General features: G+C 64.8%; 101 protein-coding genes, 1 other RNA gene, 3 pseudogenes and 1 riboswitch (2 of these 106 only partly in view). Of the genes and pseudogenes, 48 read left to right on the top strand and 57 right to left on the bottom strand.

The window, feature by feature from the left end; translation table 11 throughout:
• Both FVF58_RS20070 and FVF58_RS20065 read left to right on the top strand, forming a co-directional pair.
• Nucleotides 1-1,221 carry the 3' portion of a glycoside hydrolase family 71/99 protein gene (locus FVF58_RS20070; protein WP_149671614.1) on the top strand. The gene continues 60 nt to the left of window position 1, outside the view, so 1,221 of the gene's 1,281 nt are visible here — the last part of the coding sequence; its start codon lies beyond the left edge, outside the window; it ends in the stop codon at nt 1,219-1,221.
• 134 nt (nt 1,222-1,355) lie between these two features.
• Nucleotides 1,356-1,991, top strand: a pseudogene (locus FVF58_RS20065) (IS5 family transposase); the annotation flags it as partial.
• Here FVF58_RS20065 and FVF58_RS52820 read toward each other — a convergent pair.
• A pseudogene (locus FVF58_RS52820) lies at nt 1,989-2,226 on the bottom strand (hypothetical protein); the annotation flags it as partial. The pseudogenes FVF58_RS20065 and FVF58_RS52820 sit on opposite strands and share 3 nt — an antisense overlap.
• Nucleotides 2,227-2,603: 377 nt before the next feature.
• On the opposite strand from FVF58_RS52820, the gene FVF58_RS20055 reads away from it, so the two are divergent.
• Nucleotides 2,604-3,368 (top strand): phosphatase PAP2 family protein, encoded by a 765-nt coding sequence (locus FVF58_RS20055; protein ID WP_149671612.1) that lies wholly within the window; start codon nt 2,604-2,606, stop codon nt 3,366-3,368.
• A 12-nt stretch (nt 3,369-3,380) separates the two neighbouring features.
• On the opposite strand, the gene galE is transcribed toward FVF58_RS20055, so the two are convergent.
• The 4 genes from galE to FVF58_RS20035 are packed head-to-tail and all read right to left on the bottom strand — an operon-like array spanning nt 3,381 to nt 7,693.
• Complete coding sequence (gene galE / locus FVF58_RS20050; RefSeq protein WP_149671611.1) at nt 3,381-4,403, bottom strand: UDP-glucose 4-epimerase GalE; 1,023 nt, start codon at nt 4,401-4,403, stop codon at nt 3,381-3,383.
• 12 nt (nt 4,404-4,415) lie between these two features.
• Nucleotides 4,416-5,564: a glycosyltransferase family 4 protein gene (locus FVF58_RS20045; protein WP_149671646.1), complete on the bottom strand. Its 1,149-nt coding sequence runs from the start codon at nt 5,562-5,564 to the stop codon at nt 4,416-4,418.
• 39 nt (nt 5,565-5,603) lie between these two features.
• Entirely contained in the window at nt 5,604-6,434 is an 831-nt protein-coding gene (locus tag FVF58_RS20040) for a glycosyltransferase (protein ID WP_149671610.1), read from the bottom strand.
• Nucleotides 6,431-7,693, bottom strand: coding sequence for an oligosaccharide flippase family protein (locus FVF58_RS20035; protein ID WP_149671609.1), 1,263 nt, complete (start codon nt 7,691-7,693; stop codon nt 6,431-6,433). The genes FVF58_RS20040 and FVF58_RS20035 overlap by 4 nt, the downstream gene beginning before the upstream one ends.
• 302 nt (nt 7,694-7,995) lie before the next feature.
• On the opposite strand from FVF58_RS20035, the gene FVF58_RS20030 reads away from it, so the two are divergent.
• From FVF58_RS20030 to waaA, 4 genes are all read left to right on the top strand, one after another.
• Nucleotides 7,996-9,390, top strand: a complete 1,395-nt coding sequence (locus tag FVF58_RS20030) for a phosphomannomutase/phosphoglucomutase (RefSeq protein WP_149671608.1) — start codon at nt 7,996-7,998, stop codon at nt 9,388-9,390.
• A 254-nt stretch (nt 9,391-9,644) separates the two neighbouring features.
• Nucleotides 9,645-10,646 (top strand): lipopolysaccharide heptosyltransferase I, encoded by a 1,002-nt coding sequence (gene waaC, locus FVF58_RS20025; protein ID WP_149671607.1) that lies wholly within the window; start codon nt 9,645-9,647, stop codon nt 10,644-10,646.
• Between the two features lie 48 nt (nt 10,647-10,694).
• Nucleotides 10,695-11,579, top strand: coding sequence for a Kdo hydroxylase KdoO (gene kdoO / locus FVF58_RS20020; protein ID WP_149671606.1), 885 nt, complete (start codon nt 10,695-10,697; stop codon nt 11,577-11,579).
• Nucleotides 11,580-11,679: 100 nt separating this feature from the next.
• On the top strand, nt 11,680-12,993 hold the full coding sequence (gene waaA / locus FVF58_RS20015; protein WP_149671605.1) for a lipid IV(A) 3-deoxy-D-manno-octulosonic acid transferase: 1,314 nt from the start codon (nt 11,680-11,682) through the stop codon (nt 12,991-12,993).
• Nucleotides 12,994-13,060: 67 nt separating this feature from the next.
• On the opposite strand, the gene ureG is transcribed toward waaA, so the two are convergent.
• From ureG to urtA, 13 genes are all read right to left on the bottom strand, one after another.
• Nucleotides 13,061-13,714 (bottom strand): urease accessory protein UreG, encoded by a 654-nt coding sequence (ureG, locus tag FVF58_RS20010; RefSeq protein WP_149671604.1) that lies wholly within the window; start codon nt 13,712-13,714, stop codon nt 13,061-13,063.
• Nucleotides 13,715-13,725: 11 nt separating this feature from the next.
• Nucleotides 13,726-14,406, bottom strand: a complete 681-nt coding sequence (locus FVF58_RS20005) for an urease accessory protein UreF (protein WP_149671645.1) — start codon at nt 14,404-14,406, stop codon at nt 13,726-13,728.
• The gene (ureE, locus tag FVF58_RS20000) at nt 14,393-15,088 is read right to left on the bottom strand and encodes an urease accessory protein UreE (RefSeq protein ID WP_149671603.1); all 696 of its coding nucleotides are present in this window, start codon (nt 15,086-15,088) and stop codon (nt 14,393-14,395) included. The genes FVF58_RS20005 and ureE overlap by 14 nt, the downstream gene beginning before the upstream one ends.
• Nucleotides 15,089-15,090: 2 nt before the next feature.
• Nucleotides 15,091-16,797 carry an urease subunit alpha gene (ureC, locus tag FVF58_RS19995; protein ID WP_149671602.1) on the bottom strand — a complete coding sequence of 569 codons (1,707 nt, stop codon included), beginning with the start codon at nt 16,795-16,797 and terminating at the stop codon, nt 15,091-15,093.
• 55 nt (nt 16,798-16,852) lie between these two features.
• Nucleotides 16,853-17,158: an urease subunit beta gene (locus FVF58_RS19990; protein ID WP_149671601.1), complete on the bottom strand. Its 306-nt coding sequence runs from the start codon at nt 17,156-17,158 to the stop codon at nt 16,853-16,855.
• Between the two features lie 18 nt (nt 17,159-17,176).
• Entirely contained in the window at nt 17,177-17,479 is a 303-nt protein-coding gene (ureA, locus tag FVF58_RS19985) for an urease subunit gamma (RefSeq protein WP_149671600.1), read from the bottom strand.
• 199 nt (nt 17,480-17,678) lie between these two features.
• Nucleotides 17,679-18,491 carry a transporter substrate-binding domain-containing protein gene (locus FVF58_RS19980; RefSeq protein WP_149671599.1) on the bottom strand — a complete coding sequence of 271 codons (813 nt, stop codon included), beginning with the start codon at nt 18,489-18,491 and terminating at the stop codon, nt 17,679-17,681.
• 239 nt (nt 18,492-18,730) lie between these two features.
• The gene (locus FVF58_RS19975) at nt 18,731-19,624 is read right to left on the bottom strand and encodes an urease accessory protein UreD (RefSeq protein ID WP_149671598.1); all 894 of its coding nucleotides are present in this window, start codon (nt 19,622-19,624) and stop codon (nt 18,731-18,733) included.
• 135 nt (nt 19,625-19,759) lie between these two features.
• Entirely contained in the window at nt 19,760-20,452 is a 693-nt protein-coding gene (gene urtE, locus FVF58_RS19970; RefSeq protein ID WP_149671597.1) for an urea ABC transporter ATP-binding subunit UrtE, read from the bottom strand.
• Nucleotides 20,453-20,492: 40 nt separating this feature from the next.
• On the bottom strand, nt 20,493-21,356 hold the full coding sequence (urtD, locus tag FVF58_RS19965; protein WP_149671596.1) for an urea ABC transporter ATP-binding protein UrtD: 864 nt from the start codon (nt 21,354-21,356) through the stop codon (nt 20,493-20,495).
• Complete coding sequence (gene urtC / locus FVF58_RS19960) at nt 21,356-22,552, bottom strand: urea ABC transporter permease subunit UrtC (protein WP_149671595.1); 1,197 nt, start codon at nt 22,550-22,552, stop codon at nt 21,356-21,358. The genes urtD and urtC overlap by 1 nt, the downstream gene beginning before the upstream one ends.
• 1 nt (nt 22,553) lies before the next feature.
• Complete coding sequence (gene urtB / locus FVF58_RS19955; protein WP_149671594.1) at nt 22,554-24,197, bottom strand: urea ABC transporter permease subunit UrtB; 1,644 nt, start codon at nt 24,195-24,197, stop codon at nt 22,554-22,556.
• A 185-nt stretch (nt 24,198-24,382) separates the two neighbouring features.
• Entirely contained in the window at nt 24,383-25,681 is a 1,299-nt protein-coding gene (urtA, locus tag FVF58_RS19950; protein WP_149671593.1) for an urea ABC transporter substrate-binding protein, read from the bottom strand.
• A 601-nt stretch (nt 25,682-26,282) separates the two neighbouring features.
• On the opposite strand from urtA, the gene aptA reads away from it, so the two are divergent.
• Nucleotides 26,283-27,614 (top strand): omega-aminotransferase AptA, encoded by a 1,332-nt coding sequence (aptA, locus tag FVF58_RS19945; protein ID WP_149671592.1) that lies wholly within the window; start codon nt 26,283-26,285, stop codon nt 27,612-27,614.
• Between the two features lie 116 nt (nt 27,615-27,730).
• Here the strand turns inward: aptA and FVF58_RS19940 are convergent, their stop codons facing one another.
• The 5 genes and pseudogenes from FVF58_RS19940 to FVF58_RS19920 form a co-directional block, all read right to left on the bottom strand.
• Nucleotides 27,731-29,170, bottom strand: a complete 1,440-nt coding sequence (locus FVF58_RS19940; protein ID WP_281291235.1) for a DUF3443 domain-containing protein — start codon at nt 29,168-29,170, stop codon at nt 27,731-27,733.
• An 80-nt stretch (nt 29,171-29,250) separates the two neighbouring features.
• Nucleotides 29,251-29,715 carry a DUF2844 domain-containing protein gene (locus FVF58_RS19935; protein ID WP_149671590.1) on the bottom strand — a complete coding sequence of 155 codons (465 nt, stop codon included), beginning with the start codon at nt 29,713-29,715 and terminating at the stop codon, nt 29,251-29,253.
• 412 nt (nt 29,716-30,127) lie between these two features.
• Nucleotides 30,128-30,405: pseudogene (locus tag FVF58_RS52810) on the bottom strand (TolC family outer membrane protein); the annotation flags it as partial.
• Between the two features lie 2 nt (nt 30,406-30,407).
• Entirely contained in the window at nt 30,408-30,731 is a 324-nt protein-coding gene (locus tag FVF58_RS19925) for a rhodanese-like domain-containing protein (RefSeq protein WP_149671589.1), read from the bottom strand.
• Between the two features lie 65 nt (nt 30,732-30,796).
• Complete coding sequence (locus FVF58_RS19920) at nt 30,797-31,450, bottom strand: protein-L-isoaspartate O-methyltransferase family protein (RefSeq protein WP_149671588.1); 654 nt, start codon at nt 31,448-31,450, stop codon at nt 30,797-30,799.
• 376 nt (nt 31,451-31,826) lie between these two features.
• Here FVF58_RS19920 and FVF58_RS19915 point away from each other — a divergent pair, with 376 nt between their 5' ends.
• The 6 genes from FVF58_RS19915 to FVF58_RS19890 all read left to right on the top strand — a co-directional run bounded on the left by FVF58_RS19915 (nt 31,827) and on the right by FVF58_RS19890 (nt 38,881).
• The gene (locus FVF58_RS19915; protein ID WP_149671587.1) at nt 31,827-32,903 is read left to right on the top strand and encodes a LacI family DNA-binding transcriptional regulator; all 1,077 of its coding nucleotides are present in this window, start codon (nt 31,827-31,829) and stop codon (nt 32,901-32,903) included.
• Nucleotides 32,904-32,906: 3 nt separating this feature from the next.
• Nucleotides 32,907-34,394: a sugar ABC transporter ATP-binding protein gene (locus tag FVF58_RS19910; protein ID WP_149671586.1), complete on the top strand. Its 1,488-nt coding sequence runs from the start codon at nt 32,907-32,909 to the stop codon at nt 34,392-34,394.
• A complete protein-coding gene (locus FVF58_RS19905) occupies nt 34,375-35,388 on the top strand; it encodes an ABC transporter permease (RefSeq protein WP_149671585.1) in 1,014 nt (337 codons plus the stop codon). The genes FVF58_RS19910 and FVF58_RS19905 overlap by 20 nt, the downstream gene beginning before the upstream one ends.
• A 134-nt stretch (nt 35,389-35,522) precedes the next feature.
• Entirely contained in the window at nt 35,523-36,485 is a 963-nt protein-coding gene (locus tag FVF58_RS19900; protein WP_149671584.1) for a substrate-binding domain-containing protein, read from the top strand.
• A gap of 88 nt (nt 36,486-36,573) precedes the next feature.
• On the top strand, nt 36,574-37,623 hold the full coding sequence (locus FVF58_RS19895) for a sugar phosphate isomerase/epimerase family protein (RefSeq protein ID WP_149671583.1): 1,050 nt from the start codon (nt 36,574-36,576) through the stop codon (nt 37,621-37,623).
• Between the two features lie 106 nt (nt 37,624-37,729).
• On the top strand, nt 37,730-38,881 hold the full coding sequence (locus tag FVF58_RS19890; RefSeq protein WP_149671582.1) for a Gfo/Idh/MocA family protein: 1,152 nt from the start codon (nt 37,730-37,732) through the stop codon (nt 38,879-38,881).
• Nucleotides 38,882-38,952: 71 nt separating this feature from the next.
• Here FVF58_RS19890 and FVF58_RS19885 read toward each other — a convergent pair whose 3' ends face one another.
• From FVF58_RS19885 to FVF58_RS19875, 3 genes are all read right to left on the bottom strand, one after another.
• Complete coding sequence (locus FVF58_RS19885; RefSeq protein WP_149671581.1) at nt 38,953-39,213, bottom strand: hypothetical protein; 261 nt, start codon at nt 39,211-39,213, stop codon at nt 38,953-38,955.
• Between the two features lie 107 nt (nt 39,214-39,320).
• Complete coding sequence (locus FVF58_RS19880) at nt 39,321-40,481, bottom strand: ABC transporter substrate-binding protein (protein WP_149671580.1); 1,161 nt, start codon at nt 40,479-40,481, stop codon at nt 39,321-39,323.
• Nucleotides 40,482-40,516: 35 nt separating this feature from the next.
• The gene (locus FVF58_RS19875; RefSeq protein ID WP_149671579.1) at nt 40,517-41,458 is read right to left on the bottom strand and encodes a CysB family HTH-type transcriptional regulator; all 942 of its coding nucleotides are present in this window, start codon (nt 41,456-41,458) and stop codon (nt 40,517-40,519) included.
• Between the two features lie 218 nt (nt 41,459-41,676).
• On the opposite strand from FVF58_RS19875, the gene FVF58_RS19870 reads away from it, so the two are divergent.
• The 7 genes from FVF58_RS19870 (at nt 41,677) to FVF58_RS19840 (ending at nt 49,275) form a co-directional block, all read left to right on the top strand.
• Nucleotides 41,677-43,356, top strand: a complete 1,680-nt coding sequence (locus FVF58_RS19870; protein ID WP_149671578.1) for a nitrite/sulfite reductase — start codon at nt 41,677-41,679, stop codon at nt 43,354-43,356.
• Between the two features lie 22 nt (nt 43,357-43,378).
• Entirely contained in the window at nt 43,379-43,924 is a 546-nt protein-coding gene (locus FVF58_RS19865; RefSeq protein ID WP_149671577.1) for a DUF934 domain-containing protein, read from the top strand.
• Nucleotides 43,921-44,667 carry a phosphoadenylyl-sulfate reductase gene (locus FVF58_RS19860; RefSeq protein WP_149671576.1) on the top strand — a complete coding sequence of 249 codons (747 nt, stop codon included), beginning with the start codon at nt 43,921-43,923 and terminating at the stop codon, nt 44,665-44,667. The genes FVF58_RS19865 and FVF58_RS19860 overlap by 4 nt, the downstream gene beginning before the upstream one ends.
• A 112-nt stretch (nt 44,668-44,779) precedes the next feature.
• Nucleotides 44,780-45,742: a sulfate adenylyltransferase subunit CysD gene (gene cysD / locus FVF58_RS19855; RefSeq protein WP_149671575.1), complete on the top strand. Its 963-nt coding sequence runs from the start codon at nt 44,780-44,782 to the stop codon at nt 45,740-45,742.
• Nucleotides 45,743-45,764: 22 nt separating this feature from the next.
• Nucleotides 45,765-47,081 carry a sulfate adenylyltransferase subunit 1 gene (locus FVF58_RS19850; protein ID WP_149671574.1) on the top strand — a complete coding sequence of 439 codons (1,317 nt, stop codon included), beginning with the start codon at nt 45,765-45,767 and terminating at the stop codon, nt 47,079-47,081.
• A gap of 65 nt (nt 47,082-47,146) precedes the next feature.
• Entirely contained in the window at nt 47,147-47,902 is a 756-nt protein-coding gene (cobA, locus tag FVF58_RS19845) for a uroporphyrinogen-III C-methyltransferase (protein WP_149671573.1), read from the top strand.
• A 197-nt stretch (nt 47,903-48,099) separates the two neighbouring features.
• Nucleotides 48,100-49,275, top strand: a complete 1,176-nt coding sequence (locus tag FVF58_RS19840) for a GGDEF domain-containing protein (RefSeq protein ID WP_149671572.1) — start codon at nt 48,100-48,102, stop codon at nt 49,273-49,275.
• Between the two features lie 54 nt (nt 49,276-49,329).
• Here FVF58_RS19840 and FVF58_RS19835 read toward each other — a convergent pair whose 3' ends face one another.
• From FVF58_RS19835 to lptF, 3 genes are read right to left on the bottom strand one after another with little or no spacing between them, the layout of a single operon-like run.
• A complete protein-coding gene (locus FVF58_RS19835) occupies nt 49,330-49,710 on the bottom strand; it encodes a sirohydrochlorin chelatase (protein ID WP_149671571.1) in 381 nt (126 codons plus the stop codon).
• Nucleotides 49,711-49,721: 11 nt separating this feature from the next.
• On the bottom strand, nt 49,722-50,870 hold the full coding sequence (gene lptG / locus FVF58_RS19830; protein ID WP_149671570.1) for an LPS export ABC transporter permease LptG: 1,149 nt from the start codon (nt 50,868-50,870) through the stop codon (nt 49,722-49,724).
• A gap of 3 nt (nt 50,871-50,873) precedes the next feature.
• Complete coding sequence (gene lptF, locus FVF58_RS19825) at nt 50,874-51,971, bottom strand: LPS export ABC transporter permease LptF (RefSeq protein WP_149671569.1); 1,098 nt, start codon at nt 51,969-51,971, stop codon at nt 50,874-50,876.
• A 137-nt stretch (nt 51,972-52,108) separates the two neighbouring features.
• Here lptF and FVF58_RS19820 point away from each other — a divergent pair, with 137 nt between their 5' ends.
• The 3 genes from FVF58_RS19820 (at nt 52,109) to FVF58_RS19810 (ending at nt 54,935) form a co-directional block, all read left to right on the top strand.
• Nucleotides 52,109-53,635: a leucyl aminopeptidase gene (locus FVF58_RS19820; RefSeq protein WP_149671568.1), complete on the top strand. Its 1,527-nt coding sequence runs from the start codon at nt 52,109-52,111 to the stop codon at nt 53,633-53,635.
• Nucleotides 53,636-53,705: 70 nt separating this feature from the next.
• The gene (locus tag FVF58_RS19815) at nt 53,706-54,122 is read left to right on the top strand and encodes a DNA polymerase III subunit chi (protein WP_149671567.1); all 417 of its coding nucleotides are present in this window, start codon (nt 53,706-53,708) and stop codon (nt 54,120-54,122) included.
• Between the two features lie 108 nt (nt 54,123-54,230).
• Entirely contained in the window at nt 54,231-54,935 is a 705-nt protein-coding gene (locus tag FVF58_RS19810) for a DUF2486 family protein (protein WP_149671566.1), read from the top strand.
• A gap of 60 nt (nt 54,936-54,995) precedes the next feature.
• Here FVF58_RS19810 and FVF58_RS19805 read toward each other — a convergent pair whose 3' ends face one another.
• The gene (locus FVF58_RS19805; protein WP_149671565.1) at nt 54,996-55,334 is read right to left on the bottom strand and encodes a c-type cytochrome; all 339 of its coding nucleotides are present in this window, start codon (nt 55,332-55,334) and stop codon (nt 54,996-54,998) included.
• Between the two features lie 123 nt (nt 55,335-55,457).
• The gene (gene ilvD, locus FVF58_RS19800; RefSeq protein WP_149671564.1) at nt 55,458-57,131 is read right to left on the bottom strand and encodes a dihydroxy-acid dehydratase; all 1,674 of its coding nucleotides are present in this window, start codon (nt 57,129-57,131) and stop codon (nt 55,458-55,460) included.
• 181 nt (nt 57,132-57,312) lie between these two features.
• On the opposite strand from ilvD, the gene FVF58_RS19795 reads away from it, so the two are divergent.
• Complete coding sequence (locus tag FVF58_RS19795) at nt 57,313-58,302, top strand: LysR family transcriptional regulator (RefSeq protein ID WP_149671563.1); 990 nt, start codon at nt 57,313-57,315, stop codon at nt 58,300-58,302.
• Between the two features lie 131 nt (nt 58,303-58,433).
• On the top strand, nt 58,434-59,339 hold the full coding sequence (lgt, locus tag FVF58_RS19790; protein WP_149671562.1) for a prolipoprotein diacylglyceryl transferase: 906 nt from the start codon (nt 58,434-58,436) through the stop codon (nt 59,337-59,339).
• Between the two features lie 132 nt (nt 59,340-59,471).
• Here the strand turns inward: lgt and FVF58_RS19785 are convergent, their stop codons facing one another.
• From FVF58_RS19785 to FVF58_RS19765, 5 genes are all read right to left on the bottom strand, one after another.
• Nucleotides 59,472-60,203: an SIMPL domain-containing protein gene (locus tag FVF58_RS19785; RefSeq protein ID WP_149671561.1), complete on the bottom strand. Its 732-nt coding sequence runs from the start codon at nt 60,201-60,203 to the stop codon at nt 59,472-59,474.
• Nucleotides 60,204-60,426: 223 nt separating this feature from the next.
• On the bottom strand, nt 60,427-60,885 hold the full coding sequence (locus tag FVF58_RS19780) for an EVE domain-containing protein (protein WP_149671560.1): 459 nt from the start codon (nt 60,883-60,885) through the stop codon (nt 60,427-60,429).
• A 133-nt stretch (nt 60,886-61,018) separates the two neighbouring features.
• A non-coding RNA gene (ssrS, locus tag FVF58_RS19775) (6S RNA) lies at nt 61,019-61,200 on the bottom strand.
• 102 nt (nt 61,201-61,302) lie between these two features.
• The gene (locus tag FVF58_RS19770) at nt 61,303-61,617 is read right to left on the bottom strand and encodes a cell division protein ZapA (protein WP_149671559.1); all 315 of its coding nucleotides are present in this window, start codon (nt 61,615-61,617) and stop codon (nt 61,303-61,305) included.
• Entirely contained in the window at nt 61,614-61,970 is a 357-nt protein-coding gene (locus FVF58_RS19765) for an ATPase (RefSeq protein ID WP_149671558.1), read from the bottom strand. The genes FVF58_RS19770 and FVF58_RS19765 overlap by 4 nt, the downstream gene beginning before the upstream one ends.
• 208 nt (nt 61,971-62,178) lie before the next feature.
• Nucleotides 62,179-62,439, top strand: a riboswitch (cobalamin riboswitch).
• A 92-nt stretch (nt 62,440-62,531) separates the two neighbouring features.
• Here FVF58_RS19765 and FVF58_RS19760 point away from each other — a divergent pair.
• The 6 genes from FVF58_RS19760 to cobC are packed head-to-tail and all read left to right on the top strand — an operon-like array spanning nt 62,532 to nt 68,918.
• Nucleotides 62,532-64,502 carry a TonB-dependent receptor domain-containing protein gene (locus tag FVF58_RS19760; protein WP_149671557.1) on the top strand — a complete coding sequence of 657 codons (1,971 nt, stop codon included), beginning with the start codon at nt 62,532-62,534 and terminating at the stop codon, nt 64,500-64,502.
• A gap of 27 nt (nt 64,503-64,529) precedes the next feature.
• The gene (locus FVF58_RS19755; RefSeq protein ID WP_149671556.1) at nt 64,530-65,591 is read left to right on the top strand and encodes a FecCD family ABC transporter permease; all 1,062 of its coding nucleotides are present in this window, start codon (nt 64,530-64,532) and stop codon (nt 65,589-65,591) included.
• A complete protein-coding gene (locus FVF58_RS19750; RefSeq protein WP_149671644.1) occupies nt 65,591-66,430 on the top strand; it encodes an ABC transporter ATP-binding protein in 840 nt (279 codons plus the stop codon). The genes FVF58_RS19755 and FVF58_RS19750 overlap by 1 nt, the downstream gene beginning before the upstream one ends.
• A 37-nt stretch (nt 66,431-66,467) precedes the next feature.
• Complete coding sequence (gene cobT, locus FVF58_RS19745; RefSeq protein ID WP_149671555.1) at nt 66,468-67,529, top strand: nicotinate-nucleotide--dimethylbenzimidazole phosphoribosyltransferase; 1,062 nt, start codon at nt 66,468-66,470, stop codon at nt 67,527-67,529.
• A 37-nt stretch (nt 67,530-67,566) separates the two neighbouring features.
• Nucleotides 67,567-68,343, top strand: a complete 777-nt coding sequence (locus FVF58_RS19740) for an adenosylcobinamide-GDP ribazoletransferase (RefSeq protein WP_149671554.1) — start codon at nt 67,567-67,569, stop codon at nt 68,341-68,343.
• A complete protein-coding gene (cobC, locus tag FVF58_RS19735; protein ID WP_149671553.1) occupies nt 68,328-68,918 on the top strand; it encodes an alpha-ribazole phosphatase in 591 nt (196 codons plus the stop codon). The genes FVF58_RS19740 and cobC overlap by 16 nt, the downstream gene beginning before the upstream one ends.
• A 6-nt stretch (nt 68,919-68,924) precedes the next feature.
• Here the strand turns inward: cobC and FVF58_RS19730 are convergent, their stop codons facing one another.
• The 4 genes from FVF58_RS19730 to cobU all read right to left on the bottom strand — a co-directional run bounded on the left by FVF58_RS19730 (nt 68,925) and on the right by cobU (nt 72,470).
• Nucleotides 68,925-69,845: a cobalamin-binding protein gene (locus tag FVF58_RS19730; protein ID WP_149671643.1), complete on the bottom strand. Its 921-nt coding sequence runs from the start codon at nt 69,843-69,845 to the stop codon at nt 68,925-68,927.
• A gap of 87 nt (nt 69,846-69,932) precedes the next feature.
• A complete protein-coding gene (gene cobD, locus FVF58_RS19725) occupies nt 69,933-70,976 on the bottom strand; it encodes a threonine-phosphate decarboxylase CobD (RefSeq protein WP_149671552.1) in 1,044 nt (347 codons plus the stop codon).
• Nucleotides 70,977-70,980: 4 nt separating this feature from the next.
• Entirely contained in the window at nt 70,981-71,916 is a 936-nt protein-coding gene (cbiB, locus tag FVF58_RS19720; protein WP_149671551.1) for an adenosylcobinamide-phosphate synthase CbiB, read from the bottom strand.
• Nucleotides 71,916-72,470 carry a bifunctional adenosylcobinamide kinase/adenosylcobinamide-phosphate guanylyltransferase gene (cobU, locus tag FVF58_RS19715; protein WP_149671550.1) on the bottom strand — a complete coding sequence of 185 codons (555 nt, stop codon included), beginning with the start codon at nt 72,468-72,470 and terminating at the stop codon, nt 71,916-71,918. Before cobU ends, cbiB begins: the two co-directional genes overlap by 1 nt.
• A 437-nt stretch (nt 72,471-72,907) precedes the next feature.
• Here cobU and FVF58_RS19710 point away from each other — a divergent pair, with 437 nt between their 5' ends.
• Both FVF58_RS19710 and FVF58_RS19705 read left to right on the top strand, forming a co-directional pair.
• On the top strand, nt 72,908-74,377 hold the full coding sequence (locus tag FVF58_RS19710) for a cobyric acid synthase (protein WP_149671642.1): 1,470 nt from the start codon (nt 72,908-72,910) through the stop codon (nt 74,375-74,377).
• A gap of 139 nt (nt 74,378-74,516) precedes the next feature.
• The gene (locus tag FVF58_RS19705; RefSeq protein ID WP_149671549.1) at nt 74,517-74,933 is read left to right on the top strand and encodes a DoxX family protein; all 417 of its coding nucleotides are present in this window, start codon (nt 74,517-74,519) and stop codon (nt 74,931-74,933) included.
• Nucleotides 74,934-75,156: 223 nt separating this feature from the next.
• On the opposite strand, the gene FVF58_RS19700 is transcribed toward FVF58_RS19705, so the two are convergent.
• A complete protein-coding gene (locus FVF58_RS19700; RefSeq protein ID WP_149671548.1) occupies nt 75,157-75,576 on the bottom strand; it encodes a PaaI family thioesterase in 420 nt (139 codons plus the stop codon).
• Nucleotides 75,577-75,783: 207 nt separating this feature from the next.
• On the opposite strand from FVF58_RS19700, the gene FVF58_RS19695 reads away from it, so the two are divergent.
• The gene (locus tag FVF58_RS19695; RefSeq protein WP_149671547.1) at nt 75,784-76,422 is read left to right on the top strand and encodes a ParA family protein; all 639 of its coding nucleotides are present in this window, start codon (nt 75,784-75,786) and stop codon (nt 76,420-76,422) included.
• A gap of 180 nt (nt 76,423-76,602) precedes the next feature.
• Here the strand turns inward: FVF58_RS19695 and panD are convergent, their stop codons facing one another.
• From panD to FVF58_RS19675, 4 genes are all read right to left on the bottom strand, one after another.
• Entirely contained in the window at nt 76,603-76,989 is a 387-nt protein-coding gene (panD, locus tag FVF58_RS19690; protein ID WP_094783245.1) for an aspartate 1-decarboxylase, read from the bottom strand.
• Between the two features lie 42 nt (nt 76,990-77,031).
• Nucleotides 77,032-77,865 (bottom strand): pantoate--beta-alanine ligase, encoded by an 834-nt coding sequence (panC, locus tag FVF58_RS19685; RefSeq protein ID WP_149671546.1) that lies wholly within the window; start codon nt 77,863-77,865, stop codon nt 77,032-77,034.
• Nucleotides 77,866-78,064: 199 nt separating this feature from the next.
• Complete coding sequence (locus FVF58_RS19680; RefSeq protein ID WP_149671545.1) at nt 78,065-78,940, bottom strand: segregation and condensation protein A; 876 nt, start codon at nt 78,938-78,940, stop codon at nt 78,065-78,067.
• A gap of 4 nt (nt 78,941-78,944) precedes the next feature.
• Entirely contained in the window at nt 78,945-79,130 is a 186-nt protein-coding gene (locus FVF58_RS19675; protein ID WP_073431976.1) for a DUF3460 family protein, read from the bottom strand.
• Nucleotides 79,131-79,359: 229 nt separating this feature from the next.
• Here FVF58_RS19675 and FVF58_RS19670 point away from each other — a divergent pair, with 229 nt between their 5' ends.
• On the top strand, nt 79,360-81,204 hold the full coding sequence (locus tag FVF58_RS19670) for an autotransporter assembly complex protein TamA (protein WP_149671544.1): 1,845 nt from the start codon (nt 79,360-79,362) through the stop codon (nt 81,202-81,204).
• 28 nt (nt 81,205-81,232) lie between these two features.
• A complete protein-coding gene (locus tag FVF58_RS19665) occupies nt 81,233-85,654 on the top strand; it encodes a translocation/assembly module TamB domain-containing protein (RefSeq protein WP_149671543.1) in 4,422 nt (1,473 codons plus the stop codon).
• A 144-nt stretch (nt 85,655-85,798) separates the two neighbouring features.
• Here the strand turns inward: FVF58_RS19665 and metG are convergent, their stop codons facing one another.
• Both metG and FVF58_RS19650 read right to left on the bottom strand, forming a co-directional pair.
• The gene (metG, locus tag FVF58_RS19660; protein ID WP_149671542.1) at nt 85,799-87,937 is read right to left on the bottom strand and encodes a methionine--tRNA ligase; all 2,139 of its coding nucleotides are present in this window, start codon (nt 87,935-87,937) and stop codon (nt 85,799-85,801) included.
• 407 nt (nt 87,938-88,344) lie between these two features.
• A complete protein-coding gene (locus FVF58_RS19650) occupies nt 88,345-88,998 on the bottom strand; it encodes a YiaD family glycine zipper/OmpA-like lipoprotein (RefSeq protein ID WP_149671540.1) in 654 nt (217 codons plus the stop codon).
• Between the two features lie 357 nt (nt 88,999-89,355).
• On the opposite strand from FVF58_RS19650, the gene apbC reads away from it, so the two are divergent.
• From apbC to FVF58_RS19625, 5 genes are all read left to right on the top strand, one after another.
• Entirely contained in the window at nt 89,356-90,444 is a 1,089-nt protein-coding gene (gene apbC / locus FVF58_RS19645; protein WP_149671539.1) for an iron-sulfur cluster carrier protein ApbC, read from the top strand.
• 120 nt (nt 90,445-90,564) lie between these two features.
• Nucleotides 90,565-91,098, top strand: a complete 534-nt coding sequence (locus FVF58_RS19640) for a superoxide dismutase family protein (RefSeq protein WP_149671538.1) — start codon at nt 90,565-90,567, stop codon at nt 91,096-91,098.
• Nucleotides 91,099-91,422: 324 nt separating this feature from the next.
• A complete protein-coding gene (dcd, locus tag FVF58_RS19635) occupies nt 91,423-91,992 on the top strand; it encodes a dCTP deaminase (RefSeq protein WP_149671537.1) in 570 nt (189 codons plus the stop codon).
• A gap of 85 nt (nt 91,993-92,077) precedes the next feature.
• The gene (locus FVF58_RS19630; RefSeq protein WP_149671536.1) at nt 92,078-94,363 is read left to right on the top strand and encodes an arginine/lysine/ornithine decarboxylase; all 2,286 of its coding nucleotides are present in this window, start codon (nt 92,078-92,080) and stop codon (nt 94,361-94,363) included.
• Nucleotides 94,364-94,365: 2 nt separating this feature from the next.
• On the top strand, nt 94,366-95,100 hold the full coding sequence (locus tag FVF58_RS19625; protein ID WP_149671535.1) for a lysozyme inhibitor LprI family protein: 735 nt from the start codon (nt 94,366-94,368) through the stop codon (nt 95,098-95,100).
• A 42-nt stretch (nt 95,101-95,142) separates the two neighbouring features.
• On the opposite strand, the gene FVF58_RS19620 is transcribed toward FVF58_RS19625, so the two are convergent.
• The 4 genes from FVF58_RS19620 to zwf all read right to left on the bottom strand — a co-directional run bounded on the left by FVF58_RS19620 (nt 95,143) and on the right by zwf (nt 100,492).
• Complete coding sequence (locus tag FVF58_RS19620; RefSeq protein WP_149671534.1) at nt 95,143-96,069, bottom strand: bestrophin family protein; 927 nt, start codon at nt 96,067-96,069, stop codon at nt 95,143-95,145.
• 174 nt (nt 96,070-96,243) lie between these two features.
• The gene (locus tag FVF58_RS19615) at nt 96,244-98,160 is read right to left on the bottom strand and encodes a bifunctional transcriptional regulator/glucokinase (protein WP_149671533.1); all 1,917 of its coding nucleotides are present in this window, start codon (nt 98,158-98,160) and stop codon (nt 96,244-96,246) included.
• The gene (gene pgl / locus FVF58_RS19610; RefSeq protein ID WP_149671532.1) at nt 98,138-98,845 is read right to left on the bottom strand and encodes a 6-phosphogluconolactonase; all 708 of its coding nucleotides are present in this window, start codon (nt 98,843-98,845) and stop codon (nt 98,138-98,140) included. Before pgl ends, FVF58_RS19615 begins: the two co-directional genes overlap by 23 nt.
• 183 nt (nt 98,846-99,028) lie before the next feature.
• Nucleotides 99,029-100,492, bottom strand: coding sequence for a glucose-6-phosphate dehydrogenase (gene zwf, locus FVF58_RS19605; RefSeq protein WP_149671531.1), 1,464 nt, complete (start codon nt 100,490-100,492; stop codon nt 99,029-99,031).
• A 550-nt stretch (nt 100,493-101,042) separates the two neighbouring features.
• Here zwf and FVF58_RS19600 point away from each other — a divergent pair.
• From FVF58_RS19600 to FVF58_RS19585, 4 genes are all read left to right on the top strand, one after another.
• On the top strand, nt 101,043-102,290 hold the full coding sequence (locus FVF58_RS19600; protein ID WP_149671530.1) for an ABC transporter substrate-binding protein: 1,248 nt from the start codon (nt 101,043-101,045) through the stop codon (nt 102,288-102,290).
• Nucleotides 102,291-102,505: 215 nt separating this feature from the next.
• Nucleotides 102,506-103,444, top strand: coding sequence for a carbohydrate ABC transporter permease (locus tag FVF58_RS19595; RefSeq protein WP_149671529.1), 939 nt, complete (start codon nt 102,506-102,508; stop codon nt 103,442-103,444).
• A complete protein-coding gene (locus tag FVF58_RS19590; RefSeq protein ID WP_149671528.1) occupies nt 103,434-104,291 on the top strand; it encodes a carbohydrate ABC transporter permease in 858 nt (285 codons plus the stop codon). The genes FVF58_RS19595 and FVF58_RS19590 overlap by 11 nt, the downstream gene beginning before the upstream one ends.
• 104 nt (nt 104,292-104,395) lie before the next feature.
• Nucleotides 104,396-105,511, top strand: coding sequence for an ABC transporter ATP-binding protein (locus FVF58_RS19585; RefSeq protein WP_149671527.1), 1,116 nt, complete (start codon nt 104,396-104,398; stop codon nt 105,509-105,511).
• A 102-nt stretch (nt 105,512-105,613) separates the two neighbouring features.
• On the opposite strand, the gene FVF58_RS19580 is transcribed toward FVF58_RS19585, so the two are convergent.
• The 5 genes from FVF58_RS19580 to trxB all read right to left on the bottom strand — a co-directional run bounded on the left by FVF58_RS19580 (nt 105,614) and on the right by trxB (nt 110,251).
• A complete protein-coding gene (locus FVF58_RS19580; RefSeq protein ID WP_149671526.1) occupies nt 105,614-106,531 on the bottom strand; it encodes a LysR family transcriptional regulator in 918 nt (305 codons plus the stop codon).
• Nucleotides 106,532-106,729: 198 nt separating this feature from the next.
• The gene (locus tag FVF58_RS19575) at nt 106,730-107,389 is read right to left on the bottom strand and encodes a glutathione S-transferase family protein (protein WP_149671525.1); all 660 of its coding nucleotides are present in this window, start codon (nt 107,387-107,389) and stop codon (nt 106,730-106,732) included.
• A gap of 144 nt (nt 107,390-107,533) precedes the next feature.
• Nucleotides 107,534-108,154: a trimeric intracellular cation channel family protein gene (locus FVF58_RS19570; protein ID WP_149671641.1), complete on the bottom strand. Its 621-nt coding sequence runs from the start codon at nt 108,152-108,154 to the stop codon at nt 107,534-107,536.
• Nucleotides 108,155-108,167: 13 nt separating this feature from the next.
• Nucleotides 108,168-108,926, bottom strand: a complete 759-nt coding sequence (locus FVF58_RS19565; protein ID WP_149671524.1) for a Smr/MutS family protein — start codon at nt 108,924-108,926, stop codon at nt 108,168-108,170.
• Between the two features lie 323 nt (nt 108,927-109,249).
• A complete protein-coding gene (gene trxB / locus FVF58_RS19560; RefSeq protein ID WP_149671523.1) occupies nt 109,250-110,251 on the bottom strand; it encodes a thioredoxin-disulfide reductase in 1,002 nt (333 codons plus the stop codon).
• Nucleotides 110,252-110,586: 335 nt separating this feature from the next.
• Here trxB and FVF58_RS19555 point away from each other — a divergent pair, with 335 nt between their 5' ends.
• Nucleotides 110,587-112,896 carry a DNA translocase FtsK gene (locus FVF58_RS19555; RefSeq protein ID WP_149671522.1) on the top strand — a complete coding sequence of 770 codons (2,310 nt, stop codon included), beginning with the start codon at nt 110,587-110,589 and terminating at the stop codon, nt 112,894-112,896.
• A 235-nt stretch (nt 112,897-113,131) separates the two neighbouring features.
• Nucleotides 113,132-113,866: an outer membrane lipoprotein chaperone LolA gene (gene lolA, locus FVF58_RS19550; RefSeq protein WP_149671521.1), complete on the top strand. Its 735-nt coding sequence runs from the start codon at nt 113,132-113,134 to the stop codon at nt 113,864-113,866.
• A gap of 108 nt (nt 113,867-113,974) precedes the next feature.
• Here the strand turns inward: lolA and FVF58_RS19545 are convergent, their stop codons facing one another.
• A protein-coding gene (locus tag FVF58_RS19545) for a LysR family transcriptional regulator (RefSeq protein ID WP_149671520.1) crosses the window boundary here: on the bottom strand, nt 113,975-114,362 show its 3' end. The gene runs 533 nt beyond the window's last position; 388 of the gene's 921 nt are visible here — the last part of the coding sequence; the start codon falls outside the window, past its right edge — the gene reads right to left on this strand; the stop codon is at nt 113,975-113,977.

The following is a 114,362-nucleotide window of genomic DNA, read 5'->3' as shown; positions in this document are numbered from 1 at the left end:
TTTGTTGCCGGTCACGCGCAGGCGCAGTCAGCACAAGCGGCGCTGATGGCCGCGAACACGTCGGCCTCCGCGAACACCGCCGCGCTCTCGAATGGCACGCTTGCCGGTAACACCAACGTGTCGAAGGTGAACGTCCATTCGTTGTTGTACCCGGGTAACACGACGAAGGTGCTGGTGCACTATCTGCCGTGGTTCGACGGCGGCATGGACACCGGTATCAACGTCAACTACTCGAACGCCAATCCGACTTACATCAACGCGTTCTTCGCCGACCTCGTAAGTCGCGGTGTCGATGGCGTGCTGGTAGATTGGCAGGGGCAGACCGATATCAGCGACAAGGACTGGCTCGTCTCGCAACCGCTCATTCACAATTACACTGCGTTGTCTGGCAGCAAGCTGACGTATGCGATCATGCTCGACGCGAACCTGTTGAACAACTACAGCGGGACCAACCAGAACAAGGTGCTGGCCGCGATGAGCTACATCAACTCGCATTACCTGAGCGATGCGTCGTATCTGAAGTACAACGGCAAGCCGGTCGTCGCTGATTTTGGCTTGACGGCGGCGAGCGGGATCAACTGGACGACCATTCAGAGCACATATCCGAATGTCCAGTTTGTGCATCTGGACAACGCTACGTCGCCGGATGGCTTCGGTATCGCGAAGTCCGGAGGTTCATTCCTGTGGGCCAATCCGACCAGCACGAATGTAGCCCCCCCGGATTTGTCCACGGTTGACGACTTCTATACGCGTTCCAATCTGCACCCCAACCAGATCACCATGGGCGCAGCGTTCAAGGGCTTCAACGGCTCGTTGGCCTCGTGGGATGGCCCGTCGTATGTCAATCAGCAGTGCGGTGGAACGTGGCTGAACACGTTCACGAAGATTAACCAGTACTACAATTCGGCGAAACAGTTGCCGTTCCTGCAACTGGTGACGTGGGATGACTACTACGAAGGCACGCCGCTGGAGACGGGTATCGACAACTGTCTGGCGGTGACCACTACGGTGAGTGGCCGCACGATCAAGGCTTCCTTCACGCACCCGGAAACCGTGGATCACCTGGAGTTGTGGGCTTACTACAACGGCGCGTGGAACCATGTGAACTACTCGGCCACCACGACCTCGATTCCGGTGCTCAACCCGGGCACCTACTACATCAAGGTTGTGGGCAAGCCGTTCATCAAGAACGTCCTTTCTTCGGCCATCGTAGTCAGCTAAGAGATTGCGTCCGCGCCGCGTGTCCTCAAGTGAGCCACGCGGCGCTGCGCACCTGTGAGAATCGTCTGCCATATAGGCCCAGGGAGGGAAGCGTGCTGCGCAATGCAGCGCTTTTCGTTCTTCTTTCCTCCCTCATCAAGAAACTACTTCTGCCCGCGCAAGCACCCCGCGATCGACAGTACGCGGGACGCAAGCCGACCGCCGACTGCGCCGCACTGACGGGCATCGTGTTCGTGCTTCGCTCAGGCATCGCGTGGAATATGCTGCCCCAAGAGATGGGGTGCGATTCAGGCACTGCCTGCTGGCGATGGCTCGTCGCATTGCAGCAATATGGCGTCTGGCACGCATCCGCGAGAACCTGCTGGCCGAATTGCGTCGCCGTGGCGAAATAGATTTGTCGCGAGCGCTTGTCGACAGTTCATCGATTCGTGCCGTGCCGGCGGGAAAAAACCGGCCCGAATTCCACGGACCGGCGCAAACCCGGCAGCAAACACCATCTCATCGTCGACGCGCAAGGCATCCCGCTCGCGGTCATCCTGAGCGCGGCAAACCGTCACGACATTGCCCGGCTTGATTCGTTGGTCGAGGCCATTGCGCATATTCGTGGCTAGCGGGGACGTCCCCTGCATAAACCACGAATCGTTCAGGGCGGCCGAGGCTACAGTTCCGAACCACATCGACAACGTTTACGAACACGCGGCATCACGCCGCTGCTCGCACAAATCGGCTCGCCTCACGGCAGCCGCATCGGCAAAACGCATTGGCCTGTCGGCCAGCTTCGCTGCATGGAGCGGCGCTGTTTCCAGCACTACTGCAAACTTGTCCTCCGAAGACCATCCTTCGGGATTCTTCCGATCGCCGGGCACGGCCCTTTCGCCTGTCGGCTCCACGTGTACAACGTCTGTTCAGTCATTTCCGTTTCTCTGGCCAGTGCCGACACAGCGCGTTTTCCGGCGGCGTGATGCACCGCACCAGCAGATCAAAGTCTGTAACTGAGCATCCTATCGATGCCAACGAAAACTCGTAGATGTAGCAAACGGTACGTATTGCCGAAACGCTCGCAGCCGCGTTCCATCTGCGTGCGCTATAACACACAAATAAGACATTCATAAGTCAATTTGGGGCGCGAGGAGTTACCATCAAGAGTCAGATCCTAGGGACCACGAAGACCACGGCCGGAAGATCTCGACTGCCGCGGAAGACCGATGAACCGGTACCCACTCGAAGCGCTGGCGCGAAAAATCCGGCGGTGTTGAGGTTGCGATCAGCCATGGCCGATAGCGTGATCCCGAAGGGTGAGGGAGCACGCGGGCAGCATGAAATTCGAGGTGCCGAGCGTTTGCCTCTGCACCCTGTGAGCGACTACGTTGAGGAGATCCGCAATGAACGGATTCGATCTAACAATTCTAACTTTCCTGACCCAACATGCATTTGGGGCTGGATTGATGACCAAGGCGATAAAAGCCATCGCCGGCTTCTACATGTTCAAGGGCCTGGTGTTCGTCCCCATATTATGCTGGATATGGTTCAAACCCCCTAAGCGCGGTGAATGGGATCGCGAGGTCGTCATCGCGACCCTTGCGAGCGGCATTCTGGCACTCGTGCTTGGCAGACTTCTCGCGCATTACCTGCCATTTCGCGTGCGACCGATCTATAACCCGGATTTGCACCTTCTCTTTCCCGCGGCCGAGGGGGAGCATGAGTTGCGACTGTGGAGTTCTTTTCCGAGCGACCACGCGATGATGTGGATGTCGGTCGCCACGGGAATTTTTCTCATCTCAGTCCGCGTAGGGATACCCGCGATTCTCTACACGGCGATCTTCATATGCGCGCCGCGAGTTTATCTCGGTCTGCACTATCCGACCGACGTCATCGCCGGAGCGCTGATCGGCGTTGTGACCACCTATGTGATAACGAGGGACTTCATCAGAAGGCCTCTTACAGCCCCCATCCTGCGATGGATCAACAAATGGCCAGGGTTCGGTTACGCGATGGCATTCGTGGTGTGTTTCGAGTTGGTAACACAGATGGATGAAATCCGGATCCTCGTGCAATCTATTTCGACGGCTCATCAGGCAATGGTAGAGGCTAAGAACATCCACGAGAGCCGACCCCCTGTTCGGCTATTCGCCGGCCTCCGCCATTGACCTTCACTTCACTCAGGCGAAGCCGCGCGGATTCGTCGACTGCCAGCGCCAGTGATCCGCGCACATCCGCTCGATACCGTACTGCGCGCGCCAGCCGATGATGTCTTGCGCCGCGGCCGGATTGGCGAAGCACGAAGCGACATCGCCCGGACGGCGCGCGACGATCTCGTAGGGCACCGGCTTGCCGGACGCCTTTTCGAACGCGCGCACCACGTCCAGCACGCTATAGCCCTGGCCCGTGCCGAGGTTCACGACGAAACTCGCATCGCGCCTGACCAGCGCATCGAGCGCGGCCAGGTGTCCGCGCGCCAGATCGACCACGTGGATATAGTCGCGCACGCCGGTGCCGTCGGGCGTTTCATAGTCGCCGCCGAACACGCGCAGTTTTTCGAGCTTGCCGACCGCCACCTGCGCGACGTACGGCATCAGGTTGTTCGGAATGCCGGCCGGATCTTCGCCGATCAAACCGCTCTCGTGCGCGCCGACCGGATTGAAGTAGCGCAGGGTGGCGATGCGCCATGACGGGTCGGCCAGTTGCAGATCGCGCAACACCTGCTCGGCGATCAGCTTCGACTGGCCATACGGATTGGTGGCCGACAGCGGGAACGACTCGTCGATCGGCGAGCTCTTCGGCACGCCGTACACGGTGGCCGAAGAACTGAACACGAACTGCTTCACATTACGATCGCGCATCACGCCGAGCAGGCTCAGCAGGCTGCCGACGTTGTTGGCGTAGTACTCGACCGGCTTCGCGACCGATTCGCCGACCGCCTTCAGCGCGGCGAAGTGAATCGCGCCGGTGATCGGATGCGCGTCGAAAATGCGCTTGAGCGCGGCTTCGTCGCGGGCATCGTTTTCGTAGAAGGTCACGGCGCGGCCGGTGATTTTTTCCACGCGCCGCAGCGATTCGCGGTTGCTGTTCACGAGGTTGTCGATCACCACGACGTCGTAGCCGTCGTTGAGCAGTTCGACGCATGTGTGCGAGCCGATAAAGCCCGCGCCGCCCGTTACCAGAATCGTGCCCTTCGTGGTCATGCTATAGCTCCATTAAAGTAAAACACCCGTCATTTTCTGCACCAGGTCTTTATAGGTTTCGACGACGACCCGTTCGTCGAATTCTTGTGCAACTTTCTGCCGGCCGCGCTCGGCCATCGCGCGGCGTTCGGCGTGGCTCATGTCGAGCATGCGCGCGAGTTGTGTCGCGAGACTGTCCGCGTTGCGCACTTCGCACAGCAAGCCGTTGACGCCGTCGGCCACCACTTCGCGGCAACCCGGCACGTCGGTTGTGACGATCGGCCGACCCATCGCCGACGCTTCCATCAGCGTGCGCGGCACGCCTTCACGATACGACGGTAAAACGATGCAGTCGGCATCGGCGATCAAGGGGCGCACGTCATGCGCCTCGCCAAGATACTCGATGACGCCTTCCTGTTCCCACGCCGCCACTTCTTCGCGCGTGATCGCGCTCGGATTGTCGACGCCGACCGGACCGAGCAGTTGGAACCGCGCGCGCGGATAACGTTCACGCAAGCTGCGTGCAGCTTGCACATATTCGCCGACGCCCTTGTCCCACAGCAGTCGCCCGATCAGCACGAACCTGAAATCCGGCCGCTCGGGCAAGGGCGTGAACGCGAACTGCTCGAGATCGACGCCTTCGCCGTGCAGGAGCCGCGCGCGCTCAGGATGCACCAGCAAATTCTGCTCGACAAACGCAGCCTGATCGGCGCGATTCAGAAACCAGACTTCGCGCGGGAAACGGAACGCGAAACGATACAGTCTTTTCGCCACCTGTGCGGCGCGGCTGTGCTGGATGAACACGTAACCGAGCCCGGTCGTGACCGCCACTGACTGCACGCCCGCGAGCTTCGCGGCGATCGAGCCGTAGATGTTCGGCTTGATCGTGTAGTGGAACACCACGTGCGGGCGGATGGTCCGGTATTGCCGGTAGAGCGATAGGAGGGTGCGCAGATCGTCGCGCGGATTGGTGCCTTTGGACGCGACCGGCAGTTCGATGCAACGGCAGCCCATCGCGGTGAGCAGCGGGAACGTGCGGTCGCGCGGCGCGAGCACCGTCACGTCGACGCCGCGTCCGACCAGCATGCGGATCAGCCCTTGCCGATAGGTATGGATGGCCCAGGCGGTATTGCAGACGAGGGTGATGCGCAACGCGGGCGTCGACTTCAGGGCAGGCTTCATGCGGGAGCGGGCGTGGCGTTCAGTGGGGCGTGGCATGGTTTAGTTGCTCGCGCGCGGCGCGAGCAGCGCGCGTTTGACCCGCTGCAGCGCACGGTACGGCGTCACCAGATGCAGCAGGTTTTTGACGAGGCCCAGCCAGTCGTACGGATTGGCGGCGTTGAAATAGCGCAGTTGCAGCCGCAGCGTCGAACTCACCTGGCGGCGCCGTTTGGTCGCGCTGATGCCGCCTTCGTTCAGTTCGTAGTAGAGACCGAGTTCCGGCAGGTTCGCGCAATCGTAGCGCTCCATGAGGCGGACAAACAGATCGAGGTCTTCAGCGGAGCGGTAGGCCGCGCGATAGTTGCCCACTGCGCGCACCGCGTCGATGCGCAGCATCATCGAAGGATGCGCGAGGCACGAGCGGAAGAACCGCAAGCGACGGATCGCGTCGGGCTCGGCAGGCGGCGTCAGCATGAAGAGCGGCTCGCCCGCGCGCGTGACGACCTGCGTCCACATGCCGAGGCCCGCCACCCGCGGATGCGCCTCCATGAACGCGCGCTGTTTCGCGAGCCGTTGCGGTACGCTGCGGTCGCCCGCGTCGATGCGCGCGGCATAGCGAAAGCCGCGCTGCGCGAGCGCGTCGATGCCCGCTTGCAATGCGCGCTCGATGCCGCCGTTCTGCGGCATGCGCAACACGTCGATGCACAGATTGGCGAGCGCTGGCGCGACGATCGACGGCGTGCTGCCGTCGTCGACGATCAGCACGTGCACCGGCGCACTCTCGCTGAACGACGCGAGCGTCAGATCGACGTCGGCCTGGCCGTTGTACGCGGGCATCAGCACGGCGACATCGTCGAGTGAAATCTGCGCGGCGGCGGATGAGTTCGTCATGGGCGCAATTTGAAACGGATGTAATAAAGATTGACCGATGCCGCCGCCAGATAGCCGGCCGCGAGACCCACCAGCGCGCCATAAGCGCCCAAGCGCGGGATTGCCAGCAGATTGACCACGAACGCGACGGCCAGCGCCAGCAGCCATTTGCAGAGCAACACGAACTTGGCCTGATACTTCAGCACGATCAGATTGCCGATCGCTTCGATGCCGGCGGGTACGGACAGCCACACGGCCCAGCGGAAGATTTCGATCGCGCCTTCGAAGCCCGGCCCGAACACGCGGCGAATGATGAAGCCGGCGAGCAGGTCCAGCACGAACGCGCCGCTCACCATCAACGCGGCGGTCATTGCGGTGAGCCGCCACATATTGCGGCGCAGTTGCGCGGCTTCCTGCACACGGTAGACGAACGCGGGCGCAATGGTCTGCGCGAGCATCAGCGCGAGCGTGATCCAGTTTTCGTTCAATTGCTGGGCGGCGGAATAGCGGCCCAGGTCCGCGAACGAGATCGCGCGTTCGAGCATCAGCCGGTCGACTTTCAGGAACAGATACATACAGATCAGGCCGAGCCAGAAGACCGTGCCCGCGCTCGCGAAGTGCCTGAAGAGCGCACGGTCGACCTGCCAGCCGAGCCGGCCGCCATGCCGGCGTATGAAGTAGACCAGCAGCACCGCGCCGATCGCCGCGGATTCGAGCGCCCACAGCCAGCCGAAGCGCGCCGGCGCGGCCGCCGCGCGCACCAGCAGATACACGCAGCCGGCCTTGAGTACGGCCGTACTCATACTGGTGAGCAACTGCGGCTTGCTATAGGTCATGCTTTGCAGCCACGCGTTGATCACGCCGACAAACGGTTCGCGAAACAGCATCGTCACCGCGAGTCCCGCGAGCATCGCGCCGACCAGCGGCTCGAACACATGCAGCGCGATGCCGAGCCACGTGAGCAGCAATGCCGCGACCGACACTGAAAAGCGCAACGCGAATGCGCTGCCGAGCACGGTGCCGAGTTGCGCGGGCGGCCGGCCGACGATGGTGGGTACGAGGATTTCCGCGCCGCACACCCAGGTGATCGGCGAGAGCACTAGCAACAGCGTGTTCGCGTATTGCCATTTGCCGAACACGTCCGGCCCGAAGTAGCGCGCCAGCACGCCGCTGATCACGATCGCCACGCCGATCTGCGTGAGTCTTTCGAGTCCGAGCCAGACGATATTCGTGAATGCGCGCGTGACGTCGGGATTGGCGAAGCGCTTGAGCGTCAGCATCCGGTGACCGCTCGCCGGTCCATGTATGTGGATAGCGCGGCGGCGCTGTGCGCGGTTGCCCACCTGGCCGACTGTCGCGGCAACTTTACAAAAGGAGGGCGTCTAAGCATTAGAATGGCGTTATTCAGGCAGGTCAGAAAAACGCAATTATAAGTTGGAACCGGATCGCTTCCGGCAAGGGCGTACCGCAGCGTTTCAGCGCTACTTTTTATCACTGGTTTTACCGCTGGTTTTACAGTGAGTTTTACCGATAGTCGTCGGTGCGCCGGTCAAAATTTTCCATTGCACGTAAGTGAGCCAACATGATCTCCAAATCCATTTTCAAGGCGTATGACATTCGTGGCGTGATCGGCAAGACGCTCGACGCCGATGCCGCGCGTTCCATCGGCCGCGCGTTCGGCAGCGAAGTGCGCGCGCAGGGCGGCGATGCGGTTGTGGTCGCGCGCGACGGTCGCCTGTCCGGTCCCGAGCTGGTTCTGGCATTGTCGGACGGTCTGCGCGCGGCCGGCGTCGACGTGGTCAACGTCGGCATGGTGCCCACGCCGGTCGGCTACTTCGCGGCCAGCGTACCTTTGCAGCTCGACGGCGGCGAACGGCGCGTCGATTCGTGCATCGTCGTGACCGGCAGTCACAATCCGCCTGACTACAACGGCTTCAAGATGGTCCTGCGCGGCGCGGCCATTTACGGCGAACAGATTCTCGCGCTGCATCAGCGCATCGTCGACGAGAACTTCAGCGACGGCAGCGGCAGCTACACCGAGTACGACATCGCCGACGCATATCTCGATCGCATCGCGAGTGACGTCAAGCTCGCGCGTCCGATCAAGATCGTCGTCGACACCGGCAACGGCGTCGCCGGCGGCCTCGCGCCGAAGTTGTTCAAGAAGCTCGGCTGCGAACTGGTCGAACTGTTCACCGAGATCGACGGCACCTTCCCGAACCATCACCCGGACCCGGCTCACCCGGAAAACCTGCAGGACGTGATCCGCGCGTTGAAGGAAACGGATGCGGAAATCGGCTTCGCGTTCGACGGCGACGGCGATCGCCTCGGCGTCGTCACCAAGGACGGCCAGATCATCTATCCGGACCGCCAACTGATGCTGTTCGCCGAAGAAGTGCTGTCGCGCAACAAGGGCGCGCAGATCATTTACGACGTGAAGTGCACGCGCAACCTCGCGAAGTGGGTGAAAGACAAAGGCGGCGAGCCACTGATGTGGAAGACTGGCCACTCGCTCGTGAAGGCGAAGCTGCGCGAAACCGGCGCACCGCTCGCCGGCGAGATGAGCGGCCACGTGTTCTTCAAGGACCGCTGGTACGGTTTCGACGACGGCCTGTACACGGGCGCGCGCCTGCTCGAAATTCTCACGCGCGTCGCCGATCCGAGCAAGCTGCTGAACTCGCTGCCGAATTCGAACTCCACGCCGGAGCTGCAATTGAAGCTCGAAGAAGGCGAGAACTTCGAACTGATCGCGCGCTTGCAGCAGAACGCAAAGTTCACCGGCGCGGACGACGTCGTGAAGATCGACGGCCTGCGCGTCGAGTATCCGGACGGCTTCGGTCTCGCGCGTTCGTCGAACACCACGCCAGTCGTGGTGATGCGCTTCGAAGCCGATAACGACGCGGCACTCAGGCGCATCCAGGAAGACTTCCGCCGCGTGATCCTCGCGGAGAAGGCCGACGCGAAACTGCCGTTCTGAAGGCTGAAGCGGCGGCGCGGTTCGACCTGGTTCGTCAGGTTCGAATCGCTGCTGTCGTCGAACGCGGCGCGGGTTTTGATTACCGCGCCGCGTTTTTTCATGTGATTTACATGCGACGCGCTAAAATTGCCGTCCTCGTGAGGAAACGCCGGGTCGCCCGAAGTTTTCTCATCCCCTCGGGAGCCTGGCGCCAAGCGCCGGGTACGGGGGCTCTTTCAACGCATCTGCGGGCCGGATAGCCGGCTTTCCCACTCTTGAGCGTGCAAAAGATACTGATCGTGAGGGTGTCGTCATTGGGCGACGTCGTTCACAACATGCCGGTGATCGCCGACATCCGCCGCCGCCATCCCGATGCCCAGGTCGACTGGCTCGTCGAAGAAAGCTTCGTCGGGCTCGTGCAACTCGTCGGCGGCGTGCGGCGGGCCATTCCCGTTTCGCTGCGGCGCTGGCGCAAGCGCATTCTGTCGGTCGAGAACTGGCGCGAGATCGGCGCGTTCCGCCGCGCGCTCGCCGCCGAGCACTACGACCTCGTGATCGACTGCCAGGGGCTCATCAAGACCGCGTGGGTCGCGAGCATGGCGCGCGGGCCGCTGGTCGGCCTCGGCAATCGCACCGACGGCGCGGGCTTCGAATGGCCGGTGCGCTTCTTCTACGACAAGCGCGTGCCGATCGAGCCGCGCACCCACGTGGTCGAACGCACGCGGCAACTGGTCGCCGCGGCGCTGAACGACCCGCCGCCGCAACCCACCGACGACATCGACTTTGGCATCGACACCGGACGCGCCGCGCTGGCTTTGTCGCAGGCGAATCTGAATCTACCGGTGCCGTATGTGGTGTTCGTGCACGCCACGTCGCGCGCGGACAAGCAATGGCCCGACACCGCGTGGATCGAACTGGGCCAGTCTCTGGTGCGGCGCGGCGCGTCAATCGTGCTGCCGTGGGGCAGCGACGCCGAGCGCGCGACCAGCGAGCGTCTCGCGAAGGAATTCGGCGCGGCCGCGATCGTGCCGCCGAAGCTGTCGTTGCCCGCGGTGGTCGGCCTGATCGAAGGCGCGGCCGCGACAGTCGGTGTTGACACAGGTCTGGTGCACATCGCGGCGGCGCTGAAGCGGCCCACGGTCGAGTTGTACAATTTCTCTACCGCGTGGCGTACCGGCGGCTACTGGTCGCCGAATGTCGTCAATCTCGGCATGGCGGGACAGCCGCCCACGCTGCAACAGGTCAAGTCGGCGCTGGCCGGTTTCGGCCTGCTGTAATCCGCCGGTGCGCTTCGCCTCGCGCACCCTCAGCTCCCAAGGGCGACCATGAACGAAACCCAGATCATCGAAGTAGCGAACGCCGACTGGCACGCACGCAACCTGTCCGTGCCGCGCGAGACGCTGCTCGCCGGCGTCGAGCGCGGCAAGGTGCTGTATTTTCCGAACCTGCGCTTTGCGATCGAAGGCGGCGAACAGGCGCTGCTCGATCCGGCGATCGCCGATCCGAGCCGCAAGAACATCAGCCTCGAACCCAACGGCGGCGCGTTGCACGGCGTGGCCGGTGACGCCGTCACGCAATCGGCGGTGCGCGCGTTGATCGCGCGTTACCAGGCCAATGCGCGCACGCTGGTCGACGGGCTCTTTCCCGAATACAACGGCAAGCTGCGCGTCGCGCCGACCAGCTTGCGGCTGCATCAGGTCGAAACGCGCGAAACGTCATGGCGCAAGGACGACAGCCGCCTGCACGTCGACGCGTTCCCGTCGCGGCCGAACTACGGCGAGCGCATTCTGCGCGTGTTCACCAACGTCAATCCGCATGGCGCGCCGCGCGTGTGGCGGGTCGGCGAACCGTTCGAGGACATGGCGCGGCGCTTCCTGCCGCGTATCAAGCCGCAGATGCCGGGCTCGGCGTGGCTGCTGAATCTGCTGCACGTCACCAAGTCGCCGCGCAGCGAGTACGACCATCTGATGCTGAATCTGCACGACGGCATGAAGGCCGATCTCGACTATCAGAAGTCGAGCCCGCAGGAGACCATGCCGTTTCCGCCGGGCTGCGTGTGGGTGTGTTTCTCCGACCAGACCTCGCATGCGGTGATGTCCGGCCAGTTCATGCTGGAGCAGACCTTCTTCCTGCCGGTCAAGGCGATGGCGCAGCCCGAATGCGCGCCGCTCGGCATTCTCGAGCGCCTGAAGGGCAGGGCGCTGGTTTGAGCGCCGCGGACTTTGTGGACGGTTGGCGAAGCGCGTGCGGCCGTGCGCTGCATGCGGAGCAGGCGGAGTGCGCGCCTCATGAAGAACACGCGGAGCGCCGATGCTGAGGGCGATCTACAACGCGCTCTGGTGGATCATCGCCCCGCTGGCCGTGCTGCGTCTCCTGATCCGTTCGCGCAAGGAGCGAGGTTATCGCGAGCATATCGGCGAGCGCTTCGGTTACTCGCGCGGGCGCTTGCCTGAAGACAGCGCGCCGTTGATCTGGGTGCATGCGGTGTCGGTCGGCGAAACTCGCGCCGCGCAACCGCTGATCGATGCACTGATGAAAGCGCGTCCCGATGCGCGCATTCTATTGACCCACATGACGCCGAGCGGCCGCGCCACCGGCGTGCAGATTTTCGGCGACCGTGTGCTGCGCAGCTACCTGCCGTACGACATGCCGCATGCGGTGCGGCGGTTCTTGCACACGTGGCGGCCGTCGCTCGGTCTGGTGATGGAGACCGAAGTGTGGCCGACGCTGATCGACGAATGCCGGCGCGCGGACGTGCCGCTGATATTGACCAACGCGCGGATGTCGGCGCGTTCGTATAAGCGCGCGGCCAAATTTGGCGGTGCGACCAGGGACGTGTTCGGCGGCTTTGCGCGTGTGCTCGCGCAGAGTCCGTCGGACGCTGAGCGGCTCACCGCGCTCGGCGCGCGTAACGTCGCGGTGCTCGGCAATCTGAAGTTCGACATGAGCACGCCGCCCGAACTGGCGGCGCGCGGGCATGCGTGGCGCGCGGCGATCGGCACGCGGCCGGTGTGGGTCGCGGCGAGCACTCGCGAGGGCGAAGAGGCGTTGGTGTTGCAGGCGCTCGCGGCGCTCGGTGTCGATGACGCGCTGCTCATCCTGGTGCCGCGTCATCCGCAACGATTCGACGAAGTGGCCGCGCTGGTCGAGAAGGCCGGGCTGCGGCTCGAACGGCGTTCGAAGTGGGCGACGGATGCAAAGGTGGCGTCGGCGGCTGTGGCCACGAGCGGTGCGCTGACGGCATTGCCTGCCGGCGTCAACGTGCTGCTGGGCGATTCGATGGGCGAGTTGGGCGCTTACTATGCCGCTGCGGATCTGGCGTTCATCGGTGGGAGTCTGCTGCCGCTCGGCGGACAGAATCTGATCGAAGCGTGCGCGGTCGGCGTGCCGGTGCTGATCGGGCCGCACGTGTTCAACTTCACCCAGGCTACCGCGGATGCAGTCGCGGCGGGCGCGGCGGTGCAGGTTCAAGACCCGGAAGGTCTGGCGCGCGTGTTGCGCGAGCTGTTCGGCGACAAGGCGCGGCGCCTGGCGATGGGCGGAGCGGCTTCGGCATTCGCCGCGCGCCATCGCGGGGCGACGGCGCGGACTGTGGATGTGTTGATGGCGGTGTTGCCGGAGTGACACGAAGCTGACGGGAAGGGCGCGCTGAACGGAGCACGTGCAACGCGTGTATCGGGCGCCCTCGACATCAAGCCTTCAACAACCCCTTCTTCTCGATAAACCCCACCACCTGATCCAACCCGTCCAGCGCCTTCAGATTACACATCACGAAGGGCCGCTCGCCGCGCATCTTCTTGGCATCCGAAGCCATCACGTCGAGGTTCGCGCCGACCATCGGCGCGAGGTCCGTCTTGTTGATCACCAGCAGATCCGACTTCGTGATGCCGGGGCCGCCCTTGCGCGGAATCTTCTCGCCGCCCGCGACGTCGATCACGTAGATCGTCAAGTCCGACAGTTCAGGACTGAACGTTGCCGCGAGGTTATCGCCGCCCGATTCGATGAAGACGATGTCGGCGTCGGGAAACCGCGTCAGCATGCGGTCGACGGCTTCGAGATTGATCGACGCGTCTTCGCGGATCGCCGTATGCGGGCAGCCGCCCGTTTCGACGCCCATGATCCGCTCGGCCGGCAACGCGCCCGCCACGGTCAGGAGGCGCTGGTCTTCCTTCGTATAGATGTCGTTGGTGATCGCGACGAGGTCGTACTGGTCGCGCATCGCCTTGCAGAGCATTTCGAGCAGCGTGGTCTTGCCGGAGCCGACCGGGCCGCCGACGCCCACGCGCAGCGGCGGCAGTTTCTTGGTGCGCACGGACGAGTGGGCGGGATGATGAGGTGCGTTCATGATGGATCGTGTTATGAGCGGAAGAGCCGCGAATACTGCGACTCGTGACGCGCCGACAGAATGCCGAGTTGCGGCGCGAACGTGTTGATGTTTTCGGGTGAAGTGGCGAGCGCGCGCGTGACGGCCGCATCGATCGGCTGGCGCAATGCGACGATGATGCGTTGGCCCGCGAGCTGTCCCAACGGCACCGCCTTCAAGGCGGCGGCGGCCTGGTTTTCGACCCAGCTGAACGCGTAAGCGGCGAGCGCGGCATCGACGGCTGCATCGTGCGCATAAGCGGCGAACGCGAACGCCGTGGGTTGCGCGAGCGGCGTGAGCGAAGCGAGCGTCGCGCGTCTTGACGCATCGCCCCATTCGAGCGACACGCACAATTGCCGCAGCGACCAGCCCATCTGCTCCGTTTCGCGGCGCAATTCCGCGGACTCGCGGCTCGCGAGGAATTCGCGGTTGGCTTCAGCGAGACCCGCGGCGTCATGCGCGCGCCAGCGCTCCATCTGATGTGCGAGGAACGGCAACTCGCCGTGCGCGAGCACATCGGTCAGGCCGCTCTCGATCCACGCGCGGGCGGAATCGGCGTCGGTGATCAACTGCGCTTCGATCGCGGCTTCGAGACCCTGTGAGTAGCTGAACGCGCCGATCGGCAGCGCCGGCGACGCGAGATGCAGCAGCGCGGTGAGTTCAGCGATGCGCATGATGCGGGTGATGCGCGTGGCCGCACGATTCGTCGTGCACGTGGCCGCTGTGGTCGTGGTCGTGATCGTGGCTGTGTGCATGATCGTGGCCGTGCTCATGCGAGTGACCATGCGAAGCGTGGCTATGCCCATGCTCATGGTCGTGCGAGTGAGCACCCTCATGACCATGATGCTCACCAAACACCTGCTGCGCGAGCGCATAGTCCTCAGCGAACGTCTCGTCATGCCCATGCTTGTGCCCGCCGCCATACGCGCCGGACTCAGGCTGAAACGGCATCGACACCTGATCGACCGTCGCGCCGATGCGCTTGAGCATGTCGGCCAGCACCGGATCGTATTCGAGCTTCAGATAATCCGCGCCTACTTCCACCGGCGTATGACGATTGCCAAGGTGATACGCGGCGCGTGTCAGCGTCAAAGCATCATGCGCGCGCACATGGAGCACCGCTTCGGCCGCGGCGACCACGCGCACGAGGCCGCCATCGTCGGCGACCAGCACGTCGCCGTCGCGCAGCACGGTGCCGCGCGGCAACAGCAGCGCGACTTCCTCGCCGTTATCGAGCGTGGCGGCAAGCCGGCTCTTGCGCCGTTCGTCGAAAGCGAGCGTCAGCGTCGGCGCCCGCTTCACCAGCACGGGCGCGAGCTTCAGGTGCGGCGCCAGCAGTTTGTCGAGAGTACGCATGGTCAGAACAGAAAGTAGCGCTGCGCCATCGGCAGCACGGTGGCCGGTTCGCAGGTCAGCAACTGGCCGTCCGCGATCACCTGATAAGTCTCCGGATCGACGCTGATCGCCGGACGCCACGCGTTGTGAATCATGTCCGCCTTCGAGATGTTGCGGCAGTTCTTCACGGCCACGATACGCTTGTTCAGCCCATAACGTTCGGCCACGCCCGCGCCGGCGGCCATCTGCGACACAAAGGTCAGCGACGTGCGCGCCAGCGCGCCGCCGCGCGTCGCGAACATCTCGCGATAGTGGACCGGTTGCGGCGTCGGAATCGACGCGTTCGGGTCGCCCATCTGCGCCATCGCGATCATCCCGCCTTTGAGGATCAACGACGGTTTGATGCCGAAGAACGCCGGCTCCCAGAACACCAGGTCGGCCCACTTGCCCGGTTCGATCGAGCCGACTTCGTGCGCGATGCCGTGCGTGATCGCTGGGTTGATCGTGTACTTCGCGACGTAGCGCTTCGCGCGGAAGTTGTCGTGGCGCGCGCTGTCCTCGGGCAGCGCGCCGCGTTGCACCTTCATCTTGTGCGCGGTCTGCCACGTGCGGATGATCACTTCGCCCACCCGGCCCATCGCCTGCGAATCCGACGACAGCATCGACAGCGCGCCGAGATCGTGCAGGATGTCTTCGGCGGCGATCGTCTCGCGACGGATGCGCGATTCGGCGAACGCGATGTCTTCCGCGATCGACGGGTCCAGGTGATGGCACACCATCAACATGTCGAGATGCTCTTCGAGCGTGTTGACGGTGTACGGGCGCGTCGGATTGGTCGACGAGGGCAGCACGTTCGCCTCGCCGCACACCTTGATGATGTCGGGCGCGTGGCCGCCGCCCGCGCCTTCGGTGTGATACGTGTGGATCGTGCGGCCCTTGAACGCGGCCACCGTCGCTTCGACGAAACCCGCTTCGTTCAGCGTGTCGGTGTGAATCGCGACCTGCGTGTCTGTGTCGTCGGCAACCGAGAGGCAGTTGTCGATCGCAGCGGGCGTCGTGCCCCAGTCCTCGTGCAGCTTCAGGCCGATCGCGCCGGCGGCGATCTGCTCCAGCGCGGGCTGCGGCTGACTCACGTTGCCCTTGCCGAGAAAGCCCAGATTCATCGGATAACCATCGGCCGCTTGCAGCATGCGTTCGAGATGCCACGGACCCGGCGTGCAGGTGGTCGCGTTGGTGCCGGTAGCCGGGCCGGTGCCGCCACCGAGCATCGTGGTCACGCCGCTCGCCAGCGCTTCTTCGATCTGCTGCGGGCTGATGAAGTGAATGTGCGTATCGATGCCGCCCGCCGTCACGATCAGGCCTTCGCCCGCGATCACTTCGGTGGATGCGCCGATCGCAATCGTCACGTTCGGCTGGATGTCGGGATTGCCCGCCTTGCCGATCGCGGCGATGCGGCCGTCCTTGATGCCGATGTCGGCCTTGACGATGCCCCAGTGGTCGAGAATCACCGCGTTCGTCACGACCGTGTCGACCACCTCGGCGTGCACGCGCTGCGACTGGCCCATGCCGTCGCGAATCACCTTGCCGCCGCCGAATTTGACTTCTTCACCGTAGGTGGTGAAGTCGCGCTCGACTTCGATCAGCAACTCGGTATCGGCGAGACGCACGCGGTCGCCGGTGGTGGGGCCGAACATTTCCGCGTACGCGCGGCGGCCAATGCGTAATGTCATGTTGTGAGTCCGGAAATTAGCGGGGCGATTCGGGCACAGGAGCGCGTGTCGCGCGTCACAGCTTGCCCATCACCTTGCCGTTGAAGCCGTAGACGAGCCGGTCGCCCGCCAGTTCGACTAGCTCGACCGTGCGGTCCTGGCCAGGCTCGAAGCGCACGGCGGTGCCCGCCGCGATGTTCAGCCGGAAACCGCGCGCCGTTTCGCGATCGAAGGAGAGCGCTGCGTTCACTTCGTAGAAGTGGTAGTGCGAGCCGATCTGCACCGGGCGGTCGCCGGTATTCGACACGACCACCGTGACCGTGGCGCGGCCTGCGTTGAGCTCGTGTTCGCCGTCGTCGATGAGGAGTTCGCCGGGAATCATGGGGCCTGCCTTGTGCGCTTAAGGGATCGGGTGGTGGACGGTGACGAGCTTGGTGCCGTCGGGGAACGTGGCTTCGACCTGGATGTCGGGGATCATCTCCGGCACGCCTTCCATCACGTCGTCGCGCGTGAGCAGCGTGGTGCCGTAGTGCATCACCTCGGCGACGCTCTTGCCATCGCGCGCCGCTTCCATCAGCGCGGCGGTGATGAAGGCGATCGCTTCCGGGTAGTTCAGTTTGAGGCCGCGCGCGCGGCGCCGTTCGGCAAGCAGCGCGGCGGTGAAGATCAACAGCTTGTCCTTCTCGCGAGGTGTCAGCTTCATCGAATGTGTGCGTTGGGGTGTGTGGTCGGGTTTGCGTTCGGTATTGACGGGCGTGGCGAAGGTCCCGCCAGGGGCCGCCCGCGACCATGATAGGCGCTGCGCGTCACGGCCGCGACCGCTTGCTGCGCACGCGGCGAGTCCACGGCGCAGACAAGGCTGGAAAAGCCGGTCACGGTATCAAGTCCGGCTAACGGCGCGCTTACAGATCGGCCGGCAACGGTGCGCCGAACCACTTCTTCGACATCGTGTTGAGCGTGCCGTCCTGCTTCGCCTGTGCGATTGCGGCATCCACTTTCTGCTGCAGGCGCGGCTCGTTCTTGTTCATGCCGACGAAGCACGGCGAATTCTTGATCACGAACTTCGGCTCCGGCCGGCGCGGCGGATTCTTCGCGATGATCGCGGCCGCGACGATGTTGCCGGCGGCGATCAGTTGCACCTGGCCCGACAGGAACGCGGCGATGGTCGCGTTGTTGTCCTCGAAGCGTTTGATGGTCGCGTTCGGCGCCATCTGCGAGAGGCCGATTTCCTCGAGCGCGCCGCGCGTTGCGCCGACCGTCTTGCCGGTGAGATCGGCGGGACCGCTCACCTTGATGTCGGCGGGGCCGAACACGCCCTGGTAGTACGGCGCGTAGGCGGTCGAGAAGTCGATCACCTTCTCGCGGTCCGGTGTCTTGCCGAGCGACGAGATCACCAGATCGACCTTGCCCGTCTGCAGATACGGAATGCGGTTCGCGCTGTTGACCGGCACGAGTTCGAGCTTCGCGTTCATCGACTTCGCGAGCAGCGCGGCGGCGTCGATGTCGTAGCCTTGCGGCTTCATGTCGGGACCGACCGAGCCGAACGGCGGATAGTCTTCCGGCACGGCCACTTTCAGCACGCCCGTTTTGGCGATGTTGTCGAGCGTATCCGCGTGGGCGGCGACCGCATGAAAGGCGAGGTCGGCGGCGATGGGCGCGAACAGCAGCGCGGCGAGCAACGCGCGGCGTGCGCGGCGGGGCAGGGGTCGTTTCATGGTCTGTCGGCGGTGGTGGCGGTGTGGTGATGGCGGCGAGCCGGTCGGCTGCCGTCAGCGCGCGGCAGCATCGTGGCGCAGGGCGACGCAAGGTGTGTGCCATCCCGGTGCGGCTTGGGACTGCGGGCGGTCAGCGCGGGTCGTGCACCCGATTGGGGCGAGCGCGTGCGCCTTAATGGTGCGCACACGGCCTTGCAAAGGTGAAAGGCTGCGGCGGCCAGTGAGGCCGCCCGACCGGCTCAGGTCGACCAGATCCGCAAAGGCACCGCCGCGACGCCGTGCACGACCGGCCGCAGTTGCAGCCAGCAGCGCGTCAACGCGTGCTGCAAGGTTTCCATCGAGCGCGACACCGCGCGCACCAGCACCACACCGTTCGTTACGCAAGACGCGGCGGCGCGCAGCGAGTCGTCGAACGGCAATTGCGCGGTCAGCGACTCGGCCAGCGCGTCGTCGCAAGCCGCGCCTACGGCCCACAACGTGCCGTATGCGGGGAACCCGGCCAGCCCCTGGGCCGCATCGCGCAGCGGATCGGTCGCGTCGAGGCTCGCGCGTTCGAGCCACAGCAACTCGCCGCGCGCACCGACGATGCGCGACACCGCCCGCAACCGGCCCGCCGACCAGCGTTCGCCCGCCGCTTGCCGGCCGAGTTGAATCGCGTCCCAGCCGATCGCGGTGGCGCCTTCGGCCAGCGTCAGCGAGAAATCGAGGTTCGCGTGGGCGTCGTTGAACACGATGTTGTTTTGCGGCAGCCAGTCGAGCTTCGCCTGCTCGCCGACGCGCGCGGCGACATGCTGATGCGCGGCGCGGCCATTGGACTTGTACCACTTGGTCGCGCCGGGCGTGGTGATGACGGCATGCGCACCCGAGCCGACCGCGACATCGATATCGAGCTGATCGCCGCCCGCGATGCCGCCGGGCGGATGCACGATCACCGCGTGACAGATCGCCTGGCCTTCGGGATAGAGCGGCCGCTGCACGCGCAACGGCCCGTCATGCAGCCGGTGTGCGAGCGTCGTGCGCTCGTTCTGTTTGACGAAGCCGAGTTCGAGACGCGCGCGCCATGACGAATGCGCGGCAGTTTGCAGCGCGGTTTGCACATCTGCGAGCGTGGCGTGATTATCGTGAAGCGACATGCGAATGGACGACGTGCGATCGGTCTGAAGTGTGAAGGCGGAACGAACTCGCGCTGGCGAGACACGCGCGAGCCGTGCCGCCCGAGGATGCGGCGAGAATAGCACGTGCGCCTGCGCGTGCCCGTCACACGGCGATCACACCGCGATCAATGCACGCACGCCATCGGTGTCCATGCTCGCGCCTTCGCCGCCCGCGACGATTTCACCGCGGCTCATCACCCAGTAGCGATCGGCAATGTCCTTCGCGAAGTCATAGTACTGCTCGACGAGCAGCACCGTCATGCCCATTTCCTCGACCAGTTGACGCAGCGTGCGCCCGATGTCCTGAATGATCGACGGCTGGATGCCTTCGGTCGGTTCATCGAGGATCAGCAGTTGCGGATCGCTCATCAGCGCGCGGCCAATCGCGAGCTGCTGCTGCTGACCGCCCGACAGATCGCCGCCGCGCCGGCTGCGCATATCCTTCAGGACCGGGAACAGTTCGTAGATGCGGTCGGGGATTTTTTTGGGCGCTTTCTTGCTGGCCGCGCCGACCAGCAGATTCTCCTCGACGGTCAGACGCGGAAAGATATCGCGGCCTTGCGGCACATAGGCGAGACCGTGCTCGACGCGCGCATGGGTCGGCAGCCTGGTGATCGGCGTGCCGCGCCAGGCGATCGAACCGCTCTTCGTCTGCACGACGCCCATCAGGCAGCGCAGCAGCGTGGTCTTGCCGACGCCGTTGCGGCCCAGCAGCACGGTGAGCTTGCCGTCGGGCACGGTGAGCTTCACATCGCGCAGGATGTGGCTGCCGCCGTAGTACTGGTTCAGGTTTTCGACTTCCAGCATGTGCGTTATATCCGTTCGAAGCTTTGATTCATCGGCCCACTCATCGGCCCAGGTAAGACTCGATGACCGTCTCGTCTTTCTTGACCTCGTCGAGCGTGCCGTGCGCTAGCACGCGTCCTTCGGCCATCACCGTCACCTTGCCGGCGTCGCCCGACAACGCCGCCACGAACTCCATGTCGTGTTCGACGACCATCATCGAACAGGTGCCGCGCAGATGGTTGAGCAGCTCGGCGAGCTGCATGGTCTCGTCGTCGGTCATGCCGGCGGCCGGTTCGTCGAGCAACAGCAGCGCCGGTTGCTGCATCAGCAGCATGCCGATTTCGAGCCGCTGCTTCTGTCCATGCGAAAGCTCGCCGGCCAGGCGCCGCGCTTCGCTCTCCAGACCAATCAGCGCGAGCGTTTCCTCGATGCGCGCCTGCGCCTGACGATCCAGGCGCGCGCGCAACGAGGCCCACCAGCCCTTGTCGGCCTTCATCGCCAGTTCGAGGTTTTCCCACACCGGATGCTGTTCGAACACGGTCGGCTTCTGAAACTTGCGGCCGATCCCCGCGCGCGCGATGGACGGCTCGTTCATCCGCGTCAAGTCGATCGACTGCCCGAGAAACACCTTGCCGGAGTCCGGCTCCGTCTTGCCGGTGATGACATCCATCATCGTCGTCTTGCCGGCGCCGTTCGGACCGATGATGCAGCGCAATTCGCCCGCGTCGATCGCGAGCGACAGCGCGTTCAACGCGCGAAAGCCGTCGAAGCTCACGGTCACGTCTTCGAGGTACAGAATCGTGCCGTGCGAAATGTCGATCTCGCCGGGCACCACCGCGTGCCCCATGCTTGCGACGCCGCTCAGCGAGTGCTCGGCGGGTTGTTCCGGTAAAGCCAGATCAGGAACCATCGGGTTTTCGTTCATCAGCGGTTTCTCCTGCGCGTCACGAGTTCGATCAGTCCCATGATGCCGTTGGGCAGCAGCAGCGGAACCAGCACGAAGATCAGACCGAGAAAGAACAGCCAGTATTCAGGGAAGTTCGCCGTAAAGAAACTCTTCGCGCCGTTCACCGCGAACGCGCCGATGATCGGCCCGATCAGCGTGCCGCGTCCGCCCACCGCGACCCAGATCGCCATCTCGATCGAGTTGCCCGGCGACATCTCGCCGGGATTGATGATGCCGACCTGCGGCACATACAACGCGCCGGCGACCCCGCACAGCACCGCCGACACGGTCCACACGAACAGCTTGTACGCGAGCGGGCTGTAGCCGAGGAACATCAAACGCGTTTCGCCGTCGCGTACGGCTGTGACCACGCGGCCGAGCTTCGACGTGACGATCGCGCGCGCACCGATGAACGCGAGGATCAGCACCGCGAACGTGATCAGCAGCAGGGCAGTGCGGGTGCCCGGATGCGTGATCGGAAAGCCGCCGATGCGCTTGAAGTCGGTGAAGCCGTTATTGCCGCCGAAGCCCGTTTCGTTGCGATAGAACAGCAGCATCGCGGCGAAGGTCATCGCCTGGGTGATGATCGACAGGTACACGCCCTTCACGCGCGAGCGGAACGTGAAGAAGCCGAACACCCACGCGACCACCGCCGGCACCAGCACCACCAGCAGCAGCGCATAGCCGAGATGCTGGGTGCCTTCCCAGTACCACGGCAGTTGATGCCAGTCGAGGAACACCATGAAGTCGGGCAGGTCGCTGCCGTACTTGCCCTCGTGGCCGATTGCGCGCATCAGGTACATGCCGATCGCGTAGCCGCCCAGCGCGAAGAACAGCGCGTGGCCGAGGCTCAGAATGCCGCAGTAGCCCCACACCAGGTCGAGCGCGAGCGCCGCGATCGCGTAGCACATGAACTTGCCGGCGATCGTCGTCGCGTAGGCGGACAGATGCAGTGCGCTCGTCTCCGGCACCACCAGCGTGGCAAACGGCACGCCGAGCCCGAACACGATGATCAGCGCGATCAGCGCGAGCCATGCGCGCCGCGACAGCAGCGCGGGACGCGGCGGCAAGCCGAGCGCGAAGCCGGACTGCAAGTCGCGTGCGGATGCCGCTGCGCCGCTGTTGGTTGCGCCGACGCGAGCAGACGAGGTTGTCGATGAAGTAGCAGAAGTCATCTCATGCCTCCGCGCTACGGCCCTTGAGGGCGAACATGCCCTGCGGACGCTTCTGGATGAACAGCACGATCAGCACGAGCACCGCGATCTTCGCGAGCACCGCGCCCCAGAACGGTTCGATCGCCTTGCTGACGAGCCCGAGCCCGAAGCCGCCGATCACGGTGCCGGCGAGCTGGCCGACGCCGCCCAGCACGACCGCCATGAAGGAATCGATGATGTAGCTCTGGCCGAGGTCCGGTCCGACATTGCCGATCTGCGACAGCGCGCAGCCGCCCAGACCCGCGATGCCCGCGCCGAACGCGAACGCATACGAATCGACCCGCGCGGTTTTCACGCCGACGCACGCGGCCATCCGGCGGTTCTGCGTGACGGCGCGCACGAACAGGCCGAGGCGCGTCCTCGTCAGCACCGCCCACGCGATCGCGACCACGATCAGCGAAAACGCCAGAATCGCCAGCCGGTTGTACGGCAGGATGAGATTCGGCAGCACGGTCACGCCGCCGCTCATCCACGCAGGGTTGATCACCTGCACGTTCTGCGCGCCGAACAGCATGCGCGTTGCCTGGATCAGGATCAGGCTGACGCCGAACGTGGTCAGCAGTGTTTCGAGCGGACGGCCGTACAGGTGCTTGAGCACCAGCCGTTCGAGCACGATGCCCACCAGCCCCGCCGCCGCGAACGACGCCGGCACCGCGAGCAGCGGATACCAGTCGAACGCGCCGGGCGCGAAGCGCTGAAAGAGGTTCTGCACCACATACGTCGCGTACGCGCCGATCATCAGGAATTCGCCGTGCGCCATGTTGATCACGCCGATCAGTCCATACGTGATTGCCAGGCCGAGCGCGGCGAGCAGCAGCACGCTGCCGAGCGACAAGCCGGCGAACAACGTGCCGGCGATCTGGCTGCGGCGCTGGATCGCATCGAGTTCGTCGATGCCGCTTTGCGCGGCGGCGCGCACGCGGTCGTCGGCTTCGACGAAGCTGCCGTCCGCTTTTTTCGCGACCAGCGGCCGCAGCAGTTCGTTCATGTCGAGGTCGTGCCGCGCAGCCACCAGTTGCACGGCTTCGAGACGTTTGGCCGGGTCGGCGTCGTGCAATGCGGTCATCGCCCACAGCGTGTCGAGGCGCTTTTTCAAGGCCGGATCGGTTTCCTTTGCGCGGGCCGCGTCGACCAGCGGCTTGATCGCCGGATCGGGGTTTTGCAGCAGCGACGCGATCGCGGCTTCGCGGGTCGCGCGGTCGGCCGAGTCGAGTTGCAGGCCTGAGAGCGCGCCCGCCACTTTCGAGCGCAGCAGGTTGTTCAGCGTGACCGGCTGGGCGTCGCCGGCCGCGACGGTCTTGCCGGTGACGGCGTCGCGTGCGGTGTCGCCGTCTTGCAGCAGCACGGCGCCCGCATCGGTGGCGAGCGCGCTGTCGTCGGACAGCGCCTTGAGCACCGCGAGCGATTCCTTGTCGTGGTTGGCGATCAGCTTGTCGATTGCCGCGGATTTGGTGTCGAAGTCGTCACCGGCGAGCGGCGCGACATCGGCGGGGACGAGCGCGAACGCGGCCAGCGGCGCGCCGGCGAGCAGCACCAGCGCCGCGCCGGCGATGCTACGCCGTGCGAAGCGTGACAGTCGTGCGGATTTGAGCAATGAAAACGCCATGATGGCCTTTGGAGGTAAACCGTCGGGTTGCGCGTGCACGCAACCCGCCTTCACGGTACGAACCCACGGCACGCTGAACGCCCGACGCGCGTCGGGCGTGAGCCAGGGGCCGTGAGTTCACGCCGGCTCGCTACGCGGCTAAGCGGTCAAGCGGCTGATAAGCGCCGCCGCAGCGAGCCGTCCTGTCAGGCGACGCGCGAGCGCTTCAGGAACGCCGGAATCGAACTGACCACGTCCGGCTTGCTCGAATTGCCGGCGATGAACGGGCTCCACGGCTGCGCGCGGATCGCGGTCTTGGTGCGCCACACCACGTTGAACTGGCCGTCGGCGCGCACTTCGCCGATCATCACCGGCTTGTGCAGATGGTGATTGCCGTCCATCTCCAGCGTGAAGCCCGACGGCGCGGCGAAAGTCTGGCCGACCATCGCGACGCGCACCTTGTCCACCTCGGTGCTCTTCGCTTTCTCGACCGCCTGCTTCCACATGTGGATGCCGACGAAGGTCGCTTCCATCGGGTCGTTGGTCACGCGCTTCGTGCCGCCCGGCAGGTTGTTTTGCGCGACCCACGCGGCCCATTGCTTCTTGAACTTCTCGTTGGACGGGTTGCGCAGCGACATGAAGTAGTTCCATGCCGCGAGGTTGCCGACCAGCGGCTTCGTGTCGATGCCGCGCAGTTCCTCCTCGCCGACCGAGAATGCGACCACCGGCACGTCCGACGCCTTCAGCCCCTGGTTGCCGAGCTCCTTGTAGAACGGCACGTTCGAATCGCCGTTCACCGTCGAGATCACCGCGGTCTTGCCGCCTTGCGAGAAGGTCTTGATGTTGGCGACGATGGTCTGATAGTCGCTGTGGCCGAACGGCGTGTAGACCTCTTGAATGTCGGCTTCCTGGACGCCCTTGGATTTGAGGAATGCGCGCAGGATCTTGTTGGTCGTGCGCGGATACACATAGTCGGTGCCTAGCAGGAAGAAGCGCTTGGCGCCGCCGCCTTCCGCGCTCATCAGATATTCGGTCGCGGGGATCGCCTGCTGATTCGGCGCTGCGCCCGTGTAGAACACGTTGCGCGACATTTCCTCGCCCTCGTACTGCACCGGATAGAACAGCAGGCCGTTCAGTTCCTCGAACACCGGCAGCACCGATTTGCGCGACACCGAAGTCCAGCAGCCGAACACCGCTGCGCACTTTTCCTGGGTGATCAGCTGGCGCGCTTTCTCGGCGAACAGCGGCCAGTTCGACGCCGGGTCGACCACCACCGGCTGAATCTGACGGCCCATCACACCGCCGTTCTTGTTGATCTCCGCGATGGTCATCAACGCGGTGTCCTTGAGCGATGTTTCGGAGATGGCCATCGTGCCCGACAGCGAATGGAGGATGCCGACCTTGATCGGACCGCTATCGGACTGCGCGTTCGCGAACGGCACCTGACCCGCCAGCGCCAGTGCGCCGGACATGGAACCGAACTTCAACAGACTGCGACGTTTCATGTATATCCCCTTGCCATTGATGGTGACTGTTTATGGGCGTCTATTTCAGCCAGCAGGGCTTGTCCCGCATGACTTGCCGCTTGTGTACTGCAAGGCACATGCCATGCAGTAAGTTCGACCCGAACTACGCGTGTTGCGCGCTGCGGTGCGCCTGGCCAGCGGGCCGCGTGCGCGCGGCGCGGCGCAAAAGTGGTGCAGGATCGCGACAGGCGCCTCGTTCGGGTGCGCGCCGCGCTGCAACGAAGCGCGCGCATCCGCCAGCGGTTGTCGACGGTGCATGAGTGCCGCGCCTTTGTGCATGCGTCGCGCTCTGTCTACACTGAAGGACTGAATAGGAGCAATTGCGTTGCTTGGCGTCGGGGTAAGGGCTGAAGCATTGACTCCGACTGACTGCGATGCATGGGATCGGGGTAAGGGCTGAGGCATTGACTCCGATCGACCGCGATGCATGGGATCGGAGTAAGGGCTGAGGCATTGACTCCGATCGACCGCGTTGCATGGGATCGGAGTAAGTGCTAAAGCACTAACTCCGATCGACCGCGTTGCATGGGATCGGAGTAAGCGCTAAAGCGCTGACTCCGATCGACACAGGAGACACGACATGAACGAGCGCACCGGCGTCAGTCCACCCGATATGTCCGCTTTCTGGATGCCCTTCACCGCGAACCGTCAGTTCAAGAGTGCGCCGCGTCTCCTGGCGAGCGCGAAGGGGATGTACTACACGTCGCACGACGGCCGGCGCATTCTCGACGGCACCGCAGGCCTGTGGTGCGTCAACGCGGGCCATTGCCGCGACGAGATCGTGGCGGCGGTGCAGGCGCAGGCGGCTGAAATGGATTTCGCGCCGACCTTCCAGATGGGGCATCCGAAGGCGTTCGAGGCCGCGACCAAAATCGCCCGTCATACACCGGGCGATCTGAAGCACATCTTCTTTGCGAACTCGGGCTCGGAGGCGGTCGATACCGCGCTGAAGATCGCGCTCGCTTATCACCGCGCGCGGGGCGAAGGGCAGCGCACGCTTTTGATCGGCCGCGAGCGCGGCTATCACGGGGTAGGCTTCGGCGGGATTTCGGTGGGCGGCATCGCGCCGAACCGCAAGGCGTTTTCAGGGGGCCTGCTGCCGGCCGTCGATCACTTGCCGCACACGCTGAACCTCAAGGAAGCGGCGTTTTCCAAAGGACAGCCGACGTGGGGCGCGCATCTCGCCGATGAACTCGAACGGCTCGTCACGCTGCACGATGCGTCGACCATTGCCGCAGTGATCGTCGAGCCGGTGGCCGGGTCGACCGGCGTGCTGATTCCGCCGCAAGGTTACCTGCAACGGTTGCGGGAGATTTGCGACAGGCACGGCATCCTGCTGATCTTCGACGAAGTGATCACCGGCTGGGGACGCCTCGGCGCGCCGTTCGCCGCGCAGTACTTCGGCGTCACGCCCGACCTGCTGACGATGGCCAAGGGCACCAACAACGCGGCCGTGCCCATGGGAGCGGTCGCGGCGAGCGCGAAGGTTCACGACACGATCGTGAACGGCGCGCCTGCCGGTATCGAGCTGTTCCATGGCTACACCTATTCGGGGCATCCGATTGCGGCCGCCGCCGCATGCGCGACGATCGACCTGTACGAGCGCGAGCAACTGTTCGAACGGGCCGCGCGGATGGCGCCGCTGTTCGAGAACGCAATCCACAAGCTGCGCGACGAACGGCATGTGATCGACGTGCGCAATCTCGGGCTGGTGGGCGGCGTGGAGTTGGCGTCGCGCGCGGGTGCGCCGGGCGCCCGTGCTTATGACGTGTTCGTGCGCTGCTTCGAGAAGGGCGTGCTCACGCGTTATACGGGGGATATTCTGGCGTTCTCGCCGCCGTTGATCGTCGAGGAGGCGCAGCTCGAGGAGATCTTTGGGACGGTCGCGGAAGTGTTGAGGGAGACAGAGTAGGCGGGGCGTGGTTCGCGTGCAGGGCTGGCTGTGTGGACGGCGAAAGGCCGCCTCGTTTTGCGAGGCGGCCTTTTTTAACATCGTGACCCGGCCTGAAGCTGTTTCTATCAGAACGATCAGAAAGCGGTGAACGGTCCGGTCTGTGTGCCGATCGTCGAGTTGGTGAGCGCGGTGTAGACGCTGCGCCCGTAGAAGAACGGGAGACCCCAAAGGAACGTGCCGTACATCGGCGAGCCCAGGCTGTCATAAGCGGCGTACTGGCTGGCTAGCAGCGATATGCCATTGGCCAGCGAGAACGGCACGGTGACCGGCCCGGAACCGCTGGTCACGCCCGTGAGGATCGCTGAGAGGTTGAGCGTGGCGGTCGGCACGAACCAGTCGCCCAAATACGGCACCGTATAGTCCGGGAAGTAATTCGCGTTGGAGCCGCTATCGATTGCGCTGAGATACGAGCTGCCCTTGTACGTGGTCGTGAAATAGCCGTCCGGGTTGAGCGCCAGAATGTTCGCATTCGATGGCAGCGTATTGTTCGACTGCGTGCCGATGCCGAACACCAGTTCCCCCGTCGCGCTTGCCTGGCCGCCCGCCGGCAGCGCGGGCAGTCGGATGATCGTGCCGTTGTTGTCGGACGTGAAATTGGCGACCGGATTCATCACCTGAGTGTCGAGCGGAACGCGCGTGCTCGTGCACGAAGTCGCGGACGCGCAGTAGTAATAGGCTGCCGGCAGGACCGAGGTCGCGGCCGCCGCGTAATCGCGCCGCGCCGTCGAGATGCCGACCACGCCGTTTGCGGCCATCACGGCCACTGTGTTGAGGTTGACGCCCCCGCGCGACGCGCAAGCCGACGGCGTCGGGTACTTGCCGTCGGCGATCACCTGGATCGGCAGGTTGCCCGCCACCTTGCTGCCGATCGTCACGTCAGCGCGTTTGATGGACCCCCACGTATAGCAGGAGTTGAACTGCGCACATTCGGCGATCGGCGCGTTACCCGTCGGATCGTCGGTCGCGCCGGTTTGCGCCGGCAGACTGCCGGCGAGGGCCGAGCCCAAAGCGCTGGCGAGCACACGCACGCCGACTGAGCCGGTGTCGACCTGCATGTGATCGATCGTCGTGCATTGATTGGCGCCCAGGCTGCCCGGGATGCAAATCGTGACGCTCACGTATGGAATGTTGACGTAGGTCGTGAATCGTTCGACGGTGATGGGGGCTGTGTTGGTGGTCGGGGTGGGACTGGGACTTGGACTTGGGCTCGGGGTTGGACTCGGGCTTGGGCTCGGGCTTGGGCTCGGGCTTGGGCTCGGGCTTGGGCTCGGGCTCGGGCTTGGGCTCGGGCTTGGGGTTGGGCTTGGGGTTGGGCTTGGGGTTGGACTTGGGGTTGGACTGGGACTGGGACTGGGACTTGGACTTGGGCTTGGGGTTGGACTTGGACTCGGACTCGGACTCGGACTCGGACTCGGACTCGGAGTAGCCGTAGGCTTCGCCGGCCTATCGCTATTATTCGTCGCGTTAGCGCCGCCATCATCACCGCCGCCACCGCCGCACGCGGACAGCGCCATGCCGGCGGTCAAAAGCGCGCAGCAGAGCTTCCTGTTGAGAGTCGTCATAGTGTTGGTGTTCGATGAGTCCACGCGCCGCTTCATTGCAGGTTCTCCATGCGGACATTGGCGGGAACGAGGCGCGGCAGATATGCCTTGCCGAAAAAATAGCCTGTAGGGCCAGCCGATTCGATATGGAAGTCGCCGTTGTGCTGGACCATCGGACCGATGCCGCGCGGGCGGCCATCGCTGGGGCTCACGAAGTTCGGGAAGTAGCTGCCGAGGAGCTCGCTCATGTCCGGGCGCACCGGGCCATGCCACGTGACGGCGAACACCACGTTGGTGGGCAGTACGTATTCGCGGATCGTCACGCCGTCGGCGTCCTTCGCCTCGCGCACCGTGTACGACGCAGCCGCGGCCGAATCACTCGACGCACCCCCCGACTGGAGCAGCGACCGCGCCCCCGCCCCCGCGTGTGTCCGCGTAGCTGGCGCTGCGCCCAAGGTCGCGTAACAGGCGAGCGGCGCAAGGGCCGCGATCGCCAGCGCGAGCTTCACAGGTTTCATCTCATTGCTCCAGAAAACAGGTCGGAGCATGGTGCCCGCAGCCCGTTATCAGGATTGCAGGAAAATTCTGAATAGAAGATGGGAAACGGCGTGAGGCGGCGCGAACAGCGTGTCCGCTCACGCCGTCGACGCAGTTGTCAGCACGCGACCAAGGGCCCGGTCAGCCGGCTGATCCAGGCCGTGCCGATCATCGTGCGGAGCCGGAGCATGATGCCCGCGCGATGCTTAGGAAACCGTGCGAAGTTTCCGAGGCCGATGCGTGAAGTAGCGTAGAGAGAGGCTGATGATAGTTTTGATGCGCGCAGTCGTTGTGTGACTGATACGCGGTCGTCACTTGCTGTTATCGCATGCGCGGCAAAGTGGCGGTGTGGCCGGTGGTAGCAACCAGAGCGCACTGGACAGCGAGCACTGTGCGGCCCTTCGCGAGATCGGGGCGCGCTGAAAACAGCTGGTCTTGCGGGTTGAGCAGGTCGATATTGATCCGCACACCGACCTGATAGCCAGGCAGATTCGATTCGAGCGACGTGCGCGCGGAGCGCTCGGCGGTCTGCAGCGCGCGCACCTGAGCGAGCCCGCTCACCACGCCGGGAAACGCTTGCCGTGCCGACAGTGCCGGGCGGTGTCGAGATCGGCGGCGGCCTGGTCTTCGAGCGCCAGCCTTTGACGCCCGCGGCTTTGCGACGCGCCGCCGCTCAGTAGGTGGGAACGGAAGGATCGACCTGACGCGACCATGCGTCGATGCCGCCTTGCAGATTGAACACGTTGGTATGGCCGCGCGATTCGAGGAACATCGCGACCTGGGCGCTGCGCGCACCGTGGTGGCAGACGCAAACGATCTGCACGTCGTCGTCGAGTTCTTCGCTGCGCGCGGGAATCTCACGCATCGGGATCGACACGGCGCCGGCGATCGACGCCGTCTGCAATTCCCACGGCTCGCGCACGTCGAGCAGCACGGGCGCGGGTCGCGAGGTGTCGGCGAGCCATTCGGCGAGCGCCGGAGCGGTCAGATTTTGCATCAGCGGACATCCAGTTCAGAGGACGGCCGCATGCGGCCGTCCGGATCGACGTATCGACGTATAGCTTAAAACTTGAAACGCGGCGGCTGCACGGCGTTGATCAGCGGCTCGACGTACGTTTCGAACACGTCGGCGATACGAAACTGCTTCTCGTCGATACGGGTGATGATTTGCGCCTTCATGACCGGCGCGGTGCCGACGAACGCCGCGAGGCGGCCGCCGATCTTCAGGTGTTCGAGGATTTCCTGCGGCAGCACGGGCAGGCCGCCTGACACGCAGATCACGTCGTAGGGCGCCGCGTCAGCCCAGCCGCGCGACGCGTCGCCGGTGGCGACTTCAGCGTTCAGCACGCCGTTGGCGATCAGGTTGTTGCGGGCCAGCTCGGCCAGTTCCGGTTCGATATCCACCGTCAGCACGTGCTGCGCGCGATGCGCGAGCAGTGCCGCCATGTAGCCCGAGCCCGCGCCGATTTCGAGCACGCTTTCGTGTTTCTTCACCGCCAGTTCCTGCAGCACGCGCGCTTCGACGCGCGGCGCCAGCATGTGCTGGCCGGCCGGCAGCGGCACTTCGAAGTCGACGAAGGCCAGCTCGCGATAAGTGGCGGGGACGAAATGTTCACGCTTGACGATCGAGAGCAGATTCAGCACGTCCTGGTCGAGCACTTCCCAGGGGCGGATCTGCTGTTCGATCATGTTGAAACGCGCTTGCTCGATGTTCATGGTGGATTCGGCGGTTTGGTTTGGCGAGTGGGCGGCAGTTCGACGAGGCGTTTGACGATGCGCTTGATTGCGGTTGGCAAACACGCCGCCACTGACTTTTTTGCCTCCGGCCGGCAGCTTCCCGAAGCTCGCCCGAACCTCGCGAACGAGACTCCAGCGATGAGGGACGCACGCCGCGCCAGGGTAACTGCGGGATTGTACCAAATGGCGGCGGCCAGCCGTGCCGTCGCGGGCACTGTGCCGTGCCTGGCGGCGAGCGGCCGCGGCTGCGCGCGGCCCACCGCGATCCCCGTGTTAATCCCTAGCGATCCGTACTTGCGATTTCCGCTTTGATCACCCAAGAATGTAATCGATTACATTTTCGATGCGAGATCACTTGTCCAGATCGTCGTCCAAGGCGCCTGCGGCGGCATTGTCCAACGCGCGTTCTCAACCGGAAGGCCGGCCGCTGCGCGCCGCCGAGGGCTCGTCGATCGCCGCGGTCGCACAGCAGGCGGGGGTGTCGGTGGCCACGGTGTCGCGCGTGCTGAACGGTCACGAGAACGTGCGGCCCGCCACGCGCGACAGGGTGCTCGCCGCGATCGACGCGAGCGGCTACCGCGTCAACGAACTCGCGCGCAATCTGCGCACCGCCGAAAGCCGGCTGCTGCTCACCATGGTGCCGGACTTCGGCAATCCGTTTTACGCGGAGATCGTGCGCGGCATCGACAGCGTCGCGCGTCAACACGGCTACTTCATGCTGCTATGCGACACGGGCGCCGATCCGGGCCGCGAGCGCAGCTACTTCGATCTGCTGCGCCGCCGCCGCGCGGACGGCGCGATCTGCCTCGACCCGGCCACCATCCAGCAGGCGCTCGGCGACGCGTCCGGCGCGCTGCCGTGGGTCGCGTGCTGCGAGTTCGACCCGGCGGTCGGCGTGCCGTACGTGGGTATCGACAACTACCGCGCCGCGGGCGACGCGGTGCGTCATCTGCTCGCGCGCGGCCACCGGTGCATCGGGCTCATCAACTCCGATGTGGACTACCTGTACGCGCGGCAGCGTCAGCAAGGCTATCTGGACGCGCTGACCGAAGCGGGCATCATGCCCGATGCGCGCTGGCGCATGAACCTGAACAGCCTCGACTACGAAGCGGGCGCGTCGGCGGCGGTCACGTTGATCCAGCAGCCTGGCGCACCCAGCGCGATTTTCGCGGTGTCCGACACGTTGGCGATCGGCGTGATCCACGGCTTGCGCAGCGTGGGCAAGCGGGTGCCGGACGACGTCGCGGTGGTCGGTTTCGACGACATCTCGCTCGCCGCGCAGATCGATCCACCGCTCACCACCGTCGCGCAACCGATGCGCGAGCTGGGCGAAACCGCCGCGCGTCTGCTGTTGCAGCGTCTCGCGAATCCGTTGGCCAACGTGCCGGGCGTGCTGCTGCCGCATCGGCTGGTGATTCGCGGGAGCGCGTGATCCATGAGCCTCGCCGTCCGTTTCGACGACATCCGCAAAGACTTCGGTCCGGTGCGCGTGCTGCACGGCGTGAGTTTCGATCTGACGCCAGGGCGCATCTACGGTCTGCTCGGCGAGAACGGCGCGGGCAAATCGACGCTGATGAAAATTCTCGCCGGCTATGAAACCGCGACTTCGGGCGCGTTGCTGGTCGACGGCCACGTGCAGCAGTTCACCGGATCGCGCGACGCCGAAGCGCAGGGCATCGTGCTGATCCACCAGGAGTTCAACCTTGCCGAGCATCTGACGATCGCGCAGAACATGTATCTCGGCCACGAGAAGCGGCGCGGCTGGTTTGTCGACGACGCCGCGATGCGCGCCGAGGCCGCGCGTTATCTCGCGCAGGTCGGGCTGGAGAAAGCGCCGGACACGCGGGTGCGCGAGCTGATCGTCGCGGAAAAGCAGATGGTGGAGATCGCGAAGGCGCTGTCGCGCCGCGCGCGTTTGCTGATCATGGACGAGCCGACCGCCACGCTCACGCCGTCGGAGACCGAGCGGCTCTTCACGCTGATGGCGAAGCTCAAGGCCGACGGCGTGACGATCGTCTACATCTCCCACAAGCTCGACGAAGTGGAGCGCATCACCGACGAAGTGATCGTGATGCGCGACGGCCGCTTCGTCGCGCGCGGCGAGACGGCGACGCTGGCGCGTCAGCAGATGGCGAACCTGATGGTCGGGCGCGAGCTATCCGACATGTTTCCCGACAAGCTCACCGTGCCCGCCGACGCGCCGCTCGCACTGAAGGTGGAAGGGCTCGCGGTGCCCGATTGGGTCGAGGACCTGAGCTTCGACGTGCGCGCGGGCGAAGTGCTCGGTTTCGCGGGACTGGTCGGCGCAGGCCGCACCGAGGCGTTCGAAGCGATCCTCGGCTTGCGCAAGCGCACCGCGGGGCACATCGAGATCGCCGGGCGGCGCGCGGATCTGAAGAGCCCGCGCGACGCGATGCGCCACGGTCTCACGTATCTCAGCGAGGACCGCAAGGGCAAGGGCCTGCACGTGGACCTGAGCCTGCAGGACAACGTCACGCTGATGACGCTCGAACGCTACGCGCATCCGCTGCTCGACATGAAGGCGGGGCGCGCCGCGTTGACGAAGGCGGTCGGCGAATTCGGCATCCGTACCGGCGACCTGTCGAGCCGCGCGCGCATGCTCTCCGGCGGCAATCAGCAGAAGCTCGCGCTCGCCAAGTTCCTGCAGCCCGATCCGAACGTGATCGTGCTCGACGAGCCGACTCGCGGCGTCGATGTCGGCGCGAAACGCGACATCTATTTCCTGATTCATCGGCTCGCGGCGCAAGGCCGCGCGGTGATCGTCATTTCATCCGAACTGATCGAGCTGATCGGCTTGTGCCACCGCGTCGCCGTGATGCGCGCGGGACGCCTGCAAGCCACGCTGACGCTCGACCATCTCACCGAAGAGGAGTTGATCGCTCATGCGACCGGCACCCACTGAAGCCGTGCGATCCGGCCGTGCGCTGCGCTTCGCGCATCGACTGTATGCGCTCGGGCCGCTCGTCGGACTGATTTTGCTGTGCATCGTCGGCACGCTGCTGAACCGCGATTTCGCCACGCTCGACAACCTGATGAACGTGCTCACACGCACGTCGTTCATCGGCATCATCGCGGTCGGCATGACCTTCGTGATCATCTCGGGCGGCATCGATCTGTCGGTCGGCTCGATGGCGGCGCTGATCGCGGGCAGCATGATCTGGCTGATGAACGGGCTCGCGGCGGGCGCGGCCGGTCACACGTTCGCGCCGCTCGTGATCGTGACGATCGGCATCGTCGCGGCGTTCGTGCTCGGCGGACTGTTCGGCTGCGCGCACGGCCTCTTGATTACCAAAGGACGCATCGAGCCGTTCATCGTCACGCTGGGCACGCTGGGCATCTTTCGCGCCGTGCTCACGTGGCTCGCCGACGGCGGCGCGTTGACGCTCGATAATTCGTTATCCGATCTATACGGGCCGGTCTACTACGCGAGCCTGTTCGGCGTGCCGGTGCCGATCTGGGTGTTCCTCGTGGTGGCGGCGGGCGGCGCGCTGATCCTCAATCGCACCACCTTCGGGCGGCACGTCCAGGCGATCGGCTCGAACGAACAGGTCGCGCGCTATGCGGCGATTCGCGTCGACACGGTGAAGATCGTGACGTATGTGCTGCTCGGCATCTGCGTCGGCGTCGCCACCGTGCTGTACGTGCCGCGGCTCGGCTCGGCCACGCCGACCACCGGCCTCTTGTGGGAGCTGGAGGCGATCGCTTCGGTGGTGGTCGGCGGCACCGCGCTCAAGGGCGGAGAAGGACGCGTGATCGGCACGGTGATCGGCGCGATCCTGCTGTCGGTGATCGCCAACATTCTGAATCTGACCAGCATCATCAGCGTGTATCTGAACGCGGCGGTGCAGGGCGTGGTGATTATCTTCGTCGCGTTCGTGCAGCGCGGACGGCGATAGCTTTAGCGCTTCAAGCTGCAACAACTGCAGGTCCGGGAATCGGGGCGCCCGAACGCCTCACTTTAGCAACTACGTTGCATGGAATTGGAATAAGCGCTAAAGCGCCAACTCCAATCGACAAAGGAGACACAACCATGAAGCAGGTCATTCGAGCGGTCGGCGCCGGCATGCTGGCGTTGGGGATACTGGGCACGGCGAGCGTCGCGCTTGCCGACGACAAGGTCATACTGGGCGTCGCGATTCCGACAGCCGACCACGGCTTCACGGGCGGCATCGTCTGGTGGGCGAACAAGGCGAAAGCCGATCTGGAGAAAGAGCATCCCGACCTGAAGGTGATCGTGAAGACGGCAGCCGGCGCGCCCGAACAGGCGAATCAGTTGCAGGATCTCGTGACGGTCAACAAGATCAACGCGCTGGTGATCTTCCCGTTCGAATCGGCTTCGCTCACGCAGCCGGTCGCGCAGGTGAAGAAGAAGGGCGTGTACGTGACGGTGGTCGACCGCGGCCTGACCGACACCAGCGCGCAGGATGCGTACGTGGCGGGCGACAACACCGCGTTCGGCAAGATTCCCGCCGAGTATCTGGCCAAGGCGCTCGACGGCAAGGGCAACATCGTCGCGCTGCGCGGCATTCCGACCACGCTCGACAACGAGCGCTGGGCCGCCTTCACCGGCGTGCTGAAGAACTATCCGGACATCAAGATTCTCGACGGCAAGTACGCGAACTGGAATCGCGACGACGCGTTCAAGGTGATGCAGGACTACCTGACGCGCTTCAAACACATCGACGCCGTATGGGCCGCCGACGACGACATGGCGGTCGGCGTGCTGAAGGCAATCGATCAGGCCAAGCGCACCGACATCAAGATCGTGTTCGGCGGTGCGGGCTCGAAGGGCATGGTGAAGAATGTGATGGACAGCGCGCCGATGATCAAAGCCGACGTGTCGTACTCGCCGAAATTCATCTACGACGCGATCAAGCTGACCGCCGAAGCGCGTCTGAAGGGCGAGAAGCTGCCGCCGACCACGATCATTCCTTCAGTGCTGATCACGAAGGAAAACGCGCAGCAGTACTACTTCCCGGACTCGCCGTTCTGAGCCCGATTCCTCGCGCGCGCGCCGTGTCGGCGCCGGACTTTGCGCCGGCAACGCGCGGCGGGCGCGCGCTCGTTCGAGGAACCTGACGATGAAAACCATCAAAGGGCCGGCGATCTTTCTCGCCCAGTTCATGGGCGACGAAGTGCCGTTCGACAATCTCGCGCATCTGGCGGAGTGGGCCGCAGGTCTCGGCTTCAAGGGCATTCAGGTGCCGTGCGACCCGCGCCTGATCGACCTGGAGCAGGCCGCCGCGAGCCAGACCTATTGCGACGCGTTGCGCGAGACCGTCGACGACGCGGGCGTGACCATCACCGAACTGTCGACGCATCTGCAAGGCCAGCTCGTCGCCGTGCATCCGGCCTATGACGCACTGTTCGACGGCTTCGCCGCGCCGCATGTGCGGGGCGACCCCGCCGCGCGCACGCAGTGGGCGATCGAGCAGATGAAGCTCGCGGCGAAGGCGTCGCAGCGTCTGGGTCTCACCACGCACGTGTCGTTTTCCGGCGCGCTGGCGTGGCCGTATCTGTACCCGTGGCCGCAGCGTCCGGCGGGACTCGTCGAAGCGGCGTTCGACGAACTCGCGCGCCGCTGGACGCCGATTCTCGATGCGTTCGACGAGGCCGGCGTGGACGTGTGCTACGAATTGCATCCGGGCGAAGACCTGCACGACGGCGTGACCTTCGAGCGCTTTCTTGATGCGGTGAAGCAGCATGCGCGCGCGAACATCCTCTACGATCCGAGCCACTTCGTGTTGCAGCAGCTCGACTACCTCGCGTTCATCGACATCTATAACGAGCGCATCAAGGCGTTTCATGTGAAGGACGCGGAGTTTCGGCCGAACGGCAAGCAGGGTGTGTATGGTGGATATAGCGGCTGGGTCGAACGCGCGGGACGCTTCAGATCGCTCGGCGACGGACAGATCGACTTCGGCGCGATCTTCTCGAAGATGGCGCAATTCGATTTTCCCGGCTGGGCCGTGCTCGAATGGGAGTGTGCGCTCAAGCACCCACACGACGGCGCGCGCGAAGGCGCGGAGTTCATTCGGCGGCACATCATTCGCGTCGCCGAGCATGCGTTCGACGATTTCGCGGGCAGCGGTGTCGATGACGCGCAGGTGAAACGCGTGTTAGGCCTCTGACGGCAGTTCGCGGCGCGGTTTGCAGCGATGCGAGGCGGCCCCCGACGTGGCGGCGCGGCCTGCCCACGCGAGCTGCGCGGCGGTCAAACGCAAAGGAGTGAAGGCGATGCCACAAAGAAGGCTCAGGTTGGGCATGGTCGGCGGCGGGCAGGGCGCGTTCATCGGCGCGGTGCATCGGATCGCCGCACGGCTCGACGATCGGTTCGAAGTGGTGGCGGGCGCGTTATCGTCCGACCCGCAGCGTGCGCAAGCGAGCGCAGCCGAGGCGGGCATCGCGCGCAGCTACGCGGACTGGCGCGAGATGGCGCGCGCCGAAGCCGCCCGCGACGACGGCATCGACGCCGTCGCGATCGTCACGCCGAATCATCTGCACGCGCCGGTGGCGACGGCGTTTCTCGAAGCGGGCATCCACGTGGTGTGCGACAAGCCGCTGGCGATATCGCTCGCCGAAGGCGAAGCGCTCGCGAAGCTCGCTCGCGAGAAGGGCAAGCTGTTTGCGCTCACGCATACGTATTCCGGTTACCCGCTGGTGCGTCATGCGCGCGAGCTGGTCGAGCGCGGCGAGCTGGGCGAGATCCGCGTGGTGCAGGTCGAATACGCACAGGACTGGTTGGCCGAACCGGTTGAGACAGGGGGCGCGAACAAGCAGGCCGGCTGGCGCACGGACCCTGCGCTGGCGGGGCCGGCGGGCTGTCTCGGCGATATCGGCACGCACGCGTATCAGCTCGCGGCCTTCGTCACGGGGATGACGCCTCGGGCGCTGTCGGCGGAGCTGCATACCTTCGTGCCCGGACGGCGCATCGACGATCACGTGCAGGCGATGCTGCGCTATGCGAACGGCGCGCGCGGCATGTTATGGGCGAGCCAGGTGGCGAGCGGCGCGGAGAATGGGTTGCGGCTGCGGGTCTATGGAACGAAGGCCGGCCTCGCTTTCGATCAGGAGCAGCCGAACGAATTGTGGTTCACGCCGTTGGGCGGGTTGAGCGAGCGGCTCACGCGCGGGCGGGTGAAAAGCGTGCTCGCCGCGCACGCGACGCGTGTGCCGTCAGGGCATCCCGAAGGTTATCTGGAAGCATTCGCGCAGTTGTACAAGGACGCGGCGTTGCAGATCGAAGCACTGGACGAAGGCCGCGCGTTGCCTGCGGAAAGTCTTCTTCTGACAACAGTGGATGATGGTGTGGCGGGGCTGCGCTTCATCGATGCAGTGCTGGCGAGCAGCGCGGCGGACGGGCAGTGGCGTGAGATTGAAGGGGCTTGAAATATGTGCGGAACGCTTCGTTCTCGCCGCTTGCGCGTCGCGCAGCTAGCGCCGCCGTGCTCATCCCCGCTTCACCCGCCCTTGCTCTTCTTGATCTGCTCTTCAAACGCGATATCGAGCTTGCTCGCCTTGCGCGGTTTCTGCGGGCCGAACGCATCGACGAACTTGACGAAGTCGTCGAGCGTCAACGGATCGGAGACTTTCTTGTCGGTGCCGCTCGATTTGTCGACCAGATAGAACAGGCCGCCGGACAGGCTGATTGCGGCGAACTGCGGATTGCCGCTGCGCGTTTTCAGCCGTTCGACAGCATGGATGGCTCGGGTGGTGCGCATGGTGTGGGACTGCTGATCGGGGGAGAGACTGCTACTTTAACAATTTTCGCCGCCGCCACGTCGCGCCCGGTGCGCGGCGCGGCGCGGCGGCCTTCGGCCTCGGCGGCTTATTGACTCAGATAGACGAACTTGCCGTTCCTGATCGTGCCCATCACGCTCGCGCGCTGATCCAGACCGACGTGGTCCTTCGGGCTCGTGTTGACCACGCCGTTCGGCACGACCAGTTCGTGCGCGTGCTCCAGTTCGTCGCGCAACGCGACGCGAAACGCCGGCGTGCCCGGCTGCGCGGTCTTCAATGCGCGCGCCACTGCGTCCTGCAAACGCGGATACACGCCCGCCGCATCGCCCGCGAACTGGGTGACGCTGCCCGCGCCGTACTTCGCCTCATACTCGTTGGTGAACGCGAGCGCCGCCTTCTTCGCCGGATGATCGGCCGGCAGCGAGCGCGCGACCACGACGGGCTGGGTCGGGAACAGCGTGCCTTCCACGTCCTTGCCGCCCAGCTTGATGAACTCCGGCGTGGCGATGCCATGGGTCTGATAGATCGACCCTTTGTAGCCGCGCTCGATCAGCGTGCGCTGAGGCAGCACGGTCGGCGTGCCGGCCCCTGCGATCAGGATCGCGTCGGGCTTGGCGGCCATCAGCTTCAGAATCTGGCCGGTCACGCTCGCGTCCGTGCGGTTGTAGCGCTCGGTCGCGACCAGCTGGATATGGCGCAGCGCCGCGAACTTGCTGAACTCGTTGAGCCAGCTCTCGCCGTAGCCGTCCGCAAAACCGATGAAGCCCACCGTCTTCACGTTGTGGTTCGACATGTAGCGCGTCATCACGTCGGCCATCGCGCTGTCGGTCTGCGCCATCTTGTAGGCCCACACCTTCTTGCCTTCCTGCGGCTCCACCACGCTGGCCGAGCCGATCAGCGTGATCATCGGCGTCTGGCTTTCGGCGACCGGGTCGAGCGCGGCCATCGCGGCCGGCGTGATGTTCGGGCCGACGATCACGTCGACGTGGTCCTCGTTGATCAGCTTGCGGATGTTGCGCACGGCCGCGCCGGGGTCGGACGCGTCGTCGAGGAAGATGTAGTCGGCTTTCTGGCCGGCGATCGTCGCGGGCCACATCAGCATCGCGTTCTTGCTGGTGATGCCGATCACGGCCGCCGGGCCGGTGCTCGACAGATCGATGCCGACTTTCAGGTCGGCATGGGCCGCGGTGGCGAGCAACAGCGCGCCGAGAGCGGCTACGCCGCGAAGTTTGTTGTTATGCGACTTCATCGAAAAGGGTCTCCGTAGCGAGAAACGTGGTGATATCAAAGTTCGTAGGTTTCGTGTTCGCCTTTGAGCGCCTGTTCGATCAGCTTGCGGTTCATGCTCGGCGACAGCAGCTCGACGAGCGTATACACATAGCTGCGCAGATAGGCGCCCTGTTTCAGCGCGACACGCGTCACGTTGCTGCCGAACAGGTGGCCGACCGGCATCGCGCGCAAATGGCGATCGCGCTCGGCGTTGAACGCGATATCCGCCATGATGCCGACGCCGAGCCCCAGTTCCACATAGGTCTTGATCACGTCGGCGTCGATTGCTTCCAGCACGATGTCCGGATGCAGCCCGCGCAGGCGGAACGCCTCGTTGATCTTGGTGCGGCCGGCGAACGCATTGTCGTACGTGATCAGCGGATATTGGGTCAGATCATCCAGCGCCAAAAGTTTGCGGTCGAGCAGCGGGTGGTCCGGCTGCATCACCGCGACGTGGTGCCACTGGAAGCAGGGCAGCGACACCAGTTCCTTATAGTTGGCGATCGCCTCGGTGGCGATTGCCAGATCGGCCTGGTCGTGCAGCACCATCTCGGCGACCTGGGTCGGGCTGCCTTGCAGGATCGAAAGGTGGACTTTGGGAAAGCGTTTCTTGAACTCGGCGATCGCGGCCGGCAGCGAGTAGCGCGCCTGGGTGTGGGTCGCGGCGATCACCAGATTGCCCTGATCCTGCGCTGCGTAATCCTTACCGACGCGCTTGAGGCTCTCCACTTCCTGCAGTATCTTCTCGACCGACTGCAAAATGATGCGTCCCGGTTCGGTCAGCGAACGCACGCGCTTGCCGTGCCGCGTGAAGATTTCGACGCCCAGCTCGTCCTCGAGCTCGATGATCGCCTTGGAAACGCCCGGCTGGCTGGTAAACAGCGCCTTGGCAGCTTCGGTGAGGTTGAAGTTCTGCCGCACAGCCTCGCGGACGAAGCGGAATTGATGCAGGTTCATATATAACCTCTCCGCATATAAAAAGAATTTTTTAGTCGTTTGAAATATAAGGCGAGTTTATTACGATCTGTCCATCTTTTTCAATATGGATATCTGTATTTGTCATAAGCAAATGAGAGATGGGTCTAAACGCTCGTTTGCGGTTGCTGACCAAGACAGATGTTCAATGCGCGGCGGAACCGGACCGCCGTGTATCAGCCAAAAAATTGGGGTCCCGAATGTACCAATACGATCAGTACGACCAGACCATCGTCGATGAACGGGTCGCGCAATACGCCGATCAGGTTCGCCGCCGCTTGTCGGGCGAATTGAGCGAAGAGGAGTTTCGTCCGCTGCGTCTGCAGAACGGCCTGTACTACCAGCGCCATGCGTACATGCACCGCATTGCGATTCCGTACGGCAACCTGCGCAGCGACCAGATGCGCGTGCTCGCGCAGATCGCGCGGGAACACGATCGCGGCTACGGCCATTTCTCGACGCGCTCGAACATCCAGTACAACTGGATCAAGCTCGAAGAAACGCCGGAAATCCTGCGCAAGCTCGCCGCCGTGCAGATGCACGGCATCCAGACCTCGGGCAACTGCATCCGCAACATCACCGCTGACCAGTTCGCCGGCGTGGCGCCGGACGAAGTGGTCGATCCGCGTCCGTGGGCGGAAATCCTCCGTCAGTGGTCGACGTTCCACCCGGAATTCGCGTGGCTGCCGCGCAAGTTCAAGATCGCCGTGTCGGGTTCGAAGGAAGACCGCGCGGCCGTGCAGATTCACGACATGGGCGTGTATCTGCGCAAGAACGAGCAGGGCGAACTGGTGGCCGACATCCTCGCCGGCGGCGGCATGGGCCGCACGCCGATCATCGGCGCGGTGATCCGTCGCGATCTGCCGTGGCAGCATCTGCTGACGTACTGCGAAGCCGTGCTGCGCGTGTACAACCGCTACGGCCGCCGCGACAACATGTACAAGGCGCGCATCAAGATTCTCGTGAAGGCATTGAGCCCGGAGAAGTTCTCGGCGCAGGTCGAAGAAGAGTGGCAGCACCTGAAGGACGGCCCGTCGACGCTCACGCAGGCGGAAGTGGATCGCGTGGTCCAGTACTTCCAGCCGCCCGTGTACGACAAGCTGCCGGACACGGACGCTTCGTTCGAAAACCATCTGCTGGAAAGCCGTGCGTTTGCGCGCTGGGTCGAGCGTAACGTGCGGCCGCACAAGGTGTCGGGCTACGCGTCGGTGACGCTGTCGCTGAAGCCGACCACCATCGCTCCGGGCGACGCCACCGACACGCAAATGGAAGCGGTTGCCGATTGGGCCGACGAGTATTCGTTCGGCGAAATCCGCGTGTCGCACGAACAGAACCTGATTCTCGCCAACGTCAAGAAACGCGACCTGTTCGCACTGTGGGAAAAGGCCAAGGCACAAGGTTTCGCGACGCCGAACATCGGCTTGCTGACCGACATCATCGCGTGCCCGGGCGGCGATTTCTGCTCGCTCGCGAATGCGAAGTCGATTCCGATCGCGCTCGCGATCCAGGAACGCTTCAGCGATCTCGACTACGTGTACGACCTCGGCGACGTGTCGCTGAACATCTCGGGCTGCATCAACGCGTGCGGTCACCACCACGTCGGCAACATCGGCATCCTGGGCGTCGACAAGGACGGCTCGGAGTGGTACCAGGTCACGCTCGGCGGCGAGCAGGGTACGGGCGCCACCGGCGCGCACCTCGGCCGCGTGATCGGCCCGTCGTTCTCGGCGGAAGAAATGCCGGACGTGATGAGCAAGGTGATCGACACCTTCGTGGAGAACCGCCAGGAAGGCGAGCGCTTCATCGAAACGTACAACCGCATCGGCATCACCCCGTTCAAGGAACGTGTGTACGCCTCGCGTCAACCGGCTCACGCGTAACCGCGAAAAGGATACTGAACAGATGGCTTCTATCATCAAGAACCGCGCAATCGTCAACGATGACTGGACCGTTGTGCGTCCGGCGGAAGACGGCTCGCTGCCCGCGGTGAACGAGTTGCCGGCCGGCAAGGTGCTGGTGCCGCTCGCGCTGTGGCAAGCGGCACGTGACGCTTTGAGCGCTTCGCGCAGTGCGGCAGAGATTGGCGTGTGGCTCGCGCCGGACAGCGAACCGGCGGATATCGTCGCTGACTTCGACAAGCTCGCGCTGATCGCCGTGGACTTCCCGGTGTTCCGCGACGGCCGTGGCTATAGCATCGGCCGCCTGTTGCGCGAGCGTTATGGCTACAAGGGAGAACTGCGCTCGATCGGCGACGTGCTGCGCGACCAGTTGACGTTCATGTTCCGTTGCGGCTTCGATTCGTATGCGCTGCGCGCGGACAAGGACTTCGACGACGCGCTCAAGGCGTTCGACGAATTCAGCGTGCAATACCAGGGCGCGGTGGACAACCCGTCGCCGCTGTTCCGCCGCCGCGCGGCTGCCGTAGCCACGGACAAGGTCCCGGCATGAGCGGCGCTCAATCGCTCACGCCGGAACTCGCGGCGAAGGTCGAGCGCCTCTACGCGCTGCTCGACTCGATCGCCGCGCATCACGCGAACGTGAAGCTCGCCAGCAGCCTCGCCGCGGAAGACATGCTGCTCACGCACGCCATCCTGTCGCGCGGCGTGAAGATCGGCATCTTCTCGCTGAACACGGGCCGCTTGCATGCGGAAACGCTCGGCATGCTCGAGCGCGTGAAAGAGCGCTATGACTACGAGATCGAACAGTTCCACCCGCAGGCTGCGGCGGTCGAGGAATACGTCGGCTCGCACGGTCTGAACGCGTTCTACGAGAGCGTCGATCTGCGCAAGCGCTGCTGCGAGATCCGCAAGGTCGAGCCGTTGAACCGCGCGCTGTCGGATGTCAGCGCATGGGTGACGGGCCAGCGCCGCGAGCAGTCGGTGACGCGTGCCGAACTGCACGCGGAAGAGCACGACGCCGCGCGCAACATCGCCAAGTTCAATCCGCTGACGGACTGGACCGAGGCCGAGGTGTGGGATTACCTGAAAGCGTTCGACGTGCCGGTCAATCCGCTGCATGCGCGCGGTTATCCGAGCATCGGCTGCGAGCCGTGTACGCGCGCGATCCGTCCCGGTGAGGATAGCCGGGCAGGGCGCTGGTGGTGGGAGTCGCGCGATACGAAGGAATGCGGACTGCACATCACGACGATTACCCCGATTGCGGTCGATCGCAGCGAAAACGCTTCAGTCTGATATCTCGCTACACTGGGAGCCTGGCTCCCGGTCTGAGCGCCGCCGATACCGATTTGAATATTTGTGCTCAGGCGAGCAATCGCTTGCCGGGCCAATCAACGAAGGACCCAACATGAGCACCACGCTCGATTCCACTGTGAACGCTCCGCTTACCAACACGGCGAACCGTATGGATCACCTCGACTGGCTCGAAGCCGAGTCGATTCACATCCTGCGCGAACTGGTCGCCGAATGCAGCAAGCCCGCGCTGTTGTTCTCGGGCGGCAAGGATTCGGTGGTGGTGCTGCACCTCGCGCTGAAGGCCTTCGGCATCGGCGCGAATCGCAAGACCGTGCTCCCGTTCCCGCTCGTGCATATCGATACCGGCCATAACTACGACGAAGTGATCGACTTCCGCGATCGCCGCGCGCAAGAGATTGGCGCGGAGCTGGTGGTGGGCCACGTCGAAGATTCGATCAAGCGCGGCACCGTGCGTCTGCGCCGCGAAACGGATTCGCGCAACGCCGCGCAAGCCGTGACGCTGCTCGAAACCATCGAACAGCACGGCTACACCGCACTGATCGGCGGCGCGCGCCGCGACGAAGAGAAGGCCCGTGCGAAAGAGCGCATCTTCTCGTTCCGCGACGAGTTCGGCCAATGGGACCCGAAAGCGCAACGCCCGGAACTGTGGAGCCTGTACAACGCGCGTCTGCACAACGGCGAACACCTGCGCGTGTTCCCGATCTCGAACTGGACCGAACTCGATGTGTGGCAGTACATCGCCCGCGAACAGCTCGAACTGCCGTCGATCTACTACGCGCATCAACGCGAGATCGTGCGCCGCAACGGGCTGCTCGTGCCGGTCACGCCGCTCACGCCGATGCGTGAAGGCGAAGTCAGCGAAAGCGCGCTGGTGCGTTTCCGCACCGTCGGCGACATCAGCTGCACGTGCCCGGTGGAAAGCGATGCGGACGATCTCGAGAAGATCATTGCTGAAACGGCCGTGACCGAAATCACGGAGCGCGGCGCGACGCGGATGGACGATCAGGTCTCCGAAGCCGCGATGGAACAGCGTAAGAAGCAAGGTTATTTCTAAGCACAACGAGGGTAATGCAACCATGAGCAGTATTCATCAACCAGAAGACCTCGGCGTGCTGCGTTTCATTACTGCAGGCAGCGTCGACGACGGCAAGAGCACGTTGATCGGCCGCCTGCTGTACGACAGCAAGGCAGTCTTGAGCGACCAGCTCTCGGCGCTGTCGCGTGCGAAGAACAAGCGCACCGTCGGCGACGAAATCGATCTGTCGCTGCTGACCGACGGCCTCGAAGCCGAACGCGAGCAGGGCATCACGATCGACGTCGCGTACCGCTACTTCGCCACGGCCAAGCGCAAGTTCATCATCGCCGACACGCCGGGCCACGAGCAGTACACGCGCAACATGGTGACGGGCGCGTCGACCGCGCACGCGGCGATCATCCTGGTCGACGCGACGCGCGTGACGTTCGTCGACGGCGTCGCGCAACTGCTGCCGCAAACCAAGCGTCATAGCGCGATCGTCAAGCTGCTCGGCTTGCAGCACGTGATTGTCGCGATCAACAAGATGGATCTGGTCGAATACAGCGAAGCGCGTTTCGACGAGATTCGCGATGCGTATGTCGAACTCGCGCGTCAGCTGGGTCTGACCGACGTGCGTTTCGTGCCGGTGTCGGCGCTCAAGGGCGACAACATCGTGACGGCGAGCGAGAGCATGCCGTGGTACGCGGGCGAGCCGCTGCTGGACCTGCTCGAAGCGCTGCCGGTCGAGATTCCGACCGGCCAGGCGCTGCGTTTCCCGGTGCAATGGGTGGCGCGCCAGGATGGCAGCCAGGCCGACGATTTCCGCGGCTATATGGGACGCGTCGAAGCCGGCGAAGTGAAGCTCGGCGACACGATCGTCGTGCTGCCGGCCAATCGCGAAGCGACGGTTGCTGAAATCATCGCGCCGGTGGTGGGCGGCACGGCCGCGGTGGACCGCGCGTTCGCGGGTCAGACCGTGACGATCCGTCTCGCGGAAGACGTCGACGTGTCGCGCGGCGACACCTTCGTGCTGCGTGAAGCGGCGCCGGAGCCGGCGAAGAAGCTCGAAGCGGACCTGTGCTGGTTCGACGACACGCCGCTGTCGACGCAGCGCAAGTATCTGCTGAAGCAGACTACCAACACGGTGTTCGCGCGCATCGGTGCGATCAGGGAAGTGCTCGACGTGCATACGCTGTCGCAGGCGACCGATCGCAAGGAACTCGCGATGAACGACATCGGCCGCGTTGCGTTGACGTTGCAAAAGCCGCTGGTGTGCGACGTGTACGACTCGCATCCGGGCACGGGCGCATTCGTGCTGATCGACGAGGCGACGCACCACACCGTCGCGGCCGGGATGATCCGGGCGTTTTCGGCGTAAAACGGGCGATGGGGCGTGCGGCGTGGCTGCGCGGCGCTGACGCCCTAACCAACAGGTTGATGCAAATGGGTAAGGTTTATCTGATCGGCGCGGGGCCGGGTGCCGCGGATCTGATTACGGTGCGTGGCGCACGGCTCCTCGCCGCCGCCGACGTGGTGCTGCACGACGCGCTGGTCGAGCCGGCCATGCTCGACTATGCGCCGGCGCACGCACGGCGCATTGCGGTGGGCAAGCGCTGCGGTCAACTCTCGACCGCGCAGCAGTTCATCAACAAGCAGATCGTGGATGCCGCTCTGGAACACGATGTGGTGGTGCGTCTGAAGGGCGGCGACCCGATGCTGTTCGGCCGCGCCGATGAGGAAATGCGGGCGCTGGAAGCGGCGGGCATCGAGTATGAGGTCGTGCCCGGGATTACCGCAGCGCTTGCGAGCGCGGCTTCGCTGAAGCGTTCGTTGACGCTGCGGGGCGTATCGCGCAGCGTGGCGCTGGCTACGTTCAGCCGTGCGCCCGGCTCTGAAGAGATTCGCGAGCAGGTGAACGCGGATTCGCTGGTGTTTTATATGGGCCGCGATAGTGGCGTTGAGATTGCGCAGCAGTTGATCGACGCCGGCAAGCCCGTTTCCACACCGGTGGCGATTGTCGAGGCTTGCAGCACGGAACGCGAGCGCATGCTCACGCTCACGCTCGAGGAGCTTGCCGCGGGCGACGCGCAGCGCTGGGTCGATGCTTCGCAGCCTAGCTTGCTGATGATCGGTGAGGCGTTCGCTGCCCGGCAGCTCCAGGTGGTCCGTTCGGCGGACGGGATGTTGGTGGCCGCCTGAGTTTTTGTTGTTGCCTGCGCGGTGGTTGAGATCGTGTTTCCGCTGCGCCGGTTTCCTTTCCCATAAGTGTTCCCGCGGTTCTGGGAGTTCGCGCGACGGCGTGACCGCCGAACTCCGTCCGCGATCATGCTGTCATATTTTTCAGCGTAAAATGCAACGCCGCCCTTATATACCGGCGTAGAGCCCTTACGCCAGCAATGCACGTCGACCTTCTCACCCTCTACTTCCTTTCGATCGGAACTCTGCTTGCCAGCGCCGGCATGACGTTCTGGGAGCATCGCGTTCATCCCAAGCGCAGCAGGGAATTGAGAATACTGGCCGCGGGATACGCGACGCTTGCCATCGGCTGTGCGGCAGCGACATTGCGTAGCGTGCTGCCCGGTGCGTCGGGCGCCGCCATTAGCAATCTCATCATCGTCGGCGGATATCTTCTGGTCCTGCACGGCGTCGCATCCTTGAGCGGCCGGCAATACCGTGCGGGTTCGATAGGCCTGCTGCTCCTGCTGGCGCTGACGTGGGTGCTGGGCGCGCGCTGGCAGGATACCGTCTGGAACTATGTCAGCACGATACCCATCGCACTGGTCTCCGGCATGACGTCCCGCGAGCTGCTGCGAAGCGACGGGATGAAGTGGGTGCAATCCCGGCACATCGTCGTGTGGGTGACAGGCATCCATGCGCTCTTTTATGCGTTCCGGGCATTCATCCTGCCTTGGCTGGTGAGCGTGTATGGGCCGGACATGCTGTCGATCGCCGGCAAGATCACGATGTACGAGGGCGTCCTGTATTCGGTCATTCTGCCGATGACGTTGCTGCGGTTAATTCGCGAGGAAACTCACGGCCAGCTTTTGCAGGAATCTCAAACGGATTATCTGACCCATCTCGGCAATCGCAGGTGGTTCTTTGAAGAGGGCGCGCAGGTCATCCGCGACAGGGCAGGCCGCCGGCCCATTTCACTGCTCACGTTCGACCTCGACCACTTCAAATCGATCAACGATCGCTACGGTCACAAGACTGGGGACGAGGTCCTGAAGTCGTTTGCGGAAGTCGTGCGGAGCGTGGTGGGGCCGCAAGCGCTGGTCGCCCGCATCGGCGGAGAAGAGTTCGCGGCTTTGTTGCCAGACCATGATGGTCCGCGCGGCAAAGAAGTGGGCGAAAACGTCGTCACGCGTTTCGCCCGGACGATCGCTCACAGGGTGGACGGAGTGGCGATACAGGCCACGGTCAGCGTTGGCCTCGCCCAGTCCGAAAGCGAAGCGCCCGCTCTTGCCGACCTGCTGGCAGCCGCCGACCAGGCGTTATATCGCGCGAAATCGCTTGGTGGTAACCGGCTTGAATCGGCGCAGACCGCCACACGCTCCGCGGCCGCCTGCTGACGAAGTGGCAGACCACGTCTGTCAAAGCCACAGCCTGAGAAAAGACAACAGGAATCAAACCTGCCGCAAGCAATACTGCGCGACCGCATCGAGAACCGCTTCATCCTCTCCGACCGCAACCGCGCACCTGATCTCGACGCCCGCGTGCAGCGCGCGACACCGCTCGATCGCATCAGGCAAATCCTTCCTGATATGCCCGCCTTGCCCGAAAAACACCGGCACGACGGTAATCACATCGCAGCCCTGAACAACAAGCCCACCCACCGCAGTGGGCAGATCCGGCTTCATCAACTCGAGAAACGCCAACGTCACCGGCCCGGCCGCATCGCCCGTCGCACGCACGGCCTCGAGCTTCTCCGCGAGCCGCTCGAACGGCTCGCGCCAGCGCACGTCCCTCGCGCCATGCCCAAACAGAACCAGCCCGTGCGTTGCCATGACATCCGCTCCTAATGGCGGTCAACCCACTTCAGCCCGACCAGTCCGAGCACCAGATACACCAACCCCGGCGTCGCCGCGGTCAACGGCGCGGGCCACGTATTCAACGTGCCGATATGCGAGAACAGCGTATTGAACAGCTGGAAACTCATCCCCAGCATGATCCCGCCGAACACCTTCACGCCGACCACGCCAGCCCGCGTATGCAGATACGCGAACGGCAGCGACAACACCAGCATCACGAACACCGCGAACGGATACAGCAGCTTGCGCCACAGCGCGATTTCATAGCGCTGCGTGTCCTGGTGATTCTCGGTCAAATGCTGGATGTAGCGGAACAGATTGAACATCGACATCCGGTCCGGCGACACCAGCAGCACCGACAGAATCTGCGGCGTCAGTTCCGAGCGCAGCGAATACTCCGGCAACGACACCTGCTTGGCGCGATACACCGGATTCAGTGCATCGGCTGGCGTGCCCGGAGGAGGGGGGACGTCGAGCAGTTGCGTATCGGTCACGCCCGTCAGTTGCCAATGGCCCGGCGGCTGATACCGGCCGCTTTCCGCGGTGCGCACGTTCGACAGCCGGAACTTCGAATCGAACTCGTAAATGCGTACATGGGCGATCGTCGCGTCGGGATTCAACTCGCCGACGTTCACGAAACGCGTCACCTGCTCGCCGTCCGCGCGCGCGGTCAGCGTGTCCTTCACCCACACGCCTGACTGGAAGTTGCTCGACACCGACGAACCCAGCGCCTCGAGCCGCACGCGCTCCGACAGTTGATCCGTGTACGGGCCGACCACTTCGCCGATCAGATACGTGAGGAACACGAGCGGAATGCCGATCTTGAGCAGCGAGCGCAACGACCGATTGGTGGCGAGGCCGGAGACGCGGAAGATCGTGTACTCGGAGTTCGCCGCCATCTGCGCGAACACGTAGATCGCGCTGATCAACGCGGCGACCGGAATGATTTCGTAGAAGCGCGACGGCGTTTGCAACGCGACGCGCAGCACCGCGTACTGGAACTTATAGTTGCCGTGGCCGACCGAATTCAGTTCGTTGATCAGGTCGAAGAAGAAGAACAGACCTGAAAACGCAAACAGAATGAAGATGAACGTTAGATAGATCTGACGCGCGAAATAGCGCTCATAGATGCGCATCGATCAGGCTCCCTGCGAACGGCTGAACATTGCCCGCGTGAACAGCGGACGGTTGCGCACGCGCATCCAGAAGATGAACGCGACGATCGCCGCCACGATGACGTGCAGGATCACGAGCCCCACGCCGAACGACATCTTTCCCTGCTCGATCCACGACTGCACCACGTTCAGCAGATTTGAATACGTCAGATAGATCAGCACGGCCATCACCAGATTGATGGTGCGGCTGCGGCGCGGATTCTGGTGCGCGAGCGGAATGGCGAGCAGCATCAGGTTGATCGCGATCAGCGGCAGTCCCGCGCGCCATGCGAATTCGGCGAGGTTTTCGTTGGTGGGGTTGCGCAGCAACGTGAGCGTGGGCGTGCCGGTGGTGGTCGGCGTATTGACGACCGGCTGGCTCTGGATCTTCACGCCGTAGCGCTCGAACTCCATGATTCGGAAGTCGGGGTGCCCGGGCTCGCCGTCATAGCGGCGGCCGTTTTCCAGCACGACGAAGCGGTCGCCGTTCTTGCGCGTCTCGATATGGCCGTACTTCGACACCACCACGTTGACCTTGCCGCCTTCCGTGCTGGTCACGAACACGTTCTCCACGCGTCCCTGGTCGGGCGACATCTTCTCGATGAAGAACACCCGGTGGGTGGTGGGCGACTCGCGGAACTGGCCGGGCGCGAGCAGCGAGACCTCGTCGCGCTGCTGGAAGCGCGCGCGGATCAGCTTGCTCTGCTGGTTCGACCACGGCCAGCCGACGAACACGAAGAACATGATGAGAATGATGATCGGCGTGGCAAAAATGCCGATCGGCTTGATGAACCGTGTCAGGCTGACACCCGAGGACAGCCACACGACCATCTCGGAGTCTTTGTACCAGCGCGTGAGGACGAACAGGATCGACACGAACAGCGTCGCGACGAGCATGATCGCCAGATAGCCGATCACGGTCAGGCCGATCAGGACCAGCACGTCGCGCGGGTCGATCTCGCCCGAGGCCGCGAAGCCGACGATACGGATCATCATCGTGGTCAGCACGAGCGTGAGGAGAACCATGAACACGGCACCAGCCGTATACGCGAGTTCGCGCTGGAGGGAGCGTTCGAAGATCATTATTGATGACGAGAGGGGGCGCTCTCGGCGATGTGCGGGTTGCTTCCCGTCACGCCTCCGGTGCAGCCGCCGCGGGAAAAATAGCGGATAATTGCGGCTTTCATCCTAAGCCCAGATTTTATCCGAGGACAAGCGCGATGGACTTTAGCATAAAAGCCTGTGATTGGACCAAAGGCTCGTCAAACGGTTTCCTGACCGGGAAATCCGATTGCATCGTTATCGGTGTGTTCGAGTCGCAAACGCTCTCGGGCGCCGCGCTAGAGATCGACGCGGCCACCAAGGGGCTGCTGACGCGCATCATCAAGGCCGGCGACATGGACGGCAAGGCCGGCACCACGCTGTTCCTGCACGAAGTGTCGGGCATCGGCGCGTCGCGCGTGCTGCTGGTCGGTCTCGGCAAGCAGGACGCCTTCAGTCAGAAAGCTTACGGCGACGCCGTGCGGGCCGCCTGGCGCGCGCTGCTCGGCACCAAAATCGTTCAGGTCACGTTCACGATGGCCCAGCTGCCGGTGCTCGAACGCTCGGCCGATTGGGGCGTGCGCGCCGCGATCCTCGCGCTGCGCGAGCTGACCTACAAGTTCACGCAGATGAAGAGCAAGCCGGACAACTCGGCGCGCGCGTTGAAGCGCATCGTCTTCAGCGTCGACACCGGCGACGAGAAGGCCGCCAAGCTGGCCGCCAAGCAGGGCGCGGCGCTTGCCAACGGCATGGACCTCACGCGCGACCTCGGCAACCTGCCGAGCAACGTCTGCACGCCGACCCACCTCGCCAACACCGCGAAGAAGCTCGCCAAAGACTGGAAGCTGAAGGTCGAGGTGCTCGGCGAGAAGCAGTGCGAGGCGCTCAAGATGGGCTCGTTCCTGTCGGTCACGGCCGGCGCGGTCGAACCCGCGCAGTTCATCGTGCTGCAGTACCAGGGCGGCGCCGCGAAGGCCGCGCCGGTGGTGCTGGTCGGCAAGGGCGTCACGTTCGACACGGGCGGCATCTCGCTGAAGCCGGGCGAAGGCATGGACGAGATGAAGTACGACATGTGCGGTGCCGGTTCGGTGCTGGGCACGTTGCGGGCGGTCGCCGAAATGGGCCTGAAAATCAACGTGGTCGGCATCATCCCGGCGGTGGAGAACATGCCGTCGGGCACCGCCACCAAGCCGGGCGACATCGTCACCAGCATGAAGGGCCTGACGATCGAAGTGCTGAACACGGACGCCGAAGGCCGCCTGATCCTGTGCGACGCGCTCACTTACGCCGAGCGCTTCAAGCCGGCTGCGGTGATCGACATCGCCACGCTCACGGGCGCGTGCATCATCGCGCTCGGTCATCACAACAGCGGGCTGTTCTCGAAAGACGACGCGCTGGCGGGCGAGTTGCTCGACGCGTCGCGCGAAGCGTCCGACCCGGCCTGGCGCCTGCCGCTCGACGACGAGTACCAGGACCAGCTGAAGTCGAACTTCGCGGATGTCGCCAACATTGGCGGCCGTCCGGCGGGCAGCGTGACGGCGGCGTGCTTCCTGTCGCGCTTCACCGACACGTACCCGTGGGCGCATCTGGATATCGCCGGCACCGCGTGGAAAAGCGGCGCGGCGAAGGGCGCCACCGGCCGTCCGGTGCCGTTGCTCGCGCAGTTCCTGATCGACCGCGCCGCGGACGGTCGCGCCGCGCAATGACGCATTGCAGTAAGCCCGCGGGCGCAGCAACCCTGGTAAGCGCGGCGACGGCAGCAGCGCGGAGCCGCCGATGACGAGAATCGATTTTCACTCGAACGTCGGCGACTCGCTGCTGTATGCGTGCCGCCTGATCCGCAAGGCGTATCTGGCGGGCCAGCCGACCATCGTGCTGGCCGAGCCCGCACGCCTGCAGGCCTTCGACGAGCAGTTGTGGACCTTCTCGCCGCTCGACTTCGTGCCGCACTGCATGGCGGGCACGCCGCTCGCCGCGCAAACGCCGATCGTGCTGGCCACGAACCTCGACGACGTGCCGCATCACCAGGTGCTGCTCAATCTCGGCGCGACGGTGCCCGCGCAATTCGCGCGTTTCGAAAGATTGCTGGAAGTGGTCGGTAACACACACGACGAGCTGATTGCCGGTCGCGAGCGTTATCGCTTCTATCGCGATCGCGGCTATGCTTTGAACAACTACAAGCAAGGCAGCTAGGCTTCATTCCCCCTGGAGCGGGTCGTGTGCGTCGGGTCCGTCGTCTGACTGACGGATGCGGCGCGCGGGCTGCCTGCTTCGGCTTCGACTCACACACGGAGAGTGCACGTGTCCGATACCAACGATAACTCGATTCCGGTTCTGCACGAGATTCTCGTCCCCGGCCGCGCGGCCCCGGCACATCCGGCGCCGGAGAGCCAACCGGCAGCCGGACCCGACGCGCTGCGCGAACCTGGATTCAAGACCGAACCGGTGTTCTCGCCGCCGCCGGCGCATGCGGACGAACCTCGTCTGCCAGCGGATGCGGAGCCCGTGCTGGCACCGCAGCCTGTGCTTGCGCCGCAAGAGCTGCGCTCGCCTGAGCCCGTTCTGTCGCCCACGCCCGCTCACGACGACGCTCACGGAACCCAGCCCGGACCCGCGCACGCAGTCGCGCCGGAGCCGCTGACGGCCCCGGATGTCGCGCCTGGCCTGGCGGGCGTCTTCGATCGCACCGAACCGGCAGCTCCGCTCGAAGCGGGCGCCACCGTGCCGCCGGATATCGCGCGCGACACGGAAACCTCAGCGCTGTTGCAGCCGGATCTCGACGCCGATGCGATCGCGGAACGTCTGCGCAGACGCTTCGCCGGTTTCCTCACGGGCGAAGGGCGCGGCATCGTCGAAACGCATTGCCGCGATGCGTTGCAGGAACACACCACCACGCTCGTCAGCCAGATCACGCGCGAAGTGGCGCTGACGCTCGAAAGCGAAATGACCGGCTGGGTGCGCGAAGCGGTGGAAGAGGAGCTTGCGCGGCGCCCGGGCCGCGGCTGATCGTGTGAGGCGGCGTCCTGATGGACGCCTGCGGCGGGCGCCTTCAGCGAGGCGCCCGTTTCATTTGAGGGTCAACACCCAGGCCGCCAGCGCGGCCGCCTGATCGGGTGTGAGCTGCGTATTCGCGGGCATCGGCACCGGACCCCATACGCCCGTGCTGCCGTCCAGAATCTTGTGCTTCAGATAAAGCGCGGCGTCTTCGCGTCCGGCATATCTCGCCGCGACCTCGTGCAGCGCCGGTCCCATGAAGGAGCGGGTGACCGAATGGCAACTCATGCAGTTCTGCTGCTGGGCCAGCGCGAGGCCGGCGGAGGCCTCGGCATGCGCGGCGCGACTGCCGGCGCTCAATAGGGCGCCCAGCATCACGGCTGCGAGCGCCGCATACGACATCGAATTCATTGTGGTCTCCGTCGGTGCAGGGGCCCGACTCGTGGTGCGAGCATTATAGAAGGAAAGGGGCGCACGGTTTCCCGTGCGCCCCTTCGTGCTCCTAGGCGCTTTTACGTACCTTGCCTGGCGCGCTCAGCCCGTCACCGCGCCCTTGTTCGCCGGCAGCGCCAGCGCGAAGTACTTCGCCATCACGCCGCGCGTGTAGCGCGGCTGCGGTTGCTGCCAGGTGGCACGGCGGCGCTGCAGTTCGGCGTCGTCGACGTTCAGTTGCAGCAGCAGCTTGTGCGCGTCGATCGTGATCGAATCGCCTTCCTGCACGAGCGCGATCGTGCCGCCCGCGAACGCTTCCGGCGCGACGTGGCCGACCACCATGCCCCACGTGCCGCCCGAGAAGCGGCCGTCGGTGATCAGGCCGACGCTTTCGCCGAGACCCTTGCCGATGATCGCCGAAGTCGGCGCGAGCATTTCCGGCATGCCGGGCCCGCCCTTCGGGCCGAGGTAGCGCAGCACCACCACGTCGCCGGCGACGATTCTGTCGGCCAGAATCGCCTCCATGGCGCTTTGCTCGTCGTCGAACACGCGGGCCGGCCCGGTGATCACCGGGTTCTTCAGGCCGGTGATCTTGGCGACCGCGCCGTCCTCGGCCAGGTTGCCCTTCAGGATTGCGAGATGGCCTTCGTCGTACAGCGCCTGGTCGATCGGAAAGATCACTTTCTGATCGGCGCGCGGCTTGCTTGGCACGTCCTTCAACTCTTCGGCGAGCGTCTTGCCGGTGATGGTGATGCATTCGCCGTGCAGCAGGCCCGCGTCGAGCAGGATCTTCATGACTTGCGGGATGCCGCCTGCCTTGTGCAGATCGGTCGCCACGTACTGGCCCGACGGCTTCAGGTTGCAGATCACGGGCACTTTCTTGCGCATGCGCTCGAAGTCGTCGATGGTCCACTCCACTTCGGCCGCGTGCGCGATCGCCAGATAGTGCAGCACGGCATTGGTCGAGCCGCCGGTGGCCATGATCAGCGCCACGGCGTTTTCGATCGACTTCTTCGTGATGATGTCGCGCGGCTTCAGGTCCTGCTTGACCGCTTCGACCAGCACGCGCGCCGATTCGGCGGCCGAGTCGACCTTCTCCTCGTCCGGATTGGCCATCGTCGACGAATACAGCAGCGACATGCCGAGCGCCTCGAACGACGAGCTCATCGTGTTGGCGGTGTACATGCCGCCGCACGAACCCGTGGACGGGCACGCGTTCCTTTCGATGCCTTCGAAATCTTCCTGCGACATCCGGCCCGCCGTGAATTCGCCGACCGCTTCGAACGACGACACGATGGTCAGGTCGGCGCCTTTCCAGTTGCCCGGCCGGATCGTGCCGCCGTACACGTAGATGCCCGGCACGTTCATGCGCGCGAGGCCGATCATGCCGCCCGGCATGTTCTTGTCGCAACCGCCGATCACGACCACGCCGTCCATCCATTGGCCTTGCACGCAGGTCTCGATGCAATCGGCGATCACTTCGCGCGACACCAGCGAGTACTTCATGCCTTCGGTGCCCATCGACATGCCATCCGAGATCGTCGGCGTGCCGAAGATCTGCGGATTGGCGTCAGCGCGCTTGACCGCGACGACGGCGGCGTCGGCCAGCCGCTGCAGGCCGGCGTTGCAGGGCGTGATGGTCGAGTGGCCGTTGGCGATGCCGATCATCGGCTTGTCGAAATCTTCCTTCTGGTAGCCAAGCGCGTAGTACATCGAGCGGTTCGGCGAACGCGCCACACCTTGCGTGATGTTCTTCGAACGACGGTTGTATGCCATGGGGATCTCCAATCTGTCTTGTTTTGAGCTGGGCCGCGGGCTGGCCGCCATGCATGGGCTGCGCGGACTCGTCAGCGCGTCAGTTCAGTGTAGTTCCGGCTCGTTGCGCAAGGATGGAGTTTTGCGAAGCGTGTGTCCAATATATTATTCACCCGCGATTAGGTCGTAAAATGTATTAATCATGCTGCCTGCCACGCCTGACCTGCGCCAGTTGCGCTATTTCGTCACCGTCGCCGAAGAGAAGCACTTCGGACGCGCGGCCGCGCGCCTGTCGATGACGCAGCCGCCTTTGTCGCAAGCCATCCGCGCGCTGGAAGAGACGCTCGGCGTGGCGTTGTTCGCGCGCACCAAGCGGTCGGTCGAACTCACGCCGGTCGGCGCCGATCTGCTGCCCGAGGTCGAGCGCCTGCTGGCGAGGGCCGAGGGTCTGCGGCCGCTCGCGCAGAGCCTCGCGCGCGGCGAGGCGGGCGTATTGTCGCTGGCGTTCGTGTCCACGGCGGACTACGGCTTGTTGCCGCCCCTGCTGCGCGATTTCGGCACGCGTCATCCGCGTGTGCGGCTCGAACTGACCGAGGCCACCAGCGACGTGCAGGTAGGCGAACTGATGGCCGGCCGCATCGACGCCGGCCTCGCGATCGCGCCGCTGCCGTCGCGCTACAGCGCGCAGCTCGCGTGGCTGCCAATCGCGCGCGAGCCGCTGGTGATCGCGATGTCGGCGGACATGGCCGCGCGCGTGACCAGCGCCGCCGGTGCCGACCGCGGCTGCGACCCGCGCGCCGAGTGGCTGGACACGCCGGTCAGCCTGCGCGATGTCGCCGACGCTCCGCTCGTGATCTTCCCCAGACGTCTGGCGCCGGGCTTTTATGACATCATTATGGATTGCTACGGCGTGGCGGGCCTCGCACCCCGGGTCGGCCAGGAGGCGATCCAGATGCAAACCATCGTGAGCCTCGTATCGGCCGGCATGGGCGTCGCACTGGTGCCGCAATCGTTGCGTAATCTGCGCCGCACGGGCGTCGTGTACCGGCCGCTGTCCGAGTCGGTGCCCGCGATCGAGACGGGGCTGGTCTGGCGCACGGACGAGGTGAGTCCGGTGCTGGCCGGTTTCATCGACATCGTGCGCTCGCACGCCGCCACCGGCGACGCGCAGTCCGTCGCGCCGCGTGTCTAGCGGCGCCGCCGCGAACGCATTGCGGGTCGCACCGTCAAATGCATGCGCCGAACGGGCGCGCGCCACAGGCCGCCCCCGGACAATTCATTGGACAACTCCGCTTCTGAACCTGAACTGCCCATAACAACCCGATGCTCATTCACCCCAATTTCGACCCCATTGCCATTCATCTGGGGCCGCTCGCCGTGCGCTGGTATGGACTGATGTACCTCGTCGCGTTCGTCGCGGCGATCGTCGTCGGCCGGCTGCGGCTGCGTTTGCCGTACGTCGCCGCGCAAGGCTGGACCGTCAAGGACATCGACGACATGCTGTTCTACGGCGTGCTCGGCACGATACTCGGCGGCCGGCTCGGCTATGTGCTGTTCTACAAGGCGAGTTTTTATTTCGCGCATCCGCTCGACATCTTCAAGGTGTGGGAGGGCGGCATGTCGTTTCACGGCGGCTTCCTCGGCGTGACGCTCGCAATGGTGCTGTTCGCGTATCAGCGCAAACGCTCGTGGCTGCAGGTCACCGACTTCGTCGCGCCGATGGTGCCCACCGGGCTCGCGGCGGGGCGCCTGGGCAATTTCATCAACGGCGAATTGTGGGGCCGTGTGACCGATCCGTCCGCGCCGTGGGCGATGCTGTTTCCCGGTGCCGCGCCCGACGACGCCGCGTGGCTCGCCGCGCATCCGCAACTGGCCGCGCAATGGCATCTGAATGACGTGTTCGCGCAATATCGCATGCTGCCGCGGCATCCGTCGGAGCTGTACGAGATTGCGCTCGAAGGCGTCGCGCTGTTTTTCGTGCTGTTCTTCTTTTCGCGCAAGCCCAAGCCGCTGGGCGCGATTTCGGCGGTGTTCCTGATCGGCTACGGCCTCGCGCGCTTCACGGTCGAATTCGCGCGCGAGCCGGACGACTTCCTCGGCCTGCTGGCGATGGGCCTTTCGATGGGCCAATGGCTGTCGCTGCCAATGATTCTCGCGGGCATCGGCATGCTGGTGTGGTCGTATCGCCGTGCGCGCCGCGAACCGGCGCAAGCGGTCAGCGCGAGCTGAGGGCTACCTACGGTTTATCGTAGCCAGTGCTCGATGAAAAACGCCACGGCATGCCGTGGCGTTTTCTTTGGCAGCGGCACAGCGGCACAGCGGCACAGCGGCGCGCGGACGCCCGCCGCAAAACCACGCGCGTCACTTCATCTGCACCGAGCCCGATACGTTGACCGTCACCGTCGACGTGCCGCCTTCGAGCGGCATCGGCGCCATCCCCTTGGCGTCGGCGCCCATCGCGCGCGCGCTCATCATCATCATGGGACGCGGCATCACGCCGCTGTGATTGACGTTGACCTCGCGAATCGAATAGCCGCTGAAGCCGAACGCCTGCGCCGACGACGCAGCCTGGTCGCGGAACGATTTGATCGCTTCGCCGCTGAGCTTCTGTTCGGCGGCGCGCTGCGCTTCGGGCGATAGCGAGAACTGCACGTTGCCGACCTGCATGATCGAGGCCATCTCGCCCGCGAGCTTCGACGCCGCGCCGAAGTCGCGCGATTCGAGCACGACTTCCGTGCGGCCGCGCCACGCGGAAATGCGCCCGTCACGATCGGTGGACGGGAAGATCGAGAACGAACCCGTGCGGGCCGTCACGCCGCTCACACCGCGCGCTTTTTGCAGCGCCGAATCGGCACGCTGGTTCAGCGTGGCGGTGAGCGTTGAAGGGTCGCTGGCTTGCTGCTCGTAAAACAGCGTGATATTGACGACGTCTTGCGGCACTTCCGCGCTGGCCTGCGCGTTGAGCGACAGCACGCCCGAGGGCTGCGACTGCATCACGCCTTGGGCGCGCGCTATGGCCGGGGTCAGTGCGAGCGCGACAGGCGTGGTGCACGCGAGAGCGAGTGCGAGTGCCCGTGCGGTTGTTTTCGTCATGGCTGAACTCCTTGCTTGAACGGGGTTGTGCCCGAGGGGCGCAAACGCCGTGCAGTGGCACGACGTTTGCGGTTCGGTTCTTTAGGCGTGTGCAACCCGGGCTTGGTTCCTTGAGTCGGCATCGCTCACGACATCAGCGCTGCGTTCGCGCGTGCTGTGATCATTCGCGACATACGACGCAGCGCCAACGGTTCGCCCTCCGCCAGATTCAACGTGATAGACGTCAAATGAGCCGCTTGGTAATGAAGCGCCATTCGGCCTCGGTCACGGGTGTGATCGACAGGCGGTTGCCTTTGGCGAGCACGCGCATGTCCCGCAATTCTTCATGCTCGCGCAGTGCGGCAAGCGGAATCAGCGGAATCTTCTTCTTGAACACCACGTCGACAAGTAACCAGCGCGGCGTTTCCTGCGACGACTTCGCGTCGTAGTACGGACTCTTCCTGTCGAACTGGGTCGGGTCCGGATAAGCAGTGGATGAGACTTCCGCCAGCCCGGCAATGCCGGGTTCAGGACAGCTCGAATGATAGAACAGCACGCCGTCGCCGACCTGCATCATGTCGCGCATGAAGTTGCGCGCCTGGTAATTTCGCACACCGGTCCACGGCAACGTGCGATGCGGTGCATTGGCGAGATGGTCGATGCTTGCTTCGTCCGGTTCGGACTTCATTAGCCAGTAGCGCATGAATCGAATTGAACGTTAGAGGTTAGACGATGCGGAAGACAATCGCAGCCTAATGAAACGCCAACGAGACGCCCAGCAAAACCGACGCCCAAAGAAAAACGGCACCGGACCGAAGTCCGATGCCGTTCCAGATAAGGTCCCCGCCTTAGCCGCTAGGCCGGCATCCTGAACCGGGGGTTCAGAATTGGTCGCAGTTAGCAACACTTCGGGTACATCAGACAGAGTGACGCGCACACCCGTGCTACAAATTTCCGCAACCGTGCACATGGCATTGGTTCAAGGAATATATGACCTTGGCGAACCAGGCAGGGAAGCTAAACCGATGAAGCTTAAACGATTGAACTCAAACGTTTGCCGAGACTTGCTCGCGTACTTCGTTTGAATCCGCAGCCGATCTCGGGACCGGCCGGCAGATAGTTACTGCATGCTGTACTGCTCGATCACAGTACCCAGTTGTTCGTTCATTTGCTGCATTGTACGCCGGATTTCCTCAGCGGGAAATGCTTCTCCGTGTCGAACGCTGGATTGCAGCCTAAGCAGTTCTGATGCCAGCGACAGCGCAGCCATGACAGCAATGCGATCCGTGCCGCGCACGTTGCTGTTATTGCGGATCTTCGCCATTTCGGCGTCGACGCGGGCGACCGCTTCGAGCAGCGCGCCTTCCGTTTCCGGCGAGCACGCGAGACGATAGGGCACGTCGAGGATCGAGACTTCGATCTGCTTGGTGGTCATGCATTTTCTCCGTGGCGGGTAACGTCGCTCTCCGCTTCGACTGCGTGCTGAGCGGGCTCGAGCAGATCGAGCTGGTTATCCGGCTCGCTGCTCGCGCGCGCCCGCGGCAGTTTTTCGAGAATCGCATTCAGGCGCACCTGAGCGTCGTCGATCTTGGCGGACAGCGTGTCGCGTTCCGCTTGCAGCGCATCGCGCTCCTCGCGCAACAGCGCAAGTTCCGTGCGCGTTGCTTGCGCTTCGGCACGCGACTGGGCGAGCTGCTCTTCGAGCGCGAGCCGCGCTTCATGGTGGCGCTGGCTGATCGCAATCAGCTTGCCGATATTCTGTGAGAGTGATTCGAGTTCGGTGAGCATGTGCTGCGTCCTCTAAAGACATCGCATTTTAGCGCGGAATATTGCAGGTTCCGACAATTGTCTCGTTTCGAGACGTAACAACATCGCTTTGTGCAGGCTTTTACCGACCATATGATGAAAAAGTACTCGCCCATCGGACAATAGCCTGCACTTTACAGAAACAGAGTGCGCGCGGATTGACCTTTCTTGACGCACTTCGAGCCCGCTCATAAACTGCGCGCACTCTGGTGCCCGCGCGCGCTTGTCCACAGTGCGCGCAGTGAAACGGGAAGCAGAACGCGCCGTTCAGATGAACTGAACGCGCGAAACTGCGCTGCCCCCGCAACGGTAAGCGACCGCATTCGTCATGCAGGTCGATCCCGACGCGTGTTCGAAGTTCAACATGCGAGTGTGCCACTGCGCGTTACGCGTGGGAAGGCGGGATCGATGTGTCGCCAGCCCGGATACCGGCCAGAGGGAGAGGTACGTCCCCCGCGAAAATGTTAATGGCGTGGGTTGCCTCGTTATGCATCGGCCTGCGGGGAAGCGGGCCGCGCCCGCTATTCACAGGAATGCCATCCCATGCTGTGCCCCATCGCCCGCGCGACATTGCTCGCTTTTGCGGGCTTGCCGCTCGTCGCGCATGCTCAGGCTGCTGCATCGTCCCCTGAGTCGTCTGCTGCTTCAGCGTCCGCCGCTGCGATTGCGTCTGAATCTTCCACTGCATCTGCAACGCCGTCTTCATCTTCGTCCGCAGCCGATGCGGATGCCGCCTCAGCGAATGCATCGTTCACCGTGTTGTCGCCGGTCGTCGTCACCGCGGAACGCGGGCCGCAAGCGCTCGCCGATGCGATTCCGCAGACCTCGCTATTCGATCAGCAGGATATCGCCGAGACCACCGCCACCGACTTGCCCGGCCTGCTGCAACTCGCACCCGGCGCGCAAATCTCGCGTACAGGCGGCCCTGGATCGACGGCGAGCCTCTTTTTGCGCGGTGCTTCGTCGACCCAAACGCTGTTGCTGATCGACGGCGTGCGGGTCGATTCGGTGAGTCTCGGCGCGCCGCAACTCGGGCAGATTCCACTCGACCAGCTCGATCACGTCGAAGTGGTGAACGGTAACGTGTCTGCGTTATACGGGTCGGGTGCGATCGGCGGCGTGGTCCAGGTGTTCACGAAAGACGGCGGCGACCATCCGCCGCGTTTCAACTTTTCACTCGGCTACGGCAGCTATCACACGCAGACGCAGCAGGCGGGCGTGAACGGCGCGCTGGATAAAGACGGCCGCACGACCTTCAGCGTCTCGCTTGCACGCACGAAGGACGACGGCTTTTCGTCGCTCAATCCGCAGCAGGCGCCCAATGCCAATCCGAACGCAAACGGCTATCTGAACGAGAGCATCTCGGCGTCATTGCGTCACAAGTTCAGCGACCGATGGGACGCCGGCGTCAGCTACTTCCAGACGAACGGCAACAACAGCTACGACAACGCGTACGGCGTGCCCACCGATCTGAACAACCTGTACAGCAAGGTGGGCCAGGCGTCGGTGTTCGCGAACGGCAAGCTCACCGACTGGTGGACCACGCACTTCATCGTCGCCGAAGGCGATGACCGCAGCGTGTCGAACACTAACGGCGTATACAACGGCCGCTTCGATACCGACAATCGCCAGTACACGTGGCAGAACGATTTCGCATTCGCCGCGCAGCAGAAGCTGCAGGTCGGCTACGAGCATCTCGACCAGAGCCTCGACTCCGACACGTTCGCCGCGCCGGACCGTCGTGTGGATTCGGGCTTCGTCGGCTATGCGGGACGCTTCGGGCGCAATCAGATTCAGGCCAACGTGCGCCACGATCAGTATTCCGATTTCGGCGGGGCGAACAGTTACTATCTCGGCTACGGTTTCGACATTACCGGGCACTGGAAGGCAACCGCAAGCTACGCGGATTCGTTTCGCGCGCCGAGCTTCGACGATCTGTACTATCCGATAAGCGGCAATCCGTCGATCCAGCCGGAGCGCAGTCACTCGATCGAAGCGGCGTTGCAGTACGCGTCGAGCGCACTCGGCGTGATGCGTGTGAGCGCATTCCAGACGCGCTATTCGAATCTGATCGAGTACGCGCAGGTGACGCCCGGCATCTATCTGGCCGAAAACGTCGGCCATGCGAAGGTGCAGGGGCTCGAAGGATCGTGGAGCGGGCATGTCGGCAAGACGGACGTGCGCGCATCGCTGACGCTGCAAAATCCCGTCGACCTCGACAACGATGTCGACCTCGTGCGGCGCGCGCGGCGTTTCGGTTCGCTGGCGGTGAATCGCAGCATCGCGGGATGGCGCGTCGGCGGCGAGTGGATCGTGAGCGGCCCGCGCGAGGACAGCAGCGGCAAGCTGGGCGGCTACGGCATCGTGAATGTGTCGGCGCGCTACCACATCACGAAAGCGTGGTACGTGGCCGCGCAAATCCAGAACCTGTTCAACAAGGACTATGAAACGGCCTACTCGTATAACTCGCCGGGACGCGGTGCGTATGTCACGGTCGGTTGGCAGCAGCAGTGATGGTTGCACTGCGTTGAGGTCGCGCGGATGAACCGTCATGCGGACTCGTTGCCCGCGACCCTGCGCGTGATGAGCGCGAAGCGCGCAGCCGCGATCTGGCTCGCGCTCGTGGTGATCGCGCTGGCCGTGCTGATGGCGTCGCTCGCGCTGGGCAGTGTGTCGCTCGCGCCTGCGCGCGTGCTGGCAGCGCTGTTGCCGTCGCACGCGTTGCCGCCCGGGTCGGCCGCATCGTCCGATCTTGCCGGCGAGATCGTGCGCACGCTGCGTTTGCCGCGCGCGGTGGCGGGCTTCGCCTGCGGCGCGTTACTCGCGTTGGCCGGCGCGCTGTTACAGGTGCTGTTGCGCAACCCGCTTGCCGAACCCTATGTGCTGGGCGTGTCGGGCGGCGCGGCGACGTTCGCGCTGGTCGCGATGATCGCCGGCTGCGCGTGGTGGATCGTCGACGCCAGCGCGTTCGCCGGCGCTTTCGTATCGATCCTGCTGGTGCTCGGCCTCGCGCGCCGCGAGTTGTGGCGCGGCGAGCCGCAGGACACGTCGCCGCGTTTGCTGCTGACCGGCGCGGTGATCGCGGCGGGGTGGGGCGCGCTCATCACGCTGCTGCTCAACATCGCGCCCGACAGCCGGTTGCGCGGCATGCTGTTCTGGCTGACCGGCGATCTGAACGGCGGCGCGATGCCGTGGACCGCGCTCGCCGCGCTCATCGTCTCATTGCTGGCGATCGTGCCGGCGGCGCCGCGTCTGAACGTGCTGCTGCGTGGCGACGCAGCCGCGCAGGCGTTGGGCGTCGCGGTGCTGCCGCTGCGCTTGCGCGTGTATCTGGTGGCGTCGCTCGCGGCCGCCGCTGCCGTGACGACGGCGGGCACCATCGGCTTTGTCGGCCTAGTGGTGCCGCACATGTTGCGGCTCGCGTTCGGCAACGATCAACGCATGCTGCTGCCGGCCGCGGCGCTCGGCGGCGGCGTCGCGGTGATGGGCGCGGACCTGATCGCGCGGACCGTGATCGCGCCGGCGCAATTGCCGGTCGGCGTGATCACGTCGATCGTCGGCGTGCCGGTATTCCTCTGGATGCTGTTGCGCAGGCGCCGATGATGCAATCACCCGCCACCGTGTCCCATCCTGCTCTGAGCGCGCAACATCTGACCTTGCGCGCCGGTGCGCGCACCTTGCTCGACGCATTCACGCACACCTTCTATGCGGGCGAGATCTGGTGCGTCGCCGGGCCGAACGGCGCGGGCAAGACCACGTTGCTGTCGACGCTTGCGGGTCTGTCGCGGCCGGCGGCGGGCCATGTCGAACTGGATGGCATGCGCGTGTCCGACTGGCGTGCACTGCCGCTCGCGCAGCGCCGCGCGCTGATGCCGCAAAGCGCAGCCGACGCGTTCAGCGCGAGCGTGCTCGATATCGTGCTGCTGAATCGCTTTCCGCATCTGAGCGGCTGGGGTTGGGAGCGCGCTGCTGATCGCGCCGCCGCGCACGCCGCGCTGGATCTGTTGGGCCTTGGCGCATTCGCTGCGCGCGACGTGCTGTCGTTGTCGGGCGGCGAGCGCCAACGCGTGGCGCTGGCGGCGGTGCTATGCCAGGACGCGCCGCTTTTGCTGCTCGACGAACCCTTGTCGCATCTCGATCTGCATCATCAGATCGATTGCCTCGAAGCACTCGCCGCATGGACACGTGAACCGGGGCGCACCGTGATGTTTTCCTGCCACGACCTGAATCTCGCGCGCCGCTTCGCGACGCACGCGCTGCTGCTCGACGGCGAGGGCGGCGCGTATGCCGGAGCGGTGCATGACGTGCTCACGCCCACGTTGACGAGCCGCGCGTTCGGTTATCCATTGATCCTGATTCGCGACGGCGAACACGAGGCGCTGATTCCCGCGCCGCGTGCGCGTCACGAATCGCCTGCCGGCAATGACTTGCCGGCAGGCTAGCCCTTTTATCCAATCACTCTCTTTCCAGACCACGTCCATGACTTCTTTGCCACGCCCGGCCGGTTTGCCCGAAGTCGCTGCGCTCGATCAAACACTGCGCGGCGAGTTGCAACACATCATCGATACCAAGACCAAGCCGCCCGGCAGTCTTGGCCGGCTCGAAACGCTCGCGCGTCAGATGGGCCTGATCCAGCGCACCACGCGGCCTACCGTGCAGCGCCCGGCGATGATCGTGTTCGCCGGCGACCACGGGATTGCCGCCGAAGGCGTGAGCCCGTATCCGCAAGCGGTGACTGCGCAGATGGTCGCCAATTTTCTCGCGGGCGGCGCGGCCATCAATGCGTTGAGCCGGGTCGCCGGGCTCGAACTCGAAGTGGTCAACGCGGGCATCGCGACGCCGCTTTCGTCGACGGATGGACTCGTCGACATTCCGGTGGCGCGCGGCACGCGCAACTTCGCGCATGAGCCCGCGATGACGTCCGGCGAGGCGCTCGCGGCGATGCAGGCGGGCGCGGCGCGCGTGCGCCATCACGCGGCGCTCGGCACCAACGTGATCGGCTTCGGTGAGATGGGGATTGCGAACACGTCGTCGGCCGCGTGCCTGATGAGCCGTTTGTGCGGCGTGCCGATCGACGAATGCGTCGGCCGAGGCACCGGTCTCGACGACGCAGGGCTCGCGAAGAAGCGCAACGTGCTCGCGGCGGCGCTCGCGCATCATGCCGCGGCGATCGGTCCGCTCGACGTGCTCGCCACCTTCGGCGGCTTCGAGATTGCGATGATGGCCGGCGCGTATCTCGCGGCTGCCGAAGCGCGCATGACGATCCTCGTCGACGGCTTCATCGCGAGCTCGGCGCTGCTGGTCGCCGATGCATTGGCGCCGAACGTGCGCGAGTACTGCGTGTTCGCGCATGCATCGAACGAGGCGGGGCACCGGCGCATGCTCGATCATTTCGGCGCGCTGCCGTTGCTGTCGCTCGACATGCGGCTCGGCGAAGGCACCGGCGCGGCGCTTGCCGTGCCGCTGCTGCGTGCGGCGGTGGCGTTCGTCAACGAGATGGCGAGCTTCGATTCGGCCGGCATCGCGAATCGCGAAGCTTGAGGCGCTTCATCACAACGAACCTGCATTCGGCCCGCTCATGAACCCGCTCGCGGAACTGCGCTATTTCTTCACGGCGCTCGGTTATTTCACGCGCGTGCCCGTGCCGCGCTGGGTCGGCTTCGAGCCGCACTATCTGAACGCGGCGGCGCGCTATTTTCCATTGGTCGGCGGCCTGGTCGGTGCGTTCAGCGCGCTCGTCTATCTGGCGGCGCAGCATGTGTTTCCGGCGGGCGTGGCGGTGCTGCTGTCGATGGCCGCGTCGCTGCTGGTGACAGGCGCCTTTCACGAGGACGGTCTCGCTGATTGCGTCGATGCGTTCGGTGGCGCATATAAGCGAGACGATGCGTTGCGCATCATGCATGACTCACGCATCGGTGCTTTCGGCGCCATCGCGCTGGTGATCGCGCTCGCTTTGAAGTGGCAGACGCTAGCCGCGTTGCCGCCTCTGCGCGCCGCAAGTCTGATGATTGCCGCGCATGCGGCGAGCCGTGCTTGTGCGATCAGTTATCTGGCCACGCTCGACTACGTGCGCGCCGAAGGCAAAGCCAAGCCGGTCGCGCAGCGCCTGAGCGGTCCGGCATTGCTGTGCGCGGCGCTGTTCGGTCTGCCGTGGCTATTGTGGCCGAACGGACCAGGCGCGCCGGATTGGCGCTTCGCGGGCTCGATGTTCGCGGTGCTGATCGTGCTTCGCCTTGTGATGGGCCGTTACTTCGTTAGACGCATTGGCGGTTACACCGGCGACTGCCTCGGCTTCGCGCAGCAGATTTTCGAATTGAGCATCTACCTGGTGGGGCTTGCATGGATATCGTCCTGATTCGTCATCCCGCCGTCGCGCTCGATCCGGGCGTGTGCTACGGCCACAGCGATGTCGCGCTCGCCGACGCCGCCGAGATCTCGGCGAGCGCACTCGCGCTGAAGCTCGCCAAGCTGCAGGTGCCGGCGCCGCGCGTGTTGATGTCGAGTCCATTGACGCGCTGCTCGGCGCTCGCCGCCGAGATGGCGAACGATTTCGGCTGCGTGCTCAGTCACGACGACCGGCTGAAGGAAATGAATTTCGGCGACTGGGAGACGCAGCGCTGGGATCAGATTGATCGCGCGCTGCTCGACGAATGGGCCGCCAATTTCGAGCACGCGCGCGTGCATGGCGGCGAGAGCGTCGCGCAATTCGTCGGGCGAGTGCGCGCGTGGCTCGAGGCGTTCGCGCAAACGCGCGAGCTGTCGCCCGCGTATGTGGTCACACATGCCGGCGTGATGCGGGTGATCGCATCGCTGGTGCTGGACGTGGCGCTGGAGCGCTGCTTGAGATGGTCGCTCGATATGGCCGGGATCGTCTGGCTGCGTCGCGACGACGAGTCGCAGCAGTGGGTGCTGGCGCGCTGGAACGCGTGAGCCGCGTCACGGTGCGACGGGCTTTCTGCGCGAGCGCGCCGTTTCCAGGTCTTCGCACAGCTGCTGCGCGCCTTGCGCGATGCGCGGCGCCGGCCGGTTGATGAGGTCGCCGTCGATCGCGAACAGGTTGTGGTGCGCGACCGCGGTCAGACCCGGCCATGCGCGCCATGTGTCGAGCCGCGGCAAGCTGGTGTCGGGCTGGGTCGCGCCCGGCGCTGCGGTGATGATTGCTTCGGGATTGGCGGCGAGCACCGCTTCGGTCGAGACGGTCGGCACCAGCGGCTGAAGTCCCGCGAACACGTTGCGCCCGCCGCACAGTGTGATGACGTCGCTGACCATATGCTCGCCGTTGAGCGTCATCAACGGCTTGTCCCACACCTGATAGAACACGCTGACGGGCGGCCGGCTCGCATACTGCGTGCGCAAGCGCGCGATGTCGCGGCGGTATGCGGCAGCAGCCGTATCGGCGCTCGACGACGTGCCGAGCAATTGGCCGAGCTTCGTCAGCGACAGGGCCACGTCGTCCAGATGATGCGGCTCGCTGAAGAACAGCGGCACGTGCAGTTCGCGCAGACGATCGAGTTGCCGCTGCGCATTGCCGTGCCGCCACACGACGATCAGATCGGGCTGCAACGCGACGATGCGCTCGAGATCGAGCGCCTTGTTGTCGCCGACGCGTGGCAGTTGCTTCGCTTCGGGCGGGTAGTCGCTATATGACACCGCGCCGACTATTTTTGCGCCGCCGCCCGCCGCATACAGCAGTTCGGTGACGTGCGGCGCGAGGCTGATCACGCGTTGCGCCGGTGCGGACAGCGTGACGGTTGCGCCGGTGTCGTCGGTGACGGTGATCGCGGCGTGCGTGGGCAGCGCGGTGGTGCAGAGCGCAGCGGCGATGAGGTTCGGAACGAAGCGGGCGAGACGGATCATCGGGCGGGGAGGTTGAAAGCGCATTGCGCGTGTGGCGGGCGTGATGAGCGCGAGGGAGCGCGGCACGGCCGCGTGTGCTGCTTCATTTCAAGCAGTTCGCGTGGGGTCGATGGCCTGTACCGCTGCGCGCAAGCTTTCGTCGAAGCGCGCCCATTCGCCATCGCTCGCGGGCAAGCCGAAACGCACGCCGCCCGACGACGCGAAAAGCCGCGTCCACACGCCATGTTGCGCCAACAATTCATGCAAGGCGGCGGCGCGCGCGTCGTCGGTCCACGCGAAGAGCGGGGTGCTGTGCGTAGCGAAACCTCGAGCGTACAGGAGGCGGGCCAGCCGCGCGCTTTCGCTGTCGAGCCGCGCGCGCATTTGCCGTTGCCATGCTTCGTCGGCGAACGCGGCTTTGACCGCATGACGCGCGGGTCCGCTAACCGTCCACGCGCCGAGCGACCGGCGCAACGCGTCGAGCAACGCGGGCGCACCAAGCACGAACCCCGCGCGCACACCGGCGAGCCCGAAGAATTTGCCCGGCGAGCGCAACACGATCAGGCCGTCGAGATGCGTGCTCGCCGCGAGCGACGCCGTCGGCATCGTATCGGCGAAGGCTTCGTCGACCAGCAGCGTGCCGCCGCGCGCGCGCAACTGGGCATGCCAATGCAACAGCTTCCCGGCGTTCAGATGCGCGGCCGTCGGATTGTTAGGATTCACGACGACTGCGTGAGTGAGCGCGTCGGGCAGGCTGTCCCAGCGCACGTCGAGCGGCGCGACGCGATGCCCGGCCCGTGCGAACGCGGGTGCATATTCGCTGTACGTGAGCGGCGCGATGCCGACCGTCGCACGCGGCAGCAACGCGGGCAGCGTGCGAATCGCCGCCTGGCTGCCGGCGACGGGCAGCACGTGCGCCGCATCCGGCGCGCCGTAATAGCGCGCGGCGCAGGCAGCGAAGCCGTCGCCTTCGTCGGGCAGGCGGCGCCAGGCATCGGCGGGAACCGGCGGCACGGGATAGCCGTGTGGATTGATGCCGGTCGACAAGTCGAGCCACTGCGCGTACGGAATGCCGTAGCGCTCGGCCGCTTCGTGCAGATTGCCGCCGTGAACCACTACGTCGTTTGCCGCGCTGGTCATCGGGTCTGCCATGCGATCAACCATGAAAGGGCACACTCAGCAATGCGAGCACGATCAGCACCGCCAGCCAGAGAATGATCGTCCGCTCGACCAGCGCCAGCGCGGCCGTCACGTGACTCGCCTTCGCGGGATGCCCGAAGCCCAGCGTCGGGCGGTGTTCGAGCGTGCCGTGATACACCGCCGGGCCGCCGACCAGCACGTTCAGGCTGCCGGCGCCGGCCGCCATCACCGGGCCCGCATTCGGACTGTCCCAGCGGGGCGCCTGCTCGCGCCAGCAACGCCAGGCGGTGTGCGTGTCGCCGAGCAGCGCATAGCTGGTGGCGGTCAGACGCGCGGGAATCCAGTTGAGCACATCGTCGAGGCGCGCCGCGGCCCAGCCGAAGCGCAAATAGCGCGGTGTGCGGTAACCCCACATCGCATCGAGCGTGTTGGCGAGGCGAAAGCCGAGGGCGCCGGGACCACCCGCGATCGCGAACCAGAACAGCGCGCCGAAGATCGCGTCGTTGCCGTTTTCGAGCGCCGATTCGACCGCTGCGCGCGACAACGCGGCTTCATCGGCTTGCTCGGTGTCGCGCGACACGATCTGCGCGGTCAACTGGCGCGCTTGCGCGAGATCGTGTTGGGTGAGGGCCCGCGCGATCGGCGCGATGTGATCGTGCAGACTGCGCGCGCCGAGCGCGAACCACAGCAACGCGACATGCACTGCGCAGGCCGCGAAAAACGGCAGCACCGCGACCAGCCACCACGCGATCAGCACCGGCGGCAGCACCGCGAGTGCCCACGCGGCCAGTCCCTTGAGCCGCAAGCGCCGCCCGACGTTGAAGCGCTTTTCCAGGCGCGCCGCCCAGCGGCCGAAGCCCACCAGCGGATGCGCGGCGCGCGGTTCGCCGAACCAGCGGTCGATGGCCACGCCCGCGGTCGCCAGCGTTGCGATTAGAGGAAGTGACAGCATCACGCGCGGCCTGTTGTTTTCAACGCGAGCGGCAAGCCCGCGACCATCATCGTGGCTGTCGTGCTCAACGCGGCGATGCGCTGATTGAGGCGGCCGAGTTCGTCGACGTAAAGACGCGTGGCCGCGCCAAGCGGCACCACGCCCAGGCCGATTTCATTGCTGACCACGATCACTTTGCCGCGCGCGCCGGTGAGCGCCGCTTCGAGCGCGGCGACCTGCGCGTGATATCGAGCGAGCGGCAGCGCTTCGCCTTCGGCCGGGCACAGCAGGTTGGCGAGCCACAGCGTCAGGCAGTCGACCAGCAGGCAATGGCCGGGCGCGTCGCTTTGCGTGACGGCGCCGGCGAGATCGACGCCCGCTTCGACGAGGCGCCAATGCGCGGGACGCCGCGCGCGATGATGCGCGATGCGCGCGCTGAATTCGGCGTCATCGGCGACGCGGGCGGTGGCGATGTAGCTGACGGGGAGGGCGCTGTCGCTGGCGAGCTGCTCGGCGTGCACGCTCTTGCCCGAACGGGCGCCGCCGAGAACGAAGGTGAGGTCGCGGGGAGTCATCGTGTGATTGTACCGGCGTGCAGTGCGGGCCGGCGCGATGGGATAATGCCGCGGGCTCGATGTTTTGTTGCTGCATGATGCACGGCTGCGGGGTTGCAGGGGACTGCTTTTTTGCCGGCTCGTTGGCGCAAGCCGTTGCCGCATCTGCCGAGTTCAGTCGAACAGCGACGGGGCGATTCGCGACGCCGGTATGAATGCCGTGCTTCTGCGCCTTGCTTAGTCGATCTCCTGCTGCGGCGGCGTTGTTGCTTCGTCGTGGTTGCATTGCCGCTTGCCGCTTGCCGCTTGCCGCTTGCCGCTTCGCCCACGTTCACTGCTACTTGCCGCACCACCTTTTCACCGCCGAACCCCGACCCCCGACAACCGTGACCACCACTCCGACTCCGGCCTCAATCCCGACCCCGCTCGACGCCATCCCCGTGCCGCGCGGCACGCTGATGATCCAGGGCACCACGTCCGACGCCGGCAAGAGCACGCTGGTCGCCGGCCTGTGCCGTCTCGCGCGACGCGCCGGCGTGCGGGTCGCGCCGTTCAAGCCGCAGAACATGGCGCTCAACAGCGCGGTGACGGTCGATGGTGGCGAGATCGGCCGCGCCCAGGCGTTGCAGGCGGTGGCCGCCGGGATTGCCGCGCATACCGATCTGAACCCGGTGCTGCTCAAGCCGACCAGCGATCGCGGCGCACAGGTGATCATTCACGGCAAGGCGCGCATGAATCTCGACGCGCGCGCGTATCACGACTACAAACCCGTCGCGTTCGAAGCGGTGCTGGAATCGTATGCGCGTCTGCAAGCGGCCTACGACACGATCTTCGTCGAAGGCGCGGGCAGTCCGGCGGAGATCAATCTGCGCGAGCGCGACATCGCCAACATGGGTTTCGCGGAAGCCGTCGATTGCCCGGTCGTGCTGGTAGCCGATATCGACCGCGGCGGCGTGTTCGCGCATCTGACCGGCACGCTGGCGTGTCTGTCGGCGAGCGAGCAGGCGCGGGTGCGCGGTTTCATCATCAACCGTTTTCGCGGCGATATCGGTTTGCTGCAGCCGGGACTGGACTGGCTCGAAGCGCAAACCGGCAAGCCGGTGCTCGGCGTCGTGCCTTTTCTGCACGGGCTGACGCTCGACGCGGAGGACATGTTGCCGCCCGAGTTGCGCGCGGCGCATAGCGGCGGCGCGGGGCGGATGTTGCGGGTGGTCGTGCCGGTGCTGCCGCATATCAGCAATCACACGGACTTCGACGCGTTGCGCGCGCATCCTCAGGTCGATTTTCACTACGTGCGCAGCGGCACACCGCCGCCGCCGGCCGATCTGATCATCCTGCCGGGGTCGAAAAACGTGCCCGGTGATCTGGCGTTTCTGCGCGCGCAAGGCTGGGACGCGGAGTTGCAAAGGCATCTGCGCTACGGCGGACGCGTGATCGGCATTTGCGGCGGCATGCAGATGCTCGGGCGCGAAGTGGCCGATCCGCATGGCGTGGAAGGCGCGCCGGGGACGTCGGCCGGGCTCGGCTGGCTCGACTACTCGACGGTGCTCACGCGCGAGAAGACGCTGAAGAACGTAACCGGGCGCCTCGCGTTGCCCGGTTCGCCCGAAGTGGCCGGCTACGAGATTCACATGGGCGAGACGCGCGGCCCGGCGCTCGACACGCCCGCGTTGCAGCTGGAAAACGCGCAGGGCGCGCGCGACGCGCATCCGGACGGCGCGATCTCCGCCGACGGCCAGATTCTCGCCACCTACGTGCACGGCCTGTTCGACACACCGGCCGCGTGCGGCGCGTTGCTCGTGTGGGCGGGGCTGAGCGATGCCGAGAAAATCGACTACCCGGCGCTGCGTGAGGCCTCGCTGGACCGGTTGGCCGACACGCTTGCCGAACATCTCGATCTCGCGAAGTTCTTTGCGGCGATCCCTTGATCGGGTTCGGTCAAAATGTGGCGATTAAATCTTACTAGGAAATAATCAAACTATCGGCGAGGGTTTTTCGATTCAAATGGTTCGAATAGAGTTCATCCCATCGACGGCTGCCGGCCGTTCTCTCCATCAAGGACTCTTCATGAACTCGAACCGCTTTCCCGATCTGGCCGCGTTACTGCTGCGCGTTGCCTTGGGTGTGCTGTATCTCGCCCACAGTCTGCAGAAGATTTTCGTCTTCACGCTGCCCGGCACGGCGCAGTTCTTCGTTTCGCTCGGCCTGCCGGGGTGGCTGGGCTATCTGACGGCCTTGGTCGAACTGCTCGGCGGCATCGCGCTGCTGCTCGGGGTGCAGGTGCGCTGGGTCGCGCTGGTGCTGCTGCCGTTCATGCTCGGAGCGATGTCGGCGCATCTGCACAACGGTTGGGGTTTCGCATCGCCGAACGGCGGCTGGGAATATCCGGCGTTCTGGGCGGTGACGCTGGTGGTGCAGGCGCTGCTCGGCGGCGGTGTGCTGGCGATGAGCAGCGTGAAGGCGCCGCGCGCGGCGGCTGTTTGAGAGCGGTAGCGGTCGGGGCTGGCGTCACGGGCAAGTGGGTCAATTGGCGAGGCCGCTGAACGTCGACCAGTCCAGTCGGCGAGCGCTGAGCGCGAAGCCAAAATCCCCTGCGGCCTGATCCCACCGTGCCAACAAAAAAAGCACGCGCCATCACGCCGCGTGCTTTCTTACATCAAACGCTTCGTCTCGTCACCGGAGGACGGCCCACGCCGTCCCCATCCACTCAATACAACACCATCTGCGTGCAGCGAAACAGGGCCATCGTCTTGCCGTTCGGATCGGTCACCGTAGCGTCCCACACCTGCGTACTGCGCCCCAGGTGCACGCCCTTCGCGACCGCGCGAATCGTCCCCTCGGTCGCCGTGCCGAGAAAATTGCTCTTCAGCTCGATGGTCGTGAAATTGCGCGCTGTCTCCGGCAGATGGGCAAGACACGCGTAGCCGCAGGCGGTGTCGGCGAGACCGATCACGGTGGCCGCGTGCAGGAAGCCGTTCGGCGCGAGCAATTCGTCGCGCACGGTCAGCTCCGCGCTCAGCATGCCTTCTTCTAGCGACAGCACACGCAGGCCCAGCAAGCCAGGCAGCCTGCCTCGCTGGCGTTCGTGCAGGCGTTCGATGGTGTATTCGGGGCGGAGCCTGGTCATGAGATGGGGGTCCTTGATGAAAAAACCGGCACGGTAAGGTGGTCGATTCGCCGTCGGGGGCTTCGCCGCGCTGCATTTGTCGATATTATCAACGGCTGGATCGGCGGGTGAACCTGAAAGGTACGGATCGGAACCCGCCGGCACAAGTCAGAGCAATAAGCGCGGCAAACCGGCTGGCGGTGCCCAGCCTTCTTTCCGGGAGAATTCATGACGGTGATCGTGGTGGCGAATCCGAAGGGCGGCGTGGGCAAAAGCACGCTATCGACCAATCTGGCCGGCTATTTCGCCGCGGCCGGCGAATGGGTCGCGCTGGCCGACCTCGACAAGCAGCAGTCCGCGCACGCGTGGCTGGCGTTGCGGCCCGCTACGCTGCCCGCCATCGAAAACTGGGAAGTCAATCAGGACGCGCCCGCCAAACCGCCCAAGGGTCTGGAGCACGCAGTCGTCGATACGCCGGCCGGCTTGCACGGCAATCGCCTGACCATCGCGCTGGATCTCGCCGACAAGGTGATCGTGCCGCTCCAGCCATCCCTGTTCGATATTCTCGCCACCCAGGAATTTCTCGAGCGGCTGGCGAAGGAAAAAGCAGTCAGGAAAGGCGCGATCGAAATCGGCGTGGTCGGCATGCGCGTCGACGCGCGCACGCGCTCGGCGGAGCAACTGCACCGCTTCGTCGAGGGGTTGAAGCTGCCGGTGCTGGGCTTTTTGCGCGACACGCAGAACTACGTACAACTGGCGGCCCACGGCCTGACCTTGTGGGACGTCGCGAAAAGCCGCGTGGAGAAGGATCTGGAGCAATGGCAGCCGATCCTCGACTGGACGAACGGCGGCGGCAAGAAGGGCTGAAGCGGGGAAGCAGGCGGCTCTGGCGGCCCGCGCCAGCCGCTAGCCGTGCCGGGCGCTCGCACAGCGAACCTGGCGAACGCGCGCAGAGCGCGTGTCAGTGAACGCGCAGGTCCGCTGTGTCAAGCAAGCGTGCAGAGCGAACGCGGAGAGCCCGCCTGAAACGGCGAACGCCCGCCCGGCTCAGGTCCAGTTCTGTGTCGGCACGTGATCGCGGCTGCCCTTGATCCTGTTGTTCTCGTCGACGAACACCAGGTCCGGCTTCCAGCCCGCCTTCAATTCGGCTTCATCCACCACCGCGAACGCCGCGATGATCACCAGATCGCCCAGTTGCGCGCGCCGCGCGGCCGAGCCGTTCAGCGAAATCATGCCGCTGCCGCGCTCGCCCTTGATCGCGTAGGTCGAAAAGCGCTCGCCGTTGTTGATGTTCCAGATGTCGATCCGTTCGTTTTCGACGATGTTCGCCGCTTCCAGCAAGTCTTCGTCGATCGCGCACGAGCCTTCGTAGTGCAGCTCGCAGTGCGTGACCGCGACGCGGTGGATCTTCGACTTCAGCATGTTGCGTTGCATGACCAATCCTGTATGGCTTCGGTTACGGTCTCAGTGACCGCTTCAGATTTCGAGGTTGTCGATCAGACGGGTCGCGCCGAGCTTGGCCGCGGCCAGCACGACCAGTTGCGCGTCGGCGTCCTGCGCGCCGGGCGGCAGCAGGTCCGAGCGCTTGCGCACCGCGACGTAGTCGGGCTGCCAGCCGCGCGCGGCCAGTGCGGCCATCGCCGCCTGTTCGACCTTGGCGAAGTCACGCTCGCCGGACAGCACCGCGTCGCGCACGCGATTGAGTTCGGCGGCCAGCATCGGCGCCTCGGCGCGCTCGGCGGCCTGCAGGTAGCGGTTGCGCGAGCTGAGCGCGAGGCCGTCGGCGTCGCGCACAGTTTCGGCGGCGATGATGTCGGTCGGCAGCGCGAACTGGTGGCACATGCGGCGCACGATCATCAGCTGCTGGTAGTCCTTCTTGCCGAACACGGCGACGCGCGGCTGCACGCACGACATCAGCTTCATCACCACCGTGCACACGCCCTGGAAGAAGCCGGGGCGGAATTCGCCTTCGAGGATGTCGCCCAGATCATGCGGCGGATACACGCGGTACTCCTGCGGCTCCGGATACAGATCCTTCTCGGTCGGCGCGAACAGCACGTAGACGTTTTCCTTCTGGAGCTTTTCGATGTCCGCTTCCATCGTGCGCGGGTATTTGTCGAAATCCTCGTTCGGACCGAACTGCAGCCGGTTGACGAAGATGCTCGCCACCACCGGGTCGCCGTGCTGGCGCGCGAGGCGCATCAGCGACAGATGGCCCTCGTGCAGATTGCCCATGGTCGGCACGAAGGCCGTGCGATTCTGGCCGCGCAACTGGTCGCGCAATTCATGGATCGAGCTGATGACTTTCATGATCGGACTGGGATTTCCTCGCGCGGCGCGCGACTCGGTTGGCGCAAGACTTCAAGGAATCGCGCGGGCGGCCGCCTCGTTTCGGATGACGGGTTTGGAGCGCGGGATTGTAGTGGATTTGTGCACGCGGCGCACCAGATCGAGGCAAACCGGTGCGGCGCGTGCCGCCGCGCCGGTGCCGGATGCCGCGGCGCGGGTTTCAGGCCGGCAGGTAGGCGAGGCGCACATAGATCGGCGCGAACGGCTCCGCCTGGGTGATTTCGACGAGCGACTCGCGGCACAGTTCGAGCACGGCGATGAAATTCACCACCACGACCGGCACACCCCTGGTGGTGTCGAACAGGTCGGAGAACTCGATGAAGCGCGCGTTCTGCAACTGCCGCAGGATCGAGCTCATGTGCTCGCGCACGGACAGCTCCTCGCGCGAAATCCTGTGATGCTGCACGAGCTTCGCGCGCTTGATCACGTCGGCCCACGCGGCGCGCAGGTCTTCGCTGTTCACGTCGGGAAAGCGCGGCGTGATGCTTTGCTCGATGTAGACCTCGGCGCGCAGGAAGTCGCGCCCGAGTTGCGGCAACTGATCGATGCGCTGCGCGGCGAGCTTCATCTGCTCGTATTCGAGCAGGCGGCGCACCAGTTCCGCGCGCGGATCTTCGGCCTCTTCGCCGCTGTCGGCCTTCTTCACCGGCAGCAGCATGCGCGACTTGATCTCGATCAGCATCGCGGCCATCAGCAGGTATTCGGATGCGAGTTCGAGGTTGGTCTGCCGCAACTGGTCGACGTAACCGAGGTATTGGACCGTGACGTCCGCCATCGGGATGTCGAGCACGTTGAAGTTCTGCTTGCGGATCAGATACAGCAGCAGATCCAGCGGACCTTCGAACGTTTCGAGAAACACCTCGAGCGCGTCCGGCGGGATGTACAGGTCCGTCGGCAGCTTGAAGAGCGGCTCGCCGTACAGACGCGCAAAGGCGATGCCGTCGACGGTGTCGGGCGTCGAATCGGTGGCGGGCGCGGCCAGCGCGGCGTCGGCGGGGGCCGCCGGCGCGCCGTGTGCCTCGTCGGCGTGGCTCACGCGCTTAGAAGTTTTGATAGTACGAGTAAGGCGTCTGTTCTACGCGTGATGCCTTCTGCTCGGCACGTTCTTCCAGATCGATCGGCTGCTTGTCCCACAGCAGCGCGCGGCCGCGGCGTTGCTCGGCTTCCAGACTGGGCTTCTGTTGCTTGAGCTGGTTCAGGAACTGGGTGATGTCCGATTGATACATGGCTCGACGTCCGTGGGTAGGTGAGGTGGCTGCTGCCCGGCGGAAACCCGGGGCGCGGCGCCGTTATTCCGGAATTTTACCGCATGCGCCGCGCGCGGTCGAAAAACGGCGGCAGCGGCTCGTTTAGAGGGTTCGTGGCCCCCGCCGATGTGGTCAAATAGCATGCCTTGCCCGCCGCCGCGCGGCCGGGCGCAAGAAAGAATTCATCAACCAAGGCCGGAGGTCCTGTTTGGCGGGGTGTGCGATCGACAAGCGGCATCTGCGGCGCGGCAACGCCGGTTCGGCGCGCGGGCGTGTTGCGCCCCCGGCGCACGCATTGCGTTGCTTGCGCGCGTGGCTGGCCTTCGGCATCGTCGTGCTGACGCTGGCCGCCGGCACCGCACAGGCCGCGCGCACGCCGGCCAGCTACAAGGTCGACGTGGTGGCCACGCCGCGCTCGCTGCGCAAATTGCTCGAGCAGCATCTGGATATTGCCCGCTTCGCCAAACGCCCCGACATCAGCGACGACCAGTTCGCTTTCCTGATTACCGCCACGCCGCAGCAGGTGCGCGATCTGGCCGCGACACAGGGCTATTTCACACCGGTCGTGCGCACCGACGTGCGCACCGTCGACAACACGCGCCGCGTGACAGTGAACGTCGATCCCGGCCCGCTAACCATCGTCAAGTCGGTTGAACTGACGTTTCGCGGCGCGGTGCTCACCGAGGACTCGGCGCAGGAAAACGCCACGCGCTTAGCGTTTTCGCTGCACGAAGGCCAGCCGTTCACGCAGGGCGACTGGGACGACGCGAAGAACGCGTCGCTGCGGGTGCTGCAGTCGCGCCGGTATCTCGCCGCGAAGATCTATCACTCCGAGGCGCTGATCGACCCGCGCACGCGTGAAGCCAGGCTGTCAGTCGTCTATGACAGCGGGCCGACCTTCACGATGGGCCAACTGGACGTGTCGGGCACGCGGCGCTATCCGGAATCGATCGTCCACAACGTCAATCCGATTTCCCCCGGCGATGTCTACGACACGCGCCGCGTGGCCGAATTGCAGCGGCAGTTGCAGAACACGCCGTACTTCGCGAGCGTCGCGATCGACCTCGACAACGACCCGGCCAAGCCGATCAACACGCCCGTCCACGTGAAGGTGTCCGAATTTCCGTTCCACAGCTTTCGTGGCGGGGTGGGCTACTCGACCGACAACGGCGCGCTGGTGCAGGGCGCGTACTCGTATCTGAACACCTTCGGCAAGGCGTGGCCGTTCACGGTCGAAGGCCGCGCCGACCAGACCCAGCAGTACGGGCAAATCCAGTTGTCGATGCCGCCGGGGCCGCGCGCATGGACCAATAGCGTGCTGGCCTCCTACACCACCACCGACGTGTCCGACACGCGCATCTACAGCATCCGGGGCGGCGTGCAGCGCTCCCGCACCTCGCAGTTCCTCGATTACAACTACTCGCTGCTGTACTACCAGGACCGGCTCGACCAGAACACGGCGCCGCCCACCACGGCCCACGCGCTGGTGCCGGCCTGGTCGTGGACCCGCCGCGACACCGACGATCCGCTGTTTCCGCGCCGGGGCAACCTGATCCACGTCGAGGCGGGCTTCGCGATCAAGGGTGTGCTGACCGAACAGACGTTCATCCGCGGCTACGCGCGCGGTCAGCAGTACCTGCCGATCGGCCACGACGACATCGTGCTGATTCGCGCCGAGTTGGGCGGCGTGTTCACGAGCGGCAGTTCGAGCGGCATCCCGGCTTCGCTGCTGTTCCGCGCGGGCGGTTCGAACTCGGTGCGCGGCTACGGTTTTCAGAGCATCGGTAACGACGTCGGCGGTTCGGTTCTGCCGACCAAATATCTGGTCACGACGGCGGCTGAGTATCAGCACTGGTTCTCGCACAATTGGGGCGCGGCCGCATTCTTCGACATCGGCACCGCCACCGACACCTGGGGCGAAAAGGTCTTTTTTCCCGGCGTCGGCGTCGGGGCGCGCTGGCGCAGCCCGGTCGGCCCGGTGAATGTCGACCTTGCCTACGGGATCCGCAACCACAGTGTGCGGCCCTATCTGACGCTGGGCATCGCTTTCTGATGAGAAACCGCTTTGACATGAATCTTGCATGACCACGGACGCAGCCGACCCACCCTCCGCGCAGCCGCCCGGCGCCAGTCCGCCCGGCCAGCAGCCGCCCTCCGAGCCGCCGCCCAGGCGCCGGCTCGGCCGCGTGCTGCTGAAAACGTTCGCGTCGACGGTGGCCGTGCTGGTGCTGCTGCTCGCGCTGGTGGTCGGCCTGCTATACGGCGCGCTGACCACCGAGCGCGGCACCGCCCATGCGTGGCGGGCGGCGGTCAAGCTGCTGGGCGGCAAGCTCGACGGCACGCTGGAAGGCGGCACGCTGGCCAATGGCGTGCGACTGCGGCAAGTGCGCTGGCGCAGTCTCGACGGCAGCGGCACCGATATCCAGATCGATCGTGTGGCGGGCCGCTGGGCGCTCGCCCGCGAGCCGTGGCGCTTCACCGTCGACTACCTGCACGTCGGCACGATCGACGCGCGGATCGGCGCGTCGTCGTCGACCAGCAGCGAGCCGCTGAAGCTGCCGCAGAACCTGCGCTTGCCGATGCAGCTCGAGATTCGCGACGTGCAGGTCGACACGCTGTTGCTGCATCAGGGCGCGTCGACGACCGAGCTGTCGCGCTTCGCGTTTCATGGACGCAGTGACGGGCGCCATCACGAGGCCGCGATCGAGCGGCTCGACACGCCGTTCGGCGCGCTGACGGCGTCGGCGAAACTCGACGGCGTGCGGCCGTTTCCGCTGACCGGCGAGGTCGGCTATTCGGGCAAGGTCAACAATGAGGCGGTGGCGGTGGGCGGCCATCTGAGCGGCTCGCTAGAACAACTGGTCGCCGAACTCGACGCCACCGGCATGAAGCTCGCCGGCCATGCGCGGGTCGAGGCCACGCCGTTCGGCGCCGTGCCCCTGCAACGCGCGACGCTGACCTTCGATCACGTCAATCCGCAAGCCTTCGCGCCCGGCGCGCCGCTGGCCGATCTGGCGGTGCGCGCGGATTTGCAGCCGGTGGAACAGGGGGGCGCGGGGGCGGTTGTGCCGGGGGCAAGCGGAGTTGGGGCGGCGAGTGCGGCCAGCGGCGCGGTTGCGGGTGCTGCGCGCAATCCCGCCAGCGCGCCCGTTCAAAGCAGCGTCGCCGCCACCGACAACCCCGCCAGCCTCACGCAGCCTCCTGCCACCCGCCACGGTAGACACGGCGCCGCGTCCCCCGCCGACGGCCAACGCGCGGCGGGCTTCGCAGTCGCTGGACACGTGTCGATCGTCAACGCCAAACCCGGCGCGATCGACCAGCACCTGTTGCCGTTGATCGACGCCAACGCCGATGTGCGGCTCGACGCCCAGGCGCAGCATCTGTCGAACCTGAACGTGCGGATCGTCAAAAACGCGAGGATCACCGGCGCCGGCGCGTTGACGGGCCGGCGCGGGCAGCTCGATCTGCGTGTCGCCGGCCTTGATCTGAACGCGCTGCAAGCGACGGTGCGGCCCACGCAGCTGTCCGGGTCGGTCGGCATCCGGCTGAACGACGACATCCAGAGCCTCACGCTCGATCTCGCCGACCCGCGCGCCGCGTTGCGCGCCCAGGGCAAGGTGACGTTCGACCCCGCCCGGATGAGCTTCAACGACGTGCGCATCACGTCGGGCCGCGGCCGCATCGATCTGTCCGGCGCGCTCAAGCACGACGCGAATTCCACCTACAACCTGAAGGCGCAACTGACCGATTTCGACCCGCTGACGCTGACTTCGCAGATGCCGTCGCGCACCCCGGTGACGGCGCCGTCGCCCGCGGCGGGCAGCGCCCAACGCGCGCGGACTGCGCCTTCTGCGCAGGCCGTGGCCCAGGCGGGCAGCACGGCCGGCGCGACAAGCGCGGCGCCCGGCGATCAGGCCGCCGCGCTGGCGAAAAACACCGCCAAAGCCGCAGTGCAGGCCGAAGTGATCGAGCGCAGAACGCCGCCGCCCGCTCGCGGCACGCCGCCCGCACCGCCTGCGCGCAAGATCGAAGCGCGCGTGAACGGCACGCTCACCGCGGCCGGCATGCTCGGCCCGGTCTTTACCACCAAGGCCGAATTCAAGCTGGGCCCGAGCGTCTACGACAACCTGCCGCTGACCGGCGGCGGCACGATCCAGCTGGCCGGCTCGCGGATCTTGCCGAGCCGCGCGAATCTGTCGGTGGCGGGCAACCAGGTCGATCTCCAGGGCAGCTTCGGCGCAAGCGGCGACCGATTGCGGTTTCGCGTCGATGCACCGCAGCTCGAGCGGCTCGGCTTCGGCCTCGCGGGCGTCGTCGCCGCCGATGGCGACATCACCGGCTCGTTCGCGCATCCGAACGTCGTGTTGAACTACAAGGCCGACAGCGTGGTGTTCGGCAGCAATCGCCTCGGCCATGCGCAAGGCCACGCCGAGTTGCGCGACGGCGCGAACGGCGCGCTCGCCTTCACCACCGACGCGCGCAATCTCAGCGCGGGCGGCGTCGATCTGGCCACGCTCACGGCGCGCCTGTCCGGCACGCGCGCCAATCACACGCTCGAAGCCGCCGCGACCGGCAAGCTGCAGGAGCGTCCGCTGGATCTGACGCTCGCAGTCAACGGCAAGCTGACCGAAGCGCGCGACGGCACGCGCTGGGACGGCACGGTGACGCGTCTGCAAAACAAAGGCATCCCGGCGTTGAATCTGGAATCGCCGCTAGCCGTGAGCGCCGCGCCGAGCCGGCTGACGCTCGGCGCGACCCGCCTGAGCATTGAAGGCGCGGTGCTGAGCCTGAAATCGTTCGCGTTCGATCACGGCAAGATCCAGTCGGCTGGCAGCTTGACGGACGTTTCGGTCGCGCGCTTGCAGGAGCTGCGCCACGAGATCACCGGCGAGCCGCCGCACGTCAGGACCGATCTGGTGTTCGACGGCGACTGGGACTTCTCTCTCGGCGCCACCGCGACCGGCCACATCCAGTTGCGGCGGCGCAGTGGTGACGTGACAGTCGAAATCGGCCGCGGCCTCGCGTCGATGGGGATTGCCGACATCAGCACGCGCGCCGAATTCACCGGCGGTAATCGGCTCAACGCGACGCTGCACGCACAGGCGAGCCGGCTCGGCGTGATCGACGCCGACGCGCACACCACGCTGGTCATGCGCGACGGCCTGCTGACATTCAACGAGGAAGGCGCGTTGTCGGGCAACGTGAAAGCCGATGTGCCGTCGCTGAAAACGACCGGCGGCCTGTTCGGCCCAAGCTATCTGCTCGACGGGCACCTCGCGCTCAGGCTCGCGCTCGGCGGCACCGTCGCCAAGCCGAGTCTGACCGGCGCGCTGACCGGCGACGGCCTGTCCGCGACGGTGGTCGACCAGGGCGTGCAGCTAAAGGACGGCGTGGTGCGCATCGCGCTGTCGCAGAATCTGGTGGACTTTCAGCAGGTCGAGTTCCATGGCGGGAGCGGCACGCTGCGCGCTACCGGCCGCGTGCGCCTGGACGGCGCGGAGCCGGACGTGACCGCGAGCATCGTCGCGGACAAGCTCGAACTGTTCGCAGCGCCGGATCGCAATCTGTCGCTGTCGGGCAGCGCGAGCATTGCGAATGGCGGCGCGGAGCGCGGCCTGGCGATCAACGGCAAGTTCGTCGTCGATCACGCGCTGTTCGATTTGCCCGAGCAGGCCGCGCCGCGCCTGGGCGACGACGTGGCAGTGATCCGTCCGGACGGCACCATATCGGGCGGCCAGCCGCGTCCGGTGGCGGGCGGCAATCAGCCGGTCAGCCCGTTCGCGCCGCGCGCCAATATCGACCTGAGTCTCGGCAATGATTTCCGCTTCCGCGGGAAGGGCGCCGATCTCGGCCTGACCGGCACGATCACTGCGGTGAGCGCACCGAACATGCCGCTGCGCGCGGTCGGCAACGTGCGCGTCACGCAGGGTTCGACCTACACCGCGTTCGGCCGCAAGCTGACCATCGAGAACGGCTTTTTCACGTTCAACGGTCCGGTGACCAACCCAGGCATCAACATTCTGGCGATGCGCCGCAATCAGCAGGTCGAGGCGGGCGTGCAGGTGACGGGCACGGCGCAGTCGCCGGTGGCGCGGCTGGTGTCGGAGCCGAGCGTGCCGGATAACGAAAAGCTCTCGTGGCTGCTGTTCGGCCACGGCACCGATCAGGGCAACAACCTCGGCCAGCAAAGCACGATGACGACGGCGCTCGCACTGCTCGGCAGCACGACCGGCCAGCGGATCGCCCAGACCGTCGGGCTCGACGAGTTTTCGATTGGGCGCAGCGAAGTCGGGCTGACCGATCCGCAAGTGGTGATGGTGTCGAAGGCGATCAACGAGTGGCTCGTGATCGGCTACGAGCAAGGGTTGCAGTCGGCGAGCAACGCGATCAAGGCGACCATCAACCTGACGCGCTACTGGTCGGTGGTGGCGTACGGCGGCACGTTCTACGGGGCCGATGTGCTGTACACGCGGCGGTTCGACCGGTTCAAGTCGTTGTGGTGATGCAGCCGCCGCATGCGGGCGCGGGCGCCGCCGCCGCTCGCCCGGCAAGAGCACGCGCCAAGAAAAACGGCACGCTTTGAAAAGCGTGCCGTTTTTTCATGCGGGGTTCGCGGCGCAAAAGCCCGCGACCGACGCCCGCGCGCGTTACTTCACGCGCATGCCCGGCTTCGCACCGCTATCCGGTTCGAGCACGTACAGGCCCGGTTCGGCTTTCTCGTCGGTGGCCGAGGCCGCCAGCACCATCCCTTCGGACAGACCGAATTTCATCTTGCGCGGCGCGAGGTTCGCGACCATCACCGTCAGCTTGCCGACCAGCTGCTCCGGCTGATACGCCGACTTGATGCCGGAGAACACGTTGCGGGTTTTCTCCTCGCCGACGTCGAGCGTAAGTTGCAGCAGCTTGTCCGAACCCTCCACCGCCTTGCAATCGACGATCTTCGCGACGCGCAGATCGATCTTCGCGAAGTCGTCGATCGAGATCACGCCGGGCGTTTCGTCGTTGCCGGCAGCCGTGGCCGCGGCTTTGGCCTTCGCCTTGGTCTTCGCGTCGGCGGGGGCCGCCGCCTCCGGCGTGGCTTGCAGCGAATCGCGATTGGCCGCGAGCAGCGCTTCGATCTGCTTCGGGTCGACGCGCGTCATCAGGTGCTTGTATGCGTTGATCGGGCGCGCGGAGCTGAGCGGCACGTTGGCGTCGGCCCACACGAGCGGCTCGATGCCGAGGAAAGCCTCGACCGCTTCGGCCAGCTTCGGCAGTACCGGCTTCAGCGCGAGCGACAGCAGGCGGAACGCCTCGATGCTGACGGTGCAGGTTTCATGCAGTGCGACCGAGTTTGCCGGGTCTTTTGCCTGATCCCACGGCTTGGCGGTGTCGACATACGCGTTGACCGCGTCGGCCAGTTCCATGGTGTGGCGCAGCGCGCGGTTGTACTCGCGCGCCTCGTAGTTCGCGGCGATCTGCGGCAGCGCGGTGCGCAGCGTGGCGAGCAGCGGGTGCTGCATCGCGCTGTCCTGCACGCGGCCGTCGAAGCGCTTGATCAGGAACCCGGCCGCGCGGCTCGCGATGTTCACGTATTTGCCGACCAGATCGCTGTTCACGCGCGCCTGGAAGTCGTCGAGGTTCAGGTCGAGGTCTTCCATCGTGCTGTTCAGCTTGGCCGCGAAGTAGTAGCGCAGCCATTCCGGGTTCAGGCCCGTGTCGATCACGCTTTGCGCGGTGATGAAGGTGCCGCGCGACTTCGACATCTTCGCGCCGTCCACGGTCAGGAAGCCGTGCGCGAACACGTTGGTCGGCGTGCGGTGGCCCGAGAACTCCAGCATGGCCGGCCAGAACAGCGTGTGGAAATACAGGATGTCCTTGCCGATGAAGTGGTACTGCTCGGTCTTCGAACCCTGGCGAACCCACGCGTCGAAGTCGAGCCCGCGCTTTTCGGCGAGGTTTTTGAAGCTCGCGTAGTAGCCGACCGGCGCGTCCAGCCACACATAGAAATACTTGCCCGGCGCGCCCGGGATTTCGAAGCCGAAATAGGGCGCGTCGCGCGAGATATCCCAGTCGGCGAGGCTGGCTTCGCCGACGTCGCCGAGCCATTCGCGCATCTTGTTGGTGGCTTCCGGCTGCGCCAGGCCGCCGACCCACGCACGCAGGAAATTCTCGCAGCGCGGATCGGACAGGCGGAAGAAGTAGTGCGTCGAGGTCTTGCGGATCGGCGTGGCGCCCGAGACGACCGAGTACGGATTGACCAGCTCGGTGGGCAGGTAGGTCGAGCCGCATACTTCGCAGCTGTCGCCGTACTGGTCTTTCGCGCCGCATTTCGGGCATTCGCCCTTGATGAAGCGGTCCGGCAGGAACATTTCCTTGACCGGGTCATACGCCTGTTCGATCTCGCGCGCCTCAATCAGGCCTGCTTCCTTGAGCGCCAGGTAGACGTTTTCGCTGAGAACGCGGTTTTCTTCGGAATCGGTCGAGTAGTAGTTGTCGAACGAGATTCCGAAGCTGTCGAAATCGCGCTTGTGTTCCTGCCACACGCGGTCGATCAGCTGCTTCGGCGTGATCCCTTCTTTTTCCGCGCGCAGCATGACCGGCGTGCCGTGCGTGTCGTCGGCGCCCACGTAATAGACCTCGTGACCGTGCATTCGCAACGTCCGGACCCAGATGTCCGTCTGGATATATTCGACCAGATGGCCGATATGGATTTGCCCGTTCGCATACGGAAGGGCCGACGTGACGAGAATCTGGCGACGGCTCGACGGCGCGCCTGCGGAGAGATCGGTTGCGGGTGCTGACATAAGGATGGTGGGAGCCTGCGGTGGGACGAAAGGTTGATTCTAGCAGGGCGGGCGGCCGACGCGGATGGGCTGCCCGGGCGTACAGCGGGGTTGTCGCGGCGTGGACGGGTCTGACACCCGGGTGCGGAAAGGGCAAAAACCGAGGTGCGAAAGCCGGGGTGCGAAAACCGAGCGCCCAAAAAAAAAACCGGGGTGATTAAACCCCGGAGCAACAACGACAAGAGGAGAATGGTGACGCGGCGGCTTCGCCAGCCACGTACCGTAAAGAGAGACCGCAGATTTCCGGCAGAGTTCGAAATTTTTTTCGTCGTCGTACGAGATTTCCTTTCCGGCGCTTTTTACGGCCGCGTCGGGCGGCGCGGGCGAGCCCCGCCCCCCGCCTTCGTCACGCTCCTGAAGTCCTGTCTTTATTGCGTTGCGTGCTGCGCGGTGGCGCGCAGATAGATTTCCACGCGACGGTTCGTCGCACGACCGGCTTCGGTATTGTTGTCGGCGATCGGCTGGTTCGGGCCCATGCCGGTCGCGGACAGGCGCTGCGGCGCGATGCCGCGTTGCGCGAGGTAGCCCGTCACGCTTTGCGCGCGATTGACCGACAGGGTCTGGTTATATTGCAGCGAGCCGGTGTTGTCCGTGTGGCCCACCACCGCGGCGACCACTTCCGGATTCTGCTGCAAGGTTTGCGCGAGCTGGTCCAGCACAGGGGCGAACGAGGGCTTGATCGCGTAGCTGCTGGTGTCGAACGTGACCGAGCTCGGAATGTTCAGCTTGAGCGAGCCGTCCGGCTGCTCGGTGATCTCGGTGCCGGTGCCCTTGGTGGCGCCCGACATGCGGTTGCGAATGTTTTGCCAGTTGTAGCCGGTGACGCCGCCCACCGCTGCGCCGACGCCCGCGCCGATCGCCGCGCCCTTGCCGCCGCCGAAGATGGCGCCGATCGCTGCGCCCGTGCCGGCGCCCACGCCCGTACCAACGGCGGTGTCGGTGCCCTGTTGAGTGGCGCAGCCAGCGAGCAGCGAGCCGGCGACGGCGAACACAGCCAGGCGAGTCATGATTTTTGCATTCATTTTGATTCCTCTTGAGTGAAGCGGACAAACCAGCGGGCAACGAGTTAACGGGAGTTAACGGCCCAATCTATTCGGCGAACGTGACGACATGACTGCAAGCGCTCGAACGACGTAAATCCTACGCCTTTCTTCAGTCCGGTCCGACAGCGAAGAAGGGTCTTCCGGCAGGGCTTGGCGTCAGCCACTACAATAAGGCTTGAAGTACCGAGTGATGCGGCCCCCATGGCGTCCCGCCTGCCCGAAGGGTGCCCGGCACGCCTGGTTTTCGCAATCCCGTCTAACAATTTCTTTCAAATTCCGGCGCGGGGCTGATACAGCAATTGCACCGCGCCAGGACGTGTCCCCCACGGAGTGTCAATGAGTATCGATCGGGCTTTGGTCGACGCTGCCCTCGCAGTCGTCACTGACCCCAACACCGGCTTGCCGTACGCGGCCGCCAAAAATATCAGGAACGTGGCCGTGGAGGGCGACACCGTCAGCCTTCAGGTGGTGCTCGGCTATCCGGCGAGAAGCCAGTTCGACGCGATCCGCACGCAGTTTGGCGATGCGCTGCGCGTCGTGCCGGGTGTGGCGAACGCGCGCGTCGAGGTGTCCCAGCAAATCGCTGCGCATACCGTGCAACGCGGCGTGAAGCTGCTGCCGGGCGTGAAGAACATCGTCGCGGTGGCGTCCGGCAAGGGCGGCGTCGGCAAGAGCACGACCGCCGTGAATCTGGCGCTGGCGCTGGCGAGCGAAGGCGCATCGGTGGGCGTGCTCGACGCCGACATCTACGGCCCGTCGTTGCCGATGATGCTCGGCATCACCGGCCGTCCGGAATCGCCCGACGACAAGTCGATGAACCCGATGACCGGCCACGGCCTGCAGGCCAACTCGATCGGCTTCCTGATCGAGCAGGACAACCCGATGGTGTGGCGCGGCCCGATGGCCACGTCCGCGCTCGAACAGCTGTTGCGTCAGACGAACTGGCAGGACCTCGACTACCTGATCGTCGACATGCCGCCGGGCACCGGCGACATCCAGCTGACCCTTTCGCAGCGCGTGCCGGTGACGGGCGCGGTGATCGTCACGACGCCGCAGGACATCGCGCTGCTCGACGCGAAGAAGGGGCTCAAGATGTTCGAGAAGGTCGGCATTCCGATCCTCGGCATCGTCGAGAACATGGGCATGCATATCTGCTCGAACTGCGGGCACGAAGAGCATATCTTCGGCGCGGGCGGCGGCGAGCGGATGGGCAAGGAATACGGCGTCGACGTGCTCGGCAGCCTGCCGCTCGACATCAGCATCCGCGAGCAGGCCGACTCGGGCCAACCGACCGTCGTGGCGGACCCGAACGGGCGGATCGCGCAGATCTACCGCTCGATCGCACGCAAGGTGGCGATCCACATCGCCGAGCGGGCTCGCGACATGACCTCGAAGTTTCCCAACATCGTTGTGCAGAACACCTGAGCAGCCGTTCGGACAAGGGGCCGGGGCGTCTATTTGCGCCTGGTCTCGCGGTATCATGTCGACTTCACAGGTTCGGCTCGGCGCCCGCAGGGGCGGGCGCCAGGCCGGCAAGAGGATCGCATGGGAAAACGAATCGACGGGCAGGCGGTGCATGCGTTCATCGTCCTGACTGCCAGCTGCGTGCTGTTATGCGGTTGCAGCGTGTTCCTGAGACCACAGGAAAAGCGCGCCGACGCGCAATTGCTGCCCACCGTGGGTAATCAGGCGCGTGGCCTCGTGACGTTTATCGAGCGCTCGGACGGCGTGCAGGTCACCTACAATCTCGCCGGCATGCCGCCCAATAGCGACCACGCGCTGCAAATCCACGAGCGCGGCGACTGCAATGCCGCCGACGGCTCCAGCACGGGCCAGGTTTTCTCGCCGGCCGCCGAGCGTCTGAAAACGGGCGCGCGGGTGGAAGGCGATCTCGCCAACATTCACGCGGACGCGAACGGCGTGGCCACCGGCTTCATCGTCGCGCCGGATGTGTCGCTCGACGGCATCCGCTCGGTGTTGCAGCGCGCGGTGGTGCTGCATCACGACGCGACCGACCCGTACGCCTATCCGCTACATGGCGCGGGCGCCGCGATCGCGTGCGGCGTGATTCGCCAGTGAGCCGGTGTGCAGCGGCTCTCCATTCCACCTTGCCGGCTCCTCGAGTGCCGTTCGAAGCGCGCCTGCGGCAGCATCGCCGTGATCGCGTAAAATAAGCGCCTTCCGTTGGGGCGCCAGGCGGCAAGATGCCGTTCAACGCGAGGCCCGAGGCCGCGGCCCGGTCCATTTCAGCGCAGCGTTTGAGCGTGCGTTTGAGTTATGCGGCGCGGGCCGCGAACCCCGCGCCGCATGGCGAAGCCGCCGCCCAATGATTCGCAAGCCGCCCGGCACCGCCGGGTTGTTATCCGTCACACACCTGTCATTCACGTCGAGCAGCGTTCACCTATGACCATCAAATCCGACAAGTGGATCCGGCGCATGGCCGAGTCGCACAAGATGATCCAGCCGTTTGCGCCCGATCAGGTTCGCGTCTCCGAAGACGGCCGGAAGATTGTCAGCTACGGCACGTCGAGCTACGGCTACGACATCCGCTGCGCCGATGAATTCAAGATCTTCACGAACATCAACTCGACCATCGTCGATCCCAAGAACTTCGACGAGAAGTCGTTTGTCGACTTCAAGGGCGATGTCTGCATCATCCCGCCGAATTCGTTCGCGCTCGCGCGCACGGTCGAGTACTTCCGCATTCCGCGCAGCGTGCTGACCGTGTGCCTCGGCAAGTCCACTTACGCGCGCTGCGGGATCATCGTCAACGTGACGCCGTTCGAGCCGGAATGGGAAGGGCACGTCACGCTCGAATTCTCGAATACGACACCTTTGCCTGCGAAAATCTACGCGAACGAAGGCGTCGCCCAGGTGCTGTTTTTCGAAAGCGATGAGATTTGTGAAACGTCGTACGCGGATCGCGGCGGCAAATACCAAGGTCAGCACGGCGTCACGTTGCCCAAGACCTGACGCCGGCAGCGCACTGACCCACCAGCTATTCGGGTGACCGCTGCACTTACGCAAGGCAGCGGTCGTTCTTTTTGGAGAATCGCCCATGAAGTTTCGTTTTCCCGTCGTCATCATCGACGAAGATTTCCGCTCCGAGAACATCTCGGGTTCCGGCATCCGGGCTTTGGCCGAAGCTATCGAGAAAGAAGGCGCGGAAGTGCTCGGGTTGACGAGCTACGGCGATCTGACCTCGTTCGCGCAGCAGTCGAGCCGCGCGTCGTGCTTCATCCTGTCGATCGACGACGACGAGCTGCTGCCGTACGTCGACAACGTGGTCGTGGAAGGCGAGACGCCGGAGCTGGCCGCCGCGATCGTCGCGCTGCGCGCGTTCGTGACCGAAGTGCGCCGCCGCAACGCCGACATTCCGATCTTCCTGTACGGCGAAACGCGCACCTCGCGCCACCTGCCGAACGACATCCTGCGCGAACTGCACGGCTTCATCCACATGTTCGAGGACACGCCGGAGTTCGTCGCGCGCCACATCATCCGCGAGACCAAGGTTTATCTGGATTCGCTCGCGCCGCCGTTCTTCAAGGAACTGGTGCAGTACGCGGAAGAAGGTTCGTACTCGTGGCACTGCCCCGGTCACTCGGGCGGCGTCGCGTTCCTGAAGAGCCCGCTCGGCCAGATGTTCCACCAGTTCTTCGGTGAGAACATGCTGCGCGCCGACGTCTGCAACGCGGTCGACGAGCTCGGCCAGCTGCTCGACCACACGGGTCCGGTGGCGGCCTCGGAGCGCAACGCCGCGCGCATCTTCAGCGCCGACCATGTGTTCTTCGTGACCAACGGCACGTCGACGTCGAACAAGATCGTCTGGCACGGCACGGTCGCGCCGGGCGACATCGTGCTGGTGGACCGCAACTGCCACAAGTCGATCCTGCACGCGATCACGATGACCGGCGCGATTCCCGTGTTCCTCACGCCCACGCGCAACAACTTCGGCATCATCGGCCCGATTCCGCGCAGCGAGTTCGAGCCGGAAAACATCCGCAAGAAGATCGCGGCGAATCCGTTCGCGCGCGAAGCGCTCGCGAAGAACCCGAACCTCAAGCCGCGCATTCTGACGATCACGCAAAGCACGTACGACGGTGTGATCTACAACGTCGAGATGATCAAGGAAATGTTGGGCGAATGGCTCGACACGCTGCACTTCGACGAAGCGTGGCTGCCGCACGCCGAGTTCCACGAGTTCTATCAGGACATGCATGCGATCGGCGCGGGCCGTCCGCGCATCGGCGCGCTGGTGTTCGCCACGCACTCCACGCACAAGCTGCTGGCCGGCATTTCGCAGGCCTCGCAGATCGTCGTGCAGGATTCGAAGAACAGCCGGTTCGACAAGCATCGCTTCAATGAAGCCTATCTGATGCACACGTCCACGAGCCCGCAGTACGCAATCATCGCGTCGTGCGACGTGGCAGCGGCGATGATGGAAGCGCCGGGCGGCACGGCACTCGTCGAAGAGTCGATCGCCGAAGCGCTCGACTTCCGCCGCGCGATGACCAAGGTCGACGCCGAATACGGCGACGACTGGTTCTTCAAGGTGTGGGGCCCGGACCAGTTCGCCGAAGAAGGCATCGGCTCGCGCGAAGACTGGATGCTGCGCCCGAACGATGCGTGGCACGGCTTCGGCTCGCTCGCCGAAGGCTTCAACATGCTCGACCCGATCAAGGCGACCATCGTCACGCCGGGTCTGGACATGGACGGCGGATTCGGCGAGACCGGCATTCCGGCTGCGATCGTCACGAAGTATCTGGCCGAGCACGGCATCATCGTCGAGAAGACGGGGCTGTATTCGTTCTTCATCATGTTCACGATCGGCATCACGAAGGGCCGCTGGAACTCGATGGTCACCGAACTCCAGCAGTTCAAGGACGACTACGACAATAACCAGCCGCTGTGGCGCGTGCTGCCCGAGTTCGTTCAGCATCACCCGATGTACGAGCGTGTCGGTCTGCGCGATCTGTGCCAGCAGATCCATAGCGTGTATCGCGCGAACGACATCGCCCGTCTGACGACCGAAATGTACCTGTCGAGCATGGAGCCGGCGATGAAGCCGTCCGATGCGTTCGCCAAGCTCGCGCACCGCGAAATCGACCGGGTGCCGATCGACGAACTCGAAGGCCGCGTCACGTCGATCCTGTTGACGCCGTATCCGCCGGGCATTCCGTTGCTGATTCCGGGCGAGCGCTTCAATAAAACCATCGTCAACTATCTGCGTTTCGCGCGCGAATTCAACGAGCGGTTCCCGGGTTTCCACACGGACATCCACGGGCTTGTCGGCGAAATGATCAACGGGCGCATCGAATACTTCGTCGATTGCGTTCGCGTTTGACGATGCGTTGGCTGAAGCCATCGACGCGTGCAGGCAGCTGGCTGCGCACGTTGCGTACGTTGGGTGGGCTGGCCGTGGCGTCGGCGGCGCTGTGCGGGGCGCTGTCGCCGGCGGCGCACGCCGAAGTCGCCGCCGCCGATCCGATCGACGCGGCGATGCGTGCGTGTCTCGCGCGCAGCGACATGTCGACCACGACGGGGCAGGTGCAGTGCATGGACAACGCGCGGATCGGCTGGAAGGCCGCCTTGGACAGCGCGTGGCAGCAGCTTCAGCCGAAGCTGCCGCCCGCGCGGCGCACGCTGTGGGCAAAGAGCCAGACCAGCTGGCTCGCGTCGCGCGAGGCCGAGAAGCAGTTGCTGGCCGCGGTGTTCGCGACGACGCGCGGCTCGATGTATGTGCTGGCCGAAGCCGACATGCAATTGCAACCGGTGCGCGACCGCGCGCTCGTGTTGCGCAGCGCAGTCGCCAATGCGGGCAGTCCGCCGCCGCGCCGTCCGCGTGCGTGCCGCGCCGACGCGCAGTGCGAACACGCGATGTTCGATCTGAATCGCTACTACCGCCGCCTCCAGTCGAAGATGCCGGCGCACTCGCGGGCGACGCTGGTGCGCGCACAACGCGCCTGGAGCGAGTATCTCGCCGCTACCACGCCGGTGGTCGACGAGCGCGGCCGCATCGACATCATCGGTGCGCGCGTGGCGACGCTCAAGCGTTTGTCGGAAACGGCCGGCAACGATTGAGCGCGCGTCGAAAGCGGCGCGCCGTGGGCGCCGCCCGCGCGTTCAATCGAACAGATAGTCTTCCGCTTGCCGGTTAGGCAGCGTGAGGGCCGGTTCGCCGCGCAGATCGCGCAGCGCGTCCTCGATCACCGCGGACATCGTGGTGAGCGCGAGGTCGTTGTCGTCGGTGCCGAAGGGCTCTTCGAGCTGCGAGGCGATAGCTTCGTGCGCCATGAACGTGTACGCGACGAACACCGCGAACACCGGCGTGAAGATGCCGATGCTGTCGACCAGTCCGAACGGCAGCGACGCGCAGAAGAAATACACCGTGCGGTGAATCATCACCGAGTACGCGAACGGCAGCGGCGTCGAGACGATGCGCTCGCATCCGCCGATCACGTCCGACAGTCCATTCAGATTCCGGTCGAAAGCGAGCACCGCCATCGGGTCCAGCGCGCCTGCCTGCGCGTGACGTTGCACCCATTCGCCCAGATAGAGCATCAAGGTCGCCGGTCTGTAGCGCGATGCCATGACGCGCTCGCACAGTACCGCAGGCAGACGCGCGGCGAGGTCCTCGCGCGGATCGCTGCGGCGCAACTGATGCCGCAGCGCGTGCGCAAGGGCGCCGAGCGCGACGAGAAATTCGCCGACCTCTTCTTTCGGCAGCGTTCGTGTCGGTAACGTGAGCGCCTGGCGAATGAGCGAGCGCGACTCGTTCAGCAACTGGCCCCACAGCTTGCGCGCTTCCCACCAGCGGTCGTAACTGGCGTTGTTCCTGAAGCCGAGAAACACCGCGAGCGCGATGCCGATCAGCGAGAAGGGCGCAGTGGTGTTGAGGTTCAGCGAGATCGGCAGCAGATGATCGTGAGCGGCCAGCGCGACGATCGAGATGCCGAAGATCAGCGAGAGCCGCGGCAGCAGTTGCGGAAGAACCGAACCCCGCCACGCGAGCAGCATGCGGAACCAGTGGAGATGCGGGCGGATGATCATCGGGCTGTGCGTGTTGCCTCGGGCGATGGAGCATCTATTATCGCTGTTTGTCCGGGCGACAACGACGGCGGGCAATGACCTGAGATAACAGCGGACGTGGCATAACAGCGCAGCAGAACACCTGCGCCGCGCGGATCGCGATGGATGCCGAGCGATGCAGGCTGATTCAGTGCTTCAATCGCGGGCCGATGAAGCCGCGCCGTGGCTCAACCAGTCCAGCACGGCGGTGGCGTCGTCGTCGGCGCCTTCGCGCGCCTTGGCGACTGTCTCGGCCACGTCCGCGCTCGGCACCGCGCGACGGATCGCGACCCCGACCGCGAGAATGTCGATCATCACCAGATGCAGGATGCGCGAGATCATCGACAGCTGCGACTCGCGAATCTCGATGTGATCGGTTTCGAGCGCGACGGTGGCGCGCTTGGCGAGCGGCGTATTGCTCGACGTAATCGCGATCACCTTCGCGCCGGCCTGCATCGCGACGTCCAGCACGCGCAGCAGTTCGGGCGCGCGGCCCGACTTGGAGACGGCCACGATCACATCGCCCTTGCCGAGCAACGCAGCCGACGCCGCCTGCATGTACAGATCGCCATAGGCGATGGTCGGAATGCCGAAGCGGAAGAACTTGTAGTGCGCGTCCTGCGCGACGATGTTCGAATTGCCGAGCCCGTAGAACTCGATGCGCCGCGCGCCGTTCAGCAGATCGATCGCGCGCTCCACATGCTCGAAGTTCAGATGCTCGCGCAACTGCAGAATCGCCGACACGGTGTTGTCCAGCACCTTCGCGCCGAAATCCGTCGCGGTATCGCCGAGGTGCACCTGGCTATGGCTCACCGGGATCGTGCCGGTCAAACCCGTTGCGAGCTTCAGCTTGAAATCCGACAGACCCTGGCAGCCGAGCGAACGGCAGAAGCGGATCACGGTGGGCTGACTCACGTCGGCCTTGCGCGCGATATCGACGATCGGGTCGTTGATGATCGAGCGCGGATGATTGAGCGCGAGATCGGCGACGCGGCGCTCGGCCGGCGTCAACGCATCGCGCATCTGGCGAATCCGCTCGAACACCGCCGACGAACTGCCGCCCGCCCGATTCGACAGCTGCTCGGCGAGAATCGCCGAGACGCCGAGGAAGGCCGGATATTCGGCGGTGATCACATAGGTCGGCACGTTCTGCAGATACGCCTCGAAGCGGCCCTTTGCCTCGAAGCGCTGGCGAAACGACGAGCGCGCGAAGAACTCGCCGAGACGCGGCACCACGCCGCCGCCGATGTAGATGCCGCCCAGCGCGCCGAGCGTCACCGCGATATTGCCCGCGAAGGTGCCGAGGATGCCGCAGAACACGTCGACGGATTCGGCCGCCAGCGGCTCGCCGTCCAGCGCGCGTTTGACGATCTCGATCGTGTCGACATTGGCCGCCACGCGCTTCTTGTCGCGGCCCGCGAGCGCGCGGTAAATCACTTCGACGCCGGGGCCGGCGGCCACGCGTTCGAACGACACGTGCGACCACTTCTTGCGCGCGTATTGGAGCACGATGTCTTCACGTTCGTCGGCGGGCGCGAAGGTGGCATGGCCGCCTTCGCTGCCGAGCGCGATCCAGCGGTCGTCGGCGGGAATCAGGCCGGACACGCCCATGCCGGTGCCGGGCCCGAGCAGGCCGATCACGCTGTTCGGACGGCGCGCGCCACCGCCCACCTGGACGCGCTGCGCGTCGGTGAGGCCGGGCAGCGCCATCGCCAGCGCGGTGAAATCGTTCACCACCAGCAATGTGTCGAAGCCGAGCGCGCGGCGCGTCGCTTCGATCGAAAAGGTCCAGTCGTGATTCGTCATGCTCACCTGGTCGCCGTCGACCGGGTTCGCAATCGCGATCGCCGCATGATTCACGCGGCCGATCTTGGTGTCCTTCAGATACTTCTTGATGACGTCGGCGACGCCCGGATAGTCCGCGCACGGATAGACCAGCACCGAGCCGATTTCGCCCGGGCCCGTCTCCAGCGCGAAACGCGCGTTGGTGCCGCCGATGTCGGCCAGCAGCCTCGGTCCGTCGGCGTGCTGGCCCGCGCCCGGCACAGCCTTAGTTTGCACACCAGTAGACATCGAGTCTCACTCCCTTGTCGTTTGCCAGCTGTGAGATGGCATTTTTTTGTAGCGAAGCGGCGGCTGCATTGAGCACGTCCATCTTGCGCGGTCCTGCGATCAGCAAAAACAGGTGCTTCACTTCCTTCAGCGCGGAGAGCGACCAGCTCACGCGCGCATGCGGCGCGCTGCCGGGATGCACGGCGACGAAGCGTTCGGTGGTGGTGATCGCGTGATCCCATTCGGGCGAGTCCGCGAAGATCGATGCGGTATGGCCGTCCTCGCCCATGCCGAGCACCGCGACGTCCGGCACTGCGCTAAAGCGCGCGTCGGCGTTCAGCGCGGCGACATGCGCGTGCAGATCCTGGGCGGTGTCGACCAGCGGCCAGAACGTGGCGTTGCGCGCAGCGTTCTGCAACAACGTGGCGTGCGCCAGTTGCGCGTTGCTCGCGCTGTCCGTTTCCGGCACCCAGCGGTCGTCGACCAGGGTCACGGCGATGCGCGCCCAGTCGAAGGATTGCGTAGACAACGTTTGCAGGAACGGACGCGGACTACTGCCGCCGGACACTGCAAGCATTGCGGGGCGCGTGCCAGTGGTTGACGCGGCCGCCTGTGCGGCGAGCGACGCATGTAACGCGTCGCCAACCGCTTTCGCCAACGCGTCGGATTGGGCGCGTTGATCGTCGAAAGCGTGAAGCTCGATCACTTCTCCTCCGTGCTGCTTTTTTGTTTGATCTGCGGAATCTGCCGTACTGCTCTCGCGCTGCGTCTGCAAGGTGGGATGGCTTGCAGGCGCCTGGGCGATACCGGCGCCATTCCGTTCAGTTCGTCGGTGGGTCTTACTCCGGCGCCGCGCTATATTCGATCGAACATCGCGCAGCGCCGTCCGTCAATTCTCTTCTTCGAGCCAGCAGGTGCCGTGCTGCGCCAGCATCGCGCTCGCCGCGGCCGGTCCCCACGTGCCCGCCGCATACGGCTTGGGCGGCTTGTGCGAGGCCATCCATTCATTCAGGATCGGTTCGACCCAACGCCATGCGGCTTCCTGCTCGTCGCGCCGCACGAACAGCGCGAGGCGGCCGTTGATCACGTCGAGCAGCAGGCGTTGATACGCCTCCATCTGTCCTTCGCGGAAGAACTGGTCGAACGCGAGGTCGAGGTGCACGCTCGCGAGGTTCATGCCTTCGCCGGGCTGCTTCGCGAGACAGTAGAGGCGAATGGTTTCGTTCGGCTGCAGGCGGATCACCAGTCGGTTCGCGCCCGCGCGCAACGCGGACACGCCCAGCGCCGAATGCGGCACCGGACGGAAATTCACCACGATTTCGGCGACGCGATCCGCGAGCCGCTTGCCGGTGCGCAGGAAAAACGGCACGCCGGCCCAGCGCCAGTTCTCGATCTCGACCTTCAGTGCAACGAAGGTTTCGGTCGTGCTGTCCGCCTTCACACCGGGTTCGGTCGCGTAGGCCGGCACAGGTGTGCCGCGAATCCCGCCGGCATGATACTGGCCGCGCACCGCGACCTTGCCGATTTCGTTCGGATCGATCGGTTTCAGCGCGCGCAGCACGCGCAGCTTTTCGTCGCGCACCGAGTCCGAATCCATCGAGTGCGGCGGCTCCATCGCGACGATCGACAGCAACTGCAGCAAATGGTTTTGCACCATGTCGCGCAGCGCACCGGTGTTGTCATAGAAGTCGCCGCGTGCTTCGACGCCGAGTTCCTCGGCAATCGTGATCTGAATGCTCTCGACCCACTCGCGGCGCCACAACGGTTCGAACAGCGCATTGCCGAAGCGCAGCGCGAGCAGGTTCTGCACCGGCTCTTTACCGAGGTAGTGGTCGATCCGGTAGATCTGTTCTTCCGCGAAGATCTCGCCGACCGCATCGTTGATCGCATTCGACGACTTCAGGTCGTAGCCGAGGGGCTTTTCGAGCACGATGCGCGCGTTTTCGTTGAGCCCCACCGACGCCAGTGCATGGCAGATCGGCACGAACAGCGACGGGCCCGTGGCCAGATAGAACACGCGGATGCCGGGCAGGTCGCGCACGGCGTCGCGCAACTGCGCGAAGTCTTCCGGATTGCCGAGATCGATCTTCACGAACTCGATGCGCGCGAGGAAGCTCGTCCACGCCGCTTCGTCGACGCCGTTCTTCGACACATGCGGTTTGACGTGCTCGTTCACCCATTGGAGGTACTCGGCGCGATCCGCCGCATGCCGCGCCACCGCGACGATCTTGCCGCTGTCGGCGAGCATGCCGCCTGCACGGTGCGCTTCAAACAGTGCGGGCAGGATCTTGCGCATCGACAGATCGCCGGTTCCGCCGAAGAGAACGAAAGTGAAGCTTGAGTCGGTTTGCATGAGTCTCCGTCGATGTCCTGGGGGCCGCCGCGCTGAGCGCGCACTGTTCGGAAAAGGCGACCGTAGTCCGATAAAATATTTTTTGACACTGAATTGTAGTTTAACTACAATCCAAATCAAGAGGTAGCGCTAATTCGATGAAAAAAGCGTGCGCTGTTCGGCAAAATGCGCGTTTTCCCGGATCGGCAGGCGTCCCTGCATGTTAATGGACATTGCGTGCCGGCATCTGCCAGCAGGCCCCGGCGGCCTTACGGAAAGCCGGGGTGGTAACGGCTCGCAGCGCGGTTGTCCAGGTTCACATGCAAGGCACCTCGAGTCTGCCGCGCGACGCGGGCAGGCAAAAATCAAAAGAGGAGACAAACAGTTGCATCCCAAACCACTCATCTCTTGAGCTTCTAGCGGTCGGACACCGGTCCGCCGGCACATGCCTTGCGCATGCGCCCGACCGTGCTCGATCGCCCAGTGTTTTGCCTGTTTGAACCAACCACAGCACCCTGGCGACATCAGGGGCCATTTGTTTTTTTGTTCAGGTGTCTGGAGGAGATAAGCAATGAAAATTCGCGCGATCATGGGCGCTTTGTGCGCTGCGGGTCTGATGTGTGGCGTCTCGGCGGTGCAGGCTGCCGAGTCGGTCGAAGTGTTGCACTGGTGGACTTCGGGCGGCGAATCGAAAGCCGTCGGCGTCCTCAAGGACGACATGACGAAGCAGGGTTACACGTGGAAGGACTTCGCAGTTGCGGGTGGCGCCGGCGCGGCAGCCATGACGGCTCTGAAGACGCAGGTGATCTCGGGCAATGCGCCGAGCGCCGCGCAGATCAAGGGTCCGCTGATCCAGGATTGGGCTTCGCAAGGGGTGCTGGTGCCGATCGACGCAGTTGCAGGCGACTGGAAGAAGAACCTGCCGCCGGAGATCGACAAGATCATGCACGCGGACGGTCACTACGTTGGCGCACCGTTCGGCGTGCACCGCGTGAACTGGCTGTACATCAACAAGGCAGCGCTGGAAAAGGCGGGCGGCAAGGTGCCGACCACGTGGGCTGAGTTCTTCGCGGTGGCCGACAAGATGAAGGCCGCGGGCATTCAGCCGATCGCCATGGGCGGTCAGCCGTGGCAAGACCTGACGCTGTGGGAAGACGTCGTGCTGTCGCAAGGCGCGGACTTCTACAAGAAGGCAATCGTCGACCTCGACGAAAAGACGCTGACTTCGGACAAGATGGTCGGCGTGTTCGACACGGTCCGCAAGATCCAGGGCTACTTCGACGCGGGCCGCACGGGCCGTGACTGGAACCTCGCCACCGCAATGGTCATCAACGGCAAGGCCGGCATGCAGTTCATGGGCGACTGGGCGAAGGGCGAATTCACCAACGCCGGCAAGAAGTCGGGTTCGGACTACATCTGCGCCGCTGTACCGGGCACGGAAAAGGCCTACACGTTCAACGTCGACTCGTTCGTGTTCTTCCAGCAGAAGGGCCAGAAGGCTGCGACGCCGGGTCAACTGGCGCTTGCGAAGACGATCATGTCGCCGGAGTTCCAGGAGCAGTTCAGCCTGAACAAAGGCTCGATCCCGGTGCGTCTCGGCGTGCCGATGGACAAGTTCGACGACTGCGCGAAGAAGTCGTACGCGGATGAACAGGTCGCGATCAAGGCGGGCGGCTATGTGCCTTCGCTGGCGCACGGCATGGCGCAACCGGATGCAGCAGCCGGTGCGATCTCCGACGTGGTCACGAAGTTCATGAACTCGCAGCAGGATTCGAAGAGCGCAGTTGCCGCGCTCGCGAAGGCAGCGAAGACCAAGTAAGTGAAGTAAGCGAAGCAGCGCGCCCGGTGGCTTCCTGAGGAAGCGCCGGGCGTGTTCTGCAGGTCGCCGCTGGCGGCTCGCGCGTTGCGTGCGCTGCGTGTGGGGCTTGCGGGCGGCTTCACCTGGTTTCATGGAGTCACATCTATGCCGTCGTCGGAGCTTGCGCTGTTCTCGCGCAACCACCCCGGCGGTACAGTTTCAGCAGGAGTCGAGTAGTGACTGCTTCTATCAGCGGAAACGGGAAAACGGCCACCGTCACCCGCCGCACGTCGCCCATGGCGGCCCTTGCCGATCGCTGGATTCCGAAGCTGGTGCTCGCACCCAGCGTCGTGATCAGCCTCATCTTCGTGTATGGCTTCATCGCAATTACCGGCTTTCTGTCGCTGTCCACTTCGCGGCTGATGCCTCGTTATGAATTCGCCGGCCTCGACCGTTATCGCGAACTGTTCGACAACGACGTGTTCTGGACTTCGGCTGCGAACCTCGGCTGGTTCGGCATCCCGTTCATCGCGATCTGTATAGGTCTCGGCCTGTTCCTCGCGATCCTGCTCGATCAGCAGATCCGCAATGAAGGCGCGTTGCGCGCGGTGTTCCTTTACCCGATGGCGCTCTCGTTCATCGTGACGGGTACGGCGTGGCAATGGATCATGACGCCCAGCATCGGCCTCGAAAAAGTGCTGCACGACTGGGGCTGGACGAGCTTTTCGTTCAACTGGCTCGGCGACCCGGACCGGGCGATCTTCTGCGTCGTGATCGCGGCGGTCTGGCAATCCACCGGCTTCGTGATGGCGCTGTTCCTCGCGGGCCTGCGCGGTGTCGACAGCGAAATCTTCAAGGCCGCGCAGATGGACGGCGCAAACCTGCCCACCATCTACCGCAAGATCGTGATTCCGAGCATGCGGCCGGTGTTCTTTTCCGTGCTGCTGATTCTCTGCCACATCACCATCAAGACCTTCGACCTGGTCGTCGCGTTGACCGCGGGCGGTCCGGGCACCTCGTCGTCGCTGCCGGCTATTTTCATGTACACGTTTTCGTTCAATCGCGGGCAGCTCGGCGTCGGCGCGGCTTCGTCGATGATGATGCTCGCCACCGTTGTGGCCGTGCTCGTGCCGCTGATGTATCTGGAATCGAGGAGCACCCGCAATGCAGCCTAAGATGACGATCAGCCGCGCCGTCATATATGCGGCGTTGATTCTGTTTGCCCTGTACTTCCTGTTCCCACTGTACGTGATGCTGTCCACGTCGTTCAAGGACATCGACCAGCTGCGCAGCGGCAATCTGCTCACGCCGCCGTCGCACTGGACGATCGATCCCTGGATCAAGGCATGGAGCGGCGCCTGCACGGGCGTGCGTTGCGACGGCATGCAGCCGTTCTTTATGAACTCGGTGCGGATGGTGATTCCCGCCGTGCTGATCTCGTCGATCATCGGCGCGTTCAACGGTTATGTGCTCACGCACTGGCGTTTCCGTGGCGCCGATCCGATCTTCACGATGCTACTGGTCGGCTGCTTCATTCCGTTCCAGGCGATCCTGCTGCCGATGGCGCGGCTCGAAGGCTTCCTCGGCCTGTCGAACACGACGAGCGGCCTCGTGCTAGTCCACGTGATCTACGGTATCGCGTTCACCACGATGTTCTTCCGCAACTTTTACGTGAGCGTTCCGGCTGAACTCGTGAAGGCGGCGCGTATCGACGGCGCGGGTTTCTTCACGATCTTCACGAAGATCCTGTTGCCGGTCTCGCTGCCGATTTTCATGGTGTGCCTGATCTGGCAATTCACGCAGATCTGGAATGACTTCCTGTTCGGTATTGTGTTCTCCGGCGTCGATTCGATGCCGATCACGGTGGCGCTGAACAACCTCGTGAACACCTCGACCGGCGTGAAGGAATACAACGTGGACATGGCCGGCGCCATCATCGCCGCGCTGCCGACGCTGCTGGTGTACATCATCGCCGGACGCTATTTCGTGCGCGGCCTGACGGCCGGCGCCGTCAAGGGCTAACCCCGGGCTAAACCATCCGGGCGCGGCGGCGCGCCACTGAACCCGCGCCGCCGTCACCCGACAAGACGTTTTCAAGCAGTACCAGAGACAAGAGGATTCACAGCATGGCAAGCCTTTCCATCCGTGACGTGTACAAGACCTACCCGAACGGGGTGCCGGTTCTGAAGGGTGTCAATATCGACATCGAAGACGGCCAGTTCCTGATTCTGGTCGGCGGCTCGGGCTGCGGTAAGTCGACGCTGCTCAACATGATCGCCGGCCTCGAAACCGTGACCAAGGGCGAGATCCAGATCGACGGCAAGACGGTCAACAACCTGTCGCCGAAAGATCGCGACATCGCGATGGTGTTCCAGTCGTACGCGCTGTATCCGTCGATGACGGTGCGCGAGAACATCTCGTTCGGCCTGAACATCCGCAAGGTGCCGAAGCAGGAGCAGACGCAGATCGTCGATCGCGTGTCGAATACGCTGCAGATCACGCACCTGCTCGATCGCAAGCCGGGCCAACTGTCCGGCGGACAGCGTCAGCGTGTGGCGATGGGCCGCGCTCTCGCGCGCGATCCGGTGATGTTCCTGTTCGACGAGCCGCTGTCGAACCTCGACGCGAAGCTGCGTATCGAGATGCGTTCGGAAATCAAGCTGCTGCATCAGCGCCTCGGCACGACGATCGTCTACGTGACGCACGATCAGATCGAAGCGATGACGCTCGGCGACCGCATCGCGGTGATGAAGGACGGCATCGTGCAGCAGTTCGGCGCGCCGCAGGAAATCTACGACTCGCCGTCGAATCTGTTCGTGGCCGGCTTCATCGGCGCGCCGCCGATGAACTTCATCCAGGGCAAGCTGGTGGAGCAGGGCGCGGGCGTCGGCATCGAGCTGGACACGGGCGTTGCGCGCAAGGCGCTGGTGCTGCCGTTCGACTCGGCGAAGGTGAACTCGCATGTCGGCCGCGATGTGATTCTCGGCCTGCGGCCGGAGCGCATCACCGACAAGCGCGGCGCGCACGGCGACGACTCGCAGTTGCAACCGGTCGAAGTGAAGGTCGACGTGATCGAGCCGACCGGCCCGGACACGCTGGTGTTCGCGCAGGTCAACGGCAAGCGCGTGGTGAGCCGCGTGCACCCGGCGTCGAATCCGCAACCGCTCACGAACACGACGCTGTTGTTCGATACGTCGAAGGCGGTGCTGTTCGATCCGGCCAACGAAGAGCGGATCGCCTGAGCGAGTGGATTCGACTGGCTGATTGATGCTTGAGAAAAGCCCCATGCGTTTTACGACGCATGGGGCTTTGTTTTGATGGCGTGGGTGGCGTGGGTGCCGCCCTCACGCGTCCGGGATGCGCAAGTCCGGATTGTTGCGCGCCAGCGCCGTCACCCATTCGATGAACGCGCGCAGCCGCGAACTCAGATTGCGGCGGTGCGCGTAGAGGACCGAAAGCGGCGTGCCGGGGCTCGTGTAGTTCGTGAGAATTTCCTTGAGCGCGCCTTGCTCGATCAGTTCGGCGACCATGAAGCGCGACGGCTGGATGATCCCGTGGCCGAGCGCGCCCGCGCCGATGTACACCGAGCCGTCGTTCACCGCGAGCACGCTTTTCATCGTGACCTTCGCGATCTCGCCGTCCACCTGGTATTCGAACGGGAAGGTCCGGCCGGTGCGCGCGGACACGTAGTTGACGGCGCGATGTTCGGCGAGTTCTTCGAGCGTGGTCGGCGTGCCGTATTTCTGCAGATACGCGGGCGACGCGCACGTGACGATGCGCGCCTCGCCGATGCGCCGCGCGACCAGACTCGACTCTTCCGGCGTGCCCATGCGGATCACGCAATCCACCGCATCCTGGATCAGATCGATGTTGCGATCCGCGAGACCGAGCCGCACGTCGATCTGCGGGTATTGCCGGTAGAAATCGTCGAGCGCGGGCAACAGCAGCGCGCGGGCGAGCGTGCCCGACGTATCGACGCGGATCGTACCGGCCGGATTTTCGCGCTTGTTCGACAGCGACGATTCAGCGTCGGCGACTTCGGCGAGGATGCGCACGCAGCGTTCGTAGAACGACGCGCCGTCTTCGGTGACACTCACCTGGCGCGTCGAACGGTTCAGCAGCCGGACGCCGACGTGTTCCTCCAGCGCCTGGATCGTGCGGCTGACTTTGGCGCGGGGCAGGTCGAGCGATTCGGATACTTTGGTGAAGCTGTTCGCCTCGACGACACGCGTAAATATCTCCATCGCTTCGAAACGGTCCATGTTGTGCCTTGTGAGTGATGGGCGGAGGTGGCCTTCGAGGAGAGTTTACAGGGTGGAAATATTGTTGTCCTGGGGGACCGGGCTCCGCGCCCGGAACCTTGCGCGGAGCGCGGCCAGAGCATGACTGGCGTGCCGCTGCCGGTTCGCGCTCCGGGCCGCTTCCGCCTGGTGGCTGCTGAAGGCTGCCTGTCGCGCCGCTCAATCCCGGTCGGGCGCGCCGAGCGGAAACAACGGACGATACGGCCGCGCTTCGTCGACCGCTCGCGCAAACGACGGCCTCGCCAGCAGCCGCTGGCGATAGGCTCGCACGTGCGCGAAGGCCGGGTCGATCGGATGCGTCCAGTCGGCATAGAAGAGGAACGGGCCGGCGCCGCAGTCGGCGAGGCTGAAGGTGTCGCCGGCGGCCCATTCGCGCTCGGCAATCACGTTGTTCAGCCAGGCGTACGAAGTGTCGAGCATCGCACGGGCGTCGGCGACCGCGCGCGGATCGCGCTCCGCCTCGGGGCGCAGACTGTCGTAGACGATTTTTTGCTGCGGCGTCGAGATGTAGTTGTCGAAGAAGCGGTCCATGCTGCGCACTTCGAGCGCGGCGCGCGGGTCGGCGGGCAGCAGCGGCTTCGGGCCCGGATGATAGAGGCCGAGATATTCGATGATGATGGTCGCCTCGACCACGGTCCGGCTGCCGTCGACCAGCACGGGAAAGCGTTTGATCGGCCACAGCGCGGCGAATTCGGCCAGCACTTGCGGGTTGTCTTGCGACAAAAGGCGCAGCTCGAACGGCGTGCCGTTTTCGTAGAGCGCGGTCAGGGCCTTCTGGCAGTACGAGGAGAACGGGTGGGCATAGAGTTTCAGGGTCATCGCGGTCACCTTGGGCGGTTGCGGGTGCGCCGTGGCGCAACGACGGCCGCAAGGGCCGTGTATGTCACGACGAACGGCGAGCGCGAAAATCGACAGCCGTGAATCGGGCTTGCCGCATTGAGCGCCGCCGGCAACCGGCCGCGCTCAATGCGGCAAGCGGACGTCGAACCGGTACGTCACCAGCCGTGCCAGCAGGATAAACGCGGTCGCGACCAGCACGCTATACACCGTGTCAAAGTTCACATAGTCCAGCAGCACGTACAGCCAGCAGCCCACGAACGCGCACGTCGCGTAAGGCCGCGAGTCGCGCAGGATCAGCGGCACTTCGTTGCACAGCACGTCGCGGATCACGCCGCCGAACACGCCCGTCAACACGCCCATCATCACCGACGTGAACCACGGCATCTGCGCGTCGTGCGCGATCGACGTGCCCGCGATGCTGAAGAGGCCCAGCCCCACCGCGTCCGCGACCAGCAGCACGCGCTCGGACAGCAGGCGTGAGGTCATCTTCAGCAGGGTCGGCGCGAACAGCGACATCACGAAGATCGCGATCAGATAGCCTTGATGCTCGACCCAGTAGAACGGCCGCCGCTCCAGCAGCACGTCGCGCAGCGTGCCGCCGCCGAAGGCCGTGGCGATCGCCACAAGGAAGGTGCCCACCGCGTCGAGCCGGCGGCTTCTGGCTTCGATTAATCCGGAAATCGCGTACGCAAAAATCGCCAGCGCTTCCATGATGGTCAGCGCCAGCGTCAGCCTTGGATGGATCACTGCGGCTCCGTCAGGGCTTGGGGTGCGCCGGCAACGCGCCCGGCTGCAACAGCACGACCACCGCGCCGGCGCCGCCGTCATGCGGCCGCGCCTGACAGAACGCGATCACTTCCGACTTCTGCACCAGCCACGCGCGCACTTTGCCCTTCAACACCGGCTCCTTGCCGATCGATCCCAAACCCTTGCCGTGGATCACGCGCAAGCAGCGCAAGCCGCGTTTCACCGATTCGCGGATGAACTCGGCGAGCGCCTCGCGCGCTTCGTCGCGCCGCATTCCATGCAGGTCGATTTGCGCCTGTACGATCCAGTCGCCGCGCCGCAGTTTTCGCACGACTTCCTGGCTCACGCCGGGGCGGCAGTAGGACAGCGTTTCGTCGGTTTCGAGCAGCACTTCGGGATCGAATTCGTCGGAGATTGCTTCATGCAGGACGGCTTCTTCGTCGAGCCTGGTTTGCACCGGCAGCGGCGGCGGGGGATTGCGCGGCAGCCTCGCGCGCGGCGGCGTCGCGAGCGGCGCGACTGCGCCGATCTCGCGGCGGAACAGGTCGGCGTCCGCCGCCGCTTCGCGCTGCGCCGCCGCCGCGACCGTACGTTCGCGCTCGCGCCGTTGCGTATCGACCTTCAAGGCGTCGCGCAGCGCGCCGAGGCCGGCGAGCCCCGCCGCTCGATCGAGCTTCGGTTGGGCGGCGGGCGCGGCCGGTTCAGGCGCGGGCTTCGCAACGGCGCGCGGGCGCTTCGGTTCGCTTGGGTGGGGGTGATTCTTCGGCATATCGGTAATACACGCAGAAAATGTAGGTCGGTCGCGCGATGATTGTTTACGGGCGTTCAAACGGATGCTGCGGCGTTGTGGCGAAGCGCTCGACAACGGGTCCGCGCGGCAGGCGCATTGCAAATGGGCGGCATGCGTGCGGTGCGGGCACGGCCAGCGCGAACACAGTGCAGCCCAAGGCAAACCTGCAAGGCAAACCCGCCACAAACCCCACCCGCCCACACGCAAAAAAGGCCGCCGGCTTTGCAGCCGCGGCCTTCTCTCAAACAGGCGGCCGGGTCACGCCCAACCACCATTTTACCGTCGCCGTTCAGCGCCGCCGATCAACGGTCGGCTTCCTGGCTCATCGCGTGCTCGCCGGCCATCTCGTTGATCGTTTCCAGATAGCGCTGCGCGTCCAGCGCCGCCATACAGCCCGTGCCCGCGCTGGTGATCGCCTGACGGTAGACGTGGTCCTGCACGTCGCCCGCGGCGAACACGCCCGGCACGCTGGTGGCGGTCGCGAGGCCGTTCAGGCCGCCCTTGGTGATGATGTAGCCGTTCTTCATCTCCAGCTGGCCTTCGAAAATGTCCGTGTTCGGTTTGTGGCCGATCGCGACGAACAGGCCCTGCAGCGCGATGTCGGTGGTTTCGCCGGTTTGCGTGTGCTTGATGCGCAGGCCGGTCACGCCGGATTGGTCGCCGGTCACTTCGTCGAGCGTGTGGTTCCACTTGATTTCGACGACGCCTTCCTTTTCCTTCGCCAGCAGACGGTCGATCAGGATCGGCTCGGCGCGGAACTTGTCGCGGCGATGGATCACCGTCACTTTCTTCGCGATGCCGGCGAGGTACAGCGCTTCCTCGACCGCGGTGTTGCCGCCGCCGATCACCGCCACGTGCTGCTGCTTGTAGAAGAAGCCGTCGCAGGTCGCGCAGGCCGACACGCCTTTGCCCATGAACGCTTCTTCGGACGGCAGGCCGAGGTACTGCGCGGACGCGCCGGTCGAGATGATCAGCGAGTCGCAGGTATATTCGCCCGAATCGCCGATCAGGCGAATCGGCTTCTCATCCAGTTTGGCCGTATGGATGTGGTCGAAAATGATTTCGGTGTTGAAGCGCTCGGCGTGCTCCAGGAAGCGCGTCATCAGTTCCGGGCCTTGCACGCCGTTGGCGTCGGCGGGCCAGTTTTCGACGTCGGTCGTGGTCATCAGCTGGCCGCCCTGGGCGAGGCCCGTGACCAGCACCGGCGCGAGGTTGGCGCGCGCCGCGTAGACCGCCGCCGTATAGCCGGCGGGACCGGAACCGAGAATCAGAACCTTGGCGTGTTTCGTTGAAGTTGCGGGCATGATTGAATCCTTATACGGCGCCGGGCTCGCCCATGCGAGGCCGTGCGACTTGAGCTGAGACTGTAGATGGGTGCCAGTGCGGCATTATAAAGGGCGGGGCGCGAGGCTGCTCCATGAAGCTTTCCGATCACCGCGATAGCATGGCCGCGGGTCCCGCGTGGTGCGGCACCGTGGCCAATCGGCCTCGTTACCGTCATTTACAGCCTTGCGCGGGACACTGCGTTTACAATAGGCCCGATCGAAGTTTCCGGTCGCCGGGATCGGAGCCGAAGCCCGCTGGGTGAGGCTCTGGCCGCGTTTGCGGCCGGCAATCGGCTACCCACGCAACAGGATCAATGGCAAAAGCTCCCTATTCCGCGAGCGCGCAGGCATTGCCGCACCGCATGTCGCGCCTTTTCACCGAAATCCGCTGGATCCTGCAGGTGGCGCTCGGCGTGTTCCTGCTAATGGCGCTCGTCAGCTACAGCAGGCACGATCCGAGCTGGACCCATTCCGCGCAGACCGACCATATCGCCAACTGGGCGGGGCGCGTCGGCGCGCGGACCTCGGACATCATGCTGCTGCTGTTCGGCCTGTCCGCCTACTGGTGGATCGTGCTGCTCGGGCGTCACATTTCCGCCAACTACCGGCGCATCACCCGTCACGAAGACGACCAGGAATCCGGGCCGCGCGGCGTGGGCTGGCTGGCGGACGCGTTTGCGTTCGTGCTGGTGCTGCTCGCGTGCAGCGGCATCGAGGCGTTGCGCATGTGGTCGCTGAAGGTGCAGTTGCCGGGCACCATGGGCGGTGTGGTCGGCGAGGCCGTCGCGCGCGGGGTGTCGCATGCGCTGGGGTTCACCGGCGGCACGCTCGCTTTGCTGATCGCGCTCGCCATCGGCTTGTCGCTGTACTTCCGTTTTTCGTGGCTGTCGGTGTCGGAGAAGGTCGGCGAATCGATTATCTCCGCCGTGACCTTCGCGAAGCTGCGCCGCGAGGCCGGCCGCGACCGCAAGCTCGGCGAAGCAGCCGCGGTGAAGCGCGAAGGCAAGGTCGAGAAGGGCCGCGTGCGGATCGAGGAACACGAGCCGGTCATGATCGTGCCGCCGCTCGTCACACCGGCCAAATCGGAGCGCGTCGAGAAAGAACGGCAAGTGCCGCTCTTCACCGATCTGCCCGGCGACTCCACGTTGCCGCCCATCTCGCTGCTCGACCCCGCGCCCGCCGCGCAGGAAACCATCTCCGCCGATACGCTGGAATTCACGTCGCGTCTGATCGAGAAAAAGCTCAAGGACTTCGGTGTCGAGGTGAGCGTGGTCGCTGCCTATCCGGGGCCGGTCGTCACGCGTTATGAAATCGAGCCGGCCACCGGCGTGAAGGGCAGCCAGATCGTCAGTCTGGCGAAGGACCTCGCGCGTTCGCTGTCGCTCGTGTCGATCCGCGTGGTCGAAACGATTCCGGGCAAGAATTTCATGGCGCTGGAGCTGCCGAATCAGCGCCGCCAGACCGTGGCGCTGTCGGAGATTCTCGGCTCGGCGGTCTATGCGGACGCCGCGTCGCCGCTGACCATGGGGCTCGGCAAGGACATCGGCGGCAAGCCGGTGTGCGCCGACCTCGCGAAGATGCCGCACCTGCTGGTGGCCGGCACCACCGGTTCGGGCAAGTCGGTGGGGATCAACGCGATGATCCTGTCGCTGCTCTACAAGGCGAGCGCCGACCAGGTCCGCATGATCCTGATCGATCCGAAGATGCTCGAAATGAGCGTCTACGAAGGCATCCCGCATCTGCTGTGTCCGGTGGTGACGGACATGCGCCAGGCCGGTCACGCGCTGAACTGGGCGGTCGCCGAAATGGAGCGGCGCTACAAGCTGATGAGCAAGCTCGGCGTGCGCAACCTCGCCGGCTACAACCACAAGATCGACGACGCGGCCAAGCGCGAAGAGAAGCTGCCGAATCCGTTCAGCCTCACGCCGGACGATCCGGAGCCGCTCACGCGCCTGCCGAACATCGTCGTTGTGATCGACGAACTGGCCGACCTGATGATGGTGGTCGGCAAGAAGGTCGAAGAGTTGATCGCACGGATCGCGCAGAAGGCGCGCGCGGCCGGCATCCATCTGATTCTCGCCACGCAGCGTCCGTCGGTGGACGTGATCACCGGCCTGATCAAGGCCAACGTGCCGACGCGCATGGCCTTCCAGGTGTCGTCGAAGATCGACTCGCGCACGATTCTCGACCAGCAGGGCGCGGAATCGCTGCTCGGCATGGGCGACATGCTGTATCTGCCGCCGGGCAGCGGCTTGCCGGTGCGGGTGCACGGCGCGTTCGTGTCGGATGAAGAGGTGCATCGCGTCGTCGACAAACTCAAGGAGCAGGGCGAGCCGAACTACATCGAGGGCATTCTCGAAGGCGGCGTGACCGGCGAGGGCGGCGAGGAAGGCGCGGCGGGCGCCGGTTCGACCGACGGTGAGTCGGATCCGCTGTACGACCAGGCGGTCGACGTGGTGCTGAAGAACCGCCGCGCGTCGATCTCACTGGTGCAACGGCATTTGCGCATCGGCTATAACCGGGCCGCGCGTTTGCTCGAGCAGATGGAGAACTCGGGCGTGGTGTCGGCGATGTCGTCGAACGGCAATCGCGAGATTCTCGCGCCGGCGCGGGAAGCGGAATAGGCCGGTGGGCCTTGCGCTGTGTGTAAGGCCGCTGGTGCAGTGAGTCAGAGCTCAAGTGAGGCTCACGGGATTCATAAGGCTCGTTTAAGGGCGCCTCCCTAATCTGTTGGATACGGCCCCGGAGGCAAGTCTCGGGGCCGTGCACCAGCAGCACGCCACCAAAGCCAAACGGCCGTCGCCCCTCCTCATCGCCCATCGCGGCCGTTCAACGAATTCACTCAAGGGAGAAAATCATATGCAGCGATTCGCGCAGCAGCGCGTTCGACAGAGCGCTCAATCCAGCCGCTTCGGCCAACTCGCGCGGACGATCGTGCGCAGCGTCGCCGGAATGGCGATCGGCGCGTCGGTGCTCGTCGCGTCGCAGGCATTCGCGAGCGGCACCGAACAACTAAAGACGTTCGTCGCGCAAGTCCACTCGGCGCGCGGCACCTTCGTGCAGCAGGAAGTGCGTGCGCCGAGCAAGGCGCAGGGCGCGAGCGGCGCGCTCTCCACCGGCGGTGCGGGCAAGACCGGCACGTCGAGCGGCACCTTCACGTTCGCGCGTCCCGGCAAGTTCATCTGGCAGTACGAGAAGCCCTATGAACAACTGCTCCAGGCAGACGGCGACAAGCTCTACGTGTACGACAAGGATCTGAACCAGGTGACGGTGCGCGCGCTCGGCGGCGCGCTCGGCGCGAGCCCGGCGGCGATCCTGTTCGGCAGCAACGATCTGGACAAGAACTTCACGCTGCGTGATGCGGGCGTGAAGGCCGGCATCGACTGGCTCGAACTGACGCCGAAGGCGAAGGACACGCAGTTTCAACGCGTCGGCATCGGCTTCAAGGACGGCAATCTGGAAGCGATGGAATTGCACGACGTGTTCGGCAACGTGACGCTGCTCACGTTCTCGAACATTCAGAAGAATCCGCCGCTGCCGGCCGATGCGTTCAAGTTCACGGTGCCGAAGGGCGCGGATGTGATCAACGGATAAGGCTGCTGCGGGTGTCGTTTCGCAGGCAAGGAAAGCCGCGCTTCGAGCGCGGCTTTTTCATTGCTGGGCGCTTGTCGAAGGCGTCCGTCCAAAGCGGCTGGAAATGCGCTACTCGTCTACGTCCAGACCCTGCGGCGGATGGGCGGCTTTCATATCGTCGATAAATGCTTCGACGATATCCGTTCGATGCTGCCGCGCCCGCGCGACCATATGAAACGCGACCCGGTAGCGCATGCGCGCCGGATTCAACGCGGCAAGCAGCCCTTGCTCGACGAACGGCGACGCGAAATGCCCCGGCAAATAGCCGAGGTGATGCCCGGACAGCACCAGCATCGCGACCGCTTCCATGTTGTCCGCCACGGCGGTGACGTTCTGCGGCGTAGTCGAACTCTCTGCTTCGGGCAGCGGATAACTGCGCCACGCCCATTCATGCTGGGCGGCCTCTTCCGCCGACACGTCGCCCGCCCGCGCGAACAGCGGGTGGCCTTTCGCGCAA

The sequence above is a fragment of the Paraburkholderia panacisoli genome, from assembly GCF_008369935.1.
Lineage (GTDB): Bacteria > Pseudomonadota > Gammaproteobacteria > Burkholderiales > Burkholderiaceae > Paraburkholderia > Paraburkholderia panacisoli.
This window is presented reverse-complemented; position numbering and strand designations above follow the sequence as displayed.

Coding starts and splice junctions, on each gene's coding strand:
- FVF58_RS20055 (WP_149671612.1), top strand. CDS start 2,604: ATGAACGGATTCGATCTAACAATTCTAACTTTCCTGACCCAACATGCA.
- galE (WP_149671611.1), bottom strand. CDS start 4,403: ATGACCACGAAGGGCACGATTCTGGTAACGGGCGGCGCGGGCTTTATC.
- FVF58_RS20045 (WP_149671646.1), bottom strand. CDS start 5,564: ATGAAGCCTGCCCTGAAGTCGACGCCCGCGTTGCGCATCACCCTCGTC.
- FVF58_RS20040 (WP_149671610.1), bottom strand. CDS start 6,434: ATGACGAACTCATCCGCCGCCGCGCAGATTTCACTCGACGATGTCGCC.
- FVF58_RS20035 (WP_149671609.1), bottom strand. CDS start 7,693: ATGCTGACGCTCAAGCGCTTCGCCAATCCCGACGTCACGCGCGCATTC.
- FVF58_RS20030 (WP_149671608.1), top strand. CDS start 7,996: ATGATCTCCAAATCCATTTTCAAGGCGTATGACATTCGTGGCGTGATC.
- kdoO (WP_149671606.1), top strand. CDS start 10,695: ATGAACGAAACCCAGATCATCGAAGTAGCGAACGCCGACTGGCACGCA.
- waaA (WP_149671605.1), top strand. CDS start 11,680: ATGCTGAGGGCGATCTACAACGCGCTCTGGTGGATCATCGCCCCGCTG.
- ureG (WP_149671604.1), bottom strand. CDS start 13,714: ATGAACGCACCTCATCATCCCGCCCACTCGTCCGTGCGCACCAAGAAA.
- FVF58_RS20005 (WP_149671645.1), bottom strand. CDS start 14,406: ATGCGCATCGCTGAACTCACCGCGCTGCTGCATCTCGCGTCGCCGGCG.
- ureE (WP_149671603.1), bottom strand. CDS start 15,088: ATGCGTACTCTCGACAAACTGCTGGCGCCGCACCTGAAGCTCGCGCCC.
- ureC (WP_149671602.1), bottom strand. CDS start 16,797: ATGACATTACGCATTGGCCGCCGCGCGTACGCGGAAATGTTCGGCCCC.
- FVF58_RS19990 (WP_149671601.1), bottom strand. CDS start 17,158: ATGATTCCCGGCGAACTCCTCATCGACGACGGCGAACACGAGCTCAAC.
- ureA (WP_149671600.1), bottom strand. CDS start 17,479: ATGAAGCTGACACCTCGCGAGAAGGACAAGCTGTTGATCTTCACCGCC.
- FVF58_RS19980 (WP_149671599.1), bottom strand. CDS start 18,491: ATGAAACGACCCCTGCCCCGCCGCGCACGCCGCGCGTTGCTCGCCGCG.
- FVF58_RS19975 (WP_149671598.1), bottom strand. CDS start 19,624: ATGTCGCTTCACGATAATCACGCCACGCTCGCAGATGTGCAAACCGCG.
- urtE (WP_149671597.1), bottom strand. CDS start 20,452: ATGCTGGAAGTCGAAAACCTGAACCAGTACTACGGCGGCAGCCACATC.
- urtD (WP_149671596.1), bottom strand. CDS start 21,356: ATGAACGAAAACCCGATGGTTCCTGATCTGGCTTTACCGGAACAACCC.
- urtC (WP_149671595.1), bottom strand. CDS start 22,552: ATGACTTCTGCTACTTCATCGACAACCTCGTCTGCTCGCGTCGGCGCA.
- urtB (WP_149671594.1), bottom strand. CDS start 24,197: ATGGCGTTTTCATTGCTCAAATCCGCACGACTGTCACGCTTCGCACGG.
- urtA (WP_149671593.1), bottom strand. CDS start 25,681: ATGAAACGTCGCAGTCTGTTGAAGTTCGGTTCCATGTCCGGCGCACTG.
- aptA (WP_149671592.1), top strand. CDS start 26,283: ATGAACGAGCGCACCGGCGTCAGTCCACCCGATATGTCCGCTTTCTGG.
- FVF58_RS19940 (WP_281291235.1), bottom strand. CDS start 29,170: ATGGCGCTGTCCGCGTGCGGCGGTGGCGGCGGTGATGATGGCGGCGCT.
- FVF58_RS19935 (WP_149671590.1), bottom strand. CDS start 29,715: ATGAAACCTGTGAAGCTCGCGCTGGCGATCGCGGCCCTTGCGCCGCTC.
- FVF58_RS19925 (WP_149671589.1), bottom strand. CDS start 30,731: ATGCAAAATCTGACCGCTCCGGCGCTCGCCGAATGGCTCGCCGACACC.
- FVF58_RS19920 (WP_149671588.1), bottom strand. CDS start 31,450: ATGAACATCGAGCAAGCGCGTTTCAACATGATCGAACAGCAGATCCGC.
- FVF58_RS19910 (WP_149671586.1), top strand. CDS start 32,907: ATGAGCCTCGCCGTCCGTTTCGACGACATCCGCAAAGACTTCGGTCCG.
- FVF58_RS19905 (WP_149671585.1), top strand. CDS start 34,375: ATGCGACCGGCACCCACTGAAGCCGTGCGATCCGGCCGTGCGCTGCGC.
- FVF58_RS19900 (WP_149671584.1), top strand. CDS start 35,523: ATGAAGCAGGTCATTCGAGCGGTCGGCGCCGGCATGCTGGCGTTGGGG.
- FVF58_RS19895 (WP_149671583.1), top strand. CDS start 36,574: ATGAAAACCATCAAAGGGCCGGCGATCTTTCTCGCCCAGTTCATGGGC.
- FVF58_RS19890 (WP_149671582.1), top strand. CDS start 37,730: ATGCCACAAAGAAGGCTCAGGTTGGGCATGGTCGGCGGCGGGCAGGGC.
- FVF58_RS19885 (WP_149671581.1), bottom strand. CDS start 39,213: ATGCGCACCACCCGAGCCATCCATGCTGTCGAACGGCTGAAAACGCGC.
- FVF58_RS19880 (WP_149671580.1), bottom strand. CDS start 40,481: ATGAAGTCGCATAACAACAAACTTCGCGGCGTAGCCGCTCTCGGCGCG.
- FVF58_RS19875 (WP_149671579.1), bottom strand. CDS start 41,458: ATGAACCTGCATCAATTCCGCTTCGTCCGCGAGGCTGTGCGGCAGAAC.
- FVF58_RS19870 (WP_149671578.1), top strand. CDS start 41,677: ATGTACCAATACGATCAGTACGACCAGACCATCGTCGATGAACGGGTC.
- FVF58_RS19865 (WP_149671577.1), top strand. CDS start 43,379: ATGGCTTCTATCATCAAGAACCGCGCAATCGTCAACGATGACTGGACC.
- FVF58_RS19860 (WP_149671576.1), top strand. CDS start 43,921: ATGAGCGGCGCTCAATCGCTCACGCCGGAACTCGCGGCGAAGGTCGAG.
- cysD (WP_149671575.1), top strand. CDS start 44,780: ATGAGCACCACGCTCGATTCCACTGTGAACGCTCCGCTTACCAACACG.
- FVF58_RS19850 (WP_149671574.1), top strand. CDS start 45,765: ATGAGCAGTATTCATCAACCAGAAGACCTCGGCGTGCTGCGTTTCATT.
- cobA (WP_149671573.1), top strand. CDS start 47,147: ATGGGTAAGGTTTATCTGATCGGCGCGGGGCCGGGTGCCGCGGATCTG.
- FVF58_RS19840 (WP_149671572.1), top strand. CDS start 48,100: ATGCACGTCGACCTTCTCACCCTCTACTTCCTTTCGATCGGAACTCTG.
- FVF58_RS19835 (WP_149671571.1), bottom strand. CDS start 49,710: ATGGCAACGCACGGGCTGGTTCTGTTTGGGCATGGCGCGAGGGACGTG.
- lptG (WP_149671570.1), bottom strand. CDS start 50,870: ATGCGCATCTATGAGCGCTATTTCGCGCGTCAGATCTATCTAACGTTC.
- lptF (WP_149671569.1), bottom strand. CDS start 51,971: ATGATCTTCGAACGCTCCCTCCAGCGCGAACTCGCGTATACGGCTGGT.
- FVF58_RS19820 (WP_149671568.1), top strand. CDS start 52,109: ATGGACTTTAGCATAAAAGCCTGTGATTGGACCAAAGGCTCGTCAAAC.
- FVF58_RS19815 (WP_149671567.1), top strand. CDS start 53,706: ATGACGAGAATCGATTTTCACTCGAACGTCGGCGACTCGCTGCTGTAT.
- FVF58_RS19805 (WP_149671565.1), bottom strand. CDS start 55,334: ATGAATTCGATGTCGTATGCGGCGCTCGCAGCCGTGATGCTGGGCGCC.
- ilvD (WP_149671564.1), bottom strand. CDS start 57,131: ATGGCATACAACCGTCGTTCGAAGAACATCACGCAAGGTGTGGCGCGT.
- FVF58_RS19795 (WP_149671563.1), top strand. CDS start 57,313: ATGCTGCCTGCCACGCCTGACCTGCGCCAGTTGCGCTATTTCGTCACC.
- lgt (WP_149671562.1), top strand. CDS start 58,434: ATGCTCATTCACCCCAATTTCGACCCCATTGCCATTCATCTGGGGCCG.
- FVF58_RS19785 (WP_149671561.1), bottom strand. CDS start 60,203: ATGACGAAAACAACCGCACGGGCACTCGCACTCGCTCTCGCGTGCACC.
- FVF58_RS19780 (WP_149671560.1), bottom strand. CDS start 60,885: ATGCGCTACTGGCTAATGAAGTCCGAACCGGACGAAGCAAGCATCGAC.
- FVF58_RS19770 (WP_149671559.1), bottom strand. CDS start 61,617: ATGACCACCAAGCAGATCGAAGTCTCGATCCTCGACGTGCCCTATCGT.
- FVF58_RS19765 (WP_149671558.1), bottom strand. CDS start 61,970: ATGCTCACCGAACTCGAATCACTCTCACAGAATATCGGCAAGCTGATT.
- FVF58_RS19760 (WP_149671557.1), top strand. CDS start 62,532: ATGCTGTGCCCCATCGCCCGCGCGACATTGCTCGCTTTTGCGGGCTTG.
- FVF58_RS19755 (WP_149671556.1), top strand. CDS start 64,530: ATGAACCGTCATGCGGACTCGTTGCCCGCGACCCTGCGCGTGATGAGC.
- FVF58_RS19750 (WP_149671644.1), top strand. CDS start 65,591: ATGCAATCACCCGCCACCGTGTCCCATCCTGCTCTGAGCGCGCAACAT.
- cobT (WP_149671555.1), top strand. CDS start 66,468: ATGACTTCTTTGCCACGCCCGGCCGGTTTGCCCGAAGTCGCTGCGCTC.
- FVF58_RS19740 (WP_149671554.1), top strand. CDS start 67,567: ATGAACCCGCTCGCGGAACTGCGCTATTTCTTCACGGCGCTCGGTTAT.
- cobC (WP_149671553.1), top strand. CDS start 68,328: ATGGATATCGTCCTGATTCGTCATCCCGCCGTCGCGCTCGATCCGGGC.
- FVF58_RS19730 (WP_149671643.1), bottom strand. CDS start 69,845: ATGATCCGTCTCGCCCGCTTCGTTCCGAACCTCATCGCCGCTGCGCTC.
- cobD (WP_149671552.1), bottom strand. CDS start 70,976: ATGGCAGACCCGATGACCAGCGCGGCAAACGACGTAGTGGTTCACGGC.
- cbiB (WP_149671551.1), bottom strand. CDS start 71,916: ATGCTGTCACTTCCTCTAATCGCAACGCTGGCGACCGCGGGCGTGGCC.
- cobU (WP_149671550.1), bottom strand. CDS start 72,470: ATGACTCCCCGCGACCTCACCTTCGTTCTCGGCGGCGCCCGTTCGGGC.
- FVF58_RS19710 (WP_149671642.1), top strand. CDS start 72,908: ATGATCCAGGGCACCACGTCCGACGCCGGCAAGAGCACGCTGGTCGCC.
- FVF58_RS19705 (WP_149671549.1), top strand. CDS start 74,517: ATGAACTCGAACCGCTTTCCCGATCTGGCCGCGTTACTGCTGCGCGTT.
- FVF58_RS19700 (WP_149671548.1), bottom strand. CDS start 75,576: ATGACCAGGCTCCGCCCCGAATACACCATCGAACGCCTGCACGAACGC.
- FVF58_RS19695 (WP_149671547.1), top strand. CDS start 75,784: ATGACGGTGATCGTGGTGGCGAATCCGAAGGGCGGCGTGGGCAAAAGC.
- panD (WP_094783245.1), bottom strand. CDS start 76,989: ATGCAACGCAACATGCTGAAGTCGAAGATCCACCGCGTCGCGGTCACG.
- panC (WP_149671546.1), bottom strand. CDS start 77,865: ATGAAAGTCATCAGCTCGATCCATGAATTGCGCGACCAGTTGCGCGGC.
- FVF58_RS19675 (WP_073431976.1), bottom strand. CDS start 79,130: ATGTATCAATCGGACATCACCCAGTTCCTGAACCAGCTCAAGCAACAG.
- FVF58_RS19665 (WP_149671543.1), top strand. CDS start 81,233: ATGACCACGGACGCAGCCGACCCACCCTCCGCGCAGCCGCCCGGCGCC.
- metG (WP_149671542.1), bottom strand. CDS start 87,937: ATGTCAGCACCCGCAACCGATCTCTCCGCAGGCGCGCCGTCGAGCCGT.
- FVF58_RS19650 (WP_149671540.1), bottom strand. CDS start 88,998: ATGAATGCAAAAATCATGACTCGCCTGGCTGTGTTCGCCGTCGCCGGC.
- apbC (WP_149671539.1), top strand. CDS start 89,356: ATGAGTATCGATCGGGCTTTGGTCGACGCTGCCCTCGCAGTCGTCACT.
- FVF58_RS19640 (WP_149671538.1), top strand. CDS start 90,565: ATGGGAAAACGAATCGACGGGCAGGCGGTGCATGCGTTCATCGTCCTG.
- dcd (WP_149671537.1), top strand. CDS start 91,423: ATGACCATCAAATCCGACAAGTGGATCCGGCGCATGGCCGAGTCGCAC.
- FVF58_RS19630 (WP_149671536.1), top strand. CDS start 92,078: ATGAAGTTTCGTTTTCCCGTCGTCATCATCGACGAAGATTTCCGCTCC.
- FVF58_RS19625 (WP_149671535.1), top strand. CDS start 94,366: ATGCGTTGGCTGAAGCCATCGACGCGTGCAGGCAGCTGGCTGCGCACG.
- FVF58_RS19620 (WP_149671534.1), bottom strand. CDS start 96,069: ATGATCATCCGCCCGCATCTCCACTGGTTCCGCATGCTGCTCGCGTGG.
- FVF58_RS19615 (WP_149671533.1), bottom strand. CDS start 98,160: ATGTCTACTGGTGTGCAAACTAAGGCTGTGCCGGGCGCGGGCCAGCAC.
- zwf (WP_149671531.1), bottom strand. CDS start 100,492: ATGCAAACCGACTCAAGCTTCACTTTCGTTCTCTTCGGCGGAACCGGC.
- FVF58_RS19600 (WP_149671530.1), top strand. CDS start 101,043: ATGAAAATTCGCGCGATCATGGGCGCTTTGTGCGCTGCGGGTCTGATG.
- FVF58_RS19590 (WP_149671528.1), top strand. CDS start 103,434: ATGCAGCCTAAGATGACGATCAGCCGCGCCGTCATATATGCGGCGTTG.
- FVF58_RS19585 (WP_149671527.1), top strand. CDS start 104,396: ATGGCAAGCCTTTCCATCCGTGACGTGTACAAGACCTACCCGAACGGG.
- FVF58_RS19580 (WP_149671526.1), bottom strand. CDS start 106,531: ATGGACCGTTTCGAAGCGATGGAGATATTTACGCGTGTCGTCGAGGCG.
- FVF58_RS19575 (WP_149671525.1), bottom strand. CDS start 107,389: ATGACCCTGAAACTCTATGCCCACCCGTTCTCCTCGTACTGCCAGAAG.
- FVF58_RS19565 (WP_149671524.1), bottom strand. CDS start 108,926: ATGCCGAAGAATCACCCCCACCCAAGCGAACCGAAGCGCCCGCGCGCC.
- trxB (WP_149671523.1), bottom strand. CDS start 110,251: ATGCCCGCAACTTCAACGAAACACGCCAAGGTTCTGATTCTCGGTTCC.
- FVF58_RS19555 (WP_149671522.1), top strand. CDS start 110,587: ATGGCAAAAGCTCCCTATTCCGCGAGCGCGCAGGCATTGCCGCACCGC.
- lolA (WP_149671521.1), top strand. CDS start 113,132: ATGCAGCGATTCGCGCAGCAGCGCGTTCGACAGAGCGCTCAATCCAGC.